The 115,343-nt window shown below is 34.4% G+C and carries 104 protein-coding genes, 1 tRNA gene, 1 other RNA gene and 1 pseudogene (2 of these 107 running past the window's edge); 94 read left to right on the forward strand and 13 right to left on the reverse strand.

The features are described 5' to 3' along the window. The 18 genes from C7390_RS05775 to C7390_RS05860 form a co-directional block, all read left to right on the forward strand. A protein-coding gene (locus C7390_RS05775; RefSeq protein WP_116443765.1) for an insulinase family protein crosses the window boundary here: on the forward strand, positions 1-773 show its 3' portion. Its footprint begins 2,203 nt before the window's first position; only the last 773 of its 2,976 coding nucleotides appear in the window; its start codon lies off the left edge, out of view; its stop codon occupies positions 771-773. Positions 774-801: 28 nt separating this feature from the next. Then, the gene (gene era / locus C7390_RS05780; protein WP_082421519.1) at positions 802-1,779 is read left to right on the forward strand and encodes a GTPase Era; all 978 of its coding nucleotides are present in this window, start codon (positions 802-804) and stop codon (positions 1,777-1,779) included. A gap of 15 nt (positions 1,780-1,794) precedes the next feature. Continuing rightward, positions 1,795-2,535, forward strand: coding sequence for a DNA repair protein RecO (recO, locus tag C7390_RS05785; RefSeq protein WP_116443766.1), 741 nt, complete (start codon positions 1,795-1,797; stop codon positions 2,533-2,535). 93 nt (positions 2,536-2,628) lie between these two features. Continuing rightward, positions 2,629-3,456, forward strand: coding sequence for a pyridoxamine kinase (locus C7390_RS05790; protein WP_022503206.1), 828 nt, complete (start codon positions 2,629-2,631; stop codon positions 3,454-3,456). Between the two features lie 112 nt (positions 3,457-3,568). After that, on the forward strand, positions 3,569-4,174 hold the full coding sequence (locus tag C7390_RS05795; RefSeq protein ID WP_022503207.1) for a TatD family nuclease-associated radical SAM protein: 606 nt from the start codon (positions 3,569-3,571) through the stop codon (positions 4,172-4,174). A gap of 144 nt (positions 4,175-4,318) precedes the next feature. Further along, positions 4,319-5,713, forward strand: coding sequence for a glycine--tRNA ligase (locus C7390_RS05800; RefSeq protein ID WP_456362874.1), 1,395 nt, complete (start codon positions 4,319-4,321; stop codon positions 5,711-5,713). A 15-nt stretch (positions 5,714-5,728) separates the two neighbouring features. Continuing rightward, positions 5,729-7,537 carry a hypothetical protein gene (locus C7390_RS05805; protein WP_116443767.1) on the forward strand — a complete coding sequence of 603 codons (1,809 nt, stop codon included), beginning with the start codon at positions 5,729-5,731 and terminating at the stop codon, positions 7,535-7,537. A 110-nt stretch (positions 7,538-7,647) separates the two neighbouring features. Beyond that, positions 7,648-8,886: a D-alanyl-D-alanine carboxypeptidase family protein gene (locus C7390_RS05810; RefSeq protein ID WP_318255790.1), complete on the forward strand. Its 1,239-nt coding sequence runs from the start codon at positions 7,648-7,650 to the stop codon at positions 8,884-8,886. A 77-nt stretch (positions 8,887-8,963) separates the two neighbouring features. After that, a complete protein-coding gene (locus C7390_RS05815; RefSeq protein ID WP_022503211.1) occupies positions 8,964-10,286 on the forward strand; it encodes a replication-associated recombination protein A in 1,323 nt (440 codons plus the stop codon). 5 nt (positions 10,287-10,291) lie between these two features. Beyond that, on the forward strand, positions 10,292-13,849 hold the full coding sequence (locus tag C7390_RS05820; protein ID WP_055306147.1) for a DUF5717 family protein: 3,558 nt from the start codon (positions 10,292-10,294) through the stop codon (positions 13,847-13,849). 31 nt (positions 13,850-13,880) lie between these two features. Beyond that, positions 13,881-14,945 carry a DUF5716 family protein gene (locus C7390_RS05825; protein WP_090139913.1) on the forward strand — a complete coding sequence of 355 codons (1,065 nt, stop codon included), beginning with the start codon at positions 13,881-13,883 and terminating at the stop codon, positions 14,943-14,945. Continuing rightward, positions 14,942-15,763 (forward strand): hypothetical protein, encoded by an 822-nt coding sequence (locus tag C7390_RS05830; protein ID WP_022503214.1) that lies wholly within the window; start codon positions 14,942-14,944, stop codon positions 15,761-15,763. The genes C7390_RS05825 and C7390_RS05830 overlap by 4 nt, the downstream gene beginning before the upstream one ends. 8 nt (positions 15,764-15,771) lie before the next feature. Further along, on the forward strand, positions 15,772-17,259 hold the full coding sequence (locus C7390_RS05835; protein ID WP_090139911.1) for a hypothetical protein: 1,488 nt from the start codon (positions 15,772-15,774) through the stop codon (positions 17,257-17,259). A 96-nt stretch (positions 17,260-17,355) separates the two neighbouring features. Then, positions 17,356-18,375, forward strand: a complete 1,020-nt coding sequence (pheS, locus tag C7390_RS05840) for a phenylalanine--tRNA ligase subunit alpha (RefSeq protein WP_022503216.1) — start codon at positions 17,356-17,358, stop codon at positions 18,373-18,375. Positions 18,376-18,398: 23 nt separating this feature from the next. Beyond that, positions 18,399-20,825, forward strand: a complete 2,427-nt coding sequence (gene pheT / locus C7390_RS05845) for a phenylalanine--tRNA ligase subunit beta (RefSeq protein WP_055306145.1) — start codon at positions 18,399-18,401, stop codon at positions 20,823-20,825. 36 nt (positions 20,826-20,861) lie between these two features. Further along, the gene (gene queA, locus C7390_RS05850; RefSeq protein WP_055174128.1) at positions 20,862-21,893 is read left to right on the forward strand and encodes a tRNA preQ1(34) S-adenosylmethionine ribosyltransferase-isomerase QueA; all 1,032 of its coding nucleotides are present in this window, start codon (positions 20,862-20,864) and stop codon (positions 21,891-21,893) included. Between the two features lie 49 nt (positions 21,894-21,942). Next, an RNA gene (gene rnpB / locus C7390_RS05855) (RNase P RNA component class A) lies at positions 21,943-22,331 on the forward strand. A 165-nt stretch (positions 22,332-22,496) separates the two neighbouring features. Further along, on the forward strand, positions 22,497-24,512 hold the full coding sequence (locus C7390_RS05860; protein ID WP_116443768.1) for a DUF4012 domain-containing protein: 2,016 nt from the start codon (positions 22,497-22,499) through the stop codon (positions 24,510-24,512). A 121-nt stretch (positions 24,513-24,633) separates the two neighbouring features. Here C7390_RS05860 and C7390_RS13640 read toward each other — a convergent pair whose 3' ends face one another. Continuing rightward, the gene (locus C7390_RS13640; protein ID WP_318295579.1) at positions 24,634-24,969 is read right to left on the reverse strand and encodes a hypothetical protein; all 336 of its coding nucleotides are present in this window, start codon (positions 24,967-24,969) and stop codon (positions 24,634-24,636) included. Further along, on the reverse strand, positions 24,966-26,354 hold the full coding sequence (locus C7390_RS05870; protein ID WP_116443770.1) for an alanine/glycine:cation symporter family protein: 1,389 nt from the start codon (positions 26,352-26,354) through the stop codon (positions 24,966-24,968). Before C7390_RS05870 ends, C7390_RS13640 begins: the two co-directional genes overlap by 4 nt. Before the next feature lie 383 nt (positions 26,355-26,737). On the opposite strand from C7390_RS05870, the gene C7390_RS13880 reads away from it, so the two are divergent. Then, positions 26,738-26,890, forward strand: a complete 153-nt coding sequence (locus tag C7390_RS13880) for a transposase (protein WP_456362875.1) — start codon at positions 26,738-26,740, stop codon at positions 26,888-26,890. Between the two features lie 207 nt (positions 26,891-27,097). Here the strand turns inward: C7390_RS13880 and C7390_RS05880 are convergent, their stop codons facing one another. Beyond that, positions 27,098-27,526, reverse strand: a complete 429-nt coding sequence (locus C7390_RS05880; RefSeq protein ID WP_022503311.1) for an aspartate carbamoyltransferase regulatory subunit — start codon at positions 27,524-27,526, stop codon at positions 27,098-27,100. A 10-nt stretch (positions 27,527-27,536) separates the two neighbouring features. Then, entirely contained in the window at positions 27,537-28,463 is a 927-nt protein-coding gene (gene pyrB, locus C7390_RS05885) for an aspartate carbamoyltransferase (RefSeq protein WP_116443771.1), read from the reverse strand. A gap of 162 nt (positions 28,464-28,625) precedes the next feature. Between pyrB and trpS the strand changes: the two genes are divergently transcribed. Continuing rightward, positions 28,626-29,711: a tryptophan--tRNA ligase gene (trpS, locus tag C7390_RS05890; protein ID WP_116443772.1), complete on the forward strand. Its 1,086-nt coding sequence runs from the start codon at positions 28,626-28,628 to the stop codon at positions 29,709-29,711. Positions 29,712-29,818: 107 nt separating this feature from the next. On the opposite strand, the gene C7390_RS05895 is transcribed toward trpS, so the two are convergent. Both C7390_RS05895 and C7390_RS05900 read right to left on the reverse strand, forming a co-directional pair. After that, positions 29,819-30,868 (reverse strand): lactonase family protein, encoded by a 1,050-nt coding sequence (locus tag C7390_RS05895; protein WP_022503314.1) that lies wholly within the window; start codon positions 30,866-30,868, stop codon positions 29,819-29,821. Positions 30,869-30,946: 78 nt separating this feature from the next. Next, positions 30,947-31,201, reverse strand: a complete 255-nt coding sequence (locus C7390_RS05900; protein ID WP_022503315.1) for a PRC-barrel domain-containing protein — start codon at positions 31,199-31,201, stop codon at positions 30,947-30,949. Positions 31,202-31,381: 180 nt separating this feature from the next. On the opposite strand from C7390_RS05900, the gene C7390_RS05905 reads away from it, so the two are divergent. The 7 genes from C7390_RS05905 to aroQ all read left to right on the forward strand — a co-directional run bounded on the left by C7390_RS05905 (position 31,382) and on the right by aroQ (position 36,302). Then, complete coding sequence (locus C7390_RS05905) at positions 31,382-32,065, forward strand: zinc metallopeptidase (RefSeq protein ID WP_022503316.1); 684 nt, start codon at positions 31,382-31,384, stop codon at positions 32,063-32,065. Between the two features lie 139 nt (positions 32,066-32,204). Continuing rightward, a complete protein-coding gene (sigG, locus tag C7390_RS05910; RefSeq protein WP_022503317.1) occupies positions 32,205-32,981 on the forward strand; it encodes an RNA polymerase sporulation sigma factor SigG in 777 nt (258 codons plus the stop codon). A 352-nt stretch (positions 32,982-33,333) separates the two neighbouring features. Beyond that, entirely contained in the window at positions 33,334-33,783 is a 450-nt protein-coding gene (gene nrdR / locus C7390_RS05915) for a transcriptional regulator NrdR (RefSeq protein ID WP_116443773.1), read from the forward strand. 67 nt (positions 33,784-33,850) lie between these two features. After that, entirely contained in the window at positions 33,851-34,372 is a 522-nt protein-coding gene (locus C7390_RS05920) for a YqeG family HAD IIIA-type phosphatase (RefSeq protein WP_022503319.1), read from the forward strand. A 109-nt stretch (positions 34,373-34,481) separates the two neighbouring features. After that, positions 34,482-35,354 (forward strand): shikimate dehydrogenase, encoded by an 873-nt coding sequence (gene aroE / locus C7390_RS05925; RefSeq protein WP_022503320.1) that lies wholly within the window; start codon positions 34,482-34,484, stop codon positions 35,352-35,354. Continuing rightward, complete coding sequence (locus tag C7390_RS05930) at positions 35,347-35,856, forward strand: shikimate kinase (protein ID WP_055306138.1); 510 nt, start codon at positions 35,347-35,349, stop codon at positions 35,854-35,856. The genes aroE and C7390_RS05930 overlap by 8 nt, the downstream gene beginning before the upstream one ends. 2 nt (positions 35,857-35,858) lie before the next feature. Continuing rightward, the gene (gene aroQ / locus C7390_RS05935; protein ID WP_022503322.1) at positions 35,859-36,302 is read left to right on the forward strand and encodes a type II 3-dehydroquinate dehydratase; all 444 of its coding nucleotides are present in this window, start codon (positions 35,859-35,861) and stop codon (positions 36,300-36,302) included. Between the two features lie 177 nt (positions 36,303-36,479). On the opposite strand, the gene efp is transcribed toward aroQ, so the two are convergent. The 7 genes from efp to C7390_RS05970 form a co-directional block, all read right to left on the reverse strand. Further along, entirely contained in the window at positions 36,480-37,037 is a 558-nt protein-coding gene (efp, locus tag C7390_RS05940) for an elongation factor P (protein ID WP_022204406.1), read from the reverse strand. Positions 37,038-37,127: 90 nt separating this feature from the next. After that, positions 37,128-37,439: a DUF1540 domain-containing protein gene (locus C7390_RS05945; RefSeq protein ID WP_022503323.1), complete on the reverse strand. Its 312-nt coding sequence runs from the start codon at positions 37,437-37,439 to the stop codon at positions 37,128-37,130. Positions 37,440-37,573: 134 nt separating this feature from the next. After that, positions 37,574-38,287, reverse strand: coding sequence for a signal peptidase I (lepB, locus tag C7390_RS05950; RefSeq protein ID WP_116443774.1), 714 nt, complete (start codon positions 38,285-38,287; stop codon positions 37,574-37,576). 75 nt (positions 38,288-38,362) lie between these two features. Next, the gene (gene htpG, locus C7390_RS05955; protein ID WP_055306137.1) at positions 38,363-40,357 is read right to left on the reverse strand and encodes a molecular chaperone HtpG; all 1,995 of its coding nucleotides are present in this window, start codon (positions 40,355-40,357) and stop codon (positions 38,363-38,365) included. Positions 40,358-40,562: 205 nt separating this feature from the next. Then, positions 40,563-41,066, reverse strand: a complete 504-nt coding sequence (locus C7390_RS05960) for a DUF5721 family protein (RefSeq protein ID WP_116443775.1) — start codon at positions 41,064-41,066, stop codon at positions 40,563-40,565. Positions 41,067-41,209: 143 nt separating this feature from the next. Continuing rightward, complete coding sequence (locus C7390_RS05965) at positions 41,210-42,028, reverse strand: ABC transporter permease (RefSeq protein ID WP_055306135.1); 819 nt, start codon at positions 42,026-42,028, stop codon at positions 41,210-41,212. Further along, complete coding sequence (locus C7390_RS05970; protein WP_116443776.1) at positions 42,025-42,813, reverse strand: ABC transporter ATP-binding protein; 789 nt, start codon at positions 42,811-42,813, stop codon at positions 42,025-42,027. The genes C7390_RS05965 and C7390_RS05970 overlap by 4 nt, the downstream gene beginning before the upstream one ends. Before the next feature lie 250 nt (positions 42,814-43,063). On the opposite strand from C7390_RS05970, the gene C7390_RS05975 reads away from it, so the two are divergent. The 67 genes and pseudogenes from C7390_RS05975 to C7390_RS06310 form a co-directional block, all read left to right on the forward strand. Next, positions 43,064-43,136: transfer RNA gene (locus C7390_RS05975), tRNA-Thr, on the forward strand. Positions 43,137-43,436: 300 nt separating this feature from the next. Then, on the forward strand, positions 43,437-44,180 hold the full coding sequence (locus tag C7390_RS05980) for a YveK family protein (RefSeq protein WP_055306133.1): 744 nt from the start codon (positions 43,437-43,439) through the stop codon (positions 44,178-44,180). Positions 44,181-44,211: 31 nt separating this feature from the next. Beyond that, complete coding sequence (locus C7390_RS05985) at positions 44,212-45,141, forward strand: CpsD/CapB family tyrosine-protein kinase (RefSeq protein ID WP_116443777.1); 930 nt, start codon at positions 44,212-44,214, stop codon at positions 45,139-45,141. Positions 45,142-45,199: 58 nt separating this feature from the next. After that, positions 45,200-46,639 (forward strand): exopolysaccharide biosynthesis polyprenyl glycosylphosphotransferase, encoded by a 1,440-nt coding sequence (locus C7390_RS05990; RefSeq protein WP_116443778.1) that lies wholly within the window; start codon positions 45,200-45,202, stop codon positions 46,637-46,639. 26 nt (positions 46,640-46,665) lie between these two features. Further along, entirely contained in the window at positions 46,666-47,769 is a 1,104-nt protein-coding gene (locus C7390_RS05995; RefSeq protein WP_116443779.1) for a glycosyltransferase family 4 protein, read from the forward strand. A 67-nt stretch (positions 47,770-47,836) separates the two neighbouring features. After that, positions 47,837-48,829: an EpsG family protein gene (locus C7390_RS06000; RefSeq protein WP_318295580.1), complete on the forward strand. Its 993-nt coding sequence runs from the start codon at positions 47,837-47,839 to the stop codon at positions 48,827-48,829. 9 nt (positions 48,830-48,838) lie between these two features. Continuing rightward, positions 48,839-49,954 (forward strand): glycosyltransferase family 4 protein, encoded by a 1,116-nt coding sequence (locus C7390_RS06005; RefSeq protein ID WP_116443781.1) that lies wholly within the window; start codon positions 48,839-48,841, stop codon positions 49,952-49,954. Further along, positions 49,944-50,945: a glycosyltransferase family 2 protein gene (locus C7390_RS06010; protein WP_116443782.1), complete on the forward strand. Its 1,002-nt coding sequence runs from the start codon at positions 49,944-49,946 to the stop codon at positions 50,943-50,945. Before C7390_RS06005 ends, C7390_RS06010 begins: the two co-directional genes overlap by 11 nt. Positions 50,946-50,981: 36 nt before the next feature. Further along, positions 50,982-52,073, forward strand: a complete 1,092-nt coding sequence (locus C7390_RS06015) for a glycosyltransferase WbsX family protein (RefSeq protein ID WP_116443783.1) — start codon at positions 50,982-50,984, stop codon at positions 52,071-52,073. A gap of 358 nt (positions 52,074-52,431) precedes the next feature. After that, positions 52,432-52,590: pseudogene (locus C7390_RS13885) on the forward strand (DapH/DapD/GlmU-related protein); the annotation flags it as partial. Positions 52,591-52,824: 234 nt separating this feature from the next. Further along, entirely contained in the window at positions 52,825-54,273 is a 1,449-nt protein-coding gene (locus tag C7390_RS06025) for a flippase (RefSeq protein ID WP_116443784.1), read from the forward strand. 24 nt (positions 54,274-54,297) lie between these two features. Next, positions 54,298-55,194 carry a hypothetical protein gene (locus C7390_RS06030; RefSeq protein WP_116443785.1) on the forward strand — a complete coding sequence of 299 codons (897 nt, stop codon included), beginning with the start codon at positions 54,298-54,300 and terminating at the stop codon, positions 55,192-55,194. Further along, a complete protein-coding gene (locus C7390_RS06035; RefSeq protein ID WP_318295582.1) occupies positions 55,185-57,290 on the forward strand; it encodes an SIS domain-containing protein in 2,106 nt (701 codons plus the stop codon). The genes C7390_RS06030 and C7390_RS06035 overlap by 10 nt, the downstream gene beginning before the upstream one ends. Next, positions 57,283-57,657 (forward strand): NIF family HAD-type phosphatase, encoded by a 375-nt coding sequence (locus C7390_RS06045; protein ID WP_116443786.1) that lies wholly within the window; start codon positions 57,283-57,285, stop codon positions 57,655-57,657. Before C7390_RS06035 ends, C7390_RS06045 begins: the two co-directional genes overlap by 8 nt. 380 nt (positions 57,658-58,037) lie before the next feature. Continuing rightward, on the forward strand, positions 58,038-58,385 hold the full coding sequence (gene tnpA / locus C7390_RS06050; protein ID WP_456362876.1) for an IS66 family insertion sequence element accessory protein TnpA: 348 nt from the start codon (positions 58,038-58,040) through the stop codon (positions 58,383-58,385). A gap of 449 nt (positions 58,386-58,834) precedes the next feature. After that, on the forward strand, positions 58,835-59,749 hold the full coding sequence (gene tnpC / locus C7390_RS06055; RefSeq protein WP_318295583.1) for an IS66 family transposase: 915 nt from the start codon (positions 58,835-58,837) through the stop codon (positions 59,747-59,749). 398 nt (positions 59,750-60,147) lie between these two features. After that, positions 60,148-60,951: a DUF4393 domain-containing protein gene (locus C7390_RS06060; RefSeq protein ID WP_116443788.1), complete on the forward strand. Its 804-nt coding sequence runs from the start codon at positions 60,148-60,150 to the stop codon at positions 60,949-60,951. Between the two features lie 56 nt (positions 60,952-61,007). Then, the gene (locus tag C7390_RS06065; RefSeq protein WP_318295584.1) at positions 61,008-62,564 is read left to right on the forward strand and encodes an AAA family ATPase; all 1,557 of its coding nucleotides are present in this window, start codon (positions 61,008-61,010) and stop codon (positions 62,562-62,564) included. Continuing rightward, on the forward strand, positions 62,557-63,393 hold the full coding sequence (locus C7390_RS06070; RefSeq protein WP_116443790.1) for an HNH endonuclease family protein: 837 nt from the start codon (positions 62,557-62,559) through the stop codon (positions 63,391-63,393). Before C7390_RS06065 ends, C7390_RS06070 begins: the two co-directional genes overlap by 8 nt. Positions 63,394-63,853: 460 nt before the next feature. Then, positions 63,854-64,687 (forward strand): Rpn family recombination-promoting nuclease/putative transposase, encoded by an 834-nt coding sequence (locus C7390_RS06075; protein ID WP_318295585.1) that lies wholly within the window; start codon positions 63,854-63,856, stop codon positions 64,685-64,687. Positions 64,688-65,135: 448 nt separating this feature from the next. Next, positions 65,136-66,263, forward strand: a complete 1,128-nt coding sequence (locus tag C7390_RS06080) for a GHMP family kinase ATP-binding protein (RefSeq protein ID WP_116443792.1) — start codon at positions 65,136-65,138, stop codon at positions 66,261-66,263. 30 nt (positions 66,264-66,293) lie between these two features. Then, positions 66,294-67,058: a nucleotidyltransferase family protein gene (locus C7390_RS06085; protein WP_090141349.1), complete on the forward strand. Its 765-nt coding sequence runs from the start codon at positions 66,294-66,296 to the stop codon at positions 67,056-67,058. A gap of 28 nt (positions 67,059-67,086) precedes the next feature. After that, positions 67,087-67,632, forward strand: a complete 546-nt coding sequence (locus tag C7390_RS06090; RefSeq protein ID WP_116443793.1) for a hypothetical protein — start codon at positions 67,087-67,089, stop codon at positions 67,630-67,632. Between the two features lie 2 nt (positions 67,633-67,634). Further along, positions 67,635-67,931, forward strand: coding sequence for a hypothetical protein (locus C7390_RS06095; RefSeq protein WP_116443794.1), 297 nt, complete (start codon positions 67,635-67,637; stop codon positions 67,929-67,931). A gap of 9 nt (positions 67,932-67,940) precedes the next feature. Next, positions 67,941-68,336, forward strand: coding sequence for a protein-export chaperone SecB (locus tag C7390_RS06100; RefSeq protein ID WP_116443795.1), 396 nt, complete (start codon positions 67,941-67,943; stop codon positions 68,334-68,336). Between the two features lie 264 nt (positions 68,337-68,600). Next, positions 68,601-70,010 (forward strand): methyl-accepting chemotaxis protein, encoded by a 1,410-nt coding sequence (locus C7390_RS06105; protein ID WP_022501501.1) that lies wholly within the window; start codon positions 68,601-68,603, stop codon positions 70,008-70,010. A gap of 229 nt (positions 70,011-70,239) precedes the next feature. Continuing rightward, the gene (gene glmS, locus C7390_RS06110) at positions 70,240-72,078 is read left to right on the forward strand and encodes a glutamine--fructose-6-phosphate transaminase (isomerizing) (RefSeq protein ID WP_055174163.1); all 1,839 of its coding nucleotides are present in this window, start codon (positions 70,240-70,242) and stop codon (positions 72,076-72,078) included. A gap of 119 nt (positions 72,079-72,197) precedes the next feature. Next, positions 72,198-73,625 carry a sugar transferase gene (locus C7390_RS06115; protein WP_070101438.1) on the forward strand — a complete coding sequence of 476 codons (1,428 nt, stop codon included), beginning with the start codon at positions 72,198-72,200 and terminating at the stop codon, positions 73,623-73,625. Between the two features lie 15 nt (positions 73,626-73,640). Continuing rightward, entirely contained in the window at positions 73,641-74,420 is a 780-nt protein-coding gene (locus tag C7390_RS06120; RefSeq protein ID WP_172678501.1) for a DUF4422 domain-containing protein, read from the forward strand. A 98-nt stretch (positions 74,421-74,518) separates the two neighbouring features. Next, positions 74,519-75,628, forward strand: a complete 1,110-nt coding sequence (locus tag C7390_RS06125; protein ID WP_116443796.1) for a glycosyltransferase family 1 protein — start codon at positions 74,519-74,521, stop codon at positions 75,626-75,628. A 2-nt stretch (positions 75,629-75,630) separates the two neighbouring features. Further along, a complete protein-coding gene (locus C7390_RS06130; RefSeq protein ID WP_116443797.1) occupies positions 75,631-76,752 on the forward strand; it encodes a glycosyltransferase in 1,122 nt (373 codons plus the stop codon). An 18-nt stretch (positions 76,753-76,770) separates the two neighbouring features. After that, the gene (locus C7390_RS06135) at positions 76,771-77,817 is read left to right on the forward strand and encodes a hypothetical protein (protein ID WP_055306106.1); all 1,047 of its coding nucleotides are present in this window, start codon (positions 76,771-76,773) and stop codon (positions 77,815-77,817) included. 51 nt (positions 77,818-77,868) lie between these two features. Further along, on the forward strand, positions 77,869-80,301 hold the full coding sequence (locus tag C7390_RS06140; protein ID WP_278320333.1) for an oligosaccharide repeat unit polymerase: 2,433 nt from the start codon (positions 77,869-77,871) through the stop codon (positions 80,299-80,301). An 18-nt stretch (positions 80,302-80,319) separates the two neighbouring features. Continuing rightward, a complete protein-coding gene (locus C7390_RS06145; RefSeq protein ID WP_116443798.1) occupies positions 80,320-81,786 on the forward strand; it encodes a flippase in 1,467 nt (488 codons plus the stop codon). Positions 81,787-81,852: 66 nt separating this feature from the next. Further along, complete coding sequence (glf, locus tag C7390_RS06150; RefSeq protein ID WP_055306104.1) at positions 81,853-82,968, forward strand: UDP-galactopyranose mutase; 1,116 nt, start codon at positions 81,853-81,855, stop codon at positions 82,966-82,968. A gap of 14 nt (positions 82,969-82,982) precedes the next feature. After that, positions 82,983-84,071 (forward strand): acyltransferase, encoded by a 1,089-nt coding sequence (locus tag C7390_RS06155; protein WP_116443799.1) that lies wholly within the window; start codon positions 82,983-82,985, stop codon positions 84,069-84,071. A 66-nt stretch (positions 84,072-84,137) separates the two neighbouring features. Further along, positions 84,138-85,181 (forward strand): acyltransferase, encoded by a 1,044-nt coding sequence (locus tag C7390_RS06160; RefSeq protein WP_116443800.1) that lies wholly within the window; start codon positions 84,138-84,140, stop codon positions 85,179-85,181. 57 nt (positions 85,182-85,238) lie between these two features. Continuing rightward, on the forward strand, positions 85,239-86,990 hold the full coding sequence (locus tag C7390_RS06165; RefSeq protein ID WP_116443801.1) for a glycoside hydrolase family 25 protein: 1,752 nt from the start codon (positions 85,239-85,241) through the stop codon (positions 86,988-86,990). A gap of 418 nt (positions 86,991-87,408) precedes the next feature. Beyond that, positions 87,409-87,591 carry a hypothetical protein gene (locus C7390_RS06170; RefSeq protein ID WP_318295586.1) on the forward strand — a complete coding sequence of 61 codons (183 nt, stop codon included), beginning with the start codon at positions 87,409-87,411 and terminating at the stop codon, positions 87,589-87,591. Between the two features lie 170 nt (positions 87,592-87,761). Continuing rightward, the gene (locus C7390_RS06175; RefSeq protein WP_116443802.1) at positions 87,762-90,263 is read left to right on the forward strand and encodes a lectin like domain-containing protein; all 2,502 of its coding nucleotides are present in this window, start codon (positions 87,762-87,764) and stop codon (positions 90,261-90,263) included. A 76-nt stretch (positions 90,264-90,339) separates the two neighbouring features. Continuing rightward, complete coding sequence (locus tag C7390_RS06180) at positions 90,340-91,569, forward strand: UTP--glucose-1-phosphate uridylyltransferase (RefSeq protein ID WP_116443803.1); 1,230 nt, start codon at positions 90,340-90,342, stop codon at positions 91,567-91,569. 179 nt (positions 91,570-91,748) lie between these two features. After that, positions 91,749-92,288 carry a phosphoribosyltransferase gene (locus tag C7390_RS06185; RefSeq protein ID WP_116443804.1) on the forward strand — a complete coding sequence of 180 codons (540 nt, stop codon included), beginning with the start codon at positions 91,749-91,751 and terminating at the stop codon, positions 92,286-92,288. A gap of 5 nt (positions 92,289-92,293) precedes the next feature. Continuing rightward, on the forward strand, positions 92,294-92,986 hold the full coding sequence (locus tag C7390_RS06190; RefSeq protein WP_022502159.1) for a DNA-processing protein DprA: 693 nt from the start codon (positions 92,294-92,296) through the stop codon (positions 92,984-92,986). 16 nt (positions 92,987-93,002) lie between these two features. After that, positions 93,003-93,803, forward strand: coding sequence for a zinc ribbon domain-containing protein (locus tag C7390_RS06195; protein WP_022502158.1), 801 nt, complete (start codon positions 93,003-93,005; stop codon positions 93,801-93,803). Next, positions 93,800-94,552 (forward strand): zinc ribbon domain-containing protein, encoded by a 753-nt coding sequence (locus C7390_RS06200; RefSeq protein ID WP_022502157.1) that lies wholly within the window; start codon positions 93,800-93,802, stop codon positions 94,550-94,552. Before C7390_RS06195 ends, C7390_RS06200 begins: the two co-directional genes overlap by 4 nt. Further along, positions 94,552-94,977, forward strand: coding sequence for a hypothetical protein (locus tag C7390_RS06205; protein WP_022502156.1), 426 nt, complete (start codon positions 94,552-94,554; stop codon positions 94,975-94,977). The genes C7390_RS06200 and C7390_RS06205 overlap by 1 nt, the downstream gene beginning before the upstream one ends. A 58-nt stretch (positions 94,978-95,035) precedes the next feature. Further along, positions 95,036-96,049 (forward strand): UDP-glucose 4-epimerase GalE, encoded by a 1,014-nt coding sequence (gene galE, locus C7390_RS06210; RefSeq protein WP_022502155.1) that lies wholly within the window; start codon positions 95,036-95,038, stop codon positions 96,047-96,049. Between the two features lie 174 nt (positions 96,050-96,223). Continuing rightward, positions 96,224-97,735: a DNA/RNA helicase domain-containing protein gene (locus tag C7390_RS06215; protein ID WP_318295587.1), complete on the forward strand. Its 1,512-nt coding sequence runs from the start codon at positions 96,224-96,226 to the stop codon at positions 97,733-97,735. A gap of 118 nt (positions 97,736-97,853) precedes the next feature. After that, positions 97,854-99,161: a GH25 family lysozyme gene (locus tag C7390_RS06220; RefSeq protein ID WP_318295588.1), complete on the forward strand. Its 1,308-nt coding sequence runs from the start codon at positions 97,854-97,856 to the stop codon at positions 99,159-99,161. Positions 99,162-99,332: 171 nt separating this feature from the next. Further along, positions 99,333-99,983 (forward strand): ClpP family protease, encoded by a 651-nt coding sequence (locus tag C7390_RS06225; protein ID WP_055174335.1) that lies wholly within the window; start codon positions 99,333-99,335, stop codon positions 99,981-99,983. 54 nt (positions 99,984-100,037) lie between these two features. Continuing rightward, positions 100,038-100,985 carry a radical SAM protein gene (locus C7390_RS06230; RefSeq protein WP_242854092.1) on the forward strand — a complete coding sequence of 316 codons (948 nt, stop codon included), beginning with the start codon at positions 100,038-100,040 and terminating at the stop codon, positions 100,983-100,985. 33 nt (positions 100,986-101,018) lie between these two features. Beyond that, complete coding sequence (locus C7390_RS06235; protein WP_116443808.1) at positions 101,019-102,917, forward strand: alpha-amylase; 1,899 nt, start codon at positions 101,019-101,021, stop codon at positions 102,915-102,917. 32 nt (positions 102,918-102,949) lie between these two features. Beyond that, positions 102,950-103,858, forward strand: a complete 909-nt coding sequence (locus C7390_RS06240) for a hypothetical protein (RefSeq protein ID WP_116443809.1) — start codon at positions 102,950-102,952, stop codon at positions 103,856-103,858. A 55-nt stretch (positions 103,859-103,913) separates the two neighbouring features. Beyond that, positions 103,914-104,585 carry an HAD family hydrolase gene (locus tag C7390_RS06245; protein ID WP_318295589.1) on the forward strand — a complete coding sequence of 224 codons (672 nt, stop codon included), beginning with the start codon at positions 103,914-103,916 and terminating at the stop codon, positions 104,583-104,585. A gap of 242 nt (positions 104,586-104,827) precedes the next feature. Next, positions 104,828-105,520 (forward strand): hypothetical protein, encoded by a 693-nt coding sequence (locus C7390_RS06250; RefSeq protein WP_116443810.1) that lies wholly within the window; start codon positions 104,828-104,830, stop codon positions 105,518-105,520. A 699-nt stretch (positions 105,521-106,219) separates the two neighbouring features. Further along, the gene (gene trpE / locus C7390_RS06255; RefSeq protein ID WP_116443811.1) at positions 106,220-107,635 is read left to right on the forward strand and encodes an anthranilate synthase component I; all 1,416 of its coding nucleotides are present in this window, start codon (positions 106,220-106,222) and stop codon (positions 107,633-107,635) included. After that, the gene (locus C7390_RS06260) at positions 107,632-108,201 is read left to right on the forward strand and encodes an anthranilate synthase component II (protein WP_022502145.1); all 570 of its coding nucleotides are present in this window, start codon (positions 107,632-107,634) and stop codon (positions 108,199-108,201) included. The genes trpE and C7390_RS06260 overlap by 4 nt, the downstream gene beginning before the upstream one ends. 28 nt (positions 108,202-108,229) lie before the next feature. Next, the gene (gene trpC, locus C7390_RS06265; protein WP_116443812.1) at positions 108,230-109,048 is read left to right on the forward strand and encodes an indole-3-glycerol phosphate synthase TrpC; all 819 of its coding nucleotides are present in this window, start codon (positions 108,230-108,232) and stop codon (positions 109,046-109,048) included. 14 nt (positions 109,049-109,062) lie between these two features. Further along, on the forward strand, positions 109,063-109,710 hold the full coding sequence (locus C7390_RS06270) for a phosphoribosylanthranilate isomerase (protein ID WP_055174190.1): 648 nt from the start codon (positions 109,063-109,065) through the stop codon (positions 109,708-109,710). An 85-nt stretch (positions 109,711-109,795) separates the two neighbouring features. Continuing rightward, positions 109,796-110,983: a tryptophan synthase subunit beta gene (gene trpB / locus C7390_RS06275; protein WP_055306088.1), complete on the forward strand. Its 1,188-nt coding sequence runs from the start codon at positions 109,796-109,798 to the stop codon at positions 110,981-110,983. After that, entirely contained in the window at positions 110,983-111,777 is a 795-nt protein-coding gene (trpA, locus tag C7390_RS06280) for a tryptophan synthase subunit alpha (RefSeq protein ID WP_116443813.1), read from the forward strand. The genes trpB and trpA overlap by 1 nt, the downstream gene beginning before the upstream one ends. A gap of 2 nt (positions 111,778-111,779) precedes the next feature. Further along, on the forward strand, positions 111,780-112,091 hold the full coding sequence (locus C7390_RS06285) for a DUF3837 family protein (RefSeq protein ID WP_055174192.1): 312 nt from the start codon (positions 111,780-111,782) through the stop codon (positions 112,089-112,091). 79 nt (positions 112,092-112,170) lie between these two features. Continuing rightward, positions 112,171-112,425, forward strand: a complete 255-nt coding sequence (locus tag C7390_RS06290) for an HPr family phosphocarrier protein (protein WP_090139820.1) — start codon at positions 112,171-112,173, stop codon at positions 112,423-112,425. Positions 112,426-112,443: 18 nt separating this feature from the next. Beyond that, positions 112,444-113,037: a DUF6465 family protein gene (locus C7390_RS06295; protein ID WP_055306086.1), complete on the forward strand. Its 594-nt coding sequence runs from the start codon at positions 112,444-112,446 to the stop codon at positions 113,035-113,037. Between the two features lie 167 nt (positions 113,038-113,204). Next, the gene (locus tag C7390_RS06300) at positions 113,205-113,702 is read left to right on the forward strand and encodes a CarD family transcriptional regulator (protein ID WP_022502137.1); all 498 of its coding nucleotides are present in this window, start codon (positions 113,205-113,207) and stop codon (positions 113,700-113,702) included. A gap of 357 nt (positions 113,703-114,059) precedes the next feature. Further along, the gene (gene hypB, locus C7390_RS06305; protein ID WP_022502136.1) at positions 114,060-114,731 is read left to right on the forward strand and encodes a hydrogenase nickel incorporation protein HypB; all 672 of its coding nucleotides are present in this window, start codon (positions 114,060-114,062) and stop codon (positions 114,729-114,731) included. 70 nt (positions 114,732-114,801) lie between these two features. After that, on the forward strand, positions 114,802-115,343 hold the beginning of the coding sequence (locus C7390_RS06310) for an FAD-dependent oxidoreductase (protein WP_022502135.1). The gene runs 2,206 nt beyond the window's last position; only the first 542 of its 2,748 coding nucleotides appear in the window; the start codon lies at positions 114,802-114,804; the stop codon falls past the right edge of the window.

Genomic DNA, 115,343 nt, shown 5'->3' on the forward strand with positions numbered 1-115,343 from the left:
AGCAGAATAAGACACAGATAGTGGATAAGCTTAATAAGCTTGTTGGATATATATTCAATAAGGATAATGTTATAGTAAGCCTTACAGCAGATGATGAAGGCTATGACTGCTTTGTCAAGGCATTGTCAGCCAAGAGCTGTAATATCAAAGATGAACATTATAATACAGCAGTAAGAAGCTTTATACCGGTTAATGTAAAGACTGGATACACATCAGCATCACAAGTTCAGTATGTTGCAAGATGTGGTAATTTCGTAAAAGACGGATATAAGTATACAGGAGCACTTAAAGTGTTAAAGGTTATATTCTCTTATGATTATCTCTGGATTAATGTAAGGGTTAAAGGTGGAGCTTACGGCTGCATGAGTGGTTCATCAAGAAATGGTGATTTCTATATGGTATCTTACAGGGATCCTAATCTTGAAAAGACTAACGATATATACGAGGGTGCGGCTGATTATATAAGGAATTTTGATGTCAGCAGAAGAGATATGGTTAAGTTCATAATAGGAACCATTGGAGAGATAGATGCACCTCTTACACCATCAGCTATTGGCAGCAGGTCATTTACACATTATATGTGCAATTGCACAGAAGATATGTTAAGAAAAGACAGGGAAGAAGTTCTTGATGCGACAGTTGAGAGTATAAGAGAACTTGCTCCACTTATAGAATCAGCAGTTGGGCAGAATTATTTATGCGTAGTAGGTAACCAGAAGCAGATTAATGAGGCAGCAGATTTATTTGATGAAATAAAGCCTCTTATCGGATAAATGATATTGGATATATAAGGAGAATACGATGAATTTAGATGAAATGCTTAAAGCCAGTGGAATAAGCGGCGGTGCTGCTTCTGGCAACGACAATGTGAAATCGGGATTTGTAACATTTATTGGAAGACCTAATGTTGGCAAGTCTACACTTATGAATAATATTATAGGGCAGAAGATTGCGATAACATCTAATAAGCCACAGACAACAAGAAACAGGATACAGACAGTGTATACAGATGAGAGAGGACAGATTGTATTTGTTGATACGCCGGGTATCCATAAGGCTAAGAATAAGCTTGGTGAATATATGGTAGGAGCTGCTGAGAAGACTATTAATGAAGTTGATGTTGTGTGCTTTATAGTAGAACCAACAACATATATCGGAGCAGGTGAGCAGCATATTATAGAGAAGTTAAAAAAGGTAAATGCACCTAAGATATTAGTAATCAACAAGGTTGATACTGTAAAGAAAGAGGAGATACTTCCTGTAATCGACTGCTACAATAAAGAGCTTGAATTTGATGAGATAATTCCAGTATCAGCAAGAAATGGCAGTAATGTTGATGACCTTGTAACAACAATATTCAAGTATCTTACTTATGGACCTATGTTCTATGATGAAGATACTGTTACAGACCAGCCATTAAGACAGATTGTTGCAGAGCTTATAAGAGAGAAAGCACTTCATGCCCTCAATGAAGAAATTCCACACGGAATAGCTGTTGTTATAGATACATTTAAAGACAGAAAGTCATCTAAAGGCAAGATTACAGATATAGATGCAACAATAATATGTGAAAGAGATTCACATAAGGGTATTATCATCGGCAAGGGTGGTGAAATGCTTAAAAAGATAGGAACTAATGCCAGGTATGAGATAGAAAAGCAACTTGGCAATAAGGTTAATCTTAAACTCTGGGTGAAGGTTAAGAAGGAATGGAGAGACAGCGACATTCTTATAAAGAATTTTGGCTATGATAAGAAAGATAACAAGACACAGAATTAATCCGGAGGTGGCAGGGTGGCTGATGTAGTTTCTGTCACAGGATTTATATTGTCGAGTATGCCTGTTGGAGATTATGACAGACGTGTTGTCATACTCAGCAGGGAGCTTGGTAAGATAGCGGCATTTGCCAAAGGAGCAAGACGTCCTAACAGCCACCTTATAGGAGTTACAAGACCATTTATATTTGGAACATTCGAGGTGTACAGGGGCAGGGACTCTTACACAATACAGAAAGCCAATGTTACGAATTATTTTGAAGAGCTTGTAAGCGATCTTGATGGTGTGCTGTACGGATATTATTTTGCGGAGCTGGCAGAATATTATGGCAGGGAAAATCTTGATGCCGCAGATATGATTAATCTTTTATATGTTGCATTTAAGGCACTGGTTAATAAATCATTACCCAATGAACTTGTAAGATATATATATGAGATACGGCTGATAGCCGTTAATGGAGAGTGTCCGGATTTCTTTAGCTGTGCAGGCTGTGGAAGTGAGAAGGAGTTACAGTTATATTCATATAAGGAAAATGGAATGTACTGCGTGGAGTGTGCTGCCTCGTCGGGTGACGGAATAGTGCTTCAATCTTCAACCTTGTATACATTACAGTATATTATTACAGCACCACTTACAAAGCTGTTTAACTTTGTTGTAAAAGCTGATGTGCTAAAGGAACTTAAAAAGGTGGTGAATAGAATAGAATTTATCACATTTGATAAACATTTCAAATCCAAAGAAATGCTTGATATTGGTTAAGAGTATATAGGTTTTAAGAAGATATTAATTTTAATATTATATTGGTTAAGATATTACTGATTAAAGTTAAATATATGATAGGAAGGAAGATTTATGAGTCATAATAACCAGAAAAAGATAGCAGCTATTAATGATTACTCAGGTTTTGGAAGATGTTCTATAGCTGTAGAGCTTCCGATTATATCAGCTCTTAAAGTGCAGTGTTGCCCACTGCCAACATCAATATTGTCTAATCATACAGGTTTTGAAAGCTTTTATTTTGAAGACTTTACAGAAAGTATGCCGGCTTATATAAAGGAGTGGGAGAAGCTTAATCTTAAATTCGATGGAATATGTACAGGTTTTCTAGGTTCTCATAAACAGATTGAGATAGTCAGATATTTCTTTGACATATTTAAGACACCTGATAATATAGTTGTTGTTGACCCTGTTATGGGTGATTACGGTAATCTGTATGCTACATATACTAAAGAAACCTGCGAAGAGATGAAAAAGCTTGTAAGTTATGCCAATATTCTTACACCTAATCTTACAGAAGCCTGTATATTAACAGGCAGGGAATATAATGCAGAGTACGGTAATGAAGAGCTTGAGATAATCGCTAAGCAGTTATCAGATATGGGACCTTCAAAGATAGTTATAACAGGAATTGTCAGAGGTACATATATTGCTAACTATTGTTATGAGGACGGCTGTGGCGGATATGAGATTAAGACAACTAAGGTTGGAACACAGAGGTCTGGAACCGGTGATATATTTACGGCGATAATTGCAGCAGATGCAGTTAATAAAGTTAATTTCCACGAATCAGTAAGAAAGGCTTCACAGTTCATAAAGAAATGCATAATGAAATCAATAGAATTAGAGATACCAGTTACTGACGGAGTGTGCTTTGAGGAGCTGCTTACAACATTAAGATGATTAATGGATAAGATATTAAAATATCTTGATATTTAAGACGTCTGATAATAATGAGAGATAATTAGAAGAATGTTAATGTTAGATGATTTAATAAAAGAAAGAGAGAACAATTATGGAGATATTATATAAAGTACATAATAATCTTTATGTTAATATGACTAATAAATGTCCATTTGCCTGTACATTTTGTCTTAGACAGACTATGGATAGAATTGGCGAGTCGGACAGATTATGGCTTGAAAGAGAACCTCTTGTAAGTGAAGTTATAGATGAATTCGCCAAATGGAATCTTGATGATTTTGGTGAAGTAGTATTCTGTGGTTTTGGTGAGCCTACAGAAAGCTGGGATAAGGTAAGAGAGGTAGCAGCATTTATTAAAAAGACTTACAATAATAAGCCAATCAGAATCAATACTAATGGAGCAGGCAACCTTATCAATGAAAGAGATATAACAAAAGAAATGGCCGGTCTTATAGATACTGTATCAATAAGTCTTAACAATCCTGATAAGGATGAGTATAACAAGCTTGTAAGAAGTAAATTCGGTGATAAGACATTTGATGAGATGATAGATTTTGCGAAGAAATGCGTCGCCAATGGGCTTAATGTTGTTATGACAACGGTTGACACAACTATATCACACGAGGAAGAAGCACAGTGCCGGATAATATGCGATAAGATAGGTGCTTCTTATAGAATACGTCCCTGGGAGTCATAATTACACGATATTCACAGTTGAAATTATACAAGGAATGTTATAGAATTAAAAAGATTATTGTGAAGATGCGAAATATTATGGTGTATATGTGTTAAGTACATTATCACCTTATCAATAGATGGCATCTGTATCTTTAGGAGGATTATTGATATGGAAAAGACAATGGAAAAGATAGTAGCTTTAGCAAAGGCAAGAGGATTCGTGTATCCGGGTTCAGAAATCTATGGTGGACTTGCTAATACATGGGATTACGGTAACCTTGGTGTTGAGCTTAAGAATAACGTTAAGAAGGCCTGGTGGCAGAAGTTCGTACAGGAAAGCCCATACAATGTAGGTGTTGACTGTGCAATACTTATGAATCCACAGACTTGGGTTGCTTCAGGACATCTTGGCGGTTTCTCTGATCCTCTTATGGATTGTAAAGACTGCCACGAAAGATTCAGAGCTGATAAGCTTATTGAAGACTGGGCAGATGAGAATAACTATGAGATAGAAGGTTCAGTTGATGCATGGTCACAGGAACAGATGAAGAACTTTATTGATGAGAAGAATATATGCTGCCCAACTTGTGGCAAGCACAACTTTACAGATATAAGACAGTTCAACCTTATGTTCAAGACATTTCAGGGCGTAACCGAAGATGCTAAGAATACAGTATACTTAAGACCAGAAACAGCTCAGGGTATATTTGTTAACTTTAAAAATGTACAGAGAACATCAAGAAAGAAAGTGCCATTTGGTATTGGACAGATCGGTAAGTCATTCCGTAACGAGATTACACCTGGTAACTTTACATTCAGAACAAGAGAATTCGAGCAGATGGAATTAGAGTTCTTCTGCAAGCCTGGAACAGACCTTGAATGGTTCAATTATTGGAGACAGTACTGCATAGACTGGCTTAAGGCACTTGGAATTAAAGATGATGAGATGAGAGCAAGAGATCATTCACCAGAAGAACTCTGCTTCTATTCTAAGGGAACAACAGATATCGAGTTCTTATTCCCATTTGGCTGGGGTGAATTATGGGGTATTGCTGACAGAACAGATTATGACCTTACACAGCACCAGACAGTATCTGGCGAGGATATGTCATACTTTGATGACGAAGCTAAGGAAAAGTATATTCCATATGTTATTGAACCATCACTTGGTGCGGACAGAGTGACACTTGCATTCCTCTGTGCAGCTTATGATGAGGAAGAACTTGAAGGAGGAGATGTAAGAACAGTTCTTCATTTCCATCCAGCATTAGCACCAGTCAAGGTTGGTATCCTTCCACTTTCTAAGAAGCTTAATGAAGGTGCAGAGAAGGTATATGCAGAACTTTCTAAGTATTACAACTGTGAATTTGATGACAGAGGTAATATCGGTAAGAGATACAGAAGACAGGATGAGATTGGTACTCCATTCTGCATAACATATGACTTTGAGTCAGAAGAAGATAATGCTGTAACAGTAAGAGATAGAGATACTATGCAGCAGGAAAGAGTAAAGATTTCTGATCTTAAGGCATATTTTGAAGACAAGTTTACATTTTAATATAGGTATTAATTTATGAAATGTGTTAAATGTGGAACAGAATATGAGGGCAATGAGTGTCCCAGATGTAATGGACCTGTAATTAAGATTAACAGCAGTGACTATATGGCTAGACGTAAAGCATATGAAGAAAGCCTGGCAAGAAAAGAGATACAGAAGGTCTTAGACAGTGCAGAAGAAGCTTGCAATGTTTTGTCTTGTGAATCAGAACAATCTGATAAAGATGGCAAGACAATACAGCAGGGAAAGCGTGCAAAGAAGCGTTCGAATAAGGTAAAGAATTATGATGAAGGTGTCTTTGATATAACTAAAGTTGATTTTAATGATGTGGCTGATAAGTTAAAGGCTGGAAGTGAAAAGCTTGCCAGTAAAGCTAAAGGAAAAGCCCAGCAGGAAAAGGCTAAGACCAGAAAAAATAATAATGCTAAGACGGATAATAATGTTAAGGCAGATAATAATATTAAGATGGATAGCAGGATAAGACCACAGACAAAACATTCATATAAGAAAGCAGGAGTAGCTGTCGCCATAGTTATAGTGGCGATAGCTGCTATTTCATTAATTATGGCTGTTTTGTTAAGGAAGAATTCATATATATATATGAGTGATGGAAGCCGCATATATGATGTATCTTCACTTGAAAGCCAGTATATATGTGATGTTAAGGATGCATTATTTGGTCTTGATGAAGTTACATTTTATACGCCGGAATGGCCGGAAAATATATCTAAGGACAGTGTGGTTTCAAGTGCTGCAAGTCCGGATGGAAAGTATTATGCGGCAGATGTGTATAATGATGAAGATGAGCTATATTCATTATATGTATGGTCACAGGATGGAAGTGTGGAAGTTGTAAATAATATATATGCACACGAGATATATTATATTTCAGATAAAGGCACAATTATTTACAAAGAAACAGAAACTATCAATGACACAGGAAAGACAGGTGGACTTAAGCTGTCTATGGCAGAGATTACCAATGATAAAAGTTCAGGAAGTCTTATAGGAAAGACTGATACAATAGAAGCCAGTCTTACGCAGGCATATGTATACAGTGACAGCGATACAATTATAATACTTGATAGTGATAACAGATTATATCAGTACAATTATAGCAATAAGAAGCAGACATATGTGGCAGATAATGTGGATAATATATATCCATTAAGTGATACAGATGGTGTGTATACTAAAGGTGCAGGACATCTGAATACATCTGACAAGGCTGATGAATATATATATAATTCACAGGACAATAATTATATTGTTAGTGTTAAGAATGGCTTGGCACAGCAGCTTGATGGCATTGATGGTGCTAATATGACATATATTATTGATAGTAAGAATGATTACATATACTGGGTAGGTAATAAAAAAGTGTCATATGCAAAGTATAAAGACGGAATGGTGTCAGATAAGAAAGAACTTGGCAGCATAGGAAATATGCAGAACATAGTATTCTTAAAAGCATCGGGTGAACTTGTATACATTAATTCAGAGGCAAAGCTTATCAATGCATTAAAGGGTGATAAGACTGTTATTGCAGAGAATGTGAAGGACGGAAGCTTATCGCTTATTAATAATACAAAAGAGTCTATTACTTATATAGATAATGACGGACAGTATTATTTAAAGACACCATCAGCTAAGAAAGTGCTTATGGGAAATGTTACAGATACAGTTAATACATCTGATACAAGTCTTTACAGAAAGAGATTGTATTATTATGGTTCTGATAAGACATTATATTCTTGCGATTTAAAGGGTGGTTCAAAGAGCCAGATAGGAACAGTGGACAGGCTGTGGATTGGAACACATTAAAACAATTGTATATTAATGGAACAGATATTACAGCATTATTCTAAGACTTTAAGGTATAATAGGGTATATAAGGACATATATAATAACAAATGTTATAAGAGGTTATTATTATGTCCGGATATATGAAAGTGTTAGCAGAATATTCAGATAAAGCAGGACATAAGGACAGAACAGGACATATAAAAAGAATTACAGGTATAATAACAGCCATAATTATGTTAATTACTACGGCTGTTATTGTACCTGTTTTTTGCTGTGCAGAGGAAGTATCAGGACCAGACATAGATACACCTTCTGCGATACTTATGGAGGCGGCGACAGGACAGGTAATATATGAAAAGGATGCCGATACAGTTCTTGCACCTGCAAGCATAACAAAGATAATGACGCTTATACTTATATTTGAGGCAATAGAGGACGGAAGCATTAATATGGAAGACCCGGTAACTGTGTCGGAATATGCGGCTTCAATGGGCGGAAGCCAGGTGTTCCTTGAGCCGGGAGAGATACAGAGTGTCAGGACTATGATTAAGTGTATAGCGGTGGCAAGTGCTAATGATGCTTGTGTTGCAATGGCAGAACACATAAGCGGGGCAGAGAATGTATTTGTTGATAAAATGAATGAGAAAGCCCGTGAACTAGGAATGAGCAACACACATTTTATTAACTGCTGTGGACTTGATGTAGACGGACATACATCAAGTGCGAGAGATGTAGCGGTTATGAGCCGGGAGCTTATTAATAACCACCCACAGATAAAAGAATTCAGCAGTATATGGATGGAGAGCATAACACACATTACAAGAAAAGGCGAGAAGGATTTCGTGCTTACCAATACTAATAAGCTTATGAAACAGTATGCCTATGCCACAGGCTTAAAGACAGGTTCAACGAGCAAGGCAGGCTGCTGCCTTTCAGGAACAGCCAATAAAGACGGAATAGATCTTATAGCAGTTGTTATGGCGGCACCGACAAGCAAGATACGATTCAGTGATGCGATAACGCTTCTTAATTATGGTTTTAGTGTGTGCAGTATATATAAAGATGAAGAACCGCTTGATACAGAGAGCATTAAAATCTCATCGGGCAGGCAGGATAAGATTAAGATAACAAAGGAAAAAGACTATTCATATATGTTCATTAATAAATATAACAATGATGATATAAGACGGGAGTGCATAATCAATGATAATATTAAAGCTCCATTAAAAGAGGGTGATGAGGTAGGCGTTATTAAATATTATTACAATGAGGCTTATATTGGAAGTGTTAAGATAATAAGCTGCGAAAATGTTGATACAGCAGGCTTTATGGACACGGTTAAGAAAATATTTAAAAGCTTACTTTAATTAAAGTAGTGCCATTTGCCGTATAATATGCTATATTATTAAATAATATTCATTAAGGGAATCACAAGGACACAATTATGGATTTATTTGATTATATGCGAAAGACTAATCAGGAGAATGATTCTCCTCTTGCGATGAGATTAAGACCAAGAACTTTGGAAGAAGTTGTAGGACAACAGCATATTGTTGGTAAGGATAAGCTTTTATACAGGGCTATAAAGGCGGATAAATTAAGCTCTATTATATTTTATGGACCTCCTGGAACTGGAAAGACTACATTAGCCAAGGTTATTGCCAATACGACAAGTGCGGATTTCTGTCAGATTAATGCTACAGTAGCAGGCAAGAAAGAGATGGAAGATGTTGTAGAGAGGGCAAAAAATAATCTTGGAATGTATGGTAAGAAGACAATACTTTTTGTAGATGAGATACATAGGTTTAATAAGGGGCAGCAGGATTATCTTCTGCCATTCGTGGAAGACGGAACTATTGTGCTTGTTGGTGCAACAACAGAAAATCCATATTTTGAGGTTAATGGAGCCTTGATTTCAAGGTCTATAATATTTGAGTTAAAGCCATTGTCAAAGGAAGATATCAAAGAGATACTAAAGAGAGCTGTATACGATAAAGAAAGAGGTATGGGAAGCTACAAGGCTGACATAGATGATGAGGCTTTGGAGTTTCTTGCTGATATAGCAAATGGCGATGCAAGAAGTGCACTTAATGCGATAGAACTTGGAATACTTACAACTGACAGGTCAGATGACGGACTTATACATATAGATTTAAAGACAGCAGAACAGTGTATACAAAAAAGGGCTGTCCGATATGATAAGACGGGTGATAATCATTATGATACCATATCAGCATTTATTAAAAGTATGAGGGGGTCTGACCCTGATGCAGTAAGTTATTATCTGGCAAAGATGTTATATGCAGGTGAAGATATAAAGTTTATTGCAAGAAGAATAATGATATGTGCAAGTGAAGATGTAGGCAATGCAGACCCTTACGCATTAGTTGTTGCTACGAATGCAGCACTTGCAGTTGAGAGGATAGGTATGCCGGAGGCAAGGATAATTCTTTCACAGGCGGCGTTATATGTTGCCTGTGCACCTAAGAGCAACTCTTGTTATATGGCAGTTGACAAGGCTATGGAACTTGTTAAGACAACCAAGACAGCACCTGTGCCGGCACATTTGCAGGATGCACATTATAAGAGTGCTTCAAAGTTAGGACACGGCATAGGTTATAAATATGCACACGATTATCCTAACCACTATGTGAAGCAACAGTATTTACCTGATGGACTTGAGGACGTAAAGTTCTATGAACCAACAGATAATGGCTATGAGAAGCAGATAAAGACACATTTAAAAAAGATTAATTCGGAGACGTAGAACTGATGAGAGAGTATATTAACAGACTTTCAAGAGGAAAGTTCAGATATGACATTCCAGATATAATACAACCTGATGATGTTATTATAGAAGATGTTATCTGTGACACAATACATAATGCAGAATTTCATATACAGGCGCAAGATGTAATTAAGGGGGTAGTATACTCTGATAATGCCAAGGTGACAGTGCTTACACCGTCATTTGCGGGAAAAGACAGTGATATTAAATACGTTATAGATGCAAGGGGACTTTCAGAGGGGGACAGCATAGAAGGAGAGTTCACGCTTGTTACTAATGCTGGAGAGAAAGAGGTATTATACAGCTTTACAGCAGTTAAAGAAACAGTAGATACAAGCCTTGGAAAAGCGGATAACCTGTTCCATTTTACTAATCTTGTGCAGGTTAATAAAGAAGAAGCAGTAAGCTTATACAGATCCGATAAATTCAAAAAAATATTCTTACAGGGTGATGATGTATTAAATAATCTTTACGATGTCCTGTATGACAGAGAAAATGTATATGAGTCAATGGAGGAGTTCTTAATAGCAATTAAGAAAAAGTCTGCTCTTACTTTCAGTGTTGATAATAATATAAGAGATTATAATATAGATGGTGCTAACGAAAAGGACAGCATAATTATAGAAAAGAACGGCTGGGGCTATATAAAGCTTGACGTACAGTGTGAAGCACCATTTATTAAGATGAAAAGAGGAATAATAACTTCTGATGATTTCATAGGTGATGTATATGAGCTGGATTATATAATAGATGATAAGCTTCTTCATGCAGGCAATAACTATGCGTATATTATAATAAGCTCTTACAGTCATCAGGAAGTAATAGAGATTACAATAAATGGAAAAGAGATTGTTAATGACAGCGGCTTTGATGAACACAGAGAGATAAGAACTGCAAAGAGCAGGCTTACAGCAGAATATCTCCAGTTCAGAATGAAACGCATAACCAAGCAGGAATGGGTTATTAACACTAATAAAATTCTTGACAGAGTTCGTGGATTGAAGAAATCGGACATAATATTTGACGTATTGCAGGCTGGTGTTAATTTTATATCAGGTGATGATTACAATGGAAGCAGAATTCTTGAGAACATTAAGGACAGGGTATTAAGCGATGTTGATAATCATATTGAGTTATACAGTCTTTACCTTTATGTAAGCACGCTTGAAAGAAAAGATGCAGGATATACATCAGATGTAGCCCAGATAGTTACAGAGTGTTATGAACACGGATATGACAGCTGGGTGCTTTTGTGGATATTATTCTATATAGACGGACAGTCTGAGAATAACAAGAGCATTAAGCTTATAAGAATAAAGGATTGCTTTAATGATGGCTGTATAAGCCCGGTTATGTATTTAGAGGCACTTAATATATATAATGCACAGCCAGAGCTGTTAAGGCTGTTTAACAGATTTGAGATTCAGGTGATAGCATTTGGTATAAAGTACAATATGATTACAGAAAAGCTTGCAAAGCAGGCAGCGGCTGTAATTGCCAATGAAAGAATTACTAATAAAGATAATATAGAGATATTAAAAAAACTTTATACAATATATGAAGAAGATGACATATTAGAAGTATTAATATCACATATGGTAAGGGAAGGAATAGCTGGTGAGGAAGCATTTCCATTTTATGAGAAAGCGGTTCTTAGAGGCATAAGAATAACAAGATTATATGAGTTCTATATGGCAAGCATAAAGAAAGATATAAAGGTGAGAATTCCAAGAATTGTCCTTTTGTATTTTACATATGATTCAGGTATTAATTATGAATGGAAGTCCTTCTTATATGCCAATGTTGTCTATAATAAAGCATTCTATAAGGATATATATGATTCGTACGAGCAGATGATAGAACTGTATCTTTATGAGCAGTTAAAGGCCGGCTGTATCAATAATGACCTTATGTATCTTTACAGACAATTTTTAAAGCCACAGCTTATCAATAATGAAACAGCAGAATATGCGGTTAAGTTAAGATTTATGTATCGTGTAACTGCTGATTGCAGTAAAGTAAAAGCTGTTATAGTAAAATGCGGCTATATGAAAGAGCCTGCAATATATGAGATGACAGGCAATGATATATATATTCCGCTTTATATCTCTAACTGTTCTATGGCATTTATCTGTACGGACGGAGTTATAAGAAGAAACACTGTCAATTATGAGATAGAAAAGATATTAGAAGAACCACTGGATATAACATTGTTAGATGAATATGACATTGAAGAGCCATATATAGCTTTATTCAGAGCAGATTATTGCAGAAAGAAGCATATATATAATGCGGATACACCATCTATATATAAGAAAGCGGCGATGGTTAAAGGAGTTACATACGAATACCGACAACTTATTAATTCGTGGCTTATTGAATATTATAAAGAATATTATGAAGGTGAAACCTTTAATGATGAGTACAGTGACCTTATTAAAGATGGTCTTGATATCAATACGGCACAGGGGCTTATTGAAATACTTTTGGAGTACGGAATGTATTATGAGGCAAGGGAACTTATGGAACGCTACGGCTATACAATAGTTCCAGCAGGCAAGATGTTTAAGTTCATAGTACACGAGCTTACTGCTTCGGTTAATAAGGAAAGCTATAAAGATATATTGTGTGAATATGTGTTCAGGAATCATCTGTATAATGAGCTGGTACTTGAATATATGGTTGATAATTATAATGGTTCAGACAAGGATATGTACAGGTTGTGGAAGAGTGCATCTGATTTTGGCGTAAATATTAAAAATCTTTCTGAGAGGGTTATCTCACAGTATATGTTTACTCAGGATAAAGATTATTATGATAAGCTTACACAGGTATTTACAGATTATTATAATAAAGGTGCATCACAGCTGATAGCCAAAGCATATATAGCTTATAATTCATTTTTATATTTTATTAAAGGAAAAAATGTAAGTGACATAACATTTACGGTTGTAAAAGAATGTTACAAAGATAAGATTGGTATTCCTGTAATATGCCTTGCTGCGTGGCTTAAAAAAGTATCAGAGAATATAAAAGAATTGAATAAACCAGATATTAAAGACACAGCACAGAAGATTCTTGATGAATTATGTGCAAAAGAGATAATCTATGATTATTATAAACGTTTTAATGGTGTTCTTAATATACCGTATAATGCATGTGGTGTTACAGTGATTGAGTATTATGGCAATCCTGATAATAAAGTTGTCATTAATTATAAAGTTAATGATGCTAAAGAATATGCAAGTGCAGTTATGAAATGTGATAACTGCGGAGTATTTACATACAGACTTTCATTGTTCTATAACGACAAGGTTATATATAATTATACAATTGGAACAGACACTAATACGAAGGAATATAACATATTGTACGATAACCTTAATGATGGAGATAATAAGGGCAGATTTGATGCAATTAATGAATGTCTTGCAAGCGAGGAGCTAAGGGATATGGTTACATTAAAGAAGCTTATGGAAAGCTATGCAGTAGAAGATTATGTGACAAAGCAGTTGTTTGTACCAGAGAATATGAGGCAGTAAGACTAAATTCCTGCTAAGAATGGAGATAGTTATGAACGATACAGATTTGATAATAGGAGTGGAGCTGCTTGAGGATAATATACAGATGTGTGTGTATGACAGTGAGTTAAAAGCACCAGTGGCAGCAGATACCGAAAAAGACAAAACTTTATCAGAGAATATAAAAGCTGTTATTAATAAGAAAAATGCCAGCAGTGTAGCTTCTATATGTGTTGTTGTTCCTGATTTTACCAAAGATACACTGGAGATTGTAAAGGAGGAGCTGTACAATGCAGGTGTTGCAAATGAGCAGTACCAGATAATAAGCAGAATAGAAAGCTTTGCATATTATGCGTACAGCCAGAAGAAGGAACTTTATCAGAATGGTACAGTGCTTATGGATTACAATGCTTCGGGAATTGATGTATACAGATTGTACTGCAATAAGATTGGTGATATGCAGTACATATTACAGGAGCATACATTAAGCCAGCCTGAAGGAAGTACAATAGAAAAGGCTTCACATTCCGTTACCTTGTATATGACAGAATATTTTAAGAAGCACAGGGCTTCAAGTGTATATCTTACAGGTATGGGATTTGATGTGGACAGGCTTCCAGATGAATTCACCAAAGTATTAGTTGCGGGAAGAAAAGCATTTGTTGGGCAGAATTTATATGTAAGAGGTGCGTGCTTTGCAGCGTTGGAGTATATATCTCCACAGGTATTTGGTAATGTGTGCCTTCTTACAGATGGCAGGATAAAAGCTGATATTGAAACGGATATATCAGAACACGGACGTCCTATGAAGTTTAGAATTGTCAAAATGGGAACTAACTGGTATATGGCAGAAAGAACAATTGATTTTATTATTGAAGATGTGTCGGTTATAAATTTCCAGATTATATGGCCGGACGGAAAATATATAGAAAAGCAGGTTGATATAAGCTCTATTCCTTACAGGGAAGGAAAGACAACAAGAATATCAATGAATGTAAAGGCATCTTCACAGGATAAATGTATTGTTACAGTAAAAGACCTTGGTTTTGGTGAGATATATCAGGCATCGGATAGTGTTATAGTTGAAGAACTGGATTTAAGTGAGGCAGATGTATGAGTGCAATGATTTTGTGCAGGGGGAAGGTTGCAGACAATCCTTTATATATAATGCAGTCAGGTATCAGATTGTATACAGAAGAAGAACTGTGTTATTATATTTACAATAATATATATATACTTACTAATGATTTTATCAATGATGAGCTTATAACATTTCTTAGGGATGAAGTGGGAAATACAGCACTTGCCCAGAGATTAACCATAATGAAAAGTAATAATGAGCTGTTGGCAAGTATGCTTGTCACAATACTTAAATCAGTTGATTATTATTCTTTGGAACAGATTGAAAAGATAAGCGAAATACTGAATACGCTTGATAATCAGAATGCTTATGAAAGACTTGGATTAAGAGGGGACAGTTTTCTTTCTAATGAGTGCTTCTATAAGGCGGTTGACTGTTATAAGCAGATTATAGATGAATACAGCAATGCTGCCCCGGCAGCGTTCTTAGCAGGTGTGTACCATAATATGGGTGTTGCACTTGCAAGAATGTTCTTATATAATGAGGCTTCATACAGCTTTATGAAAGCATATGAGATAGGACAGCATAAGAATTCATACAAGTGTTACCTTGCGGCAAAGTGGTTTATGGATAAAGACGGAAGTGTTATTAATGAAGATGTGCCAGAGGAGGAGTATATCATAAGAAGAAAGATAGAACAGCTTATGGATAATGCTGCGTATCAGGACGAGATTAGAAAGCTTAATGACACAGAGAAGTATAAAAATGCAGGAGATGTGGCAGGGTATCATAAAGTATTAGATGATATTCTTACCAATTGGAAACAGGATTATTATAAATATACTGCGAGGTGATAAGACAAGTGGGATTATTCAAATTCTTAAAAAATAATTATGACAGTGATGAGGATTTAAAAGACCTTGAGGAGCTTGTGTATGAAGATGAGAATGGATTTAGAAATAAACGTTCTATTAATGATATGATACACAGCTATCAGGTGGGTTCGTATACTGGCAGTAATCATAATGATGATCTGGAAGAAGAATTATATAAGACGGCTGGCAGTGATGCATCTGCTGATGAATTCAGAGGGCTGACAGAAAAGACTAAGAAACAGCAGGCAGATGTGTTAAAGGAAGAAGAAAAATATGACCACCTGCTTAACAGTATACAGGCACAGACGCTTATAAGAACAGTTGATAAGGTTAATCTTGGCGGAGCGGTCAATAATACGCAGGATAATCTTGAAGAGGTTGACACGGCAGGATTTACAGGCTCAGAGGTTGGGAGCTTTGTTAAAAGCCAGTGTGATATTATGGAGGAAGCTTCAAGATATATAGAAAATGCCAAGGTAGAATATGACAGTGTAACTGATTATTATGAGGATATACAAAGAATCGAGAATGCACCGGAAAATATAAAGCTTAAGCTTATGTATGCGGCAGACCGTGTTGATAATCTGTCGGTTGACAGGCGTATTTTTAAATCACCGGAGAACAAGCTTTCCAACAAAGTGTACCGTATGATGGAATCTTATGAGGAAGATTTTCCAGAGGCACTTGTAAAGCTGAGGCACGATGAAGAAGATTACAATACAGTATTAAAGAATGTAAGAATGATTAAGGGTGAGAGGTCAATGTATCGTATAGAGGCAAATGACCTTGTGAAAAAACAGCTTAGAATTAAGAAGTATTCAGTACTTATGCTGGCACTTCTTGTAGGGGTGTTTGTTATATTTCTTCTTATATCAGCGGCTTCACCAGATGATGAACACATTGGAATGTTCATAACAGTTGTAATACTTGCACTTACGCTTTCGCTTGGTCTGTTTGCTTATCTTAAATCAACAGAACGAAAAGTGTATGTGACAGAGGTAAAGCTTAATAAAGCAACAGCACTTCTTAATAAGTACAAGATAAAGTATGTAAATGCTGTAAATGTGCTTGAATATGAATATAGCAAATATGCGGTAAAGAGTGCATTTGAGCTTGAGCAGAAGTTTCAGGCATATGTTGAGATGAAAGATGAACAGCGTAAAATACTTGAGATAACAAGTAATCTTAATGAGGCAGAAGCGGAGCTTACAGATATATTAAGACAGCTTGGTGTAATTGATACACATATATGGATAGGACAAGTTAAGGCGATACTTAATCCTAAAGAAATGGTAGAGGTAAGACATAATCTTTCCATAAGACGCCAGAAGTTAAGAGAACAGATAGAATATAATGAATCAAGAATAGAAGATGCAAGAAATAATATTAAAAATGTGACTAAAAAGAATAAGGTGCATGCCAAGGAAGCTATGCAGGTTCTTGAGATTTATGAGAAAAGACATAAGAATAATTAAAATAATACTTGCGAAATATGAGCATTGTGTTACAATTGAGAGTGGTTTTTTGCGAAATGATTAACAATGTGTAAATAGCGCAAGAAGGAGGATAAGATGAAAGAAAGACTTGATGCAATCAAAGAAAATGCGTTGTCACAGATAAAGGCAACAGATTCTCTTGATAAGTTAAATGATATCAGAGTTGCTTTTCTTGGTAAAAAAGGCGAGCTTACTGAAGTTTTAAAGGGTATGAAGGAGGTAGCTCCTGAGGACAGACCTAAGGTTGGACAGATTGTCAACGAAACAAGACAGGCAATTGAAGAAGTATTAGAGGCTGCCAAGAAAGAGCTTGCTGCCAAGAAGAGAGAGCTTCAGATGAAGGCAGAGGTAATTGATGTAACACTTCCAGCCAAGAAAGCTGAACTTGGACATAAACATCCTAATATGCTTGCGCGTGAAGAAATAGAAAAGATATTTATAGGAATGGGATACGAAGTTGTAGAAGGTCCAGAGGTAGAATATGATTATTACAACTTTGAGGCACTTAATATTCCAGCTAACCATCCAGCAAAAGATGAACAGGATACATTCTATATCAATGATAAAGTTGTTCTTAGAACACAGACATCACCTGTTCAGGCAAGAGTTATGGAAAAAGGCAGACTTCCAATAAGAATGATTTCACCTGGACGTGTATACAGAGCAGATGAAGTTGATGCAACCCATTCACCTTGCTTCCATCAGGTTGAAGGTCTTGTAATTGATGAGAACATAACATTTGCTGACCTTAAGGGAACACTTGCAGAATTCGCTAAGGAGTTATTCGGTGAAGATACTAAGGTTAAGTTCAGACCACATCATTTCCCGTTCACAGAGCCTAGTGCCGAGATGGATGTAAGCTGCTTTAAATGTGGCGGCAAGGGATGCCGTTTTTGTAAGGGTGAGGGCTGGATTGAAATACTTGGCTGCGGAATGGTTCACCCACATGTATTTGAAATGTGCGGAATTGATAAAGATAAATATACAGGTTTTGCGTTTGGCGTAGGTCTTGAAAGAGTTGCCCTTCTTAAATACGAAATCGATGATATGAGATTGTTATACGAGAATGATACAAGATTCTTAAAGCAGTTCTAATTAATAATAAGTGGAGGATAAGTATGGATACATCTATTAAATGGATAAAGGACCTTGTTCCAGGTTTAGAGTGTACAAATCAGGAATTCAGAGATGCTATGACTCTTTCAGGTACTAAGGTAGAATGTTTTAATGAGCTTGATAAAAATCTGGATAAAATTGTTGTAGGACAGATTGTTTCAGTAGAAAGACATCCAGATGCAGACAAGCTTGTAGTATGTCAGGTGAATGTAGGAAATGAAACTGTTCAGATAGTTACAGGTGCTCCTAATATTGAACCAGGAACAAGTGGACAGAAAGTTCCAGTTGTTCTTGACGGCGGACGTGTGGCTGGCGGACACGATGGAAGTCCACTTCCAGAAGATGGAATTAAGATTAAAAAAGGCAAGTTAAGAGGCGTTGAGTCTTATGGAATGATGTGTTCAATTGAAGAACTTGGTTCATCAAGAGAATTCTATCCAGATGCAGCAGAAAATGGTATTTATATATTTGGTGATGATGCCAAAGTAGGAGAGAGTGCTGTAGAATATCTTGGACTTGATGATACAGTATTTGAATATGAGATTACTAACAACCGTGTAGACTGCTATAGTATCCTTGGTATCGCAAGAGAGGCAGCAGCTACATTCAGAAAGCCATTCAATCCTCCAGTTGTTAATGCTACAGGCAATAGCGAAGATGTTAATGACTATATTAAGATTGAAGTAGCAGCTAAGCAGCTTTGCAAGAGATATACAGCAAGAGTTGTTAAGAATATAAAGCTTGCTCCATCACCAAAGTGGATGCAGCACAGACTTATGACAGCAGGCATCAGACCTATTAATAACATAGTAGATATTACTAACTATGTTATGATAGAATATGGTCAGCCAATGCACGCTTATGATTATGATACAATCGCTGATAAGAAGATTATTGTAAGAACTGCTGCTGAGAATGAGAAGTTCGTTACACTTGATGGACAGGAAAGAACACTTGATTCAGAAGCACTTCTTATATGTGATGGAGAAAAGGCTATTGGTCTTGCTGGTATTATGGGTGGTGAGAACTCAATGATAACAGATGATGTTAAGACAATGCTTTTTGAAGCTGCAACATTTGATGGAACTAATATAAGAAAGTCAACTAAGAAGATTGGTTTAAGAACAGATGCTTCTGGTAAGTTTGAGAAGGGCTTAGATCCAGAGCTTGCACTTGAAGCTATGAACAGGGCCTGTGACCTTATAGAACAGTTAGGTGCAGGTGAAGTAGTTGGCGGTGTTGTTGATATATATGATGAGCCGGTATCTAAGAAGAGAATATCATTTGAACCAGATAAGTATAATGCACTTCTTGGAACAAATGTATCAAAGGAAGATATGCTTTCATATTTCAAGAGACTTGAAGTAGAATATGATGAAGCTTCTAATGAGCTTATTATTCCTACATTTAGACAGGATCTTAACAGAGATGCAGATATTGCAGAGGAAGTAGCAAGATTCTTCGGATATGATAATATTCCTACAACACTTCCAAAGGGTTCTACAACAATGGGTAAGATACCATTTGAGAGAAGTATTGAAGATGTAGCAGGTGAAGTTGCACAGTTCTGTGGATTCTCACAGGCTATGACATATTCATTTGAAAGCCCTAAGGTATTTGATAAGCTTAAGCTTGCGGCCGACTCAGAATACAGAAAGACAGTGGTTATCTCTAATCCATTAGGAGAAGATTTCTCAATAATGAGAACACTTCCTGTTAATGGTATGCTTACATCATTATCAACTAACTATAACAGACGTAATAAGAATGTTAAGTTATATGAGCTTGCAAAGGTATATCTTGCAGCAGATGATGTTAACGAGCTTCCAGATGAGAGAGTTATGTTCACGCTTGGAGCATTTGGAGATGTTGATTTCTTCCAGATGAAGGGTGTAGTTGAAGAATTCCTTGAAAGAATTGGAATGAGAGTTAAGCCGGAATACAATCCAGAGGCAGGAATTACATTCCTTCACCCAGGACGTCAGGCAGAGATTATCTATGATGGAACAAAGATTGGCTATATGGGTGAATTACATCCAGATGTAGCAGATACTTATTCATTAGGCGACAGAACATATATTGTTGTTATTGACCTTTCAATTGTAACTAAGATGGCAAGCTTTGACAGAAAGTTTGAGGGTATTGCCAAGTTCCCAGCAGTTACAAGGGATATAAGTATGGTTATGCCTAAGTCAGTTCTTGTAGGAAAGATTGAGAAGATAATCGAGAAACGCGGCGGAAGCATACTTGAGAGTTACAAGTTATTTGATATATATGAAGGTGCCCAGATTAAAGAGGGCTACAAGTCAGTAGCATATTCAATATCTTTTAGAGCTAAGGACAGAACACTTGAGGATAAGGATATCACACCAGTAATGGAGAAGATATATAAAGACTTAAGTGATAATGGAATCGAACTTCGTATGTAGTGAATATAGAGTGCACAATCTGAATAGAGGATTATTATGGATTTACATGATTTTTATTATGATCTGCCAGAGGAACTTATAGCACAAGACCCTCTGTCAGACCGTTCAAGCTCCAGATTGATGGTTCTTGATAAGAACACAGGAGCTATAGAACACAAGATATTTAGGGATATAACAGAATATCTTAAGCCGGGTGACTGCCTTGTAATTAATGATACTAAGGTTATACCTGCAAGACTTATCGGTGAGAAAGAAGGAACAGGTGCTGCCATTGAAGTGCTTTTGTTAAAAAGACTCGAAGACAGACAGGATACGTGGGAAGTCCTTGTTAAGCCAGGAAAGAAATGCAAGGTTGGTGCAAGGATAGTATTTGGTGGCGGAAAGCTTACAGGTGAGATTATTGATATAGTTGAGGAAGGTAACAGACTTATACAGTTTAGTTATGATGGCATATTTGAGGAAATTCTTGATGAACTAGGACAGATGCCGCTTCCACCATATATCACACATAAGCTTGAAGATAAGAACCGCTATCAGACAGTATATGCCAAGCACGAGGGTTCAGCAGCAGCACCTACGGCAGGACTACATTTTACAAAAGAACTGCTTAAACAGATAGAAGATATGGGAGTGAAGATTGCAAGAGTTACTCTTCACGTAGGTCTTGGAACATTCAGACCAGTTAAGGTTGAGAATATACTTGATCATCATATGCACTCAGAATTCTATCAGGTTGATAAAGAAGCAGCAGATATAATTAATAATACCAAGGCTAATGGTGGAAGAGTTATTGCTGTAGGAACTACAAGCACAAGAACTCTTGAATCAGTAGCTGATGAAAATGGACATATACCAGTTAAGAGTGGCTGGACAGAAATATTTATATATCCAGGTTATAAGTTTAAGGCAATAGATTGTCTTATAACTAATTTCCATCTCCCAGAATCAACTCTTGTAATGCTTGTGTCAGCACTTGCAGGAAGAGAAAATGTTCTTAATGCTTATGAAGTTGCAGTAAAAGAACGTTACAGATTCTTTAGTTTTGGGGATGCTATGTTCATTAAGTAGGCGTTAGATGTTTACAAAGTTACAATTAACTTAATAATACTAATAAATGTGAGTAGTACAGATGATCGCGGCTGCAAGTGTCGAAAGACCGCAGGTGAGGAAAGTCCGGGCTTCGCAGGGCAGGATGCCGGATAACGTCCGGTGGAGGTGACTCCAAGGCTAGTGCAACAGAAATATACCGCCAGTGCTTAACACTTAGTGTTGAGCTTATTGGTAAGGGTGGAAAGGCAGTGTAAGAGACTACCGTGGTATTGGTAACAATACTGGCTATGTAAACCCCATTCGAAGCAAGACCAAATATAAAGCGATACGGCTGCCCGTCGTGCTTTTAGGTAGGTTGCTTGAGCCTGCTGGTAACAGCAGGTCTAGATAGATGATCATCAGTAGTCAGGTCAAAGCCTGGCTGGACATAACCCGGCTTATAGTACTGCTCATATTTTTTTATTTAATAGGAAATTCCAATATAATTTCCTATTAAATAAAAGGCACTATGTGCCAGTTATGCGCACTCGCGTGAAGCTGTAGTTTGTCGCAAGCGACAGCACTCGTCGCGAGAATGTGCTTAGCACATTCTTTTTTATAATAGGAAATGGATGGATAGTAATGAACAATAATGATTATAAAGATAACAATGAGAACTTAAACAGTGAGAACACTGTGGATAATAAAAGCAGCCAGAACAGTGGTCATAGAAGAAGCAATGTCCAGCATACTGGCAGTAATACAGCTAACAATAACAGCCGTCACAATGTAAGAGAGGGAAGTAACAATAATTCAGAACATCACAGCAGCAATAGTAGTGAAGGACACCACAGCCACCATAGCAGTGGGGAACATCACAGCCACAGTGGTAAGAAGAGATTAACAAAACAGCAGAAAAAGAAACGTACTATAACAATTGTTTCAATAGTAGCTGCGGTTGTTGTTATTATAGGAATTATGGGTGTTAAAGGCTTATCTGATGCCAAGGGAATGTTAAAGAATGCTAATGAATTAAAGACAGAGATGAATGATATGCTTGGAGCTGTAAAAGCCCAGGATGCTGAGGCAGCTAATACAGCAGTATTAAAGCTTGACAATACAACTTATAAGATAAGCAAGACATTATCAAGCCCATTGTGGAAGATGGCAAGCCACATTCCGGTTGCAGGAAAGTATGTTAAGTCAGTAGATACACTTATAGGACTTGTTGAAGATGCATCAGATGATATTATAAAGCCGGCAGTAGCAACAATATCAGAATACCCTATGTCAGGTCTTAAAGTAGGTGATGGTTTTAGTGTAACAACAATTAATGCCTATCTTGATCTTTTAGAGCAGATACAGCCAGTGGTTAATAATATGACTGCTAAGATGAACAAGGTTGAACTTCCGGGAAGTATGGGAACAATGATATCTTCTTATAGTGATAAGATAACATCACTTATGAGTATGTACACAGATTATGAAGATTACATTCCATTAATGAAAGCATTTATCGGCGATGGAAGTGATAAGGTATATCTTCTTGCTGCACAGAATACAGCAGAGATAAGAGCTGCAGGTGGTTTCCCAGGTTCAATCGGAACAATAAGGGTTGAAGATGGTGTAATGTCAATTGGAGATTTTAATCCTGTTAATGATGTATTGGCAACATATCCACCAGATGAAGCTAATGTTACAAGAAAAGAATTAAAGATATTTAATGATACGTTAATCTATTCAAGAGATGCAAGTTTTAACCCTGATTTTGAAAGAGCTGCTCAGATATGGGCTTTGGCTTATGAAGCTAAGCACGGTGAGAGCGTTGATGGTGTGCTCTCACTTACACCGACTATTATACAGAAGGTTCTTAGAATATCAGGACCAATTACACTTCCTGATGGAACAGAGCTTAATGGTGATAATGCCGTATCAGTATTACAGTATGAGCTTTATTATAAATATCTTAGCGACAGAGGTACTAATGTTGATTATAATGAAGCTAATGAATATGTCGATGGTCTTTTTGCAGAGACAGCCAAGCAGGCAATGGCAGTATTGGTATCAGGCTTTGATTTTAAGAGAATTAATGAATATGTAGATATGTTTAATGAGGGTGTTGAGGAGAACACAATTATGCTTTGGTTCGTAGATGAGCAGGAAGAGCAGTATGCTAAGGACGCAGGTTGTTCAGGAAATCTTAATGATGACCCGGCTAATCCAGAAGCAGGAGTGTTCTTTAGCTTATATGAGCCTTGTAAATTAGGCTGGTTCTTAAATATTGATACAGAGATGAGTGAGCCTGTTATTAATGCAGATGGAACAAGAAGCTATGATATTACTGTGACATTAACTAATACAATTAAAAGAAGCAATATAACAAGAGCAGGTGGTTATATTCTTGGTGGATTCGATGGTGGAATAAGAGGATTTGTTCATTTATTCGCACCAGCAGGTGGTACTATAGGTAACTTTGAGACTAATAATGGCCTTAAGATAACAACTGATGAGTATGATAATCTTGAAGTTGGTTATAATGTTGATCTTGTAGTAGAAGCAGGTTCACCACAGGTAATAAAGTATACAGTAACAACAGCAGAAGGCGTTGATACACCACTTAAGATTCGCACAACACCTACATTACAGGCATACAGATAAAACAAGTAAGTATTGAATATTTTAGAAAGTGTTATGAAGGCAGGTTGTAGTGTACACAGCCTGTTGATTATATGGTATATATGAAATAAAAGGGGATGTGAAAAAACTCGATTGAGTTTTTTCACATCCCCAAAAAATGTTCGAAAATTACCCCTGGTATATCAGAAGTTTCATCGTCAGCACTTGAAAAATACAATTTCTTTCCATAAGAAAATCTGTAGATGAGATATCTTGACGATTTCGCAACCTGTTTGTAACGTCCGGAAACTTTTTGATACAATACCGTATTAAGTGTATTGTCATTATGCGTTTCCATATAGGTTCTGCCATTTGATTTGAACGTCCGTGATGATGCCTGCACCGTTGTCGTCCTGACATTGGTTATCGCAAAACATCCCAGAACCATAAACAATAACAACAGACATAGTTTCAAATGCTTTCTCTTTGTGTTTTTCATTTTCTTTTTTCTTTTTCGTATTCTTTCAGTTCTTTCAGAGCCTTCTCACCCTGTGGGTAAAGAATGATGATATTAAAGATCGTCATCAGTCCGATTCCAACATCACCAAGATCCCAAACAAATGTATATGCTGCAAGGCCGCCGATGAACAGCATCACAAGCGCCAGTACTTTGTATGCAGTCTGTGAAGCCCAGTTATCTCCGAAAAGATATGCAACATTGCATCTCGCATAAAAAAGGATGCCCAGAAACGTCGAAAAACTGAATAAAAACAGCGTCGCCGCAATAAAGATCACACCAAAACGGCCAAGATGATGTTCCATTGCTGTCTGCAGAAGATCCATTCCGGAAAGTCCTGTAACTTTTTCTTCCGGCGCAAGCAGCATGATAAATGCTGTACAGCTGCAGATCACGATCGTATCCACAAATACCCCGAGCGCCTGTACCAATCCGGCTTTGACCGGCTGGTCACATTCTGCCGCTGCTGCCGCACACGGAGCAGATCCGGAACCTGCTTCATTCGAAAACAGTCCACGTTTGATTCCATTCATTAGGACTGCACCAAAACCGCCGGCTGCTGCCTGTCGGAATCCAAATGCTTCCTCAAAAATTCTTGCAAAAACACCCGGCAAACTTCCAAGATTCATCACAATGATCAGAATCGTGATTGCAAAATAGCATACCGCCATGACCGGCACTACCATATCCAGGATCTTAACTGTCGCATCTTTACGAAGCACTATCACAGCAGCCACAGCAACAAGTACTACCGTCATATAGATCGGCGGAATGGAAAATGCATTTTTAAATGAAGAAACAACAGAATTGCTGATCACTTGACTGATACCGCACCAGCAGATCAGACCGGAGATTGCAAACAACACAGAAATCACCACTTTGTTTCTCTTTTTCTTTTGTTTTTCTTCTACATATGCATGAATATAATACGCCGGACCGCCGCGGTAACCTCCGTACAGCGGATCTTTTTCTTTATAAAGCTGTGCCAGTGTCGCTTCAATAAAAGCTGTTGATGAACCGATAATTGCCGTCACCCACATCCAGAAAACCGCACCGGCGCCGCCTGCCGAAATTGCCGCAACAACACCGACCAGATTTCCCATACCGACACGGGTTGCAGTCGAAACGATCAGTGTCTGAAATGAAGACAGACTGTTTTTTTCTTGTTTCTTCTCAACCAGTGCCTGCACCATATCCGGGAACAGGCGAATCGGCAGAAAACGCGTCCGAACCGTAAAATAAATTCCTGTAGGAATCAGTAAAATAATCAGAAGCGAAATCCCCAGAGTGTTGCCGCCCGGCAGTGGAATCTGCACCAGATCTCCCCACAGAAAACTATATACTTTCTCAATCAGAGTAACTATCATACTTTAAACCCTCTTCCATACTCACAACATCCGGGATACATGCTGCTCACGTCATCTCCAACAGCCTGATTCCCGGACAGATACCATAATAGTATAGCCCATATTAACCCTTAAACGCAAGTATTTTTAGGGTTTAAAGTCAAAAACTTTAAATAATTAAAGCTTTCAACTATGTTTGAAGCCTACAGCATCGTTTAACATGGAATTTCATCAAGTATTGTTTGCATTATCTAAATACCATTGGTTCACTGGTAACTAAGTATGTACTGGATTATCTGAATGAAATCGTTGAGCAGCTAGTACTTTTATGGGAACTGGATACAAGTACATTTGTTTACAGAAGTGGAAAGCGAAAATCCAAAGAACAGCGTCATTATGAACACTTGACTTTCGGAATTATGAAAAACGACCGTTGGTACAAGAGAATTGTCCGAAGAGGTATTCATTCAGTCAAACTGGAAGTTTTACTTGTGGCGATAGGCCACAATCTATATAAATATCAGAAAAAAAAGATGAGAAACAGAACTGCCGCATAGATTCAAAAAAAGAATTTCTATGGGGTAGGGGAAGTGCGCTTTCTTTGCGCATGATTTCAGTCATTTATACACAACAGGTACAAAAAGGGAGATGCGAAAAAACTCAATCGAGTTTTTTCACATCCCCTTTTTACTATATAATCAGGAGATTACATTAGAACTTCAAGCTTATATAATAAAGCTGTACGAATGTTGTATTGGGGGATATTATTTACCAGTATATTTCTCTTCACAGTATTTACATCTGTATACCTGCTTAACAGGGTCAGAAAGAACAAATACATGGTCAAGACCCTGTTCAATAGAAGTAATACATCTAGGATTCTTACATTTGATAACATTAGTAATCTGCTTTGGTAATGAAAGTGATTTCTTATCTACTATCTGTCCGTCTTTAATAATATTAACAGTGATATTATGATCGATAAATCCTAATACATCTAAATCAACAAGGTCAAGTCCGCCCTCAATCTTGATAATATCCTTTCTTCCCATTTTACTGCTTCTTGCATTCTTGATAATAGCAACCTGACAGTCGAGTTCGCCAAGACCAAGGTTATTATATATCATCATTGATTTGCCGGCTTCAATATGGTCTAGTACAAAGCCTTCATTAAGTTGTCCTACATTTAACATAATTACCCTCCTATATTTGCTTGTTATTAAGACCAAGAAGTGTCATAATAAGAGCCATTCTTACATATACACCGAATTGTACCTGTTTAAAGTAAGCAGCTCTTGGGTCATCATCTATATCTACTGATATTTCATTAACACGAGGAAGTGGGTGAAGAACATACATATCCTCTTTTGCAAGAGCCATTTTTGACTTATCAAGTATATAGAAATCTTTCATTCTGAGGTATTCATCTTCTGAGAAGAATCTTTCACGCTGAACTCTTGTCATATATAATATGTTAAGCTCAGGCATAGCATCTTCTAGGTTTTCCATTTCAATGAATTCAGCCTGGTTGGCTTTTAATACATCATCTCTTATATAATCAGGTATTCTTAATTCCTTAGGAGATATAAGCACGAATTTGACATTTTTATATCTTACGAGTGAATTGATAAGTGAATGAACAGTTCTTCCGAACTTAAGGTCACCACAAAGGCCTATTGTAAAGTTGTCAAGAGAACCGCGGAGTTCCCTTATAGTCATAAGATCTGTAAGTGTCTGTGTTGGGTGCTGGTGTCCGCCATCACCTGCATTGATTACAGGTATAGAAGACTTGCTTGCTGCAACCATAGGAGCACCTTCTTTTGGGTGGCGCATGGCACATATGTCTGCATAGCAGGAAATTACCCGTATAGTATCAGCCACGCTTTCGCCCTTTGATGCTGAACTTGAGTTAGCAGAAGAAAAACCTAATACAGACCCTCCAAGATTGAGCATTGCTGCTTCAAAACTAAGACGGGTTCTTGTACTAGGTTCATAAAATAAAGTTGCTAACTTTTTACCATCACATACATGGCTGTATTTTTTAGGATCTTTAGAAATGTCTCTTGCAAGATTAAGTAAATCTTCAAGTTCTGTGACACTTAAGTCTAGTGGACTAAGTAAATGTTTCATTAATTGTTCCTCCACAAGTATATATTATTGTGCTCTTGGCACTCTGTTATATATATTACTATTAATTAGATTAATTCTCAATTGTTATTTTAAAAAAAATGTGATAAAATTATGAATATTTGTGATATGCATAGATGCGTTGCATAAGAATGGAGGAGCAATATGTCTAAGATAATATTAACAGGTGACCGTCCAACAGGAAAGCTTCATGTTGGTCATTATGTTGGTTCATTAAAGAGAAGAGTAGAATTACAGAATTCAGGTGAATACGATAAGATATTTATTATGATAGCAGATGCTCAGGCACTTACAGATAATGCTGATAATCCTGAGAAGGTACGCCAGAACATAATAGAGGTTGCACTTGATTATCTTTCAGTCGGTTTAGACCCAGCCAAGTCTGATATATTTATTCAGTCACAGATTTCACAGCTTACAGAGCTTACATTTTATTATATGAATCTTGTTACAGTTTCAAGACTTCAGAGAAACCCAACAGTTAAGTCAGAGATCCAGATGCGTAACTTTGAAGCGAGCATACCGGTTGGATTTTTCTGCTATCCAATAAGCCAGGCCGCTGATATAACAGCATTTAAGGCTACAACAGTTCCGGCAGGTGAGGATCAGGAGCCGATGATTGAACAGACAAGAGAGATTGTAAGAAAGTTCAATTCAGTATATGGAGATACATTGGTAGAACCACAGATACTTCTTCCGGATAATAAAGTATGTTTAAGACTTCCAGGTACAGATGGCAAAGCTAAGATGAGTAAGTCGCTTGGTAACTGCATATATCTTTCTGATACAGAAGAAGATGTTAAGAAAAAGGTTATGAGTATGTATACAGATCCAGATCATATTAAGGTATCGGATCCTGGTAAGATAGAAGGTAATACTGTATTTACATATCTTGATGCATTCAGTAAGGAAGAAGACTTTGGATTATTCTTACCAGAGTATAATAACCTTGATGAATTAAAAGACCACTATAAGAGAGGTGGACTTGGTGATGTTAAGGTTAAGAAGTTCCTTTTAAATGTTCTTAACAAGGAATTAGAGCCAATCAGAAATAGAAGACACGAATATGAGAAGGATATTCCTTATGTATACGAGATACTTAAACAGGGAACTAAGAATGCATGTGAGGTAGCAGAACAGACATTAAGCGAAGTTAAGGCTGCTATGAAGATTAATTACTTTGATGATGTTCAGCTTATAAATGCACAGTCAGAAAAGTACAGCGGATAATAAAAAGGCACTGTGCCATATATGTATTCAGGATGAGAATGCATATAGCACAGTGCCTTTTGCTTTGATAAAGGCTTGGTCTGGATTTATGGCCAAGCCTTCATTAATTAATCTAACTTTTTAATAACCATATTGTTAGGACGTGATATTTTAAGTTCTTTGCCATTCATAACAATAAGTCCTTTGGTATAGTCTACAGTAAATATTGTTATTGAGTTGCCTTCATTATTCATGGATAAAAGGTGCTTGTCATCAGGAAAAAGGCATATGTACTTAGGATAATCACCACTTACAGGAAGTGAGTTAAGTGTAATTATCTTTCCTGTAGTCTTGTCCACAGAATATATTGTAGCAGTGTTATCACCGGCATTAGAGCAGATTAAGTTATTGCCTGAATTAGTAAGGCATATGTCTGAAGCTGCACTGTTAGACTTATGGTCGCGTCTTACAGTGAATATATTCTGAATCATCTCAAATCTGTTCTTATCAGAAGAAGCATCATAAGAATATACGTTAATATAATTCTTTAATTCACATACAACATAAGCGAATCGTCCATCTTCTGAGAATATCATCTTTCTTGGAGCAGATTCAAGCTGTGAACGTATAATATCAAAAAGCTTGAGCTTTCCAGTTGTATGGTTGAATTCATAAAGCTTAATCTGGTCAATTCCAAGATCACATACACATAAAAGTTCTTCATCAGGTGTAAAGCAGGTATGACTTATATGGGGTCTGAAATTACGTTCAGCAACGCTTCCAAGACCCTTATGAAATACCTCATCAGCTATATCGCCTAAAGAACCATCAGCATTAATATGCATTACAGTAATCTTGCCATCGTGATAGCCGGAAATAACAAGAAAACGGTTATCCTTAGTTACAGAAATATGACAGCCTCTCATTCCGTTGATAGAAGCAACATTCATAAGTTCAAGAGAACCATCTTCAGTAATAGCAAATGAAGAAATACCCTGATCACATATTGCGTATAAATACTTCTTATTAGAAGATAATGTTATATATGAGGGATTATCAATTGTAACCTCACATCTTTCAGTTATTCGTCCCTTTTCAACGTCCATATCATATATATGAATACCTTTGCTGCTTTCGTGGGTATAAGTACCTGCATAAGCCACATATCTATCGTTCATAAGTAACCTCCAATCAAAATATAACGTATAGTCAAGATAAGTTAAATAACCGTGTACTCACTAAATTATATGTATATATTAGCATTTTTCTTTATGTTTATCAAGGCAGACATTGACAAGGATAATGTCACGCCCAATAGATTTGATACATCTGAAAGGTATGACATACACAAATTCACGTCCAAAGAAGCCGCAAAGCCGTCCAGGACCAGGAATTATTATAGAATTGATACAGCCATTTTTAGGGTCAAAGTCAATATCAATAACACAGCCTATAATACAGCAGTCCTCTTCGTTGATAACCTGCTTGTTTTTTAGTTCAAATATCTTCATACAACACCTCATTTTATATAATTATACTTAATATAAAATATGTATTTTTAAAGGGGAAAGTGCATATAACAGGTATAATAATGAAATATTAATGAACAAATGTGTTATGGGTTTGACACACAGATTGGCATAGGCTATCATATTAAATAATAAAATTGATAATTCGATGGAGGAAAATATATGTATTATTTCTATGATGCAACATATATACTCGTTATTATAGGTGCAATAATAAGTCTTATAGCATCTATGAATGTTAAATCGACATTTAACAGATATGATAAGTATAACAGCCGTTCAGGGCTTACAGGTGCTATGGCAGCACAGGAAATATTAAGAGCGGCAGGAATTACTAATGTAAGAATTGAGAGAGTAAGCGGTAATCTTACAGACCATTATTCACCAAAGGAAGGAGTTCTTAGATTATCAGATTCTGTATACAATTCAACATCAGTAGCAGCTATAGGCGTGGCCGCCCATGAGTGTGGACATGCTATGCAGTATGACGAAGAATATTTTCCAATTAAGATAAGAGCAGCTGTAATACCGATAGCTAATATTGGTTCAGCTCTTTCATGGCCAATAATTCTTTTAGGTTTATTCCTTGGAGCTACAGGACTTATGCAGCTTGGAGTAGTGCTTTTCTCACTTGTTGTAGTATTCCAGCTTCTTACTCTCCCGGTTGAATTTGATGCTTCCGCAAGAGCATTAAGAACCTTAAGAGAACGTAATATGCTTGAGTCAAGTGAACTTACCGGTGCAAGAAAGGTGCTTACAGCAGCAGCATTAACATATGTAGCGGCACTTCTTACATCTATTCTTCAGCTTTTAAGACTTGTTCTTCTTACAAGAAGAGATGATTAATATTAAATATGTATATAATTGCCAGTTCACAACAGTATAAAAGTACATTTATGTGGTAATGCTTGTAATATAAGCGAACTTAAATGTATGCCTTTCCACTAAAGATAAATGTTCGCAATGTCTTTAGGAGGAAAGGTTAATGGCTGGTGTAAAAGTTACGATATGTGGTGTTAATACGCAGGAGCTGCCTCTGCTAAGTGCGAAGGAGAAGAAAGAGCTTTTATTAAAGATAAAGGCTGGTGACCAGACAGCAAGAGAGAGATTTATTAAAGGTAATCTCCGTCTGGTATTAAGCATTGTTGGCAGATTTTCTAACAGTAATGAAAATGTGGATGATTTATTCCAGATTGGCTGTATAGGTCTTATAAAATCAATAGACAATTTTGATGTATCGCAGGGCGTGCAGTTCTCAACTTATGCAGTTCCAATGATTACTGGGGAGATTAAGAGGTATCTTCGTGATAACAGTGCAATAAGAGTAAGCCGTTCATTAAAGGATATGGCTTATAAGGCACTTTATACAAAAGAACAGCTATTAAAGAGCAGGCAGAAGGAACCGACAATATCGGAGATTGCAAGTGAGATAGGAGCATCTAAGGAGGATATTGTTATAGCACTTGAGGCTGTATCCCCAACTGTTTCACTGTATGAACCGGTATTTAATGAAGGCGGGGATACATTATATGTCATAGACCAGATTAAAGATAAAGCAGATGGGGAAGAGAACTGGGTTACACATCTGGCATTGGACTCTGCCTTTGCAAAGTTAAGCGGGCGTGAACAGCAGATAATAAGAAAGCGTTTTTATGAATATAAGACACAGATGGAGATAGCCGAAGAGATTGGAATATCACAGGCACAGGTAAGCAGGCTTGAAAAATGTGCTCTTAAGAATATGAAGAAGCATATGTCTTAACAGCATAGCAAGTATTAATAAAATAATAAATAAATAAATAAAGGGCTGTCGCACAAAGTAGAATTTATAATAGGAAGATAATAACAGGTTGATAATGTCTTTATATTATAGATTATATTTGGTGCGGCAGCCCTGATATTTTATGTTATGTGTATTGTATATGGTATTATTATTGTATGTCTTTACAGTCAGAAAGGCTTTTTGCCTGTTCAGAAAGGCTTTTGACTGTAATATAGATTGATTATTAATTAGTGCTATAGTGTGTTTATGGAATATTTTATAGATATTTTGACATAACAGCACCAGTGGGCTATAATTCTAGTAGTTTATTGTATTTAGGGGAGGTTTGTGAATGAAGTGCCCATATTGCGGAAAAGAGAATACAAGAGTAATAGATTCAAGACCTACAGATGACAGCTCTATAAGAAGACGCCGTCAGTGTGATGAATGTGGAAAGCGTTTTACCACATACGAGAAAGTAGAGACACTTCCTCTTATAGTTGTGAAGAAAGATAATAACAGAGAACCTTATGACAGGGAAAAGATAGTGGCTGGAATAGTCAGGTCGTGCCATAAGCGTCCGATATCAATGACACAGATTAATGATATGGTAGATGACATTGAGGGACAGATATTTAATATGGGGGAGAAAGAGATACCTACAACAACGATAGGTTCTATTGTTATGGATAAGTTAAAGGATTTAGATGAAGTTGCATATGTAAGATTTGCTTCTGTATACAGGGAGTTTAAGGATGTTAATACATTTATGGACGAAATCAAGAAAATACTTAAAAAGTAGTAGATACTTAAAAGTAACAAATGCTTAAGAACAGCAGAAAAGCTGATAAGAAAGGTAGTAATTACAGATGTTTAAAAGATTTTATCCGGATATGTATATAGATTCTGCATACGATATAGATTATAAGGGACTTTATGATAAAGGTTACAGGGGAATTATATTTGATGTTGACAACACGCTTGTTGAACACGGAGCACCGGTTACTGAGCGTGCAAAGAAGCTGTTCGGTGATTTAAAGGCTATGGGATATAATACCTGCATAATATCCAATAATAAAGAATACAGGGTTAAGCCGCTTGCAGATGAGGTTGGTTCATTATATGTAAGCAAGGCAGGAAAGCCATCTCCTAAGAATTATGTTAAAGCTATGGAGTATATGAATACTGATAAGTCTGACACATATTTTGTGGGGGATCAGTTGTTCACAGATGTGTGGGGTGCTAACAGGGCAGGAATTAAGTCTGTTCTTGTAAAGCCGATAGACAAGCACGAGGAGATACAGATAATTCTAAAAAGAAGGCTTGAATGGATAGTTCTGCATTTTTATAAGAAGCATATTAAAAGAGAAGGCGGAAAAGCAGGTTTCTAATACATATAGGTTTAATATAATTTCAAGATATATATTTATTGTGATTTCATAATATATGAATTTATCTGTACTTTAGATATAAGCTCATAAGAAAGGAAGTAAGATTTTAATGATAGATATTAATGGTACAACAAGAGTGTGCGGTCTTATAGGTAATCCGGTGGGACATTCAATTTCCCCGGTGATACATAACAGCCTTGCACAGCTTATGGATATGAATATGGTGTATACAACCTTCAAGGTTGAAAAGGGTGATGTTGTCACAGCAGTAAATGGAGCTTATGCACTTAACATATTAGGACTTAATGTAACAGTTCCACACAAGCAGGCTGTTATGGAGTCACTTGTGGATATTGATCCGCTTGCTAAAGCTATAGGAGCTGTTAATACGCTTGTAAGAACAGATAAGGGCTATAAAGGCTATAATACAGATATATTGGGACTTGAAAGAGAACTTATAGACGAGGGAGTTGTGCTTTTAGGCAGCCGTTGTGTAATTCTTGGTGCAGGCGGAGCGGCAAGAGCAATAGCATTTTTATGTGCAAAGAGCGGTGCTAAAGAAATATATATGCTTAACAGGACTAAGGAAAAGACTTACGATATAGCCAAAGCAGTTAATGACTATTTCGGTAAAGAATGTATAAAGCCTATGCTTATAAGTGAGTATGATAAGCTGGAAGCTGATGATTACGTTGTGATACAGACCACAAGCGTTGGACTTTATCCTAATGTGGATGATGTTGTAATTGATGATGAAGCATTTTATAAGAAGGTAAAAGTCGGAGTTGATATTATATATAATCCTAGTGAAACACGTTTTATGAAAATGTGTAAAAATGCCGGAAAGCCAGCCTGCAACGGTTTAAAAATGCTTTTATACCAAGGAGTTGCGGCGTATGAGTTATGGAATGATGTAAGTGTCACAAAAGAACAGGCGGATAAAGTGTATAATAAGATGAAAGAGGAACTTGGAATTGAATAATATTGTACTTATTGGATTTATGGGAAGTGGAAAGACGACATTTGGCCGCTGGGTTTCAAGACGACATAATAGAAAGTTCTATGATACAGATGAGTATATCGAGAAAAAGCAGAATACAACAATAAGCGAAATCTTTGCAACGAAGGGAGAGGAAGCTTTCAGGGATATGGAGACAGAGACGGTAAAAGAGTTATCAGATACTCTTGATAACTGCGTCATATCTGTTGGTGGCGGACTTGTGTTAAGAGAGGTCAATAGGGAGCTTTTAAGAAAGCTTGGAACAGTAGTATATCTTAAAGCTTCTGAGGAGGAACTTTGCAAAAGGTTGAGCAAGGACACCAAACGTCCATTATTACAGGGCGGTGGGCTTCACGAGAAGATACATAACCTTATGGAGCAGAGAGAAGATATATATCTGGATGCGGCTGATATGATAGTTGATACGCAGAAGATGTCATTTGAACAGATGTATACAGCAATCATTAAGAATATGGAGGATTAGCAATGAAGATACTTGTTATTAACGGACCTAATATTAATTTCCTTGGAATAAGAGAAAAAGGAATATATGGCAATGATAATTATGACACGCTTGTTGATATGATTAACAAGAAAGCAGAGGAACTTAATGTTAAAGTTGAGGTATTCCAGAGCAACCATGAGGGTGCAATTATAGATAAGCTTCAGGAAGCTTATTACAATGATGTTGATGGTATTGTAATTAATCCGGGGGCATTTACACATTACAGCTATGCAGTAAGAGATGCACTTGCTTCGATAGCTGCAATACCGAAGATAGAAGTACATATATCCAATGTTCATACAAGAGAAGAATTCAGACATACATCTGTTACAGTTCCAGTATGTCAGGGACAGGTTGTAGGACTTGGACTTAGAGGTTATCTGTATGCGATGGAAGCATTAACAGATATGACGAAGAGTAATTAATAGAGGATAATCATTATAAAGAAGAACCTATAGCACGATTTGGCTATAGGTTCTTCTTTATAATGGGCAGAATAAAAAGAGCCTGTACACCGATGAAAGTGTACAGGCTCTTTTTAAGAACTTATTATGTTAAAATATAATAAATATCTTATAAATCTTAACCTTTAATCTGATTAACTAAACACGTGAAATATATTCACCTGTTCTTGTATCAATCTTAATTGTATCACCCTGGTTAACAAATAATGGAACTAAAATCTTAGCACCTGTTTCAAGGATAGCTGGCTTTGTAGCACCTGTAGCTGTATCACCCTTAACACCTGGTTCAGATTCTGTAATCTGAAGTTCAACAGTGATAGGTGGCTCAATAGAGAATACGTTACCGTTGTGTGAACAGAGCTTAACCATTTCGTTCTCTTTAACGAACTTAAGTGAATCACCAACATTCTCAGCAGATAATGCAATCTGTTCAAATGTCTCTGTATCCATAAAGTTGTAAAGATCACCATCTGAGTAAAGATACTGATATTCTCTCTTCTCAATATGAGCGAGGTCAAACTTTTCTGTAGGTCTGAAAGACTTTTCAACAACACCACCACTCACGATATTCTTTAACTTTGTTCTAACGAAAGCAGCACCCTTACCAGGCTTTACATGCTGGAATTCAATAATCTGCCAAATGTTATTATCCATCTGAATTGTTAAACCATTCTTAAAATCTCCTGCGCTTACCATTCTTTGGTATACCTCCTAATTATCATAACTATTATAATTTTATAATAAAATGAATAATTTGGCAACCTCTTTTTTGTTTATGTTAATTTATTATTTGGATTTAAAGGTTGAACAGACCGTATCGTCAGCATTTACGGCTGTTATGCCTGATATATCAACGTGGTCAGCCTGACAAGCTTCGTTATTGTTATACACGCAGTTATGTGCGGCACACTTTATCTGAAGATTAAGCTTAGGTGAAGCAGTATTATTCTTAGCAGAGCCATCTTTGTAAGAATAGCTTCCACAGCAAGTTTCACTGCACTCACAGGCATTACTTCCCTTTACATCAATACCATTAAGGCAGCAGCAGTTATCATCATTGTGTACACAGCTACAAGCGTTACAGCTTAAATTAGTCATAATAAATTACCTCCTGTTAATCTTTAACTTAAGTGTCTGGTAAATGCTTTAATAAATAGAACATTTGCAATACACAGTAGTAGTATTAACAGGAGGTGATTTATTATACGTTACATTATAAATTGTATGAAATTTTAACTGATTCTGCTAAAGGAAATGCGTCCCTTTTCACCGCTGTAATAACGGATAAGCACCTTGGCAATTATCTTTTCTTTCTTAACATATGTGTTAGTCCAGTATCTTGAGTCTTTGGAGTTATTACGATTATCACCAAGCATAAAATAACAGCCGTCAGGAACAATATAAGTGTGTGTTTCGCCGTCATCATATATATATTCTTTGATATATGGCTCATCAAGCTCATCACCATTGATGTATACATGCCCTTCCTTAATCTGGACTATTTCATTAGGAAGACCAATAACACGCTTAACATAATTCTCTGACTCATTATCAGGATATTTAAAGATTATAACGTCACCGCGCTTTGGTTCGCTGAACTTGTAAGCAAGCCTGAAACCGAAAAGGCGGTCGCCTTCCCATATTGTATCTCTCATAGAGCCAGATGGAACTTCGGCATTAATGATTATGAAATTGGTGCAGAGCAGGGCAATGATAGCTGCAAATATTACAATTTTAATGAAACTGAAGGCTTCTGATAATATAAATTTAACAACAGAATACTCCTGCTTCTTATTATTATCTGTATGTCTGCTGATATTATCAGAATGGCTGTAAGAATAATCATCATTGTCATCATCGTCATCTTCAATATCATCATAATCATCATCAAAATCGATATAATCTAAATCATCTTCATCAGGTGTATTGTTGTTATTAGTAGTCATACGTTAGTCCCCAATCTAATTGATATACGGGGCGAATGAATTCACCCCGTATATCCTATCATATGTTAAATTGTATTATTTTGCAAGTAATTCCATAATCTTATTACTTCTTGCAATGAATTCAGTCATCTGGTTTCCTGTAAGTGGAGCGTGGCTTATAAGTGCAAGGTCGTAAAGCTGTTTACAGATAATATCAGTATTCTCACCATCTTTATTGTTAAGAACATACTGAACAAGACTGTTGTTAGCATTAAGAATTAAAGTCTGTCCTGTAGAACCAAACATAGCCGGATCCATTCCTGACATACCGTACATCTTCATCATATCCTGCATACGTCTATCCTGCTCGGAAAGAGTAATCATAGAAGATACAGAAGCATCCTTTAACTTTTCAACCTTGATATTAAGATTATCATTGTTAAGTGCTTTCTTAAATGTAGCTGTAAGGCTTTCAGTTGCATCCTTTAATTCATCTTCGCTTGTTTCTTCCTTGAATATATCAGAAAGGTCAGTATCAATTCTTGCAAATTTAAGACCCTCGTTCTTGCCTTCAAGATGAGTGATGAATGGCTGGTCAATATTGTGAGTAAGAATGATAGCATCCATATTCTCTTTCTTAAACATATTGATATACTGGCTCTGTTCCTTCTCATCAGTTACATAGAAGACTGTATTCTCGTGCTTTTCCTTGTTAGCTTCAAGGTAATCCTTAAGTGTTAAATACTTGCCTTCAAGGTTCTTGAATATAATGTAATCATTCATCTTCTCAGCGAACTTTTCGTCTTTTAAGCAGCCAAATTTGATGAATGGGTTGATGTCATCCCAATATTTCTCATAGTTCTCACGGTTAGTCTTGCACATACCAGAAAGCTTGTCAGCAACCTTTTTAGTAATGTAATCAGAAATCTTCTTAACAAAGCCATCATTCTGGAGTGCAGAACGTGATACGTTAAGAGGAAGATCTGGACAATCAATAACACCCTTTAAGAGAAGAAGGAATTCAGGAATAACTTCTTTGATGTTATCTGCAACGAATACCTGATTATTGTAAAGCTTAATTGTTCCTTCAATTGACTCGTATTCTGTATTAATCTTAGGGAAGTAAAGTATACCCTTTAAGTTAAAAGGATAGTCCATATTAAGGTGAATCCAGAATAAAGGCTCTTTATAATCGTTAAATACCTTGCGGTAGAATTCCTTATATTCATCCTCAGTACATTCGTTAGGGTGCTTAGTCCAGAGAGGGTGGATATCATTGATAGCAACAGGTCTTTTAACAATCTTAGCCATCTTCTTTGCTGGAACTTTTTCGACTGTCTCTTTAGTGCCGTCCTCTTTTTCAACTTCTTCTGTAACAGCTTCCTTGATAAATGTATCAAGAACAGTATCCTTATCTGTTACTTCTTCCTCTGGAATCTCTTCTGTCTGTTCGCCGGCATCTTCATTAGTAAGGAAGATTGGTACTGGCATAAATGAGCAGTACTTTTCAACTACTTCACGAGCCTTGTATTCATTGGCGAATTCGTAGCTGTCTTCATTTAAGTAAAGAGTGATAGTAGTACCAGGAGTTGCAGCTGTTCCATCAGACATATCATACTCTGTACCTCCGTCACATTCCCAGTGAACAGCCTTAGCACCTTCCTTAAAAGAAAGAGTATCAATAGTAACCTTATCAGCTACCATAAATGCTGAGTAGAAACCAAGTCCGAAGTGACCGATAATCTGGTCATCATTAGCCTTGTCCTTATATTTTTCAAGAAATGCTTCTGCACCAGAGAAAGCAATCTGGTTAATATATTCTTCAACTTCACCATCAGTCATACCAATACCATTATCAATAATCTTGATAGTCTTATTATTAGCACTTACTTTAACATCAATCTTATATTCAATATCATCAGGTGCTTCATATTCACCAATCATATCAAGCTTTTTAAGCTTTGTTATGGCATCGCAGCCGTTAGATATAAGCTCTCTGTAGAAAATATCGTGGTCAGAGTACATCCATTTTTTAATTATTGGAAAAATATTGTCACTGTTAATAGATAAACTTCCGTGTGTATTAGACATAATTATTATCTCCTATCTTTTAATATTCATTAGATGTAAAGAATAAATATATGTATCTTTATATCCTTAATTAAGTCTAAGTTTAATATTGTTAAAAGTGGAAGTCAAGCAGAAATTAGCACTCAAATCTAATGAGTGCTAACAAAAATGGAGATAATACAGTAAAATCAAGGCTTTAGATAAATATTAAATATTAATAAACTTACTATAATTCTTCAAAATCAAGACCGGCATTAGCAAGAAATGTCTTAACATACTTGTCGAAAGCTGTATCAAGCTGCTTATCTAATGTAAATATATTAAGGGAAGTTCCTGTAATAATATCTACATGACCTTCCTGATACTTCATATTAATAAAGAGACCATTAACATTCTCAGGCATAACAGCGATGTTATTCTTTGCGATAATATCTGTGACAAGTTCATAAGAGGCAAGCATAACAAGCTTCATAGCAGCAGGAACTTTATTACCCTTAATAAGACTAAAACAGAATGGCTTAATATTACCCCATTCTGAATAAGACTTTTCGTTATTATTAAGATTATCCCATTCTTCATCAGAATAATATTCCTTGTTAATCTGTCCATTAATAGTGTATGAACACGCAGTCTTTATTGCGGCTTCTGACAGAAGCATTCTATCGAAGGTATCCTTGATAAGCAGCTGGGACATAAATACTTTAGTGTCCTTAATGCGGAGTGAAATCATTAAATCCTCATTTCTGCGCCAGCGTGGCGCGTGATAATCTATAGTAATGCCATTAATTATAAGCTATATGAGTATACAATAAACTGTATGCGATATAAAGCATAATTTGTATATTTGCAGTATATTATGAAAAGATAAAAATGTCAATCACGAAACATTTTCTCAATGACATCAACAAGTTTGAATAGAACAGTTGAGATAATGCAGAGTATAACAATGCTCATAGATACATAAGTCATCTTGAATACCTGCGAACCATATATAATAAGGTAGCCAAGTCCCTTATCAGCGGCTAAGAATTCGCCAATTATTACACCAACAAGGCAAAGACCGATGTTGACCTTCATATTGCTTATTATTATCTGCTTAGAACCGGGAAGTATGAGTTTCTTAAGAATATCTTTCTTAGTACCGCCGAGTGTCTTAATAAGAATGATTTTCTCCTTGTCAATTTCTAAAAATCCGGTATATATGTTAATTATCATACCAAATATAGCTACAGATATAGCAGTTATGATAATAGCTTTCATATTATTGCCAAGCCAGACGATTATCATAGGGGCAAGTGCTGATTTGGGCAGGCTGTTAAGCACAATAAGGAAAGGCTCAAGGCAGTCTGATAAGCCTTTCCACAGCCAGAGAAGAATTGCTGCTCCCATTCCGACAATTATAATAAGGAAGAAAGATAAAAATGTTTCAAAAAGTGTCGTCCATATATGAATGAATATGCTGTTATCTTTAGCCATAGCAATAAAAGTTGTGCATATTCTTGATGGTGAGCTGAATATAAATGGATTAAGAATACCAGTACGGGTTGATATTTCCCAGGCGGCAATAAATGCCATTAAAATCAAAAATCTTAATACAGTTATGGAGATTTTATATAATCTTATGTGGTTAAGATATTGTGTACGGGAGTTAGAGATGTCTTTTTTATTGATTGCTTTGATAGATTTATTCATTGTATATCCTCCCATATTTCATTAAAATATCCTGCAAATTCAGGAGCCTGTCTTGAAGTAAATGGTGTCCGGTCAGGAATGGAAAGGTTGATATTAACAACTTTTTTAATATGTGCAGGCCTGTGTGAAAGAATAACGACACAATCGCCCATAGAGATAGCCTCCGATATATCGTGAGTAACAAGAATGGCTGTTTTTTTCTGCTCTTTAATGATTTTGCCGATATCATCAGACACTTCAAGCCTCGTCTGGTAATCAAGAGCGGAAAATGGTTCATCAAGCAGAAGAATATCCGGGTTAAGTGCAAGGGTTCTTATTAATGCCGCACGCTGACGCATGCCTCCGGATAATTCAGAAGGATGGACATTGCAAAACTGGTATAGGCCATACTCTTTTAGCATATTGTCAACATTTTCTAAATGTTCCTTATCTTTAAGATGATTAATTTCAAGACCGAGTGTCACATTTTTATAAATAGTGCGCCATTCAAATAAAGTATCTTTCTGTGGCATAAATCCAATTCTTGGAGATACAGCATTATCGTGTAGAATATCCTCATTAAAAACAACCTCACCCTTCTGTGGCGAAAGAAGCCCGCATATGATGGAAAGCAAGGTCGATTTGCCACAGCCGGAAGGCCCGACTATAGATGTAAAAGACTGTGGCATAATATCAAGATAGATATTATCAAGTGCAGGAATTTCGCTTTTCGGCGTATTATATGCAAAGGAAATACCTTTAAGCGATAACAGAGGAGGGGATGAATTGGTGGGGAGAGCTTTCATAAATAACCTCTTGGTATAAGTATTGTTATTATAATTTATGCGGCGGGGGGTGGAAATGTGAAAAGGTGCTTGCAATGAGAATAAAAATATAGTATATTAAATATATAAAAATAATAAAATAGATGAAGAATTAAAGCGTTATATATTTATTGTCCCCAATAAATAATGCTAGTATTTAATCTTATTCATTCGAATAAGATAAATTCCACCTTTACAATTCCACCAAATAAGAGTACAATAATTTAGGTATGCTACTATGGCTCAGTCGGTAGAGCAACTGATTCGTAATCAGTAGGTCGCCGGTTCGATTCCGGCTAGTAGCTTGTAACAGTGAAACTTGCGAGAATGTCAGACAGGATATTCTCGCATTTTTTTAGGTGTGATTTGCAGTGTATGCTGATAATAATATAGAATGTTCTTTTTTAAAAACATTTTCCCGCAAATCACATAAAAAACAAGTCAATCATCTCGAAACCAGCTAAAATCAAGGGGGTGGGTAAGACATTTAATCAAAAAAAGAGATGGAAGTAGGCCTTGTTGACATTATTAGACAAGGTTCGTATAATTGTACAGAATAATAAACGCCAGAGTAAGTATTCAAGGCGCAAAGGATAGGAGATAATATGGAAACAAATATCAGACAAGATAACAACGAAGAAGTAGAAATTGATATTATGCAGATCATAAGGATGCTGTTATCAAAGATATGGATAGTAATTGTAGCAGGTGTTGCGACAGCAATAGTTGCATTTGGAATAACAGAGATAGCAATTACACCTCAGTACCAGTCATCCATCAAATTATATATAATCAACAGACAGAATGGCACAACAACAACACTTAGTGATATTCAGTCATCAACACAGCTTGTAAAAGACTATAAGGTTCTTGTTACAAGTCTTCCAGTAGTAGAACAGGTAGTTAAGCAGTTAGATTTAGATATATCACCTGATGCACTTGTTGGCAAGATTTCTTGTGAAATCGAGACAGATTCACGAGTTCTTCAGGTAACAGTTACAGATACAGACCCACAAAGAGCTAAAGAAATAGTAGATGCAATCGCAGATGTATCTGCTAAGCAGATAACATCAGTAATGCAGATTGAAGGCGTTAATGTAATTGAATATGGACGTGTTGCAAATGCACCATCAAGTCCTAATGTTAAGAAGAATACAATGCTTGGTGCAATAGCAGGTATTGTAATAGCAATAGCAGTGCTTGTAGTCAACTTCATTCTTGATGATAGAATTAAGACATCAGATGATGTTGAAAAATATCTTGGCATAACTAATCTTTCACTTATTCCATTAACTGAAGAAGAATATAATGGACAGCCAAGCAGTAAGAAAAAGAAAACAAGAAAATAGGTAAACAAGAGAGTGTGAAAGGATTAAAAATATGCAGACAATTAATATAGAAACTAACCAGCAGGATGATTATCAGGTAAGAGAAAGCTATAGAAATTTAAGAACTAACATATTCTTAAGTGGTAAAGATACAAAGGTAGTAATGTTTACAAGCTGTGGACCTAATGAAGGTAAATCAACAGTAACAATGAACCTTGCTTCATCAATAGCAGATGGCGGCAAGAGAGTGTTATTCATTGACTGTGATTTAAGAAAGTCAGTTCTTGTAGGACGTTACAGAGTTAAAAAGGGTGTTAAGGGATTGACACATTTTCTTTCAGGACAGAACACATTAGAAGAAGTAATATATCAGACAAATGTGCCGGATATGGACGTTATTCTTGCTGGTCCGGTGCCACCTAACCCATCAGAGCTTCTTGACAGCCCATTATTCAAAGAGACTGTAAGACAGATGAGAGAAAAGTATGATTATGTAATCATCGATACACCACCTCTTGGAAGTGTTATCGATGCAGCTATTGTTGCACAGGTATGTGATGGTGCGGTTCTTGTAATCGCAGCTAACCAGGTAAGCTATAAGTTCGCACAGAATGTAATGGGACAGCTTAAAAAGACAAAAATTAAGATAATCGGAAGCGTTCTTAATAAGGTTGATTTATCAGAAAATGGTTACTATGGAAGATACTATGGCAAGTATTATGGTAAATACTACGGCAGCTATTATGGACATTATAACAGCGAGGAGTCACCAGATAAATCATTCGAGAAAGCAAGAAAAGCTTCATCAGCAAGAAAGAATACTAACAATGCTTCTAAGCCAGTCAAAAGACAGGCAGGAAGTGTTGGCGAGGTAGCCGCAAGAAAGAAAGCTAATGTAGCAGGAAACAACACTGGTGTAAGAAAGAAGCCATCAGCAGATGAGTTTGATGGAGATTTTCTTATGGATTATGATGAGAAATAATTTCTGATAATAGAACTATAGAATGGTTTATACACGGGATGATGTGAGGAGAGAGTAAATGATACACAAAAAACAAAAGCAAAAAACGGCTTTATTTCTAGTTCAGGTAATTGTAATTATTATAAATACGTTATTATTTGCGGCAGTATGGTATGGATATTATAAATCAAGAATGTGGGGAAATACATTTTATGGAAAAGGCGATGTGCTGGTAGTAGCACTTTACTTTATAATATATACTGTTATGGCTAAGTTATACAAAGGATTGGCATTAAGAATTAGTAGAATATCCGAACTTATTTATTCCCAATGTATATCTATTCTTATAAGTAATTGCATTATATACATAGTAATAATGTTACTTACAAGACACGTGGAAAATATATTGCCATTATTATTAGAAATGATTATGAGCTGCGTGTTAAGTACAATATGGTCAATTATTGCCAATAAATTGACAAATATTATTTATAGGCCATCTAAGGTACTTCTAGCATACGATAATCAATATGCTTATAAAAATGGTAGAAGTATAATAGACAGGTTAAGCTGGAGATTTATATTGGCAGGTGAAATTAAACTGACGGATATAGAAAGCTGGCATAAAGGAGCACAGGTTGAATTGCAGAAGTTTGTTAATAAGCTGCAGGAAACAGGTGCAGATTCGGTTATGCTGTGTGGACTTGCATCAACACAGCGTAACGATATTATTAAATATTGTGTTGAACACGATATTAAGACATATGTAAGACCTAATATAGGTGATTTTATGATAAGCAATGCCCAGGTTATTCAGATGGCCAATCTTCCAGTTATGATATGTGAAAGAGCAACACCTGGATTAGGATACTTATTCATAAAAAGATTAATGGATATAGTGATATCACTGGTTGGTTTAATTATAACAAGTCCTATATTATTAATTACAGCAATCTTAATAAAGGCATATGATGGAGGTCCTGTATTCTATAAACAGGTAAGACTTACTAAGGATGGCAAGAAATTCAGCATACTGAAATTCAGGAGTATGAAGGTTGATGCTGAAAAAGATGGTGTTGCGAGATTGTCTTCTCAGGGCGATAGCAGAATAACACCAATAGGCAAAGTGATAAGAGCCTGTAGAATTGATGAATTACCTCAGATGATTAATATACTACAGGGTGATTTATCGTGTGTTGGACCTAGACCAGAACGTCCTGAAATATCAGAACAGTACATAAAGGAAATGCCAGAATTCTCATTAAGATTACAGGTAAAAGCTGGACTTACAGGTTATGCTCAGGTATATGGTAAGTACAATACAGAGCCATATGATAAATTACAGATGGATTTAATGTATATATCAAAACTCAGCATAATAACAGACATAAAAATAATTATGGCTACGATAAAGATATTATTTATGCCAGAGAGTACAGAGGGAATTGAGGCAGGCAAGACAACTGCAATGAATAAAGAAGCAATGCAGGAAGCTGCGGCAGCAAAGGAAGAAGATTAGTATTAATTATATGAGGTGTTCTAAGAATGAAAGTTTCATTAATAGCAAATGATACAACGTATATATATAACTTGAGAAAAGAAGTAATAGAAAGATTAATAAAAGAAGGACATCAGGTAGAATTAATATGTGAAAGTTTACTTTATGTGGACGAATTAGAAAAATTAGGATGTAGTATTGTAAAGGTTAATACAGGAAGACACGGTACTAATCCATTTGCAGATTTAGCACTTTTACAAAATTATAAGAAAATATTGAAACAAAGTAAACCAGATATCGTGCTTACATATAATATTAAGCCTTGCAGTTATGGAGGAATGGCTTGTAGAATGTTAAAGCTTCCATATATGCCTAATATTACAGGTCTAGGTACGGCTGTTGAAAATGCCAGTGCGATACAGAAGATAGCTATTATGTTATATAAGCTTGGAGTTAGAAATGCGAAATGTATATTTTTCCAGAACATAGATAATCAGAAGTTTTTTGAAGATCATAATATGATAGGAAAGAATACAAAAGTATGCTTATTACCAGGTTCTGGTGTTAACCTTGAAAAACACAAACTTCTTCCATATCCAGAAGATGATAATATAATACACTTTCAGTTTACTTCCAGAATATTGAAAGAAAAGGGTGTTGATCTTTATATAGAAGCTGCGAGAATTATACATAAGAAATATCCGAATACTGTTTTTAATATATGTGGTGGTTGTGATGATGATAAATATCTGCAAATATTGGAAGATGCAGAAAAAGAGGGGTGTATAAAATATCACGGACAGCAAAAAGATATCAGACCTTTCTTAAAGCAGGCAAGCTGTATAGTTCATCCATCGTATTATCCAGAGGGAATGAGTAATGTATTACTTGAGGCAGCGGCAAGTGGAAGACCTATTATAGCTACTGACAGAAGTGGATGCAGGGAAACTGTAGATGATGGTGTTACAGGATATATCATTCCAATAAAGAATCTGGATAGTCTGGTTAAAGCTATTGAAAAAATTCTTTCAATGTCAGTTGAAGAAAGAAAGAATATGGGTTTGGCAGGACGTAAGAAGATGGAACAGGAATTTGACAGAAATATAGTTGTAGAGGCTTATTTAAATAGTTTAAAATATGAGATGGTGTGAATAAATGATATTTTATTTATGTATTTTAGGAATAGTGTTAATTACTTGTTCATCCATATGGATGGATATGAATATAAAGTCTAACGCGAAAACAGTTTCAATTAATAATGATAATAGATTTTGGATTGCCATATTATTGATGATTTTTATTGCAAGTATTAGATATGGTATAGGATATGATTATTATAGATATGTGGCGCGAGTAGAAGCTTTTAATTCTATAAATTATAGCAATAATTATGAATATATATCCAGATTTATTTTCTTTGTGGCTAATAAATTAAAAAATCCACAATTGGTATTCGTAATTTATTCAATAATTATATATGGGTGTATTGGTAAAGCGATAGCTGATTATAGTATAGATAAGAATGAAGCGGTTATTATTTATTTTTGTATATTTTATATAGAATCGCTTTCGACAATAAGACAGGCAGCGGCTGTAAGTGTTATTTTGTTAGGATATAAATATATAAAAGATAAAAAATTAATTAAATATATGCTTGTATGTATTATTGCGACATTGATTCATCAGTTTGCATTTTTTGCAATTGCAATATATTTTGTATATTACATAAGTACAACTGTTAATATAGTTGTATCCATAGTTGCATTTATTTTATCAAATTATATGCTTAATTACTTAGCCCCTAAATTTTATATATTTAGATTGCTATCAGTATATTTAAAACGAACTGATCAGAGTGGTAAAATTTGGCTTGTATTATATACGCTAATATTTATATATGTTTTTTTTATACTAATCTTAATTAAGAGAAAAAATAATTTGATTGATAAAGAAATAAAGAGATTGTTGAATGTAGTTTTTATAGGAACTATATGTCCATATGTGTTAGGAACAGGTAATGGACATAGAATTGGAGAATATTTTTTAATATTTCATATACTGTTACTTGCGTTATGCAATAATAAACTTAATAAATCAATGAAATACGCATTTAATATAATGATTATTATAGTGTATATTGGCTATTTATATACAACGATAAGAAATGGTCAATATTATATTCCATATGTATCAATATGGAATGTAAAGTAGGTGGAAAAAATGAAAAAAAAGGCAATATTAATTAATTATACAGGAAGAAAAGGCAGTGGAACGTGGGATGCCTACGGAATGGCAAAAGCATTAATAGCAAAAGGAATTTGTTGTGTTGGTGTATTTTCAAGTGATGTAGAAAATAAAAATGAAATACAAAAACTTGCTTTTGATAAGATTGTTTTTATACCAACATATTCTAATATGAAAAGTTTTATATTAGAATCATTGAGATTTTCTAAAAAACATAGAAATAATATTATAAAAGAATTTGAAAATTATAATATAGAAAACATCTATTGCCCTATGGACACACAATGGGAAAAGAAAATAAGTGATTGTTTTCCTAAAGCTAAAGTATATTTAGTATGTCATGAACCATTGCTAAAGAAAGGTGATAATTGGATAACGTATAAGATATTTAGAACTCATATGAAAAAGGCTGATGCTGTTATTGTTCATTCGAAGGTATTTATAGATGTAGTAAAAAGAATATCAAAAAAACCCACATATTATATGCCATTAGGACAAATTAATTATTATGGACAATATGATGATAAAAAAAGTATGGTAACCTATTCAAATAGTACAGTGAATTATTTGTTTTTTGGAAGAATAGCTGAAAATAAGGGGTTGGATATTTTAGCAGAAGCATATCGAAAAGTATATGATGAACTTGATAATAGTGTATCACTGAGTGTTATAGGAAACGGAGATTTTTCATTATATGAAAAATTATATCGGCACTTAAGCAATGTAACTATTATTAATAGATGGATAGAAGATAGGGAAGTTGAAAGCATTTTCCTGGGACACAATTTAATACTTATATGTCCTTATAAGGAGGGGTCACAGTCAGGGGTTATTCAGGTAGCTAGAGATTATGGAATACCAATGATTGTTACTAATGTTGGCGGTTTATCAGAACAAGTGGAAAATGAAATTACAGGATTAGTTACGAATGTTGATGCCGATGAAATAGCTGCTGCAATGATACGATTAGCAAATGATAAAGAATTATATAATCAAATAAGTAGAAATGAAAAAGAAGAAGCAAAGAAATATACTTGGGAGAATTCAGCTGTATATTTAATTGATATTATGGGAGAAAAAAATGAAAATTAGTTTAATTATTCCTGTTTATAACAAAGAAGATTTTGTAGTTCGTTGTATAGATTCTTTAATAAATCAAACATATGAAGATATTGAAATTATTGCAATTGATGATGGATCGACAGATGATTCATTAAAAATCTTAAATGAATTAGAGAAAAAAGATCAAAGAATGAAAGTGTTTCATCAAGATAATGCAGGTGTTAGTGTAGCTAGAAACAGAGGCTTATTAGAAGCAACAGGTGATTATGTTTATTTCATTGATGGAGATGATTATTTAATTAAAGATGCATGTGAAAAAATGATAAAAGCTACAAATAATGGTATTTATGATATGGTAATCTGTAAATATCAAATAGAAAATTCAAATGGAAGAGTAAATGTTCCGGTAGAAATTAATAAACAAGAGTGGGATACTGGGACAGAAAAAGCAGTTATAGATTTTTATTATACAGGGAGAAAAATAGGAACAGGAATTGCAAATAAAATGTTTTCAATGAAAATAATTAGAGAAAATAATTTACAATTTCCTAAATTAAAAATTGGAGAAGATACGATTTTTATTATAGAATTTCTGAAAAAATCAAATAGATGGTATTTTATAAACGATGTTTTATATTCTTATTGTATGAATAATGACTCGGTTATGCATACAGTTGATATATCTATTGTTGATAATATGATAGAATTAATGAATGCTTATAATAATACGATAGTGGGTTTTGAAGATATTAAGGAAGCAAGAATTGCAATTTCTACATTTTGTGTAAGAGATGTTTTTACTATATCAAAATTTGCTTATAATAGTAAAACGAAATTTAAAGATAGATATAGATGGTTTAGAAATGAAATGAAAAAAAAGGAGATATATAACTTTATAAATGAGGCAAATATATCAAAACTTTCTTTTAAATTTAAAGTTGTATATTGGTGTTGGAAGTACAAATTGCCATTAATGATAGTATTAATGGTTAAGATGTATAAATTAACAGTTAATAATTAATTACAAATTCGGATAAGAAATAAAAGGAGTTTAGCTATGAAAACAAAAATTTTAGCAATGTATTTGCCACAATATCATACATTTAAGGAAAATGATGAATGGTGGGGAAAAGGACATACAGAATGGGTAAGCTGTAAAGCATCTAAGAGTTTATATAAAAATCATTATCAACCAAGAATTCCGTTAAATAAAAATTATTACGATTTATCAACGGTAGATGAACAGATAAAACAGGCAGAGCTTGCTAAAAAATATAGTATATATGGATTTTGTTATTATCATTATTGGTTTAATGGAAAAATACTGATGCAAAAGCCGTTGGAAAATATGTTAAATACACCAGAAATAAATATTCCATTTTGTATTTCGTGGGCTAATCATACATGGACCCAAAGCCCTAAAAAATCAGACCAAAAAAGGGTGCTGATAAAACAGGAATATGGAGATGAAAAAGATTGGATTAAACATTTTAATTATTTATTAAATTATTTTAATGATGATAGATATATAAAAATTGATGGGAAACCAATGCTTATAATATACGATGCTAAAGGTATAACAGAGTGGTCTAAAATGCAAAAATGTTGGAATAAATTGGCTGTAGAAGCTGGATTTAGTGGAATATATTATGTATCAACAATAAAATATGAAAACGAAATAGAAATTACAAGTAATATGAATTTTGATGCTCAATTTGAATATCAGCCTACATATGCATTATCAAGAGGTAATTTTTTGAATTATGCTTGGTATGCAAATATTAAAAGAGTTGTTTGTAGAGATATTATACATAGGCCTTGCGTGCTTAATTATGATAAGGTTTGGAAAAGAGTTTTAAAATCAAATCATAATGGACAATTAAAAACATTTTTAGGTGCATACAATGATTGGGATACAACAGCTAGATGGGGCAAGGCAGGAATTGTTCATCAAGGAGCTAGTCCAGAAAAATTCAAAAAATATTTTCAGATGCAATATAAAAGGTCAAATAATTTAAAAAATGAATTTATGTTTTTTACAGCTTGGAATGAATGGAGCGAAGGAGCATATTTAGAAGCTGATGAGAAGAATAAATATGGGTATCTTGAAGCAATAAGAGATGTTGTAAAAAATGACGGGAATAAATAATATGAATAAAAGAGAATTTAGAGATTTATTTCCAATGATATGTGAAATAAGGTTGTTTGTCAAAAAATGTGAATTTCAAAGAAAATGGAGAAAAGCAAATAAACATAATCAGACTAGAGTTGAGAGTATTTTTGACATTAGCAGTGTTAAAGTTGGAAATGGCACATATGGTATTATTAATACATTAACTTATAATAAAGGATATCATCTAGAAATAGGAAATTATTGTTCAATTGGACCAGATGTAATGTTTATGTTGTGTGCAGAGCATAATGTATTAAATGTATCTACATATCCTTATAAAGCACAATATTATGGTGAGCCAGAAGCAATATCTAAAGGAAATATTGTTGTAGAAGATGATGTTTGGATAGGTGCAAGGGCGATAATTATGTCGGGAGTAAAAATTGGACAGGGAGCTGTTGTAGCGGCTGGAGCTGTTGTAAGTAAAGATGTTCCTCCTTATGCTATTGTGGGGGGTGTTCCAGCCAAAATTATTAAATATAGATTTGATGATAATTTACGTTTTTTATATAAGAAAATAGATTATTCTAAGTTAGATATGGAATTTATAATGACACATATTAATGAATTGTATGGTGAATGTCAAAATATAGCTAAATTTCCTATAAAGGGAAAAGATAATTGAACTTTATATGATACTGTTTATTTTGATAGATGTAAAGGATTACATAAAATATTGAAAGTAAATATTAATTTTATTTTGATAATTAGGAGTAATTAAATAATTGTGAAAGAAAAAAGTATAAAAATAAATGCGGTTTTAAATGTGATAAAGACTATTTCGAGCATTATATTTCCGTTAATTACATTTCCATATATTTCTAGAGTATTGATGCCAGATAATGTAGGAAAGGTGAATTTTGGCTCTTCATTTGTATCATACTTTTCACTTATTGCATCACTAGGAATTACTACATATGCTATTAGAGAATGTAGTGCAAAAAGAAAAAATAAAGAGAAATTATCTAGGACAGCATCTCAGATTTTTTCAATAAATGTTATTACAACTATAATTGCATATGTATCAATGGCAATAATTTTGCTATTATTTAGAAATTTAGATTCATATAGAACACTTATTATTATTCAGAGTACAGCTATATTGTTTGCTACATTGGGATGTGATTGGCTGAATTCTGCAATGGAAGATTTTGCTTTTATAACTGTACGAACAATTGCATTTCAGATTATTTCACTTGTGTTAATGTTTGCATTTGTACGTAAGCCAAGTGATTATATTACTTATGCTGCAATTACGGTTCTTTCATCAAGTGGTGCTAATATTATTAATATTTTTTATAGAAAAAAATATTGTACCGTCAGATTTGTTAGACAAATGAATTTAAAGAGGCATTTCAAACCGATTCTTCTTTTGTTTGTTATGTTATTGGTACAGACGATATTTAATAGCGCAGATGTTACAATGCTCGGATTGATGAAGGGCGATTATGAGGTAGGACTTTATAGCATAGCAGTAAAAATAACAAATTTGGTGTGTCAATTAGTGAATTCAATATTGTGGGTAGTATTACCGCAATTAACTAAATTGTTTATAGATGAAGATTTTGAAAGAATAAACGTAACGTTAAGAAAAATTTTTCAAGGATTTATTTCTTTAGGATTTCCGTGTGCTGTAGGTTCTATTTGCCTTGCAAATGAAATAGTTGTAGTGGTTGGTGGACAGGAGTATAAAAATGCAGCTACATCGCTTATTATTTTAATGGTTGGTTTTGTTTTTAATCTTTTAGGTGGTTCATTTTTAGGTAATATGATTTTACTTCCATCAAATAGAGAAGCTGTATTTATGAATATTTGCACAATAGCTACACTTATTAATGTAATATTGAATTTTATATTAATTCCTAAGTTTGGAGCTGTGGCTGCATCAATTACAACAGCTTTTTCATATTTAGTAATGTTGATTTTATGCATTATTACGGTTGATAAAAGAATACAATTAAAAGGGATAAAGAATAGTATTACTAGCTCAATAGTAGGTTGTTTTGTGATTATTGTTTTATGTGGAGTTATAAAAGGATTATTTTATAGAGAAATTACTATTATAATGTTAGGTATTTTAAGTAGTGTAGTATTCTATCTATTAACTCAAGTTATTATGAAAAATGAATTTGTATGTGAAATAATTAATTCAATAAATAATCGGAAAAAAAGTTAAAACAATTCAATATGGTATAAAAATATGAATAAAATTAGATTAAAAATATTAAATATAGTTACAAAATTAAGATATAAGCTTTCTGCTTATTTGTATACAGTTTTTTTTGTGTTGAAAAATAATATTTGTGAAAAATACTACATATGTAGTAGAGGAATTGGAGATACAATTATATTTTTATCGCGCTTAAATAATTATTATGATAAGTATGGTAAGAAAGTAAATATAATTATTGCAGAAAATCAAAAATGTTTGATTAAACCATATAAAAATTATATAAATAAAAGCATTGTATTGCCAACCTCAAAAATTATTTTGTTAACAGAAATGGTTTATAATTATAAAATATATGAAAATAAACTTCAATTTATTCTACCATCAGATGCAGAGAAATTATTATCTAAAAGTAATTTGTTTGATTTGATGGGTTCAACTCTTGATATTACAGGGGATGATTTTGAACCACCAAATTTTGATGAATTGGATGTTAATGATGTTTTTGTTGGAGAGTTAGAAAGTCTAAGAGATGAAAAATATGTATTTTTGGCACCTGCTTCAGTTTCAGTTTCACAAATAGAACAAAGTGTGTGGAAAGAAATAGCTGATATATGTAAAAAATACGGATTTATTGTTGTAGAGAATGAAAATAAAAATTATCAGCAAAAAATAGGAGATATTGAGGTGTTTAAATCGATTGATGAAACATATTTAATTGCAAAAAAAGCATCATTTATTATTAGTGCCAGAAGTGGTCTAAGTGATTTGTTAGCTTATACGAAATCACCAATGATGGTTATTTATCCTAATAAATGGAGTTTAGAAAAATTTACTTTTAGTAAAATGCCATTTTCTCGACATATAATTGAAATAGTTGAGGATGGTAAATTAATACAAATTGTGGAGGAAATGTTATGTCATTGAATTACATTATAGTTCAGGCGGGTGGTAAAGGAACAAGAATGGAGTCATTAACAGCAAATAAACCGAAGGCTTTAGTTCCAATTGATAATTTACCAATGATTTTTCATTTATTTAGAAAGTATCCAAGTAAAAAATTTATTATTATTGGTGATTATAAATATGATGTTTTGGATAGATATCTAAAAGAGTTTGCAGAGGTGGATTATAAAATTGTATGTGGAACTGGACATACAGGTACATGTGCAGGTCTTAAAGAGGCGATTGCTTATATACCTAATGGTCAGAGGTTTATGCTTATTTGGTGCGATCTAGTATTATCAGATGATTATGAAATACCGCAAACAGAAAATAATGTTATTGGAATTTCTAAAGATTTTCCTTGCCGTTGGAAGTATGAAAATGGGGAATTTAAAGAAGAGAGAAGTCAAGAATTTGGTGTAGCCGGACATTTTATATTTAAAGATAAATCATATTTAGAAGATTTGCCGGAAGATGGAGAGTTTGTTAAGTGGCTTAAATCGAAAAATTATAAATTTGTTGAGCAGGGATTATATCACACACACGAGTATGGGATTTATGATCAGTGGGAGAAACTTCCAAAAACAAAATGCAGACCTTTTAACAAAACTTGGGTAGATAATGGTAAGTTTTATAAAGAAGGTATTGATAAACAAGGAAAAACTCTTGCAATTAGGGAAAATGCTTGGTATGAGGCATTAAAAGGAAAAAAATTTAAAAATCTGCCTCAAATTTATGGATATAATCCTCTTTGTATGGAATATATAGATGGTGGAAATATCTATGAATATTCTGATATTTCATTTGAACAGAAGAAGATTATTCTTAAGCAGATTGTAGATTGTTTGAATGAAGTACACAAATTGGGAAGTATCCCAGCAGATGAAGAAAGTTTTAGAGTTGCTTATATTGATAAGACATATGATAGGTTAAAGAAGGTTAAAAATTTAGTTCCGTTTGCAAATGATGAGACTATTATTATAAATGGGAAGAGATGTCGTAATGTTTTTTATCATAAAGAACAACTAGAACATATGATCATGAAGTATTTACCAGAAGAATTTAAGTTGATTCATGGTGATTGTACTTTTAGTAATATGATATTAAAAGATGGAGATACCCCTATTTTAATTGATCCACGAGGATATTTTGGAAAAACAGAACTTTATGGTGACGAAGCATATGATTGGGCTAAGTTATATTATTCTCTTTTTAGCAATTATGATCAATTTAATCTGAAAAGGTTTAGGTTACATATTGGAGATAACTCTGCAGATTTGGAAATATATTCAAATAATTGGGAAAAATTAGAAGATTACTTTTTTGAACTGTTGGATGGTAAAGTTACAAAGTTGCAAATGAAGTTATATCTAGCAATTATATGGCTGAGTTTAACAACATATGCCTGGGAAGATTATGATTCTATTTGTGGTGCATTCTACAATGGATTGTATTATCTTGAAGAGGCTTTTTCTATGACAAGTGCATATGATTATTATTTCGCTTCAGATGGAGAAGTCATTATGACAGCGTTACAGTCAGTTGATATTCAGGAAATGGATAGATTAATTGATGCCTGTGAAAAAACAATTAAATCAGGAAATAAAATAATTGCATCGGGATTAGGAAAAAATGTTCCAATTTGTGATAAATTTGTTGGAACAATGCTTTCATTAGGGCTTAATGCTAATTTTTTGCATACTAATTCTGCTGTACATGGCGATATGGGAATGGTTAAATCAGGTGATTTGGTTATTATTTTAACTAAGAGTGGAGCAACCGCAGAGTCTGTATATCTTGAAGAGCTATTAGAAAAGCGAGAGGGGGTTCAACTTTGGCTTTTGAGTTTTAAGAGAGAAAGTATATTAGCAAAAAAAATGAATAATAAGATAATTATTGATTTGTTACATGAAGGTGATATGTGGGATGTTGTTCCAAATCATTCAACAACAATTAATCTGATTATTTTACAAAAAATTGCTATGGAACTAGCTAAGAGACTAAAATTGGATTTGTATAAAAACTTTAAGCCTAATCATCCAGGCGGAGCAATAGGAGCATCTTTAAATAATGAATAAATTAATTTTGTCAACACTAGCACATACTTGGATATTGGATCTTGATGGTACAATTGTAAAACATAATGGATATAAGTTGGATGGAACAGATACTCTTCTTGAAGGCGCTAAAGAATTTTTGGAAGATATTCCTGAAAAAGATATGATAGTATTCTTGACATCAAGAACTGATGAGTATAAGAATAAGACGATAAATTTTTTGAATGAGAATAAAATAAGATATGATCATATAATTTTTAATGCACCATATGGCGAGAGAATATTGGTTAATGATGATAAGCCGAGTGGATTGCATATGAGTATAGGAATTAATAAAAAGCGTGACGAAAAATTGTGTATTAACATTGAGGAAGATTCAATGCTTTGATCAGTTAATTTTGGAATATGGTTGTATTATAAATATTATGACGATGGATTTATTATTCCAAACATAATGTGATAATTAATTTGTATTAGTTGTACTGTGTGTTATTCAATTGTATAGCTAATACAAATTTTTTATGTATAAATATATTAATGATAAGAAATATGATATTATAGATTAAGAAGCAAGGTAAACGCTCCAACCTATGTACCTACAAATACTCCGAAAAATTTGATATAACCATAATAATCCAGTTGCACAAGTTGTACGATTTTAACGAATTGTACAATTCGTACAACTATCACAAATTTTTCGGGAGGTTATAATTATTGAACGCTAGGGAGCTGGAAACACAGCACAATCTTAAAAAGTGAGCAGCCATAATAAAGGAATGCCGTTCAAGCGGCATGAAGATACTTCAATGGCTTGAGATAAACAACATATCAAAAGACCAGTATTACTACTGGCAGAGAAAGCTTAAAGAAACATGTATTGATACTTTTGAAAGACAGGCAGCTACATTTGTGGAACTTCCTGTAACTAAAGAAGTCCCGGCATCAACAGAATTAACTGTTACACATACTATATGTGAAAACAAAAATGATGGCTGTTCTTTTAAAGATAATACAATAGCTGCTGTAATAAAAACCAATGGAGTTACATTTGAAATCACTAATACTGCTACACCTGATTTTATAAAAAATCTTATAGAGGCATTTAACCATGCTTAATGATGCAGCTGGTTTTAAACGCATATTTATAGCAGCCGGCTACACGGATTTACGGAGAGGAATAGACGGACTTGCAGGAATCGTACAGTATCAGTTTGAATAGTTAATGAAAGGCTTTGAGATTATAGCAAAACGCCCTATCAGGCCACAGGATAATCCTGGAACACTAATGTAAACATTGTGCAGAAAGTAGATTTTTTACAATATAAAAAGTTTTCAAAACTATAATCGTTACAGCAAATATATGGATTATCCACTAAATGCAGGGCATAAAAGAATTAATACATCCCTGTGTCCTGCCTTATGTGGATAATAGTTCTAAAACATCAGAAATACCGGCTTTTTAGAAGTGTTATCCACCGTCATAATGACGAATCAGACAAATGCCCTAAGTGGCATAATAACACGATTTCTGCTATACTTAATGCCAAGAAAAGGAGTATGTGGTTATGGAGATTAAGTATACAGAGGAAGAATTAAACAGCATAGATAAGTCACTTCTTATCAAGATGTTTCTTAATCTGCAGAACCAGATGGAAACTCTTACAGTAGAGACGAAAGCACTTAATGATAAGATGCAGAAAATGATGTACCGTTCAGGATATATGTATTCAGGTGAGCAGATAGTCCTGTATGAATACCAGCGTACAAGAAATGCTTCACATCCAAGGCAGTTTCTAAAAGATTATTCCGGGGTATGTGTAACTGATGGTTATCAGGTATACCATACAGTAGAAAAGGAACTGGAAGATCTTAAGATAGCCGGATGCTGGGTACACTGCAGACGAAAATTTGATGAGGCATTAAAGGCGGTTCCAAAGGCTGCCCAGAAAGAAAGCCTTTCATATCTGGTAATAAAACAGATACAGGCAGTATACCGTGAAGAGGATAAGCTGAAAGAACTCAAACCAGAAGACAGACTTAAGCAGCGTCAGGTGGTAATAAAGCCACTGATTGATGCTTTATTTGCGTACCTTAAATCAAACGAAAGAAAAGCCAGCACAGCTAAACTGAAACAGGCTGTCACGTATGCACTCAATCAGGAAAAATATCTGAGAGTATTTCTTGAAGATGGTGAAGTCCCAATGGATAACAATGCATCGGAACGTGCAATAAGAGGCTTTTGTATAGGCAAGAAGAACTGGGAAATGATAGATACAATCAATGGAGCTGCATCCTCAGCAATAATATACAGTATTGCAGAGACAGCTAAAGCTAATAACTTAAAGCCTTATGAGTACTTTGAATATCTGCTGCCCCAGATACCGGAACATATGGACGATACAGACCGCTCATTTCTGGAAGATCTTCTTCCATGGTCACCAAAGCTGCCAGAATACATCAGAAAACAAAAAGACTGCTAAACTGCGGTCTTTCAAAAGTCAAGGTACATCAGATGGAGCGTTTACAATTGATGTGTGTGGAACAATTGAAAATCATTAAAAGTACGGTTTATAAAAACTGTTCTGTCTATAACCTGAGATTTATGTACCATCTGCGGCAAAATTTTAATTTACGGTTATTAATTCTATTGCACTAGAGCAGAGAAAATTTTAAAACTCATTTTTCAACTTGTGAAAAAGGTAAAAATGTAATTGATTATTGTAAAAAAATAAGTTACAATTTAACAAAATATAGATATCCGTAACTTGTAGAACTTCTTTACAGGTTGGGCAATTAAAGGTTTGCTCTGTCTAATACAACATTGAGAAATTTTGTGTTGTTATTAGGCAGTTTTTGTTTTATTAGGGAGGCTAGAAATATGGCAAAAGTAAAAGTTGATTTAGGAGTGGCAGAAGTAATTGGAAAAGTAAAAGATACCGAAACGATTAATCAAGCAGATAAAACAACGGCATTACTAATCAGGGCTGTTCATGCTGCGTTGTCTCCACTTGAAAAATGGGTTTTGCAAAAAGAAAGTAATATTGAACAAACTAGAAAATTGTTGGAGAAGAAGTTAAAGAATGTTCCAGTTGAAAATATCATTACACCTCCAATGTATATAGGAGTTCCTGCTTTACAGGCAATTTCATATTGTATGAATGATGAAAGTTTACGCAATATGTATGCAGAATTATTGGCTCATGCAATGAATTCGGATACTGTAGATAATGTACATCCTACATATGTGGAAATTATCAAGCAAATGTCACCATATGATGCACTTATTTTTCAGAATTTAGTAAAAGAGTTGGTGAAGCCATGTATAAGTTTGCGATATGAAAAAATGGATGCTTCAGGATATCCGATTATAGATTGTTTTGCGTTTGCAGATGTTGATAGTTTTCCTATAATTCCTACGCAGATTTCATTAGAAAATTTGGAACGTTTACGTTTGATTGAAATTAATAAAAATTTTCATTATAGTAACGAAAATAAGTATAGGGAGTTAAGACAATCAACCGGATTGAATAAAATGTTAGAAGAGTATGTAATAGATAATGAAAACAATCTGCCTAGCAATGAGTATAAAATTGTTGCAAGTGAATTTGCAATTATGGTAAGGGGATTTGGTCAGTTTTTTGCAAGGGCCTGCTTGGGAACGGATTTCTCAGATATATCATAGATTGCAATTTACAAGGAGATCAGTATGGCATATGCTAAATGATAAGGGAGAAGATAATGAGATTTGAAGTTGTATCTTCAGTAAATGATTGCAAAAACAAAGATACTATATATTTGATTCTGGATAATTGGGATGATTGGTTTACATATTCAACATTATTCAAGGTACGGTACATTGATGAAAATGGGGTTAAACATAGAATGTCAGGTGTGAAAATTGGACAAAAGGGACAGGGGAGAAGTCCGCATCTGCCAGAAAAATTTAGTGCACTCTCGAAAGATTTTTTTTCATTGGGAGTATGTGAAGATTATTATGATTCAATAAAATCCAATTTTCCAGATGACAAGCAAAGAGAAGAGATATTTTGTGCATTAAATGATATTGCATTTGATTTGGAACTATTTGACAAAGTAAAAAACTTGGATGTTGTTCAAACATCATTAATGAGAGATTATACTTCTAGAGTTATAAAAAATCAGTTTCATAGGATGACAATGGGAGGAGCATGGTTGACACCATATAAATTTAGCTATTTTCCAGATGGTGAAGTGGATGTTCTAGATGAAAATGTAACGGAATTGGAATTTAAAGTGGAACATGAAAAAATGCCGCCATCTAATATACATGTGTTAATCGGAAAAAATGGAGTTGGTAAAACAACTTTATTGAAAGATATGATAAGTGCATTAGAAGAAACAGGAGAAAATCGTGGTGCATTTCAAACATGGGAAGGAAAGGGATTTGCAAATATAGTTTATGTTTCATTTAGTGCGTTTGACGGATTTTTTGATATAGAGGATGATATTGTACAATATTCATATATTGGATTGGCAACAAAAAATGGAATTAAAAATATTGATATGCTAGCAAAAGATTTTGCAGGAAGCTTGTTTGAAATATCAAAAGGAAATAAAAAGAAACTTTGGAAACAAATAATAGATATTTTGGAATCTGACAATACCTTTATAAATTTGAATATAAAAAAGTGGTCTGAAGAATGCGAGGATAACGTAAATCAATTACCATCGGAATGCAGTATGGAGAGTCTTGGGGCAGATAGAAAAAGATTATTAAAAGAATCATTTATAGAAAAAATAATTCCAAGATTTAAAACGCTGAGTTCTGGACACAAGGTTATTTTATTAATTATTGTAAGGTTGATTGAACTAGTAGAAGAAAAAACACTGGTAATAATAGATGAACCAGAAGAACATTTACATCCACCTCTTGTATCAGCATTAATCAGAGCATTGTCGAGTCTGCTTACATATCGAAATGGAGTAGGGGTCATTGCTACACATTCACCAGTTATAGTGCAAGAGGTACCTAAAGATTGTGTTTGGATATTAAGAAGAGTAGGAGAAGAATTAATTGCAGAAAGACCAGAAATAGAAACGTTTGGTGAGAATTTGGGAGTGCTTACAAGCGAAATTTTTGGGTATGAAGTTACTAATTCAGGATTTCATACAATGATTCAAAATTCTGTAGAAAAATATTCAAGCTTTAAAAGAGCAATGAAATATTTTCATGGAAAATTAGGAAATGAAGGTAAGGCAATTTTGCGTTCTCTTATGTATGAAAAAGAACAGTTAGAGGAAGAGGTAGATGATTAAATTAGAAAAACCAGATATAGATGTGGAATCTATAATTACGGACTGTACAGCGAATCTTACAAAACAACCTATTTTAACACATATTAATGCAAGCAAAACCACCATTGTATCAAAAAGTGAAAAATATAATGAACTTGCAGAAAAAGGTCAATTGGGAACATTAGAAACTCATACGATGATTGAGGGTGGAGCAACTAAAGATGATATGGTTTGGTTGTATGACAACAAATTTGTGGCAGATGGTGGAAGAAAGTATTATGACAAAATAAAAGCTATTCCTAAATATAGCAAATGCCCGTTTTGTGGTGTGGGAATAGTGAGTACGTTAGATCATTATCTGCCAAAAACAAAATATCCAACATATGCACTGACTCCTGTGAATCTTATTGCATGCTGCGCAGACTGTAATAAAAATAAAAAATCGGAGATTAGTGAAACGAGGAACAATGAATTTATACATCCATATTATGATGATTTTAATGATGAAGTATGGTTAAAAGTAAAAATAGTATTTGATGAGGAAATAATATTTAGCTTTTATGCAGAAAAACCAAATACATGGGAACAAGAAAAGTATGAAAGAGCAAAAAATCATTTGAGAAAATTGCAATTGAACAAGTTATATGTCGCTCATTGTGGAGAGGAATTTTCTGAATATCGAGATACGGCAAAAGATTTGTATAAAAAAGGTGGAGAGGAATTGGTTAGAGAGGATTTGATATGCAGGATTGAAGAACGGAGGAGAGTGACAAAAAATAATTGGCGAGCAGCCTTATATGAAGGGTTATTGGAGAGCCAAGATTTTTTTGATAAATTTTTAATGAGTTAAAATAGATTCTTGTATAATTTAAAGTGTAGATGAGATGTAAGTTGATTTACAAAAATAGATACCTTAAAGAGACAAATAAAGTCATATAATGAAGATTATGATTTGATACAAAGAAGATCAGATATGATGTTGAATAATTGGAGAGAAGAAACAGCAAAAGATGAAAAACGTTTAGATGTTTTAGAAAGATTTGGGGCAATATTATAGTATGGTATTAATGAAAGAATTTAATGTTTCAAATTTTGTTGATGATTTAAGTGTGATATGTAACATAAGTAAGCGCTAAGTAGGTTACAAATTATGTAAACACCAAATGAAAAGATAAATGTTATTAATGATAAATATTGTATAAAATAAAAAATGATATTCTTGACTCGTGCACATATATTTATTATACTCATAATATAAAAATACAAAGAATTTATAATGTGATGTGTTTTACAAAGAGGAGGATATTATATTGCAGAAGAATTATGAGGATTTGACATTTGCAGATGATTTTATTTTTTGCAAGGTATTGACGATTAATAAGGAGTTGTGCAAAGAACTCCTGGAGCTTATTCTTAATGTGAAGATAAGCAGAATAGAGTATGTTGAAGATCAGAAGTCAGTGGATATGACATATGATGGTAAAGGTGTTCGGTTTGATGTATACGTTGAAGATGATGATACAGTCTATGATATAGAGATGCAGACATCGATTACCGTAGATATTCCCAAGCGTATAAGGTATTATCAGGGGATGATAGATTTGAACTTGATAACAGCAGGTGAATCATATAAAAAATTAAAGAAGACGTTTATTATCTTTATATGTCTGAAGTCACCATTTGACGGATTTAATCTGCCGATATATACTTTTAGTGAGATATGTGAACAGGACAACAGGGTGCATCTGAATGATGATACTGTTAAGATAATTATTAATGCAGCCGGAGATAGAAGTCTGGTGTCACAGGAAATGGCGCAGTTTTTGGATTATGTATCAGGCAATGCAGCTGAAGGCGGATTTGTAAAGAAGCTTGATATGGCAGTTGATGTAGTAAAGACAAAGAAAGAACTGGAGGTGGAGTATATGACATTACGGATGAAACTTCAGGAAGAACGTGAGGAAGGACGAGAAGAAGGCAGAGAAGAAGGACGTCAGATAGGCAGATTGGAAGGTCAGATTATGGAGAGAATTAAGACATCACTTATATTCAATGCTACTAAAGAAACAATAGTGGGTGGATTAATAAGAGATTTTCATATATCAGAAGATGAAGCTGAAAAGTATTATGAAACATATAAATAAATATAATAAGGAAAAGCAGAAGATAAGTATAATGGTATTTTTAAATATCATTATACTTTTGTGAATACGGCAGATGGGATTAAGTTATAACGTAATTGTATAACTAATATCAATTTGCAGGAGTTTAAGAGCTGTTTTGATAAGTATAGTTAGATGAGTGCAAGAATTATTTATTGACAATATATAGAATATATAACAATATATTATTATAAGTAATAAACAAAGGGCTGATAATAGTTAGAAAGTGATAATTATGGTAAGGAAATATGAGATATGAATTCAAAAAAATTATAAATATTTGTTAAAATATATAACAGTATATCATATTGTAAAGATAAAGAAATGATTTTTGAATTATTGAAGGAAACAATATCTAATGCTGTTAAAAAGTATGAATATAAGGCAGGTTAGATGTATAAATAACTAAAGAATAAAAGAGGAAATAATAATGAAACACACAATTTTCACCCCATACAGAGTATGCCCCTTAGGTGCACACGTAGACCACCAGCTTGGACAGGTTACGGGTTTTGCAATTGACAGAGGGGTTAATTTAGAATTTGACATAACAGAAGATGGAACATTTGACCTTATTAGCAAGAATTATCCAGGGCATATAATGTTCACGCTTGAAGATGAGTTAGAACGAGAGATGCTTTGGGGGGATTTCCTTAAAGCTGCGATTGTTGCACTTTCAAGAAAATATGAATTAAGGAGAGGCATCAAAGGTGTTATTGAGGGAACACTGCCAGTTGGAGGATTATCATCTTCAGCGGCAGTTATTCTTACATATCTTAATGCGGTATGTATAGCTAATGATATTCAGATTACAAGACCGGAGATTATAAGCAATGCTATATGGGCGGAGCGTAATTATATAGGAGTTAATGTCGGCAAGCTTGACCAGAGCTGTGAGGTATATTGCAGGAAAAATGGCCTACTATTTCTTGATACACTGGATGATTCCAATGAGATTATACCGGTAAGTTCCAATATGAAACCATTTGAGATTATGATTGTATTTGGCGGAAAGGAAAGACAGCTTGCTGGTTCTGCGTATAATACCAGAGTTGATGAGTGCAAGGCAGCGGCGTATGCGTTACAGGCTTATGCAGGTATGGATTATGGTAATTATAAAGATACATATTTAAGAAATGTACCTATTGGTGTCTATTTGCAGTACAAGGACAGGCTTCCAGAGAACTGGAGGAAAAGGGCAGAACATTTTTATGGTGAAAGACAGAGGGTAAAAGATGGAATTAAGGCCTGGAAGAAAGGTGATATTGAAGAATTCGGACAGCTTATGTTCCAGTCTGGAAGAAGTTCCATAGAGCTTTATGAAACTGGCTCTGATAATCTGAGAGATTTACAGGATATATTTGAAAATACAGATGGAATATATGGCGGAAGATTTTCTGGTGCAGGCTTTAATGGTTCAAGTATTGCTCTTATTAATCCAGATAAGAAAGAAGAGATTGCTGATAAGGTAAGAAAAGAGTATATAAAGAGGCATCCTAATTTAGAGAAGGATTTTGCTATTTATTTCGTTAATACAGCAGATGGAATTAAGTTATAAAGATTACACAGTATAGAAGAGGAATTATATATGAAATGTATAGTATTAGCAGCAGGTTATGCAACAAGATTATATCCATTAACAGAGAATTTTCCAAAGCCTTTATTGGAGGTTAAGGGTAAAAGCATATTAGACTGGTTGTTAGAAGATGTTCAATCTACCAATATGGTCGATGAGGTTATAGTTGTGTCTAATCATAAGTTCTATGATATATTTACTGAATGGGCAGATAAGGCAAAGAATAGATTAAGTGGAATGAAACTTACAATTTTAGATGACGGCTCAACAGACAATGATAATAGGTTAGGTGCAGTTAAAGATATAGCATTTGCAATAAATGAATGTAATTTGGCAGGTGCAGATAAAAATGTATGCGAAGATGGAGTCCTTGTTCTTGCGGGTGACAACCTTTTGGATTTTTCTATTAAAGGATTTCTTGATTTCTACAAAGAGAAAAATGCAACCTGCATAATGAGACATTATGAGCCATCGTTAGAAAAGTTACAGCGAACAGGCGTTGTTGAAGTTGATTCTTCTGATAAGGTTATTTCAATGGAAGAAAAGCCTAAAGAACCAAAGAGCAACTGGGCTGTGCCACCATTTTATATTTATGGCAAAGAGGATTTACCGGTTATTGTTGATTGTGTCAATGACGAGGAGATTAATCTTGATGCACCGGGTGGATTTATTGAGTGGTTCTGCAAGAAACGTGAAGTTTATGCGTATGAAATGCCAGGTAAGAGATATGATATAGGTAATAGGGAAAGTCTGGAGTGGATTAGGGAGAATTACTAATAATGAACTAATGATTTGAGGGGTGCATATGGAGGCAAAGGTAATATTATTTCATAGTAATGAATCTGATAAATGTAAAGCATTTATAAATAATGATGTAAGTTTGATTACAAGTAAAAATGGAAAAGATGATATTTGGTTAGGTGATGGTATGTATTTTTGGGATAATAAGGGAAATGTTGATTGGTGGAATAATAAGCAACGTAACAGGAAACCAAATGAAACTTTTTCAATTGTAAGGGTTAATGTAAATGCTGACAATATATTAGATTTAACAGATTATGATGTTTATATGAAACTAAAGTATGCATGGGAAAAACTAGCAGAAAAAATGCAATGTAATCAGGAATTACCTTTGGGAAATAAGTTGAATATGCTATTTTCTATAGATTCATTTTCTCAAAAATATGATATAATTAAAGTGTTTGGAAAGTATAATAATACACCAGCATATGGTATATTTTCATATGATTATAAAGCTAATAAAGCAGAACCAACGATTGGTGTAAAATGTATATATAATATCAAAAATTCAAAGTGTATTTTAGAAAAAGAGTTATATAAGGAGGTTTAATTATGGGTAAAATTGATAGTTTGGAATTCCTTGATTCTTTTATAGAACAAATAGATAGTTTAACAGATGAAGAGGTTGGAATGTATAAAAAAAATTATCAAAATGAGTTGAATAATAAAATTCAACAACAGCAATTTGATTTTATACCTCCATTTAACGAAAATGATATTGATATAAAAGAAAGCAAGACAACATTACTAAATGATTATAGTTATAATAAATTAGATGTTTTTTATAAAGGTGTTGATAATAATATTAATGAGAACATTGACAAAACAACATTTGTTTATGCAGCATAGGGGGTATTTATGGTAAGAAGTGGTTTTCAATTTGCAAATCCAATATTAGAGAGGGTTAGCTTTGTTACTAATAATAAATTTGATAGCGATAAATTTGAAGGGATTGATATAGAATCTCAAACAAGTGTTGAAATGCATGAAGAAAATACAGCGAAAGTGTCTTTAAATGTTATAGTAGGAAGCAGTGAAGATAATCAGCCATTCAATATTGATATAGTAATGAGTGCTAAATTCAGATGGAGAGATACTATAGATATAGCTAAAGTTAAGGAATTATTAAAAGTTAATGGTGCTTCTGTATTGTTATCGTATATAAGACCTATAGTCGCTAACTTGACTAATAGTTCTCAGTATTCAGTATTAAATATTCCATTTATGGATTTTACACAATCTGATAGTAAGTGAAGTACCTAGTTAATCATACATTATACAAAAATATCAGACAAATTTTTATTTTTGTATGGTAAATATACTTGAATTATGATATTATTACAATATCGGTGTTATATAGACTTGAATAATTTAATAAATGGTTCGAAGATACGATGTTTTACAGATATTTATAGCTTGTTCTGCGTTAATCAGGACTGTAGTAGTATGTCTGTTGCTGGGAAATGGGAGTTGTATTTTATAACCCGCTGTTGTGCGTATATAGGAGAATGAAAGTATATGTTTAGAAAAAAGACAGAAGAGAACTTATTGCCAGAAGGTGATGTCAGGCGAATGATTGAGGCAATTGACAATATAGCCTCAGGTGATTTTAATGAGATAGATGCGACGGATTTTAATAATCCGTTGTATGCAGATAAGCTTAATTCAATGCTTAAAGCGGTTAAGCAGGTTAATAATCCAGTTGTTATGCGACTTAATGAAACTATGGAGATTCTTGGCGATAATACTTTGATTAAAGATACACTTAATCAGGTAGAAACACAGACTAAGTCGATACAGCATATGGAGAATGCCAGCCAGCATCTTGAGAGTTCTATAGAGAACATTTCTATGGCTATGGGACATATCCGTGATAATGCCCACGATATAATATCAGTGTCTCATAATGTAACGGTAGATATGAACGATAGTATCAAAGCCGTTAATGCGTCATCTAAGAAGATTCAGTCTATCAATAATAAAGTTCAGGATTTTAAGGGTAAGATTGGTAAGATTGAAGCGATTGTAGACCTTGTTAAGAAGGTATCTAACCAGAGTAATCTTTTGGCTTTAAATGCTTCTGTTGAAGCTGCAAGAGCCGGAGAAGCAGGAAGAGGCTTTGCTGTTGTTGCTGATCAGGTAAGATTATTATCTAATAATACAGCAGAGTCTGCTGGAAGTATAGTCAAGTATGTTAAAGAATTAAGAGATAATATAGATGAGCTTGCAAAAGCAATGGATGAGACTACTATAAGCCTTGGTGAAGGTAATGAAAAGGTAGAGAAGTCACTTGAAGTTATGCAGCAGATGAACAGCCAGATTGATGACATAAGTGAGAAGGTTGACAGTGTCTTTAATGACATAGATACACAGACAGGTGTTACAAAGTCATTTTCTAAGCAGATAGAGAATATTTCACAGAGCTACAGCATACTGTCTGATGACTGCCTTAAGTCAGGACAGAGGGTATTCAAGGTGGGCAGATATCTTGATAAGACAAGAAGTGACCTTGTAAGAGGCTGTTCTAAGATTACACAGCAGGATTGGATGAGAGTGTTTGAAGTAGATCATTATATTCTTACATGGAGAGTATATAACAATATCGTAGGATTTGAACATCTTTTAAAGAAGCAGGTAGATGATCCGTCACGCTGTAAACTTGGTAAATGGATTGCACAGTTAAAGGATGATAAGATTGTAAATAGTTCTGAATTCAAGCAGCTTGTAAAGGCACATAATGATTTGCATCATTATGCAGAGCTTTCATGGCATGCTAATGAAGATGGAGATAAAGAAAAGGCAATGCAGTATTTTAATGATACATATAATGCTTTTTCACAATTTGATGAGGCAATCAATAAGCTTCAGAAGAAAATGCAGCAGCTTGGTTATAATGATATAACTGCTATTGTGGCGTTTGAAAAGTAATTAATAGGAAGAGTTAATAATAAGGATTAGTATAAAAGTTAATAATAGGGATTAATAATAAGAGTTGATGCAGGGTGAAATATAGTCATAACACACAGTGGACGTGAAAAGGAGAAGTTAAGCTGAAATTGAAATATGGACTTAAAATAAATATTCTATACTCTTGTAATTAGGAACGGAATAATATATTATAAAGTGATATGAATTTTTAAAAGAGAGGAATATATCTATGTGTGGAATAGTTGGATATGTAGGTAATGAACAGGCAGCACCAATACTTCTTAACGGTCTTGCAAAGCTTGAATATAGAGGGTACGATTCGGCAGGTATTGCAGTTCGTGACGGCGATAAGCACGTTGAGGTTGTTAAGGCGAAGGGAAGGCTTAAGGCATTAGAGGAAAAGACCAATAATGGTCTTGCCATTAAAGGGACTTGCGGTATTGGACATACAAGATGGGCAACACATGGTGAGCCTTCTGAGAATAATGCACATCCTCATATATCAGATGATTATAATGTTGTTGGCGTACATAATGGAATTATTGAGAATTATCAGGAATTAAAGGATAAGCTTGTTAAGAATGGATACGAGTTCTATTCATCAACAGATACAGAAGTGGCTATTAAGCTTATAGATTATTATTATAAGAAATATGAGCATACACCTGTAGATGCTATTAACCATGCTATGGTTCGTATCCGTGGTTCTTACGCATTTGCAATTATGTTCAAGGAATATCCTAATGAAATATATGTAGCAAGAAAAGACAGCCCAATGATACTTGGTGTCAGTGATGGCAACTGCTATGTTGGCTCTGATGTACCGGCTATACTTAATTATACAAGAAATGTATATTATATTGGCAATATGGAGATTGGACGTCTTGCAGATGGTAATATAACATTTTATAACCTTGATGGTGATGAGATAGAAAAAGAGCTTGTAGAGATTAAATGGGATGCTGAGGCAGCAGAAAAGGGTGGATATGAGCATTTTATGATGAAAGAAATCCACGAACAGCCAAAGGCAATTGCTGATACACTTAATTCTGTATTAAAGGACGGGAAGCTTGATTTATCAGCAGTAGAGCTTTCAGATGAAGAGATTAAGAAGATTTCACAGATATATATCGTAGCCTGTGGTTCGGCATATCACGTTGGCGTAGTTGCACAGTATGTTATGGAAGATCTGGCTAAGATACCGGTAAGAGTAGAACTCGCTTCTGAGTTCAGATACAGAAAGCCTTTGTTAGATCCTGATGGACTTGTGATTGTTATAAGCCAGTCAGGTGAAACAGCAGACAGTCTTGCGGCATTAAGGCTTGCTAAGGATAAGGGACTTAGGACACTTGGCATTGTCAATGTAGTTGGAAGTTCAATTGCAAGAGAAGCAGATAATGTATTCTATACACTTGCCGGTCCGGAGATTTCTGTTGCTACAACTAAGGCTTACAGTACACAGCTTATAGCCGCTTACTGCCTTGCAATTCAGTTTGCCAGAGTAAGAGGTGAGATAACAGATGATGTGTACAGCACATATTTAGAAGAACTTAAGACTATACCTGATAAGATTGAGAAGATTCTTGAAGATAAGGAAAGAATTCAGTGGTTTGCCGCAAAGGTTGCCAATTCAAAGGATATATTCTTTATAGGAAGAGGGATTGATTACGCAGTCAGTCTTGAAGGAAGCCTTAAGCTTAAGGAGATATCTTATATTCATTCAGAAGCGTATGCCGCTGGTGAATTAAAGCACGGAACTATAAGTCTTATTGAAGATAATATTCTTGTTATTGGTGTGCTTACACAGAGTGAGCTTTATGAGAAGACGATAAGCAATATGGTTGAGTGCAAGAGCCGTGGTGCATATCTTATGGGACTTACTACATATGGAAAATATGAAGTTGAGGATACAGTTGAATTTACTGTATACATTCCAAAGATAGATGAACATTTTGCAGCATCACTTGCTGTTGTGCCACTTCAGTTACTTGGATATTATGTAAGTGTAGCTAAGGGACTTGATGTAGATAAGCCAAGAAATCTTGCTAAATCAGTTACAGTGGAATAAAATGAACTATATCCGTTCCACATAATAGAGTGGGACGGATTTTTACATTATTGACAATTATGTCGAATATAGTATAATTATTCAGATTGCATAAATAATAATATACTATCAGGGGGCTTATGACGAATATTAACAGAACTAAGGAAAGTATACAGAATATACTTATATTTTTTACAGATGCAATAGCGATAGTGTTATCGTATTATGTTGCAGGAATAATCTGGCTGGGGTTATATTGGGGAATGAATAACAGACAGATTTTTAGTGAACTTAATAATAACTGCGTATCAATACTGGTTGCGACAGTTATTACAGCAGTATTTTATAATGTCAAGAATGATTTTATAAGCAGAGGTTATTTTGAAGAATTCAGGTCTGTAGTATGCAAGAGTGCACTGTTTGCTGCTATACTCGCTGTCTATGAATTATTAAGAAGAGATGCAGAAGGCATCCAGAGAGGCATATATATTGTTACAGTTATCGTTGCAATAGTTATTATGTATGTATCAAGACTGCTTGTTAAGGCATATCTTAAATCACATAACGAAAGCAAGAGGTCAAGCCGTGTCATAATGGTTACAGTTAAGGACAGGGCTAAGAATACACTTTCAAAGATTGATGAGAAGGACGACTGGTTAAGAAAGATAGACGGAATTGTAATTATGGATGAGAATATGACAGGTCAGGATATCAATGGAGTTCCTGTTGTCGCAGATATCCATACTATGATGAAGTTTATTAAGAATGAAATCGTTGATGAAGTCTACATAGATGTTACAGATCGCATAAGAGAACGTATCAAGCCTATGGTTATGGAACTTGAGGATATGGGTGTTACTGTACATCTTAAGATTGAAGTATTAGATGTATACAGGGATTTCGATGCGAAGCTTGGTTATCTTGGAAGTATTCCAGTTATTACATTTGCTAACAGGATATATAGCTGGAAGTCTTTATTCGTAAAGAGATGTATTGACATAGTTGGAGCTATCGTGGGTCTTGTATTTATGACAATTGCGATGATATTTGTTGCACCAGCTATTAAGATTGAGTCAAAAGGTCCATTATTCTTTAAGCAGAAGCGTGTAGGAAAGAATGGACGTTATTTCTATATTTATAAGTTCCGTTCAATGTATATTGATGCCGAGGAACGTAAGAAAGAACTTATGGCACAGAATGAGATGAATGGTCTTATGTTCAAGATGAAGGATGACCCTAGAATTACCAAGGTTGGTAAGTTCATAAGAAAGACAAGTATAGACGAGCTTCCTCAGTTTATTAATGTGTTAAAGGGAGATATGAGCCTTGTCGGAACAAGACCACCTACGGTGGGGGAGTTTAAGCAGTATAAAGGACACCACAAGAGAAGACTGTCTATGAAGCCAGGTATTACAGGAATGTGGCAGGCATATGGACGAAATAGTGTTATGGACTTTGATGAAGTTGTAAAGATGGATTTGGAGTATATCGATAACTGGAGCATACTTCTTGATATCAAGATTTTATTCAAGACAGTTGCAACTGTATTTACGAATCACGGAACATAATCAGAGAGGAATATGATGGGAAAAGATATAAAGGTAATAGTGGCTGCTCATAAGAAGTATGAAATGCCTAAGGATAAAATGTATGTACCAGTTCAGGTTGGTGCAGAAGGAAAGAAGGATATAGGTTATACCAAAGATAATACAGGTGATAACATATCATCTAAGAATTCTATGTATTGCGAGCTTACTGGTCTGTATTGGGCGTGGAAGAATCTTGATGCTGATTATATTGGTCTTGCACATTATAGAAGACACTTCAAAGGAAAGAAGAAGTCAGACAATATAATGGATAATATATTGTCATATGAGGAAGCTTCTAACCTGTTAGATAAGTGTGATGTAATAGTGCCAAAGAAGAGAAATTATATGATTGAAACAATCTACAGCCATTATGAACACACTCATCATATAGAAACATTAGATTGTACAAGAGAAGTTATAGCTGAGTTATATCCGGAATATCTTGCAACATTTGATGCTAATATGAAAAAGACATATATGCATGCATTTAATATGTTTATTATGAGCAGAGAAAATGTTAATAATTATTGCAAATGGTTATTTGATATTTTATTTGAAGTGGAAAAAAGACTTGGCGATAAAGAATATGATGCATTTCAGGCTAGATATCCAGGCAGATTAAGTGAGCTTCTTTTTGATGTCTGGATGAATAAGAATGGTTTAAATTACAAAGAAGTACCATTTATGTATACTGAAAAAATTAATAAAATCAAGAAAGTAAGGTCGTTTCTTGCCGCTAAATTCTTAAAGAAGAAGTACAGCGGAAGTTTTTAAAAAGTTATAGAGTTTATGATAATCCCTTAATAGTCAAATTTACTATGAGGGATTATTTTAAAGTGCAAAAGTTATGACAGATTGAAAGGAATAGTTTAATGAGCATAAAGGTATTAGTATTTGGAATGACAGATAATCCAGGAGGAATGGAAAGCTGTGTAATGAATTATTATAGAAATATAGATTGGAGTGATGTCCAGTTTGATTTTTTATGTAATTGGGAAAATATGGTGTATGCAGATGAAGTTACAGCTAAGGGGTCTAAGATATACACAATACCACAGAAAAGCAAAGACTATAAAGCATATAAGAAAGCACTTGATGATTTCTTTAAAGCACATAAAGGTGAATATGATGTGTTCTGGTATAATACTTGTACATTAACTAATATTGATTACCTTGTATATGCTAAAAAATATGGAATTAAGAAAAGAATTATCCATGCACATAATTCTGGCAATGAAACTTCAAAGTTAAGAGGAATATTCCACTATCTTAATAAGACAAGACTCAGCCAATATGCAACTGATTATTGGAGCTGTTCAATGGTGGCATCAGAGTATTTTTATAATGAGAATATAATTAACTCACCAAAACATCATATAATTAACAATGCTATCCAGACTAAAGATTATGCTTTTGATGAAGCTGTTAGAAATGAGATTAGAAAAGAATATAAGCTGGAAGATAAGTATGTTATAGGGCATGTAGGAAGGTTTCAGTATCAGAAAAATCACGAATTCCTTGTTGATGTTTTTAATGAATATTTAAAGCTTGATAATAAGGCTGTATTAATGTTAGTAGGTCAGGGCGAAGGCGAGGAAGCAATCAGACAGAAGGTTGCAGATTTGGGAATGACCGAGAATGTAATGTTTATGGGAGTCCGTTCAGATGTTAATAAACTGCTTCAGGCTATGGATATTTTTGTATTGCCATCGCATTTTGAAGGATTAGGGATGGTACTTATAGAAGCACAGGCAGCAGGACTTCCTTGTATAACATCTAAAGCAGTTGTTCCAGATGTAGTTAATATCACAGGAAATGTAGATTTTGTTTCATTAGACGATGGGGCAGCAATTTGGACAGAGGCTGTAAATAATGATTTAAAGAAGAATATAGACAGAACAGAAGGTGCTAAGTTATTGACAGAAGCAGGATATGATATAAGTACAGAAACAGGTAAGTTTATATCATACTTAAGGGAGTAATAATGAAAATATTAGTAGTTGGACAAAGCAACAATCCGGGTGGCGTTGAAACTGTTATTAAGAGATATTATGAAACTGTTAAAGATGATGTGCAGTTTGATTTAATGGTGTTTACAGATATATGCTATGATGAAGAATATTACAGAGAACATAATAGTAATATTATTTTTATAAAAAGCGCACAGTTTAGACAGCCATTTAAGTATAAAAAAGAAATAAAGACTTTTTTTGAACAAAACAGGGGAATATATAGTGCAATATGGTTTAACTGTTGTGATTTGGCTAATTGTGGTTATATAATGAAACAGGCAAAAAAAGCAGGAATAAAAAAGAGAATTATCCATGCACATAATAATCAGTTAATGCATACAGGAAAGAAAAGAAAATTTTATGAATTAGTACACAATTACTGGAAAAATAATATAGACAGATATGCAACAGATTACTGGGCGTGTTCAGAATTAGCAGGAGAATTCTTCTACAAAAAGTCAATATTAGAGAGTGATAATTATAGAATAATTAATAATGCCATAGAAGTTAAGAAATATTGCAGAAATACAAAGATAAGAGATAAAGTAAGAACAGAACTTGGCATTGGCAATAATGATATAGTTGTAGGACATATAGGAAGATTTCAGTATCAGAAAAATCACGAACTGCTTATTGATATATATAATTCATTCTATAAGAAACATCCTGACAGCAGACTGCTTCTTGTTGGACAGGGTGTCGAAGAAGCTGCAATAAAGGATAAGGTTAACAAGTTAAAGCTTGAAGAAAATGTTATGTTTTTGGGCATAAGAAGTGATGTCAATGAAATAATGCAGGCAATGGATGTATTTGTGCTTCCTTCAAGATTTGAAGGGTTAGGAATTGTTCTTATAGAAGCACAGGCGGCGGGACTTCCTTGTGTTACTTCTAAGAATGTTGTGCCTGATATCGTAAATGTTACTGGAAATGTTGAATTTGTAGGACTTGATGAGCCTGTTGACCGTTGGGTAGAAGCTATTGAGGCGCAGATGAATAAAGCTGTAGATTACGAACAAAGCAGTATTAAAGTTTCACAGGCAGGCTATGATATCGAGGTTGAAGGTGATAAATTTAAGCATTTTATTGAAGATTAAATGAAAGAGGATATGCTAATGAGTGATAAGTATTACATAAAAATACAGATTGACGAATCAAAAAATGCAAGTTCAAAGGCAGTTAATGACTGTAATCAGATTCTTGATAATAATGGAGTAAAGCCATACTATTTAAAGATTAAAAAGCAGGGTAATAAATATATTAAGAAGATTAATAATTATCTTGAGTTAAACAAGATTAACAGAATACCTAAAGGTTCGTTACTGTTTGTTCCACATCCAATTTACCTTAATAAGAAATATATAGATATATTAAAGAAAGCAAGACAGACAAGAAATATAAAGCTGGCGTTTATTATTCACGATCTGGATTCATTAAGAAAGATGTTTCCAGAATCAGCGGCAGATTTTGAATATATGGATAATACAATGTATGGGATAGCTGATTATGTTGTATCTCATAATGAAAGTATGGTGCAGTATTTAGTAAGCAAAGGTGTTGATAAGAGCAGGATATATAATCTTAGGATATTTGATTATCTGACAGAAAGTAATCCTTCTGATAAGGAGATTAAATACTCAAAGACATTAAATATAGCAGGAAATCTTGATACTAATAAGTGTAAGTACATAAAAGGTCTTAATGATTTAGACAAATCAGTTAAAGTTAATTTATATGGTCTTAATTTTAATAAAGATATTTTAAATTCTAAATCAATTGATTATAAGGGAGCATTTCCGGCTGATGAGATACCATCTAAGTTAAATGAAGGGTTTGGTCTTGTGTGGGACGGAGAGGGTATTGACGGCTGTACAGGAAATACAGGAGATTATCTGAGGTATAATAATCCTCATAAGCTATCTTTATATCTTGTGTCAGGTCTGCCTGTGGTAATATGGAGTGAGGCGGCAGAGGCTCAGTTTGTTAAAGATAATAATGTAGGAATTGTTGTTAACTCAATTGATGATTTTTCTAACGCTTTTGATGAATTAAGCGAACAGCAATATTATGAAATGGTAGAGAATGCTAGAAAGATTTCTGGGAAGCTTAGAAATGGTGAGTATTTGTTAGATGTAGTGAAGAAGATTAATGCGGTATTATAGTGTAAAGGAGATATTTTTATGATTTATATTCTGGTTCTTTTTTTCCTGATTATGACTATCTTAACATACAAGTTATTTAAGGGAGAAATTGCAAATCCAGCATTTATATATTGTTTTATGTATTTTATAAGTTCTTTTTGTACTATGTGTAATGTTAAAGAGTGGAATATACATTTGGCTAATAAGACATTTTTAATATTATTTATAGGAACGATTGAGTTTGTTGCTGTTGTATGGTTAGTTGAGAAATTATTCAGATCTAAATGTACAGTTGAACATAAGAATGAAGAGTTTGCTGCAATTAATAAATATATTATGGCACTGTTAATTGTATATTCTATAGTTGTTATAGCATTGACAATATATAATGTATTAAAGATTGCTGATGCTTTTGGAACATATAATTCATTCACACAGGCACAGGCTTTATTTAAAGCACACACTTCATATAGTAATGATGCGTCACTGCCACATTATTTGAGTCTGATGTTTAAATTGTTAGAATTATCATCATATTACTGTATTATAGCTTATGTTAAATATGTTGTATATTCTGACAGAAAAGAAAAAAAGAGAATTATAGTAACCAAGTTATATTATTTAATTCCGTGTTTATTATATATAATAAAAGAATTGATATGTTCAAGCAGAATTTCCATATTAAGTATGTGCGTTGGAGCGGTTACAATAGCAATAATTTTATGGAGCCAGAAGAAGAACTGGAAAAGCAGAATTGCATTTAAAAATATTGGAATAATTGTAGCAGTAGGTGTAGTTGGAATGGTCCTTTTCTATTTGAGTGCTTCTTTAATAGGAAGATCTAATGATAAGAATTTGTTTAAATATGTAACAACTTATGCTGGTGGTTCTATAGAATGTTTAAATCATTATGTAATATTTCCAATAGAAGGTGAAAAGTCAGATATAGTTGGTAATGAAACGTTTTATACTTTATTACAGTCATTAGATAAGTATAAGATAACACATACTAATATTGCAGAGAAACAGACGGCACACTTAAGTTTCAGATATTACTATGATTCAATGATTGGAAATGTGTATACAGCATATCGAAGATGGCATCATGATTTTGGCTGGATAGGAATAATTGTACTGAATGGAATAATGGCTGCTGTATTTGCTGTAGGATATTATATACATAAATACAAACCAAATATGAAATTTAATGAATTGATTACGGTTGTATATATGTATTTAGCATATTGTGTTTATATGCACTGTATTGATAGTTATTTCTACACGACAGTATTTCAGATTACGTTTATAACTAATTTTGTTATATTTACAATTCTATATTTTATATTATACAAGTCAAAGCTTGCTGTTATAGAAAAGCCAGCTATAGAAGAAAAATGTACAGACGGGAAGATAAATGTATTAATGATTCTTCCGGGATTGAATGTGTGTGGAGGAATGGAATCCTTTATAATGAATTATTATAGAAATATAGATAAGGATAAGTTCCAATTCGATTTTCTTGTTCATAATATAGGAGATAATTCATATGCTGATGAAGTTAAATCACTTGGTGGAAATATATATAAAATGCCTCCATTTGGTTTAAAGACTTTAAAACAGATAAAGAATGAATATATCAGGATAATTAAGAGTAAAAAGTATCATATTGTACATTGTAATATGGCAAATGCTGCATTTATTTATCTTAAATATGCTGAGAAATATGGAGTCCCTGTAAGAATTTTACATAGCCACCAGAATAAGGCGGCAGATCAGTTATCACACGCAATTAGAAATATACCATTAATATTCTGGGGAAAAGACTATGCTAACTGTAATGTAGCTTGTTCTAATCAGGCAGGTGACTATTTATTTGGAAAAAATAATTATGGCTTGATTTCTAACTGCATTGATTATGATAATTATGCTTTTGATATTAATGTAAGACAACAGGCAAGACAGGAATTAAGATTAGGGGAAGCTTTTGTTATTGGTAATACAGGGAGACTTTGCCCTCAAAAAAACCAGAGCTTTTTATTAGATATTTTTAAGGAATATATAAAGCTTAACCCTGATACAAAGCTGTTAATTGTAGGAGAGGGCGAAGATGAGGAAAAGCTTAAAAGTAAGGCTGATGAATATGGAATAAGTGAGAAAGTTATTTTCACAGGTGCGAGAGCTGATATTAACAGATTACTTCAGGCAATGGATATATTCGTATTTCCATCATTATATGAGGGACTTGGAATATCGGTATTGGAAGCACAGGCAAGCGGCTTATACAGTTTATGTTCTTTAGGTGTTCCTAAGACAGCACAGATATCAGAATTATTTGAGCGTATGGATTTAAAGCAGGATGCATCAATATGGAGTAAAGAAATAGATACAATTCATATGAAGCAGACAGATAGAAACAATGTAGTGCTGGATAATAAATATGATGTTAAGAAATGTTCATCAGAATTATCAGAATTATATGTATCTGAAATAAAGACCTGTATTTAAAGAAAATAGGTGAGCATTATGAAAAATAAACAGAAATCATTAAAACTAAATTTTATAATGAATGCGATACTTACGATGTCCAGCTTTTTGTTTCCGCTTATTACATTTCCGTATGTATCAAGGGTATTGCTTCCGGCTGGAACCGGCAGGGTTTCATTTGCTAATTCGGTCGTAACGTATTTTGTTATGATATCACAGCTTGGTATTCCAACCTATGGTATAAGGGCTTGTGCGGTTGTAAGAGATGATGAAGAAAAGTTAAAAAAGACGGTGTATGAATTATTCATAATTAATGTTGTTATGAGTATTTTTGCTTATGTAGTATTCTTTATTGCATTAGCAAGTGTGCCAAGGTTAAGAGCTGATAGAAATCTATTTCTTATAACAAGTACACTGATATTCTTTAATACAATAGGTGTTGAATGGTTGTACAAAGCACTTGAGCAGTATACATATATAACAATACGTTCAATAATATTTAAGTTTATTGCACTTATTGCAATGTTTATATTAGTAAGAAATGTTGATGATTATGTTATATATGGAGGAATTTCCATATTTGCAGCTTCAGCATCTAATGTGTTTAACTTTATCAGATTAAGGAAGATAATAGGAACAAAGAAGGTATCTAATCTTAATTTTAAAAAGCATTTCAAGCCGGTATTTATGTTCTTTATAATATCCTGTGCGACAACAATATACACTAATCTGGATAATGTAATGCTTGGATTTATGAAAGATGATGTTGAAGTTGGATATTACAATGCGGCAACAAAGATAAAGAATATTCTTGTGAGTATTGTAACATCATTAGGAACGGTGCTTATGCCAAGAGCTTCCTATTATATACAGCAGGAAATGTGGGACGAGTTCTATAAGCTTTCCAAGAAAGCAATCAAATTTGTTCTGCTTGCGGCAACATCTATGATGATATATTTTATGATATTTGCAAGAGAAGGCGTGCTTTTCCTGTCAGGAGAAGCATTTGGCGGAGCAGTAGTTCCTATGATTATAGTTATGCCAACGCTTTTATTTATCGGTTTAACTAATATTATGGGTATACAGATGCTTATTCCTATGGGAAAGGAAAATGCTGTTATGATATCAACTTTTGCAGGAGCAATAGTTGATTTGATACTTAATGCAATATTTATTCCATTTTTAGATTCATCTGGTGCTGCTATTGGAACACTGGTTGCAGAATTGGTTGTTCTTATTGTACAAATGGTATATCTTAAGAAAGATGTAAAGTATCTGTATTCTAATCAAAGTTATTTTAAGATTATAATTGCATTAGCAATATCAACAGTTGTAGCATTAGCTGTAAAGCATTTTATATCAGGAGTGTTTATAAAACTTGTAGTATCAGCAGTGTTATTTTTTGGTGTGTATGTTGTTATGCTTTATATTATGAAAGAAGAAGTTGTTAGTGAGAATTTGAATAAGATATTTTGTAAAATAGGAAAGAAAACTGATCAATGTTAATTATTTTAAAAATTTATTAGCAAAATCAAAATTAAAAAAATATATAATAGAAAAGAGGAAAATGTAATGTACGATTATTTAGTAGTTGGTTCTGGTTTATATGGAGCAATATTCGCCCACGAGGCAAAGAAGGCAGGAAAGTCAGTGCTTGTAGTAGATAAAAGACCTAATATAGCAGGTAATATCTATACAGAGAAGCAGGAAGGCATTAATGTACATAAGTATGGTGCACATATATTCCATACCAATAATAAGAAGGTGTGGGAATATATCACACAGTTTGCTGAATTTAACAGATTTACTAACAGCCCGGTAGCTAATTATAAGGGTGAATTATATTCAATGCCTTTTAATATGTACACATTCAATAAAATGTGGGGCGTTGTTACTCCTGAGGAAGCTGCTGCAAAGATTGAAGAGCAGAAGAAAGAGATAACAGGCGAGCCTAAGAATCTTGAAGAACAGGCTATATCACTTGTTGGCCGTGACATATATGAAAAACTTGTAAAGGGTTATACAGAGAAGCAGTGGGGAAGGGACTGCAAGGATTTACCAGCATTTATTATTAAAAGACTTCCAGTAAGACTTACATTTGATAACAATTATTTTAATGCTTTATATCAGGGAATTCCAATGGGGGGATATACAAAGATGGTTGAGAATATACTTGATGGCATTGAAGTAAGATTAAATACAGATTATCTTGAGCATAAGGAAGAACTTGATGCACTTGCAGACAAGGTTGTATACACAGGTCCTATTGATGCTTATTTTGATTATAAGCTTGGAACACTTGAGTATCGCTCAGTAAGATTTGAAAATGAGACACTTGACAAGCCTAATTTCCAGGGAAATGCTGCTGTTAATTATACAGATAGAGAGACTCCTTGGACACGTATTATTGAGCATAAGTGGTTTGAGTTTGGTAAAGATGAAAATGGCAATGACCTGCCTAAGACTATTATAAGCCGTGAATATTCATCAGAGTGGAAGCCGGGTGATGAACCTTATTACCCAGTAAATGATGAGAAGAACGGAAAGCTATACGAGGAATATAAGAAGCTTGCGGATGCCGAGGATAAGGTTATATTCGGTGGAAGACTTGGCGAATATAAGTACTATGATATGGATGCTACAATTGCCTCTGTACTTGATAAGTGTGAGAGTATTTTTGGAAAGTAATGGTTACATTGTGAATGAAAAATAGAATTGTAAAGTTGGATATAGCTAGGACATTTGCGATACTATGTGTGATTTTATGTCATTGTAGTGAAATGACATATTTTAATGACATGGTAGTTCTTAAAAATTTAAAAATTACATCTAGAATATTTATGATGGGTACATTTACAATTGGCAGGTTTGGAGTTTCAATATTTTTATATCTTTCAGGTGTATTACTGCTTAGGAAAGTAATAGAAAAAGATGAAGATATATTTAAGTTCTATAAAAAAAATTTGCTGCCTTTAATTGCGGTTAATGAAGTCTGGCTTATTATATATAAAATATATGAAGTATTTGTATTAAAGCAGGTATTTAATTTTGTAGATTTTATAAAAGAATTATTGTTATTTAAAAATTCATCAATGACTAATATGTGGTATATGCCTATGATAATTGGAATATATATTGGTGTTCCATTTTTGGCTAAAATTGTAAAAACATTTTCTTTTAAATCAATTTTACCTATTATGACAGCTACATTCATTTTCTGTTATATAGAGCCGCTGTTAAATGTGATAGCCAGAATTTCTAATAATGGACAGACTTTCGGCTCCGAAATGAGCATACCATATATGGGAGCAATCTATGGATTATATTTACTGGTTGGATATTACATATATGATAATCAGGTAAAAATAAAAAAGATAAGAAATTGGCATTTAATTTTAACAGCTATATTGAGTTATGTTGTAATTATGTGCTTTGAGGTGTATTCATTAAGTGATAAATCACATTATATATATAAAGTGTGGTACGATTTTCCGTTTTTATTAATATGCACTGCTTGTTTATTTACTTTATTTACAAGGATTGATGATAATGTTATAAATGAGAGGATATCTAATATATTTACTTATATAAGTAGAATAAGTATGGGTATATATTTTGTACATATTATAGTCATTATGACTAAAATAAAATATATGGGACAAATATTTGCAAGCCTTTCATTAGAAACAGCATTTTTAACAATTATAACAATAGTACTATCTGCTGTTATTGTAGGGGTGTTGAGCAGAAATAAATATGTTGCCCGATATATATTTCTCATTAAGCATTAGATAAAGAATATTTAAGAATACTAGGTTGTCAAATGTTTAAATACGTTCTATAATTTGGAGGTGGATATGAATAGCAGACTGCTATATATGGATAATTTAAAAGGAATCTGCATATTATTAGTTGTATTTTGCCATTATACGTTATTATCAGGTGGTTCAGTAGTTGGTAATGCTATTATGACATTAGCGTGGGCAGCAGTACCTTGCTTTATGATGATTACAGGGGGATTGTTGTGCAGGAAGAAGTCTGATTTTGATTGGAAGAAATATATAAAAAGATTAATTACGTTATATGTTGTTATAATTTTATGGAGAATAGTATATATTCTAATTTATATTGTAATGAATGGAAATATATATACAGGTAAAGATATAATAGCAGGAATATTCTTTATGTCGGATGTTAATGGAATTAATATGGACGTGTTTTGGTATATGAAGGCCTATCTGGTTACATATATGATATATCCTGTCATATGGTTCTTATTAATGAATGGTGGAAAAAAATATATGCTTAACATAATGGTGGTAACGGGAGTTTCAGGTATATTTATTCCAACAATGAATATGATTGTAACACATTATATTAATTTTTCTATATATGATGCTGCTTACCTGACACCGTATTTAAATTATCCGTATATGATTTTCTATTTTGTTCTAGGTGCTTTTCTTTTAGAATATAGGGAAATGATACATATTAAAATTAAAAAGAATATGCCAATAATATTATTTGTTATTGGATTTATGTTGTTATTTATTGTTAAGTATAAGGAAACTGGTTCGTTTAGGTGGAATAATATTTATATTTCCAATGGTTATAATAGAATATCAACATTAATAATGTCGGTAGGACTTTATCTTTGCTTCGATTTCTATTGTGATATAAAGCTAGGGCTTGGTAAATTAATAGGACAATCAACGATGGGAATTTATTATATGCATTATATAATATTAGCTGTGTTTGATAAGTATTTATATTCTGGTATAGGGATTGAATATTATTCTACTATAGCCAATAGTTTAAAAACGATAATTATTACATTTATATGTATTGTATTAACAATAATCATAAAAAAGATTCCATTTATAAAAAAGATGGTTGTATAAATTTTTGTTTTAAGGGTTGTTAAATACTATATATATTTTTGCTAAGGAGGTTTTATTTTGAAAAAATTATTAATTGGTGTAGGGCTTGCCTGTGGTTTAATGTTGTTATGTAATATCAATGCTTTTGCATATGATGAAAATTCAGACATTATAGAGCAGGGGAATGAATGGGTATACGTTAAGAATGGCGTTGTTCAGTATGATTACACTGGCATAAGAGATAATTGTAATGGCTGGTGGAGAATAGAGAATGGTGTAGTTAATTTTAATTATACTGGTTTAGCAGACAATGAGAATGGCCGCTTTTATATAGAAGATGGCAAGGTTAATTTTGATTTTACAGGAATAATACAGGATGGAGGAAATCTTGTATATGTAGAAAATAGTAAAGTCAGATATGATTACACAGGAATAAAACAGTATTATAATGAATGGTTATACATAAAAAATGGAGTAGTTGATTATAGTTATACAGGAATAGCAGAGAATGAAAATGGCTGGTGGAGAGTTGAGAATGGAGTAGTCAATTTTGATTATACAGGATTGGCAGATAATGAAAATGGTCGTTTTTATATAGAAGATGGCAGGGTTAATTTTGATTATACTGGATTTATGCAGGATGGCAATGATTTAGTTTATCTCATAGAGAGCAAAGTCAGATATGATTATAACAGTATAGAAGATAATAATGGCGAATGGTTATATATTAATAACGGCAAAGTCGATTATAGTTATACAGGAATAGCTGAGAATGAGAATGGCTGGTGGCGAATAGAAGGCGGTAAGGTTAATTTTAATTATAATGGATTGGCAGATAATGAAAATGGCCGCTTTTATATAGTAAATGGACGAGTTAATTTTGATTATACAGATGTAATACAAGATGGTGCTGACTGGGTATATATAGAGAACAGCAAAGTCAGATATGATTACACAGGAATAAGAGAGAATATCAATGGCTGGTGGAGAATAGAGTCAGGTATAGTCAATTTTAAATTTACAGGTATTGCAGCGAATGAGAATGGTGAGTTCTTTATAAAAGATGGCAAGGTTGATTTTAGTTATACAGGAACAATTAATCAGGATGATTATATGTATAGTGTAAGAGAAGGCTGGGTTGTATCTAAAGACAATATATCTGAAAAGATTATGGGTGTAGATGTGTCACACCACAATAATGATAATAGCGAAGGTGTAATTAACTGGGCAGAAGTAGCTAATGCAGGTTATAAGTTCGCTATGGTTAAGGTTGCAGGAAGATCTACAGGTGCTGATGGTAACTTATACACTGATTCATATTATGAGGAGAACATACAGGGAGCACTTGCAGCTGGAATGCAGGTTGGAGCATATTTCTTTTCACAATCTATGTCAGTTGAAGAAGCTGTTGAAGAAGCTAACTATATTTGCGATTTAATTGCAGGTTATAATATTACATATCCTGTTGTATTTGACTGGGAGACAACATCAGGTTATAGAACAGAAGATTTACGCAGCAATAGTGAGCTTCGTACTGCTATGAGCATAGCATTTTGTGATACTGTTAAGAGCAGGGGGTATGACCCAATGATATACATTAACAAGTATGATTATCTTAACTATGTTGATACAGATAAGTTATCATCAAACTATGATATATGGCTTGCATGGTACTGGAATGATTATTATGAAACAGGCGAATTATGGCATGAAGGTGACGATGTGCCAGATATCGGTTATAAGTACAGAATATGGCAGTACACAAGTACAGCGAGTGTTCCTGGTATAGCAGGTGGTTGTGATGTTAATATTGCATATGGAACAAGATAAAAGAATTTTGAATAAATAGATTATAAACTGGTTTATGTTAACTTATTTTTAATAATCAGCATTTTTACTGAATATTTAGTGGAAATGCTGGTTATTAAAAGTCAGTACATAGACCAGTTTTTTGTTTACTTATACTCTCGTATATAATATACTGTATATAAGATTAGACTTACCTGTATACGTGAATAAAAGTATAAGAATTTTACATAAAGATATTGATTTAATAAAATTTGGTGGAAATTAATATTGTTACATAAGACAATTATATGAAAATTAAAAAATAGAAACGGAGGAATTATATGGCTGATAGCAATATTAAAAGAATTGTTCAACAGCACTAAGTATTATGCTTATATTTGGGACAGTAAGCATCACACCGGCACAACAGGTGTCGGGCAGTGGAGTACAGGAGTTAGCTGTGTCAACACGTCATTATGCTAATTATGTAAGGGTTGATAAGTGGAATGGCAGTAAATGGCAGAATATACACTATTCAGCCGATGATTCTTATGACATAGCATTAACAACAGATAATAATGGCTCATATGTATACAATGGTGTAAGATATAATATTATAAATGGCTGGGCATATAGAGCATAATTATAATATATTGTATTTTATATAATAAATAAGGTTGACAGTTGATTGTTAACCTTATTTTTATGAGATTTAATTAATCAATGTGTGTTATGAAAGTGTGTATACAAGTCGATATATTTAATGAAAGTTATTCAAGTTAGGTGAAAAACAGAAGAAAACGAGGTATAAGTATGAAAATTAAGAAACTATTAGCAGTGGTATTGGGTACTGTACTTGCCATAAGCTCATTTAGTTATACATCCTGGGCAGCTGGAGATGATAATAATAGTTCATCAGTGGAGAAATTCCAATTTGTTCCAGGGTATGTAGCAAGTGAACTTGATGGCAATACTCCTGTATATGAAGACTATGGTATGGCAAGAATGTTAAGCGAATTGCCTGCTAGCTATCCGTCAAGTGTTGAAGATATTAAAAGCAAATATCCTGACAATCGTAATCAGAATCCATATGGAACTTGTTGGGCATTCTCAAGTCTGGGACTTGCAGAATTCGATCTGATTAATGATGGAGCAGCTGATAAGAATATAGATTTAAGCGAATTGGCATTGGCATATTATACATACAATTCTGTAACTGACCCACTTGGTGGAACAGTGGGGGATACAGCTAAATATTATAATGAAAATTCAGATTATTCATATCTTAATAGAGGCGGCAATTATCAGTATTCATCAAGAAGACTGGCTCAATGGATAGGAGCAACAGAGAATACAGTTCCTTACAGCAAAGCGAACGACACAATTAAACAAGGACTAAGTGGTGAGTTCGCATATAGTTATAAAGATGCCCACCTTCACAATGTATATCAGATTAATATTAAAGAGAATACATCAGGTGTTAAAGAAGCAATTATGGAGCATGGTGCTGTAGGTGTTATGTATTATCATTCAGATTATAATATGTCATGGAGTAGAAAGAGTGACTGTTATACTTATTATGACACAGCTCGGGCAGGTGGTGGTCATGCTGTTATGATAGTTGGATGGAATGACAATTTTTCCAAAGATAATTTCGAGGGACTTAAACCTTCGAATGATGGAGCATGGCTTATAAGGAATAGCTGGGGTTCTTACTGTGATTATTTCTGGATGTCATATGATACGTTTTCTTTAGAGAATACAGCATGGGTATTTGATTTTGTTGCAAATGATGGCTTTGACAATAATTATCAGCTGGATGGAGGTATTGAGACTTATAGATCATCTAATGTATTATCTGGAGCTAATGTATTTACAACACAGAAAAAATCTGGAATTGATTATGAAGTATTAAAGGCTGTATCTGTATCAATGTCACAGGCAGCAGATGTAAAATATACTGTTGATATTTATACTAATCTGACTAATCTTAATAATCCACTTAGTGGAACTAAACAGGTTACAGCAACGACTACTGGTTATACACAATATGCTGGTATATATACAATAGAGTTGAGTAATCCAATTAAGCTTGCTCCGGGAACAACATATTCAGTTGTTGTAACGACAGATAAGGCAGCACTTGATAGAGAAGATGCTACAAGTATGGCTACAGGAGAAAAACTCGAAACTATAATATGGGACAGGAGAGTTAGTCAGTTTGATGGAAAGAGTTTTTATAAAGAAGGAAATGTATATAAATACTCTCCTAATAATTTTTGTATAAAAGCATTTACATCTAATGCTAAAGAAGCTGATACTAATGTGCCTATTGAAAGTATACATGTTAATAAGGATACTATGTCATTAACAGAAGGGGAAAGTGCGACATTAACAGCAACAATTAGTCCTTCTAATACAACATTAGATAAGACAGTAAAGTGGAGTAGTAGTAATACAGCTGTGGCATCAGTAGATAGTGCAGGAAAAGTGACAGCAAAAAAAGCAGGAACAGCAGTAATCACAGCTACCAGCAGCAATGGAAAGAGTGCGAGCTGCACAGTAACAGTAAAGCAGAAAGATACATACACTGGTTTAAGAGATGTTAATGGAACGCTTACATATTTTACTAATGGACAGGCAGATAAGACATATACAGGCTTTGTAAGCTATGCAAGGAATAATTATTATGTAATAAACGGAGTAGTGGATACTTCATATACTAATGTTACATATGATGGAAAAGACTGGTTATATGTAGAAAATGGAAAAGTAAGATATGACTATACAGGTATAAGACCTAATGAAAATGGCTGGTGGCGAATAGAGAATGGTAAAGTCAACTTTGATTACTATGGAATAGCTGAGAACGAAAATGGCTGGTGGAAGATAGAAGGCGGCAGGGTCAACTTTGATTACACAGGAGTAGCTGAGAATGAGAACGGCTGGTGGCGAATAGAAGGAGGCAAAGTCAACTTTGATTACACAGGAATAGCCAATAATGAAAATGGCTGGTGGCGAATAGAAGGGGGCAAAGTCAACTTCGATTATTATGGAGTAGCTGAGAATGAAAACGGCTGGTGGAAAATCGAAGGGGGCAAAGTCAACTTTGATTACACAGGAATAGCCAATAATGAAAATGGCTGGTGGCGAATAGAAGGCGGTAAAGTGAATTTTGACTTTACAGGAGTAGCCAGTAATGAGAACGGAGAATTCTATATTGAGAATGGAAAAGTGGATTTTTCAAAGAATGGTTCATATGTATATAATGGTATAAGATATAACATTGTAAATGGATGGGCATACAGGATTTAATGTTTATTTGCTTTACGTTATAAAAAGTTGTATAATCAGCAAGAATAACATTTGATAATATATGAGGAGAATTACAATGAATAAGCAGGAAGCAATTAATGCGTTAAAAGAACACAATCAGGAGCATGTAATTAAAAGACTTGAGGCTCTTGATGAAGTTTCAGCTAAGAAGCTTATTGCACAGGTTGCAAGCATAGACTGGAGTGTTGTTGAAAGCATTAATCATAAAGCAGAGGACAATTCATCTGATAGAAAAATAGAGCCTTTGGAAGCTGTTGAGATAAAGGATATTAAAGCTAATAAGGATAAATATACTGCTAAAGGTATAGAGGCTATCAAGGCTGGCAAGGTTGCTGCAGTATTACTTGCAGGTGGACAGGGTACAAGACTTGGACTTGATAAGCCAAAGGGAACACTTAATGTAGGTATCAATAAGGATTTATTCCTTTTCGAGCAGTTGATTAATAACTTATTAGATGTAGTTAACCAGTCAGGTGCATATGTGCCACTTTATATTATGACAAGTGATAAGAACAATAATGATACAGTAGCATTTTTTGAAGAACACAACTTCTTTGGATATGATAAAGACTATGTTAAGTTCTTTATTCAGAGTATGGCACCATCTGTTGATTATAATGGAAAGCTTTATATGGAAAGCACTGACAGTCTTGCAATGTCACCTAATGGCAATGGCGGCTGGTTTACATCACTTATTGATGCAGGACTTGATAAGGATATGGAAAGCAAGGGCATTGAATTGGTAAATGTATTTGCAGTAGATAATATTTTACAGAGAATTGCAGACCCATCATTTGTAGGTGCAACAATACTTTCAGGTGCAGATTGTGGTTCAAAGGTTGTTAGAAAATGTGCACCAGACGAGAAGGTTGGTGTAATGTGTAAGGTGAACGGACATCCTTCAATTATTGAGTATTATGAGATGTCAGAAGAACTGGCCAATATGAGAAGAGAAGATGGCGAGCTTACATATGGATTTGGAGTTATTCTTAATTATTTATTCAGTTTTAACAAGCTTGTTGAGATAGCTAACAGAAAGCTTCCATTACATATAGTAGAAAAGAAGATACCTTATATAGATGAGAATGATAACCTTGTTAAGCCAGAAACACCTAACGGCTATAAGTTTGAAAAGCTTGTTCTTGATATGGTTGAGATGATGGATAATTGTGTTCCATATGAAGTTGAGCGTAATTATGAATTCGCACCTATTAAGAATAAGACAGGTAAGGATTCACTTGAAAGCGCAAGAGAATTACTAAAGGTTAATGGAATAGAATTTTAAAAGGTTTCTATCTGTACATATAATAAATGAGGCTTCCGTATAATAGGGAGGCCTCATTTATTATGTTAAGCTGATACAAATATAAAGAACGTTTGTTTGACAAATGCATAAAAAGCTGATATATTATAAATATAAAATATATTGTTTGGTAAGTTTGCTATGAATTTGGAGGACGGCATATGATATTTGTTAATAAAGAATGGGATGCAATAGATGATATAATAGTATATAGTAATTATCATAAATATTGGCAAAATAAGGAACTCAGAATTAAGAATCCGTACTTTGATGTTTTTAGTGGCAGAATACTTGATTTGAAAGAAGGAAAGCAGTCGGCGGTGAAGTATTTCTATAATTTGATTAATGAAGAGATATGTAAAGATGTAACCATATGTGTAGTTCCATCCAGTGATGCAGATAAGAAGGAAAGTGGAATAGGTATGTTAGGTGAAATGCTGGCAGCTGATGGAAGAAAGAATAAAGTATATTATTTGCAAAGAACAAAGAGTATTGATAAACTTGCATATGGTGGCTGCCGAGACAGACAAGTACATATGAAGACAATATCAACATTAGATAGTATTGATATTAATGGAGACATAATACTGCTTATGGATGATGTCACAACAACAGGAAATTCATTATATGCCTGTAGGGAAATATTGATGAAAAAAGGTGCAAAGACAGTTAAAATGTTTGCATTGGGAAAGGCAGTATAGAATATATGATTATAGAGAATTGTACAATAGAAAGTGATAAATACCCCCTGCATTTAAAAAATATTAACGATAAACCATCAATATTATATTATAGTGGTGCAATAGAATGTATTAATAAATATAAAAATATTGCAGTAATTGGAACTAGAAAAGCCTCAGAAAATGGATTGAAAATTGCATATGAAACAGGTGCATTTCTTGCAAAAAATAATATAAATGTTGTGAATGGTCTGGCATTAGGGTGCGATACAGAAGCTTTAAGAGGTGCTTTAGATAATGGGGGTAGATGTATTGTTTTATTGCCGTGTGGTTTAGATAATATACAGCCCAAGTCTAATCGAAGTTTAGCAGATAGGATAGTTCAGAATGGCGGATGTCTTATAAGCGAATATAATGTTGGAACACCACTAAACAAATACCAATATGTAAAAAGAGATAGATTGCAAAGTGGAATATGTCAGGGTGTATTAGTTGTTGAGGCAGAGATGAATAGTGGAACAATGCATACGGTTAAGTATGCGGAGGAACAATTTAAGAGAATAGCATGTTATAGTCATAGACTTGTGAAGTTTTCATCTGGTAATGAATATTTAGAGCAGAATAAAAATGTAAATATTTTATCTGATAGACAGCAATTAGAAGAATTTATACAGAATATTAATTCAGAATTAACCTACACCCAGCTGACATTATTCTAATATAAGGGGGATATGTATGATATGCAGTAATTGTGGAGCAGATATTAGCAGTAAGGATATTAAGTGTCCGTATTGTGGTGCTATGCAGTACGAGGCTTCAGAGAAGAAGTATATGAACGACTTATATAAGATTAACAGTGATATGGATAATCTTGATAAGAATGTAAGAAGATATGCTTTATTAAGCATAGCCAAAAGTATAGGATATGTATTGATTGGAACGGCTGCTGCTTTAGTAATAGGAGTAGCTATAGGACGTTTTGATTATAAGCAGTATAACGATTCAAGAAAAGAACGTAATGAGATTCATAAAGCTATGGATTGGTACGATGACAATTCTGCTAAACTTGATGAATTGTATACACTTCAAAGATATTCAGAAGCCAGAGATATAATAAGAAATTATGATGGGAATACAAGCCTTATGGCAAGCTGGGAACATTATAATTTTATACAGCTATATGACTGGTATTATGATGCTTTTTCAAAGGTATACGAGAATGTTAAAGGACAGGATAAAGCAGAGGTAATGGAATACCAGTTTAAGAATGGCTATAGGCATGCTCTTGACCTTGTAAATATGAAAGAAAATAAAGGCTCATATGCTAATAGAAATTATATGACTTGTTCTAAAGAGGACAGACAGATAATAGATATGTGGGTAGAGAATGCCAGAGACTACCTGGTTAATTATGCTGGATTATCAGAAGATGATATAAGGCAGCAGATAGATGAATTATATCCAGATGGTTATTATGATTATAAGCTTGGACAATCATATGAAGATAAGTATTATGAAGAATGGAGTAGAAGATGAAATGTAATAATTGTGGTGCGCCGCTTCAGCTTAATCAAAAGTTCTGTCCTAATTGTGGTTCTCCTAATGAGCAGGCTTTAAAGCATGTCAATGATATGGAGAACTATGACAAGAAGTTTAATAGAACCAGAAGCAAAGTAATAAGCAATAGTAAGTGGTTTGTGAAGAATATAACACCAATTGCGGTTGTTATGTTATCTGCAATAGTTCTTGCAGCAGCTCTTATAGCTAATAATTCAATGCTGGGATATAGATTGGCGGAGAATTCCAACAAAAAGTATAACAAAGAACATAATGATGAAATTCAGATACAGCTTAGAGAGCTGCTTGATAATGAAGATTATGGAACACTTTATGAGCTGTATGAAACGGCAGACCGTATTATTATAACAGATGATTATAAATATGGCTGGAGCAGCTTCTATAGCATTTTATATGATTATCTTGAAATAAGAAGGGCAATATGTGGGATAAAAGAAGCAGAAGGCGATTCATCATCTTATTCGTGGGACGATAGTCTTAACAGAGCTGCAAGATCAATAGTGGATTTAGAGGACACCATGAACAGGCTGGTTTCTTTTGATACGAGCAGAAGTAAAGAAAGTCAGTCTTATGCAGAGAATATACTTGATAAGGCGCACTTATTTATCAAAGCTTACTGCGATTTCACAGATGACGATATTGCGAAATTGCCGGATATGAATCAGACAGAGGTGCTTACACTTCTAACAAGGAGGATATACGGATAATGCGAAAGAAAAAGTTTAATCCATTTGTGTTGTTATATATTATATCTGCAATATTGCTCATAATATCCATTGCTCCGATAGCAGATACAGCAGCCGAGATATATAGAGTCAAGGGAAGATATGCCGGATATGAAGAAGAGAGTCTGTTTAATGATTTTATAGAAAAAGATTATGCGGGACTTTCTAAGAAGGTTAATTATAATAAGGGGATTGGTAAAAGTATATCTGAAGATGAGAAGGATTATTATACGTTTGTAGAATGTTATAATATTGCAGTTGATTATAATATGTATGTCAGGCTGGGAGATATTAATAAGGCAGATGAACTGAAAGAGCAGTTTGAGGATAATACAAGGCTGCTTCAAAGAAAGATATTTAAAGAAGCATTAGAAACAGTAAAAAATACATATATAGTTGTTTCTTGACATTGATTACTGGCTTAGGTATGTTATAATAATTACAAAGAAAGATTGGGAGGTACATATGGTTGTTTTATTAGCAGGTGGAGCTGGATATATAGGTTCACATACAGCAGTTGAATTACTTAATGCAGGACATGATGTTGTTATAGTTGATGATTACAGTAACAGTTGTCCTGAATCTATAAAGAGAGTGGAAGAGATAACTGGAAAAAGTATTGTATCTTATGAGGCTGATGTTAAAGACAAAGAAGTTATGACTAAGATATTTGCAGAAAATAAGATTGATTGTGTAATACATTTTGCTGGACTTAAGGCAGTTGGTGAGTCAACAAGACTTCCAGCCAAGTATTACCGTAACAATATTGATACAACACTTACACTTCTTGAGTGTATGAAAGAAGCAGGAGTTAAGAAGATTGTATTCTCATCTTCAGCGACAGTATATGGAGAACAGAAGCCTCCATATGTTGAAACTATGCCAAGAGGTGCATGCTCTAATCCATATGGATGGACTAAGGCTATGATGGAGCAGATTCTTACAGATTGTGCTAATGCAGATTCAGAGCTTACAGTTATACTTCTTCGTTATTTCAATCCAATTGGAGCACATCCATCAGGTAAGATTGGAGAAGACCCACAGGGAATTCCTAATAATCTTATGCCTTATGTATCACAGGTTGCGGCAGGAAGAAGAGAGCAGCTTACAATATTTGGCGGAGATTACGATACACCAGACGGTACTTGTAGAAGAGATTATATACACGTTGTAGATCTTGCCTGCGGACATCTTAAGGCTGTTGAATATGCACAGTCACATAAGGGTGTTGAGATATTTAACTTAGGAACGGGAACTCCTTACAGTGTACTTGAGATAGTTAATGCGTTTGAAAGTTCAACAGGTGTTAAGATTAATTATGTGATTGGTGACAGAAGACCGGGAGATTTACCTGATTCGTGGGCTGATGCCTCTAAAGCGGCTAAGGTTCTAGGCTGGGAAGCTAAGAAGACACTTGAAGATATGTGTAAAGACAGTTGGAACTGGCAGAGCCATAATCCTAACGGATACAGACAGTAGAATATATAGCGGCGTAATATAGTGTTAATATTAATATTGCTATTACAATATCGCGATAGTTATATAATTATTGGATATTGGAGAGTGTTAATATATACTATGTGCCGGAGTTGATAGAGCATACATATTATAAAGTATAGTATGCTCTATTTTACTATAAAGGCAGGTGAGTGTATGAACTCGATTAATATTTATAATCTCACAAGAGTTAGTGATAATGAGGATTTTGCTGAGTATGAATATATTTTGTCGGGGAGAAAAGATTTTCAGAGGACAAGGATAAGAGAGAAAGAGTCACTTATTATTCTTGTAAGGGAATTGATTAAAGCTGGTGCAAGGTTAGAGGATCTGGATAACTATTTCTATTCATATACGATTGCACATATAAGCAAGGAATTTGATTTATTAAGGATTTCATCTAACAGAAAATGTATTCTTAATATAGAGCTTAAAAGTGAAGATGTAGGAGAGGACAGAATAAAGCAGCAGCTTGTAAGAAACAGATATTACTTAAGTCCTGTAACTACTAATATATATTCGTATACATTTATTCTAAATACCAATACATTATATAGATTAGAACTTAGTGATGGTACATATACACTTGTTATGGCTGATTTTACAGAGCTTGTGGCTGATATAAGAATGATAAAGAAGTGTATGAAATACAATATCGAAAGTCTGTTCAAAGCTAAAGACTATCTTATATCGCCAGTTAATGCACCAGAAAGGTTTGCAAGACACCAGTATTTTCTTACGAACCAGCAGGAGGCTATGAGCAGGAAGTTCCTTAACAGCCTTATTAATAATAGTGAAGTAAGATATTATTCAATAAAGGGTGAAGCTGGAACAGGAAAGACACTTCTTCTGTATGATACAGTGCGTAAGCTTCCAAAAGAACTATCTAAATGTATAATACACTTTGGCAGAAGGACACCTAATATAGATATATTGCAGAATACCATTAGTAACACTACAATAATAACCTCTAAAGAATTTGTCAATGAAGATAATATCAAAGATTATGATTATGTGCTTGTAGATGAAACACAGCGAATGCACGATGACCAGTTTGAGTGGCTTAAGGAATGTAATGCCAGCAGGATTATTATGTTCTATGACTGTGACCAGGTATTATCAAGACATGAACAGTTAAGGGCAATGGACAAAAGAATAGAAGAATTATCAGAAGAGAAATATTTTCTTTCAGATAAGATAAGAACCAATCCAGAACTTGCGGAATTTGTGCGTAATTTATTTGACCTTACCAAGCACGGCAGGGGCTATGAGTATGATTGTGTAACAATTGCCTATGCTAACAGTATTAATGAATTTAAAAAGCTTAAAGCATATTATAGGGCAAAGCAGTACATTTACATAGATTATGAGAAGTCATATAAAGATATGAATGAAAGATATAAGACAAGGCAGTTCAATGCCTACCGTTATATAGGAAAAGAATTCGATAAGGTGCTTACAGTTATAGATGGCAAATTCCGTTATAACGAGTACGGGGAATTAGTTGCTGATGTAGAAGACAATAATGATGATATATTAGAAAAGCTTCTGTATCAGGGGGTTACAAGAGCAAGAGATAAGCTGTGTATAATTGTACTTGATAATAAAGAAGTCTTTGAGAAGCTGCTTGAGATGAAGAGTGGAATTAACAGAGAATATATAGACTGATTAACAGGCACGAAGCCTTCCTTTTAGAATAACATATATTAAGGATATATCTTGCTTAAAGATGTATTCTTACACAAGGTATATCCTTTATATGTATATAAAGGAGGTGGTATGTCTTATGATAAAAAGTCCGAAATTTACACATAGCAAGAAGGACAATAATAAAGCACAGGGCAGAAGTACACATTTAACAGCTATTGTTGTATCGCTTGTTCTTAGTATAATAATGATTACCATAAGCGTGTTTAACGTAAGTGCAGTTGTGATAGATGTGAGTAGTCACGATGGTCTGATAGACTGGAACAGGATAGAGGAGCATATAGAAGGTGTCATAATAAGAATTGGTTATGGTAATGATATTGAAGGACAAGATGATAAGCAGGCAATCCGTAATATGAATGAATGTGAGCGGCTTGGAATACCTTATGGTGTATATATATACAGTTATGCACTTACAAGTGATGAAGTGACATCTGAGATTAATCATACACTAAGAATGTTGCAGGGGCGAAGTCCTGTCCGTGGCGTATGGTTTGATATGGAAGATGCAGACGGATACAAGGAGAGTAATGGACTTGATGTATACAAAGATGGTGAGCTTTTAACGGATTTTTGTATACAATTTATTGAAGCTATGGATAAAGAAGGCTATAAGACAGGCGTATATGCTAACTATAATTATTATAAAAATGTACTGAATTTGGAGCGGCTTGCGAATACCAGAGGTTTTAATATGTGGCTTGCACACTGGGGTATAGAAGAACCTGGTATGGATTGTATGATGTGGCAGTTTGGAGCATACTTAATAGATGGGCACGAATTTGATGGCAATATATTTTATGCAGATTACAGCTCACCATTTAAAGATAGACCAGATACAGACGATAACGGAGAGAATATAGAACGTATAGATAAAGCTGCTGGAAGTTCTGCAATTGAAGCAGTAAATGTTGATACCAATGTAAATGTAATCTACAGGGCACAGATTAGAGGCAGTTACTGGCTTCCTGAGGTAGTTAATGATGAAGATTATGCAGGAATACAGGGGACTGGAATAACTGGAATAACCTTATCAACTGATAAAGGTTATGCTGTATACAGAGTATATGCCGGTGGCAGGTGGCTTTCATATGTTGACAGCAGAAATTCAGATATTAATGACTATTATAATGGTTATGCAGGAAATGGAGCTGAGATTGAGGCGGTTGAAGTGTATTATTATACACCGGCATCATTGCTTATAAATGAAGCGACACCATATGCAACATTAAAAGACGGAAGATACCATTATGCGTATTACAGGGTAAGCAGAAAGAATATGGATTATTATTCTTATCAGACAGACAATGAAACAGACAATGGACAGGACGGTTATGCAGGCATTATAGGCAGGAAGATAGACCGGTTCCAGATAATTATAAAATAAATATTTGAGGATACAGAATATTTGGCATAATATTTACAATATTGGCAATATTATAAGATGATAAGTCAGTACATTCTTTAACAGAAGTGTTCTGGGGTGTGCTGACATAGTATTGTACAGGCCAGGATTTTTATGAAAGGTCAGGAATATTGTAAAGGAGTTAGCACATATATGAGTGAAGATAGTGATAATAAAGATGGACAGGTTGTGCTTGAGGATAAAAATGGAAAGAAGATTAAGCTAATTACAATAATAGGTGAGATAGAAGGACACGATAATCTTCCAGCTGCAAGCAAGACAACCAAGTATGAACATCTGCTTCCACAGCTTGCTGCGGTGGAAAATGATGATACAATAGGTGGAGTATTATTTTTAATGAATACGGTCGGAGGAGATGTAAGTGCAGGGCTTGCATTGTCCGAAATGATTGCGTCAATGCACAAGCCAACGGTATCTCTTGTTATAGGAGATTCCCACAGTATAGGTGTTCCTCTTGCTGTAAGCACAGATTATTCATTTATTGTTCCAACAGCTACAATGATAGTACATCCGGTGAGAATGAATGGAAATATAATAGGTGCAAGACAGACTTATGATTATTTTGAACGCATACAGAAAAGAATTGTCTCATTTATTGCAAGAAAAAGCGACACAAAAGAAAAAGAAGTAGAGAATATGATGATGAATACAGAAATGCTTACAAAGGATTTAGGAACAATTCTTGTAGGAGAAGATGCAGTGAAAGCCGGGCTTATTAATGAAGTAGGCGGAATAAGCCACGCATTCAATAAGATAAAAGAGCTTATGAATAAAGAAGAGTAAATAGAAGAACAATAAAGATATGCAGAATAGTAAACATATGCAGAAATGAGGATTATGATGACACAAAGCACACAGCCAGATAACAAATGTAATATATGCCCAAGGCGTTGTAATATTGACAGAACACATAATAAAGGTTATTGTCTTATGAATGATAAAATTATGGCGGCAAGGGCTGCACTTCATATGTGGGAAGAACCCTGCATATCAGGAGAGCGTGGAAGTGGTGCTATATTCTTTTCGGGCTGTACATTAAGATGTGTATTCTGTCAGAATCACGATATAGCTTCTGCAAAGGTTGGAAAGGAATTATCTGTAGATGAGCTGAGCGATGTTATGCTTCGTCTGCAGGATAATAAGGCTGATAATATTAATCTTGTAACGCCAACACATTTTACAATTCCAATAATAAAGGCAATAGAAAAGGCAAGAAATAAAGGACTTAGAATACCGGTTGTATACAATACAAGTGCATATGAAAATGTTGAAACATTAAGAATGTTAGACGGCATAGTGGATGTATATCTGCCGGATTTTAAATATATGGACAGCAGGCTTTCACAGCAGTATTCATATGCTGCAGATTATACAGAAACTGCGAAGAAAGCATTAGAAGAAATGATAAGACAGACAGGTAAGCCGGTATTCTTTACAGCAGAAGATGAACTCGTAAAAGAGGGGTATGTTGAAGAGCAGATTATGAAGAGAGGTGTCATAGTAAGACATCTTCTTCTGCCTGCGTGTGTGAAAGACTCCAAGGCTGTAATCAAGTACCTGTATGATACATATAAAGATGACATATACATAAGCATTATGAACCAGTACACACCGATAAACAGAATTAAGGAATACGATAATCTTAACAGGAGGGTCACTAAGAAAGAATATGATGAGGTTGTAGATTATGCCATTGAATTAGGTGTTGTCAACGGCTTTATACAAGAGGGCGGTACAGCAGATGAAAGCTTTATTCCAGAATTTGATTATACTGGATTATTATGATAAAGTATAAGACAGTTGAAATGGAGGCATATTATGCGATGTGAGAGTGGTAACCCTTGTATTATGGGGTGTAACAGGATAGAAAATGGATATAATTTTGCTTATGATTGTAGTACGGATACGGATATAAAACTATGCTTTTTTGATAGGGATACTCTTGAATTAAAAGAGGAAATTCCGTTAAAAAAAAGAATGGGGACAGTATATTCTGTATGTGTGTGTGATGATAATATAGAGAGAATGCTGTATTGTTACAAGGCTGATGATGAATATATTGTTGATCCTTATGCCAAGGCGGTTACAGGCTGTGAAGTATTTGGAGTTGAGCAAGAAAATACATTACATTTAAGTCCGGTAAAGCTTGAAAGCTTTAATTGGGAAGGTGATGTGCCACTGCATCTGCCATATAATGACTGTGTTTTTTATAAGCTTAATGTGCGTGGATTTACAAAAAGCAGGTCATCAAAGGTAAAGGCAAAGGGGACATTCAGGGGGATTGTAGAGAAAATACCATATCTTAAGGAACTTGGTATTACTACGCTTGAATTTATGCCGGCATATGAATTTGATGAGGCATACAGATTTCCTCAATTCATAGACAGCAGTGAATATTTAAGATATGGTGTGATAAAAGGAAGCATTTATAATAATACTGTTACTAAAAAGGCAGAAAAGCTTAACTGCTGGGGCTATACCAAGGCATTTTATTATGCACCTAAGGCATCTTACAGCATACCAGCAGAGGATAATATTAGTGAAAAGGCAGGTAAATATAATGATTACACGACAGAATTCAAGAATATGGTAAAATGCCTGCATAATAACGGAATTGAAGTTGTGATGGAATTCTTCTTTGACGGTGTTAAAACGGCATATATTCTTGAATGCGTGAGGTACTGGGTAAGGGAATACCATATAGACGGAGTGCACCTGTACTGTGATGAACATTCCCTAAATGTGCTGGCAGCAGATCCACAGCTTGCAGATACAAAGATAATTACTGTCGGCTGGAATTCAGACAGGGGTACATATAAGCATATGGCAAGCTGTAATAATGATGCACAGAATACGATAAGGCGTTATTTAAAAGGTGATGAGGATATGTTAAGGCCATTTATTAATATGGCAGGTGCTAATCCATATAATGCTGCGGTTATCAATTATGTGGCAAGTAATAATGGCTTTACACTGTATGATCTGGTGAGCTACGACCGCAAGCATAACGAGCTTAATGGCGAGAATAATAGAGATGGTGAGAATTATAATTTCAGCTGGAATTGCGGCGAAGAAGGCAGTACGAGAAAGCTTAAGGTAAGACAGTTAAGAATTAAGCAGATTAAAAATGCTCTTGTTATGGTTATATTATCGCAGGGTACGCCGCTTATTCTTGCGGGAGATGAATTTATGAACACCCAGCAGGGAAATAATAACCCTTATTGCATAGATAGTGAGCTTTCGTGGGTGAACTGGAGAACAAGCAATGATTCAATGCAGATATTGGAATGGACTAAGAAGCTTATTGGCTTAAGAAAGAAATATGGTATTCTTCACAGCAGGGAAAATCTTTCATTAAGTGACTCCAAATCATTAGGCTATCCGGATATGTCATATCACGGAAGCAATGCGTGGTATGCTGATATGGAGAATTATTGCAGGCAGATAGGAATTATGTATTGTAATTCCTACGCAGATGATAAGTCAAGAAGCCTTATATACATAGCCTATAATATGCATTGGGAAAAGCACAATCTTGCCCTGCCAAAGGTTGAGGGAAGCAGCTTTAAGATAATAGCAGCCACGAATGATGGGCAGGATAAAGCATTTATTGATAAAGAAGCAAGAAGCGTCTGTGTACCGGAAAGAAGCATAGCAATCCTTGTGGCAGAATATCAAGAAAAGAAAAAAGCCAGAATTATTAAGAAAAGATACTAAAAGTTATAATATCCGGAAAGGAAAAAGTTAAAATGGATTACACAAAGCTTAATGAATTAAAGAGCCAGTATGGAGATTATGAGGAAGTATTTAATTCAGGAGATTATGATAAAGCGGCAGATATACTTATGAAGGTGTTAGATGTCATAGAGCTTGAATACGAAGATAAAAGAAAAGCTGGTATGCTGGATAATGATCTTAATGTAAGAAAGTCAGAAGGTACGGATACAATATGGCTGTGTACTAATCATATTATGGAATATTATATATATGCGTGCTATTTTGAACCACAGCAAGAAATACTTATGCCAGAGCTTCCAATTGCAGAATATTACAGGACTTATGCTGATTTATGCGTGAAGCTTCAAAAGTACAAGAGGGCAGAAGATGCCTATAAGAAAGCACTATGCTGGAATCCGGTTGATTTGGATTCATATCTTGGGCTTGCAGAATGTTACAAATACCTTAATATGATGTCAAGATATTTTGATGTGACTAAGCAGGCATACAGATTTTGCTGTACAAGGGCAACTATGGCAAGGTATTACAGAAATATGGGCTTTTATTACCTTTCATCATACAATACAGATATGGCGAAGGCGTGCTACACATACAGTAATATCTATTATCACACAGATAATGCAGATTCAGAGCTTAATTATATAGAAAATGCACTTAAGGAAGCCAAAGATAAGGGCGTAACTAAGGATGATAAAGAATATGATATCCGCACAATGCAGGCAATGTTTGATAAAGAAAATGTTGAGCCGGGCCCGGACTCTAAGACGATCGGTATTGTATACAGGGTTGGAGAGTTAATGCTTCAGGATAAGGAATATGCACTTGCAAAGGATTGTTTTTCTATTGTATATGATATAACTAATGAACAACGGCTTGAAGGAGTACTTGCAGAGTTAGACAGATGTCTTGAAAATGCGTAATTTATGAATTAATATTATGAATTAAAATCGTTATGTGCACAAAGCAGGAACAGAAATGATGATTAAAATGGAGAAGAATATGGATTTAAAAAACAAGTATGACAGCATAATATTTGACCTTGACGGAACATTATGGAACTCATCAAAGCCTATATGTGAAGCGTGGAATATTATATTAGACAGACATAAAGAGATAGTAAGAGAGCCTATAACAATAGAAGAACTGGGACAGTGTATGGGACTTCCTATGTATGATATTGCGGCAAAGCTGTTTCCTGATGAGAAGGAAGAAGTAAGAAATGCACTTATGGACGAGCTGTGCGAATTTGAAAATGGATATCTTGAAAAGATGGGTGGAGTGTTATTTCCAGAGCTTGAGGCAACACTTAAAGAGCTTAAGACAAAATATCCATTGTATATAGTAAGCAACTGTCAGGACGGATATATTGAAGCATTTATAAAGGCACATAAGCTTGAAAAATATTTTAGTGATACAGAGTGCTGGGGCAGAACAAGAGCACCAAAGGCAGTAAGCAACAGAACACTTATAGAAAGAAATAATCTTAGCAATCCGGTATATGTCGGTGATACAGCAGGTGATGCCAATGCGGCAATGGAAGCTGAAATAGACTTTATATATGCCGAGTATGGTTTTGGTGAAGTTGAACCTTCTTTATATGTTGGGGTAATAGACAGTTTTAAAGAGCTTAAAGATATTCTTTTGTAATTATATTACCTGAAAGTAATCTTGAGTGGCTAAAGACTATATTTAAAAAAATTCTGCTATAATTATTTTATGTATTAATATTAAGGTATTATATATTTTGTACGATATATTATTCGTAAATAATAAGCCGTAAGCTTATACGGCTGACCAATGAAATATATAATAACACGGATGTTAAATATACGCTACGGATGGCACTTTTTATAAGTGCCATCTTTTTTTGAATGTCCAGGGAGGTAAGTATGAATACACAAGATAAACAGATTAACTCAGCAGTAAATAGCTGCCGTATGGCATTGTACAACAATAATAAAGCCAAAAGCACTAATAAAACTACAAGACTTATCAATAATCTTTTTAAAAAATACAGAAAAGATGACACCGAAAATGAAAATGAGGATGAGAGTGCTAAGATTGATACATTATCTATAGGTTTGCAGTTAAAGGAAGCGGTTGATTCTATATTTGACCCGACAACCGGAATGAGTGAAGAAGAAAAAAAGAAATTTGTACAGAAGCTGTACCGTAAGTTAGAGTCGGGTAAGAAGCTTAGTGCAGACGAAATGCAGTATTTAAGAAAGAACGACCCTGTGACTTATGCCAAGGCGGCAAAGGTTCAGGTATTAAGAGAGTCGTTAAAGAAACAACTTAAAAGTGCTACGTCAAAGGAAAAAGCGGCAGACATATATACACAGGCTATGTCAAGAATAAGTGAGGATGACCCAGCCAGGAAAGAAATTATGGCAGCATATGATGATGTATATAAGGAGTTCAGAAAGTCTGACGAGTATAAAGCACTTCCTAATACAGAGAAAGAGGCAAAGGAAAAGGCAGCTAATAATAAAAATAAAAATGCACAGGGCTGGGAAGAAAAAGAAGATAATGATACAGAAATGTCAGTTGGAGAAATTGATGTAGTTGAGAAATTGATGTAGTGGAAAAATTTGATGTAGTTGAGAAATTGATGTAGTGGAAAAATTTGATGTAGTTGAGAAATTAATGTAGTGGAAAATTTAATTTTTGGGGTTGACGTATTGGTTAGTTAGTGCTATCATAACTTCAACATTTTAATACACTAAAGTCTGCGAACAAGATAGTACTTTATGAAGGAACATTACAGAGAGCTGGCGGTGATGGAAAGCCGGTATGGGAGTCATAAAGGAATGGGCTTGGGAGATGCACAGATTAACAGCATAACAGCCTAGTAGTCTGTGACGTGTCCTCACGTTATAGAGGGAGGATATAATAGTATCCGATAATGAGATAAGTATATTTTAATAACATTATATGTATAACAGCTTATAGTTATATTATAATTATAACACTGTATATGATTGCCATATATGCTGTATATACATATAATAGTAATATGAATTATTCGGTTTCACTTAAAGGCTTGTAAAGCATTTGATGTGTATATAATATGCACAGCATAAGTGATATAATATATTATGATATGTAGTTGAATGTACTTGTGAATAAGGGTGGCACCACGAGATTTATCGTCCCTGACAGGAATGTCCTGTCGGGGACTTTTTTGTGTGATAGGAATATCTGTTTACATAATAAGTTATAAGAGATAAGAAAAAGTCTGATATCTGACAGGAAGATTAATAAGAAGTGAGGATTGGTGTATGAGAAGATTAAAAGCATACAAAAAGACAGTAAGTATTGTTAATGAATCAGCTATTGAGCTTTATAAGGGGCTTGGAAGAGAAAAGAAGGGCTTTCTTATGGAGAGTAATGATAAGGAAAATGGCAGATACACATTTATGGGAGTTGACCCACAGGAGATTATCCAGTCAGATAAGGACAGTCTTGTAATTACTAAATCAGATGGCAGCAGGGAAGTAAGGAAAGGTAATCCACTTATAAGATTAAAAGAATACTTCGATGAATTTGAAATAATAAAAGATGCAGAAGAACTTGAATTTATGGGAGGACTTGTTGGAAGTCTTGGATATGATTATATAAGATATACAGAGAATCTCCCAGATGATAATGAAGATGAGATAGGCATAGAAACAATACAGCTTATGTTAGCTTCAAAGTTCATAGCGATCGACCACGAGGCTGAAACGTTTACAGCAGTAGTTCTTGATGAAGATAGTAAAGAAGGCAGAGCAAGAGCATTAAAGGAAGCTGAGGAACTTATAAAGACAGCAAGAGAAGGCGTTGGTAAATATCATAACGAAGAGATTGATATGGAACTTGATGGCCAGATTGTGAAAAAATCGGACACGATAGATGAATACAGCCAGAAGGTTGAGAAGATTAAGAATTATATAAAAGAAGGACACATATTCCAGACAGTATTATCACAGAGATGGACAGTTAAGACAAAGCAGACAGGTTTTAATCTTTACGAGAAGTTAAGAAAGCTTAACCCATCACCATATCTTTATTATTATAACTTTGGAGATTTTGAAATAATTGGAAGCTCACCAGAGATGATAGTAAAGCAGACAGATTCTAAAGTATATACCTGTCCTATAGCCGGAACAAGAAGACGAGGAAAGACTAAGGAGGAAGATATAGCATTAGAAGAAGAGCTTCTTAGTGATGAGAAGGAAAGAGCAGAACATGTAATGCTTGTTGATCTTGCAAGAAATGACTGTGGTAAGATAAGTGAGTTAGGTTCAGTGAGAGTTTCAAAGTTTATGAATGTGCAGAGATACTCACACGTAATGCATATAGTATCGTTGGTAGAGGGAAGAAGAAATGGAGAATATCATCCTCTTGACCTTGTATCATCATTCCTTCCAGCAGGTACATTAAGCGGAGCACCTAAGATAAGGGCTATGGAGATTATAGATGAATTGGAAACTGTAAGACGAGGTCTTTATGGAGGAGCAACAGGTTACCTTGATTTTGGCGGTAATATGAATTTCTGTATTACAATAAGAACTATGATAAAGAAAGGTGACAATGTATATCTTCAGGCAGGAGCTGGAATTGTAGCAGATTCTAAGCCGGAGCTTGAATATATGGAGTGCTGTAATAAAGTTATGGCACTTGCCAAGACACTTGTTAAGGAGGAACAGTTATGATTCTTTTAATTGATAATTACGATTCATTTACATATAATCTTTATCAGTTTATAGGTATATTTAACAATGATATAAAGGTAGTAAGAAATGACAAGATAACAATAGAGGAGATTGAAGCGTTAGATCCAGAGTCAATAGTTATATCTCCCGGACCTAAGAGCCCTTTAGAGGCAGGCATAAGTGTTGAGGTGATAAAGCATTTTACAGGTAAGAAACCTATACTTGGCATATGCCTTGGACATCAGAGCATAGGTGTTGCATTTGGTGCAACAGTTTCATATGCCAGGCAGTTAATGCACGGCAAGCAGTCAGAGGTTATTCATAATGGAAGCAGTATATTTGAAGGAATTCCATCGCCTGTAAAGGTTGCAAGATATCATTCACTTGCGATTATAGAGGGTACACTTCCAGATGAGCTTGAGGTAATTGCAAGAACTGATGACGGAGAGATTATGGCAGTTAAGCATAGGAAATATCCGGTTGTCGGTTTACAGTTCCACCCTGAATCAATATATACTGAACACGGAAAAAGAATGATAGAGAATTTTGTTAATGGCAATATCTGACTGATAAATGTGTAGAAATGGAGATAATATGATTCTTGACGTTATTGTAGAAGATAAGAAGAAAAGACTTGTAGAACATAAAAATGCTATAAGTGAAGAGGATATGAAGCAGGAAGCACTTAATTTAAAAAGACAGAGCATAAGTTTTTATGATGCCTTAAGAAAGCAGGGTTTATCAATAATAGGAGAGTTTAAAAAGGCTTCTCCAAGCCACGGAAAGATGGATAATAAGATAGACCTGACTGAAAGAATAAGACAATATAGTGAGAGTGCAGATGCTATATCGTGTCTTACAGAGGAAGATCATTTTAATGGAAGCACAGAATATCTTAAGCAGATCAGAAGCCTGACTAATCTTCCGATTATAAGAAAAGATTTTATAATTGATGAATACCAGGTATATGAAGCTAAAGTTATAGGTGCAGATGCAATTCTTTTGATAGCTGCAATACTTGATGATAAGACATTCAAGAAGTTATATGATCTGGCATACAGTCTTGGACTTGATGTGCTGTGTGAAGTTCACGATGAGGAAGAAATGCAGCGTATGATAAATCTTGATGTTAAGATTATTGGAATTAATAATCGTAATTTAAAGACATTTGAAGTTAACCTTAATACAACTAAAAAGCTTTCAGATATGGTGACACCTAAGATGAGAGAAGAAGGAAAGGTTCTTGTATCCGAGAGCGGGGTGGAAGGCAGTGAAGATGTTAAGCCACTAGCTGACAGCAGGGCAGATGCATTGCTTTGCGGAACAGTGCTTATGGAAGCACTTAATCCTAAAGAGCTTATAAGAGAATTTAAAGATACATACGATAAGGAGCTTTTAAAGGCAAAAAAATAGCTTCTCCTGTTGAAGTGAAGATATGCGGGCTTACAAGTGAAGCAGACGCGGGACTTCTTATAAAATATGGTGCTGATTATGGCGGTGTTGTTGTATTTTATCCAAAGAGCAAAAGAGATGTAACAATAAAAGAAGCTAAGATAATAGTTGATATATTGAAAAAATCAGACATAAAAGCTGTAGCTGTTACAGTATCACCAACAGTGGAACAGTTGTATAAAATACAGGAAGCAGGTTTTGATTATATTCAAATTCACGGCACGCTTGAAAAGGCTGTATATGAGGCAGACACAATTCCGATTATAAGGGCAGTTAATATAGCAGATAACAATAATGCAGATAAAACTGACGACATAATTAATACAGTTAAGGAACAGGTTGAGAAATGTCAGAAGCTTGATAAAGTTGCTGGAATACTGCTTGATGCAGGTGTTCCGGGTTCGGGTAAGACGTTTGACTGGAACAGTATTAAAGAGCTTGAGATAACAGAAAAGAAGTTATTTCTTGCAGGAGGTCTTAACAGTGGCAATGTTGCGGCGGCAGTTAAATGCGTACAGCCTGATGTTGTCGATATAAGCTCTGGTGTTGAATATGAAGATGTGCTTATTAAAGGCAAAGATGAAAGTAAAGTCAAGGCATTTATAAATGCTGTTAATAATTAACAGTGTAGATTTATGGTATAAAGCCAGAAAAGCTTATCAAAGCTTGCTGGGTGTAATATTTAATTAAAGGAAAAGAGGAATAATTATGCAGGATAACAGATATTATGGAGAGTTTGGCGGACAGTATGTGTCTGAATCATTAATGAATACACTTAATGAGTTAGAGAAGGCATTTGATGAGGCTATTAAAGATCCTCAGTTCATAAAAGAATATATGTACTATCTTAAAGAGTATGTAGGAAGAGAAACACCTTTATATTATGCAGAGAGAATAAGCGAGAAGTATGGTGCTAAGATATATCTTAAAAGAGAAGATTTAAACCATACAGGAGCACATAAGATTAACAATGTTATAGGTCAGATACTTCTTGCTAAGAGAATGGGAAAGACTAAGGTTATAGCTGAGACAGGTGCTGGACAGCACGGCGTTGCAACAGCTACAGGAGCAGCACTTTTTGGAATGGAATGTACAGTATATATGGGTGCTGAAGATATAGAAAGGCAGTCACTTAATGTATTCAGAATGGAAATGCTTGGTGCAAAGGTTCAGGCAGTAACGACAGGAAGTGCAACACTTAAGGATGCAACTAACGAAGCTATAAGAACGTGGGCTGAGAGAGCGGAGGATACATTTTATATAATCGGTTCAGCAGTAGGTCCTCATCCATATCCTAAAATGGTTAAAGAGTTCCAAAGAATAATATCAACAGAGGCAAGAAGGCAGATATTAGAAAAGGAAGGGCGACTTCCTGATGCAGTAGTTGCTTGTGTTGGCGGCGGTTCTAATTCAATAGGAATGTTTGCTGATTTTATAGATGATAAAGATGTAAAGCTTATCGGTGTTGAGGCAGGTGGACTTGGAATAGATACAGGAAATCACGCCTCTGCTATGGCACTTGGAGAACCGGGCGTTCTTCATGGAATGAAGTCATATTTATTACAGGATGAGGCTGGTAATATCAAGCTTGCACACAGTATATCAGCAGGCCTTGATTATCCTGGTGTAGGTCCGGAACATGCATATTTAAGAGACTCAGGAAGAGCAGAATATGTATCAATTACAGATGCTGAGTGTATGGATGCGTTAATGGAACTCTGCCGGATGGAAGGTATTATTCCAGCAATAGAGAGTGCCCACGCACTTGCCCACGTATTTAAAATGGCACAGGGAGAATACAAGGGAAAGATTATAGTAATGTGTCTTTCAGGACGTGGCGATAAGGACGTTCACACAGTAAAGAAATATCTTAATGGAGAGGAGACTAATAAATAATGAATAGAATAGAAGAAAAAATGACAGCCTTAAAGAATGAAGGAAGAAAGGCATTTATCACATATACAACAGCAGGGCTTCCAGATATGGAAACAACTAAGAAGATTATGTTCGCACAGCAGGAGGCAGGCATAGATGTTATGGAGCTTGGAATACCATTTTCTGACCCTGTAGCAGACGGACCAGTTATTCAGGCAGCATCTTATGAAGCAATACAGAAGGGTGCAACCTTAACAAAGATATTTACACTTATGAAAGAGGTAAGAAAAGATGGACTTACTACACCTGTAGTGTTTATGATGTACTATAATACAGTTTACCATTACGGACTTGAAGAATTTGTCGAAATGTGTGCAGAGTGCGGAGTGGACGGTCTTATTATACCAGACCTTCCATATGAGGAGCAGAAAGAGATTAATGCAGTGCTTGCAGAAAATGAGGCTGCACCAATTCTTATACAGCTCGTATCACCGGTATCTAAGCAGCGTATACCTATGATTGTTAATAATGCAAGAGGCTTTGTATACTGTGTATCACAGATGGGTGTTACAGGTAATGGTGCTAATTTCCATAAGCAGATAAGAGAGTATCTTTTGGAAGTTAAGAAGAACAGCCCTGTTCCGGTTATGATGGGATTTGGAATAAGAACAGCCGGGGACGTAGAGCCACTTGAGGATATTATTGATGGTGCAATTGTTGGTTCACATTTTATCACTCTTATGAAAGAGAATAATTATGATGAAAATGTTATCAAAGAATATATAAGCTCTTTCAAGAAGGAGATGAATGAGTAAATATGGTTGTTAGTCTTGTAAGAACAGCGATACAGACAAAATGCAGATATGATAATGCCAGAATGACAGGAAATTATGAATGTGCGTATGCACTTGGTATTTTAACGAGTCAGGAGGGTGTTGAACCAGAAGGCACAATAACTGAATTAAAAAGCGTGTATGATAAGGTTATAAGTGGTATTTCAGCTATCCAGACTGACGATAAGAAGATACAGCAGTTAATTGCAATAACGTCTGATTATGAGGTTACAGATAAGTTTGATGAGCAGATGAATGAACTATATCATATGGGATACAACGATAAGAATATTTAAGCAGGTCTTGACTTATTAGGGTATATGAGGTATATTCTACAAATGTAATTAATTTATGAAGGATAGGTGGATGTTAACGATGACAGAATTGGTTAAGGTTGCAGACATTAACAAAGCACATAAGAATCCAATAGCTGAATTAGTTCAGATAGCATGTAAGTTTGACAGTCATATTGAGATTGAGGGCGAAGGAAAAAACATTAATGCAAAAAGTCTTATGGGGATTATGGCATTTGGATTAAAGGAAGGCATCGAGGTTAAAGTTACAGCTACTGGCAGTGATGAGAGTAATGCCACCGATGCAATTAGGAACTTTTTAACTTGTAATGATTAATTTATGGAGGATTTGATCATGGAAACTAAGGACATTTTTGGTAACGAGGCTAAGACAGAAGTTAAGACAGCAAAGAGTGCAGATGTTAAGAAGACCACTACAAGAAAGACACCTGCAAAGGCAGCAGCAAAAGAAACTGTTAAGGAAACTAAGAAAGAAGCAGCTAAGACTGTTGAGACAGTAAAGAAGGCAGCCGGGGAAACTAAGGAAGCAGCCAAGAAGGTTGAAGCTGATGTAAAGGCAACAGCTAAGAGTGTAGAGGCAGAAGTTAAGACAGCAGTCACAGCTAAGAAGGCAGCAGTTAAAAAGACAGCTTCTAAAGCAGCAGCTAAGACAACTAAGACAGCAGCTAAGGCTGTTAAGGAAGTAAAGGCAAAGAAGCCAGCCACTAGAAAGACAACTAAGGCAGCTAAGAATACTTTTGATAAGGAGTTATTCTTCCAGTATGCTAATAAACAGGTTGATGAGGAAACTCTTGTTGCAAGAATAGTTGAAGATGCTAAGGAACAGAATGTAGAGATTAAGGAACTGAAAATGTACTTAAAGCCAGAAGATAATGCATGTTACTATGTTGCTAACGGCAATGTTGCAGGACGTGTTAATCTCTATTAATTCCAATTGATACATAATGTTAAAGGACTGTGGTGTATGTATGATGCCACAGTTCTTTTTTGTTCTTTATAAAGAATTTTAAAAGAAAACATTTTGAAAAAATTGTCGAATTGATGTATAATAATACCCAAGTTGGTAAAGTAAAGTACACAGAAATGAGGAGTTATATGTTTGAAGTTAATGAAAAAGTTGTTTATGGAGTTGTAGGTGTATGTGAGATTGAACAGATAGGCAGACCACCTATAAAGGGAATTGACAAAGATTATTATTTTCTTCAGCCTGTATATGACACTAAAGGTATTATATATTCGCCAGTTGAGAATAACAAAGTTATGATTAGGAGCATAATTGGCAAGGATACCTGTATCAAGCTTATTGACCGTGCTAAGAATTGTAAGAAGGATGAGGCACTCAATGAAAAGATTCACCCATCCAGGTATGACGAGATGGTTAAATCACAGGACGTTATACAGCTTATGCACCTTGTAAGAGCTTTGTTTAACATAAAGAATGACAGAGCAAAGGAGTTAAGGAGAATGAAGTCGGCAGATAACCGTATGCTTGCAACAGCAAGAAAGCTTCTTTACGGAGAGATAGCAGCGGCTATGAATGAGGACTACACTGCAATGTCAGAGCAGATGGACAATTATCTGTCAGTGCTTTGATTTTAATCAGAGAAATCCTGTTTGATTAAATAATATATTTTATCCAGTGTTTTAGATAAATGTAATTAATGGTAACATTCAATGATTGCATTTTATCAATAACACTGTTTTTTTTATTTTAAAACATATATAATAATATTATTATGATAAAGCTTGATTTCGTGAATTGATAATTGACATTTTTTTAACATATTGCTATCATAGTGCAATACGCATAAAAGCAGGGACTGATTACGGCATAATTTAGTCAGACTTTTATTGACAATTAAATATTCACATAGTATGTAATAAGCTATTGTTATGGCTTGGCATATGTGAACAGCTTTATTAGCTCATATTAAATCAGGGAGGTTAGCAGTGAAGGACGTTAGGGTTATTGAAGTGAAAAAAAGCGTGTTTGAAAGCAACGATGAACGTGCCGCTCTTTTAAGAAAAGATTTAAAAGATAAAGGTGTATTTCTTTTAAATCTTATGTCATCACCGGGGGCAGGAAAGACAACAACTCTTACAAGAACGATTGAACAGTTGAAAGATGACTTAAGAATAGGCGTTATGGAGGCTGATATTGATTCAGATGTTGATGCAATAACAATTGCTGAGACAGGTGCTAAAGCAATACAGCTTCATACTGGTGGAATGTGTCATCTTGATGCTGATATGACAAGACAGGGAATTGATGAGCTTGACGATAGTGATATTGATCTGGTAGTTCTTGAGAATGTCGGAAATCTTGTCTGTCCGGCGGAGTTTGATACAGGTGCAGTAAAGAATGTTATGATTCTTTCAGTGCCAGAGGGTGATGATAAACCACTTAAATATCCCCTTATGTTTTCAGTGTGTGATGTTGTGCTTATCAATAAGATTGATGTTATGGAATATTTTGATTTTGATATTGAACAGTGCAGGGAATATATCAGAAGAAGAAATCCTGATGCTAAGGTGATACCTGTTAGTGCCAAGACGGGTGAAGGAATATTAGAATGGACAGACTGGTTAAAGAACCAGGTTATGGAATGGAAAGAAGCGTAACCACGGTAAGCATAATTATTTAACGTGAGCAACGAAGATAAAAGCCTTTATAAGGTGGAAAGGACAATTTATGGGTAAAGAAGAATTTAAAAATCCTCATCCGGAACTTCCGGTAAGAGAGCCAATACTTAAGCTTGGCAAGATGATAACAGACAGAGTGCCAATTAAGCTTGGCTTTGAGAAATTAACAGCAGATAGTCCGGAATACTGGGGACTTGCACCAATATGTACAGATGAACAGGCCAATATAGCATTAAAAATGGGTGTCCGTAAACCTAAGACACTTAAGCAGATGGTGCAGATTACAGGAATGGACGAGAAAGAACTTGAAAAGCAGCTTGAGCAGATGTCTTTTAATGGTCTTTTGGAATATAACTGGGAAAATCCACAGCACGAGAAGCAGTATGTTCTTCCAATGTTCGTACCAGGAAGTGCTGAATTTACTAATATGAATTCCACAGTTCTTGAAGAACATCCAGAGATGGGACGTTTCTTTGAGAGAATGAGCCGTCTTCCATTGGAAAAGATTACTCCTATGGTGCCACCAGGGGGTGCAGGAATTGGTATGCACGTTATTCCGGTAGAGAAAGCTATTGATATGAATAACGAGGC

It is taken from the genome of Bacteroides galacturonicus, assembly GCF_003096855.1.
GTDB classification, from domain to species: domain Bacteria; phylum Bacillota; class Clostridia; order Lachnospirales; family Lachnospiraceae; genus Lachnospira; species Lachnospira rogosae.

Coding starts and splice junctions, on each gene's coding strand:
- era (WP_082421519.1), top strand. CDS start 802: ATGAATTTAGATGAAATGCTTAAAGCCAGTGGAATAAGCGGCGGTGCT.
- C7390_RS05790 (WP_022503206.1), top strand. CDS start 2,629: ATGAGTCATAATAACCAGAAAAAGATAGCAGCTATTAATGATTACTCA.
- C7390_RS05795 (WP_022503207.1), top strand. CDS start 3,569: ATGGAGATATTATATAAAGTACATAATAATCTTTATGTTAATATGACT.
- C7390_RS05805 (WP_116443767.1), top strand. CDS start 5,729: ATGAAATGTGTTAAATGTGGAACAGAATATGAGGGCAATGAGTGTCCC.
- C7390_RS05810 (WP_318255790.1), top strand. CDS start 7,648: ATGTCCGGATATATGAAAGTGTTAGCAGAATATTCAGATAAAGCAGGA.
- C7390_RS05815 (WP_022503211.1), top strand. CDS start 8,964: ATGGATTTATTTGATTATATGCGAAAGACTAATCAGGAGAATGATTCT.
- C7390_RS05820 (WP_055306147.1), top strand. CDS start 10,292: ATGAGAGAGTATATTAACAGACTTTCAAGAGGAAAGTTCAGATATGAC.
- C7390_RS05825 (WP_090139913.1), top strand. CDS start 13,881: ATGAACGATACAGATTTGATAATAGGAGTGGAGCTGCTTGAGGATAAT.
- C7390_RS05830 (WP_022503214.1), top strand. CDS start 14,942: ATGAGTGCAATGATTTTGTGCAGGGGGAAGGTTGCAGACAATCCTTTA.
- pheS (WP_022503216.1), top strand. CDS start 17,356: ATGAAAGAAAGACTTGATGCAATCAAAGAAAATGCGTTGTCACAGATA.
- pheT (WP_055306145.1), top strand. CDS start 18,399: ATGGATACATCTATTAAATGGATAAAGGACCTTGTTCCAGGTTTAGAG.
- queA (WP_055174128.1), top strand. CDS start 20,862: ATGGATTTACATGATTTTTATTATGATCTGCCAGAGGAACTTATAGCA.
- C7390_RS05860 (WP_116443768.1), top strand. CDS start 22,497: ATGAACAATAATGATTATAAAGATAACAATGAGAACTTAAACAGTGAG.
- C7390_RS13640 (WP_318295579.1), bottom strand. CDS start 24,969: ATGAAAAACACAAAGAGAAAGCATTTGAAACTATGTCTGTTGTTATTG.
- C7390_RS05870 (WP_116443770.1), bottom strand. CDS start 26,354: ATGATAGTTACTCTGATTGAGAAAGTATATAGTTTTCTGTGGGGAGAT.
- C7390_RS05880 (WP_022503311.1), bottom strand. CDS start 27,526: ATGTTAAATGTAGGACAACTTAATGAAGGCTTTGTACTAGACCATATT.
- pyrB (WP_116443771.1), bottom strand. CDS start 28,463: ATGAAACATTTACTTAGTCCACTAGACTTAAGTGTCACAGAACTTGAA.
- trpS (WP_116443772.1), top strand. CDS start 28,626: ATGTCTAAGATAATATTAACAGGTGACCGTCCAACAGGAAAGCTTCAT.
- C7390_RS05895 (WP_022503314.1), bottom strand. CDS start 30,868: ATGAACGATAGATATGTGGCTTATGCAGGTACTTATACCCACGAAAGC.
- C7390_RS05900 (WP_022503315.1), bottom strand. CDS start 31,201: ATGAAGATATTTGAACTAAAAAACAAGCAGGTTATCAACGAAGAGGAC.
- C7390_RS05905 (WP_022503316.1), top strand. CDS start 31,382: ATGTATTATTTCTATGATGCAACATATATACTCGTTATTATAGGTGCA.
- sigG (WP_022503317.1), top strand. CDS start 32,205: ATGGCTGGTGTAAAAGTTACGATATGTGGTGTTAATACGCAGGAGCTG.
- nrdR (WP_116443773.1), top strand. CDS start 33,334: ATGAAGTGCCCATATTGCGGAAAAGAGAATACAAGAGTAATAGATTCA.
- C7390_RS05920 (WP_022503319.1), top strand. CDS start 33,851: ATGTTTAAAAGATTTTATCCGGATATGTATATAGATTCTGCATACGAT.
- aroE (WP_022503320.1), top strand. CDS start 34,482: ATGATAGATATTAATGGTACAACAAGAGTGTGCGGTCTTATAGGTAAT.
- aroQ (WP_022503322.1), top strand. CDS start 35,859: ATGAAGATACTTGTTATTAACGGACCTAATATTAATTTCCTTGGAATA.
- efp (WP_022204406.1), bottom strand. CDS start 37,037: ATGGTAAGCGCAGGAGATTTTAAGAATGGTTTAACAATTCAGATGGAT.
- C7390_RS05945 (WP_022503323.1), bottom strand. CDS start 37,439: ATGACTAATTTAAGCTGTAACGCTTGTAGCTGTGTACACAATGATGAT.
- lepB (WP_116443774.1), bottom strand. CDS start 38,287: ATGACTACTAATAACAACAATACACCTGATGAAGATGATTTAGATTAT.
- htpG (WP_055306137.1), bottom strand. CDS start 40,357: ATGTCTAATACACACGGAAGTTTATCTATTAACAGTGACAATATTTTT.
- C7390_RS05960 (WP_116443775.1), bottom strand. CDS start 41,066: ATGATTTCACTCCGCATTAAGGACACTAAAGTATTTATGTCCCAGCTG.
- C7390_RS05965 (WP_055306135.1), bottom strand. CDS start 42,028: ATGAATAAATCTATCAAAGCAATCAATAAAAAAGACATCTCTAACTCC.
- C7390_RS05970 (WP_116443776.1), bottom strand. CDS start 42,813: ATGAAAGCTCTCCCCACCAATTCATCCCCTCCTCTGTTATCGCTTAAA.
- C7390_RS05980 (WP_055306133.1), top strand. CDS start 43,437: ATGGAAACAAATATCAGACAAGATAACAACGAAGAAGTAGAAATTGAT.
- C7390_RS05985 (WP_116443777.1), top strand. CDS start 44,212: ATGCAGACAATTAATATAGAAACTAACCAGCAGGATGATTATCAGGTA.
- C7390_RS05990 (WP_116443778.1), top strand. CDS start 45,200: ATGATACACAAAAAACAAAAGCAAAAAACGGCTTTATTTCTAGTTCAG.
- C7390_RS05995 (WP_116443779.1), top strand. CDS start 46,666: ATGAAAGTTTCATTAATAGCAAATGATACAACGTATATATATAACTTG.
- C7390_RS06000 (WP_318295580.1), top strand. CDS start 47,837: ATGAATATAAAGTCTAACGCGAAAACAGTTTCAATTAATAATGATAAT.
- C7390_RS06005 (WP_116443781.1), top strand. CDS start 48,839: ATGAAAAAAAAGGCAATATTAATTAATTATACAGGAAGAAAAGGCAGT.
- C7390_RS06010 (WP_116443782.1), top strand. CDS start 49,944: ATGAAAATTAGTTTAATTATTCCTGTTTATAACAAAGAAGATTTTGTA.
- C7390_RS06015 (WP_116443783.1), top strand. CDS start 50,982: ATGAAAACAAAAATTTTAGCAATGTATTTGCCACAATATCATACATTT.
- C7390_RS06030 (WP_116443785.1), top strand. CDS start 54,298: ATGAATAAAATTAGATTAAAAATATTAAATATAGTTACAAAATTAAGA.
- C7390_RS06035 (WP_318295582.1), top strand. CDS start 55,185: ATGTCATTGAATTACATTATAGTTCAGGCGGGTGGTAAAGGAACAAGA.
- C7390_RS06045 (WP_116443786.1), top strand. CDS start 57,283: ATGAATAAATTAATTTTGTCAACACTAGCACATACTTGGATATTGGAT.
- tnpC (WP_318295583.1), top strand. CDS start 58,835: ATGGAGATTAAGTATACAGAGGAAGAATTAAACAGCATAGATAAGTCA.
- C7390_RS06060 (WP_116443788.1), top strand. CDS start 60,148: ATGGCAAAAGTAAAAGTTGATTTAGGAGTGGCAGAAGTAATTGGAAAA.
- C7390_RS06065 (WP_318295584.1), top strand. CDS start 61,008: ATGAGATTTGAAGTTGTATCTTCAGTAAATGATTGCAAAAACAAAGAT.
- C7390_RS06070 (WP_116443790.1), top strand. CDS start 62,557: ATGATTAAATTAGAAAAACCAGATATAGATGTGGAATCTATAATTACG.
- C7390_RS06080 (WP_116443792.1), top strand. CDS start 65,136: ATGAAACACACAATTTTCACCCCATACAGAGTATGCCCCTTAGGTGCA.
- C7390_RS06085 (WP_090141349.1), top strand. CDS start 66,294: ATGAAATGTATAGTATTAGCAGCAGGTTATGCAACAAGATTATATCCA.
- C7390_RS06090 (WP_116443793.1), top strand. CDS start 67,087: ATGGAGGCAAAGGTAATATTATTTCATAGTAATGAATCTGATAAATGT.
- C7390_RS06095 (WP_116443794.1), top strand. CDS start 67,635: ATGGGTAAAATTGATAGTTTGGAATTCCTTGATTCTTTTATAGAACAA.
- C7390_RS06100 (WP_116443795.1), top strand. CDS start 67,941: ATGGTAAGAAGTGGTTTTCAATTTGCAAATCCAATATTAGAGAGGGTT.
- C7390_RS06105 (WP_022501501.1), top strand. CDS start 68,601: ATGTTTAGAAAAAAGACAGAAGAGAACTTATTGCCAGAAGGTGATGTC.
- glmS (WP_055174163.1), top strand. CDS start 70,240: ATGTGTGGAATAGTTGGATATGTAGGTAATGAACAGGCAGCACCAATA.
- C7390_RS06115 (WP_070101438.1), top strand. CDS start 72,198: ATGACGAATATTAACAGAACTAAGGAAAGTATACAGAATATACTTATA.
- C7390_RS06120 (WP_172678501.1), top strand. CDS start 73,641: ATGGGAAAAGATATAAAGGTAATAGTGGCTGCTCATAAGAAGTATGAA.
- C7390_RS06125 (WP_116443796.1), top strand. CDS start 74,519: ATGAGCATAAAGGTATTAGTATTTGGAATGACAGATAATCCAGGAGGA.
- C7390_RS06130 (WP_116443797.1), top strand. CDS start 75,631: ATGAAAATATTAGTAGTTGGACAAAGCAACAATCCGGGTGGCGTTGAA.
- C7390_RS06135 (WP_055306106.1), top strand. CDS start 76,771: ATGAGTGATAAGTATTACATAAAAATACAGATTGACGAATCAAAAAAT.
- C7390_RS06140 (WP_278320333.1), top strand. CDS start 77,869: ATGACTATCTTAACATACAAGTTATTTAAGGGAGAAATTGCAAATCCA.
- C7390_RS06145 (WP_116443798.1), top strand. CDS start 80,320: ATGAAAAATAAACAGAAATCATTAAAACTAAATTTTATAATGAATGCG.
- glf (WP_055306104.1), top strand. CDS start 81,853: ATGTACGATTATTTAGTAGTTGGTTCTGGTTTATATGGAGCAATATTC.
- C7390_RS06155 (WP_116443799.1), top strand. CDS start 82,983: ATGAAAAATAGAATTGTAAAGTTGGATATAGCTAGGACATTTGCGATA.
- C7390_RS06160 (WP_116443800.1), top strand. CDS start 84,138: ATGAATAGCAGACTGCTATATATGGATAATTTAAAAGGAATCTGCATA.
- C7390_RS06175 (WP_116443802.1), top strand. CDS start 87,762: ATGAAAATTAAGAAACTATTAGCAGTGGTATTGGGTACTGTACTTGCC.
- C7390_RS06180 (WP_116443803.1), top strand. CDS start 90,340: ATGAATAAGCAGGAAGCAATTAATGCGTTAAAAGAACACAATCAGGAG.
- C7390_RS06185 (WP_116443804.1), top strand. CDS start 91,749: ATGATATTTGTTAATAAAGAATGGGATGCAATAGATGATATAATAGTA.
- C7390_RS06190 (WP_022502159.1), top strand. CDS start 92,294: ATGATTATAGAGAATTGTACAATAGAAAGTGATAAATACCCCCTGCAT.
- C7390_RS06195 (WP_022502158.1), top strand. CDS start 93,003: ATGATATGCAGTAATTGTGGAGCAGATATTAGCAGTAAGGATATTAAG.
- C7390_RS06200 (WP_022502157.1), top strand. CDS start 93,800: ATGAAATGTAATAATTGTGGTGCGCCGCTTCAGCTTAATCAAAAGTTC.
- C7390_RS06205 (WP_022502156.1), top strand. CDS start 94,552: ATGCGAAAGAAAAAGTTTAATCCATTTGTGTTGTTATATATTATATCT.
- galE (WP_022502155.1), top strand. CDS start 95,036: ATGGTTGTTTTATTAGCAGGTGGAGCTGGATATATAGGTTCACATACA.
- C7390_RS06215 (WP_318295587.1), top strand. CDS start 96,224: ATGAACTCGATTAATATTTATAATCTCACAAGAGTTAGTGATAATGAG.
- C7390_RS06220 (WP_318295588.1), top strand. CDS start 97,854: ATGATAAAAAGTCCGAAATTTACACATAGCAAGAAGGACAATAATAAA.
- C7390_RS06225 (WP_055174335.1), top strand. CDS start 99,333: ATGAGTGAAGATAGTGATAATAAAGATGGACAGGTTGTGCTTGAGGAT.
- C7390_RS06230 (WP_242854092.1), top strand. CDS start 100,038: ATGATGACACAAAGCACACAGCCAGATAACAAATGTAATATATGCCCA.
- C7390_RS06235 (WP_116443808.1), top strand. CDS start 101,019: ATGCGATGTGAGAGTGGTAACCCTTGTATTATGGGGTGTAACAGGATA.
- C7390_RS06240 (WP_116443809.1), top strand. CDS start 102,950: ATGGATTACACAAAGCTTAATGAATTAAAGAGCCAGTATGGAGATTAT.
- C7390_RS06245 (WP_318295589.1), top strand. CDS start 103,914: ATGATGATTAAAATGGAGAAGAATATGGATTTAAAAAACAAGTATGAC.
- C7390_RS06250 (WP_116443810.1), top strand. CDS start 104,828: ATGAATACACAAGATAAACAGATTAACTCAGCAGTAAATAGCTGCCGT.
- trpE (WP_116443811.1), top strand. CDS start 106,220: ATGAGAAGATTAAAAGCATACAAAAAGACAGTAAGTATTGTTAATGAA.
- C7390_RS06260 (WP_022502145.1), top strand. CDS start 107,632: ATGATTCTTTTAATTGATAATTACGATTCATTTACATATAATCTTTAT.
- trpC (WP_116443812.1), top strand. CDS start 108,230: ATGATTCTTGACGTTATTGTAGAAGATAAGAAGAAAAGACTTGTAGAA.
- trpB (WP_055306088.1), top strand. CDS start 109,796: ATGCAGGATAACAGATATTATGGAGAGTTTGGCGGACAGTATGTGTCT.
- trpA (WP_116443813.1), top strand. CDS start 110,983: ATGAATAGAATAGAAGAAAAAATGACAGCCTTAAAGAATGAAGGAAGA.
- C7390_RS06285 (WP_055174192.1), top strand. CDS start 111,780: ATGGTTGTTAGTCTTGTAAGAACAGCGATACAGACAAAATGCAGATAT.
- C7390_RS06290 (WP_090139820.1), top strand. CDS start 112,171: ATGACAGAATTGGTTAAGGTTGCAGACATTAACAAAGCACATAAGAAT.
- C7390_RS06295 (WP_055306086.1), top strand. CDS start 112,444: ATGGAAACTAAGGACATTTTTGGTAACGAGGCTAAGACAGAAGTTAAG.
- C7390_RS06300 (WP_022502137.1), top strand. CDS start 113,205: ATGTTTGAAGTTAATGAAAAAGTTGTTTATGGAGTTGTAGGTGTATGT.